Source organism: Streptomyces sp. NPDC032940 (assembly GCF_040636935.1).
Taxonomy (GTDB): Bacteria; Actinomycetota; Actinomycetes; order Streptomycetales; family Streptomycetaceae; genus Streptomyces.
Window position 1 is genome coordinate 222,797 of sequence record NZ_JBEZVJ010000004.1, and the last position, 113,900, is coordinate 336,696.

The 113,900-nt window shown below is 72.7% G+C and carries 99 protein-coding genes, 1 tRNA gene and 1 pseudogene (2 of these 101 running past the window's edge); 47 read left to right on the top strand and 54 right to left on the bottom strand.

Annotated elements, in window-relative coordinates; all coding sequences use genetic code 11:
* Positions 1–101 carry the 3' end of a cellulose binding domain-containing protein gene (locus tag AB0E77_RS08080; RefSeq protein WP_361567218.1) on the top strand. It extends 1,369 nt beyond the left edge of the window, so 101 of the gene's 1,470 nt are visible here — the last part of the coding sequence; its start codon lies beyond the left edge, outside the window; it ends in the stop codon at positions 99–101.
* A 70-nt stretch (positions 102–171) separates the two neighbouring features.
* On the opposite strand, the gene AB0E77_RS08085 is transcribed toward AB0E77_RS08080, so the two are convergent.
* Positions 172–1,590: a GH1 family beta-glucosidase gene (locus AB0E77_RS08085; RefSeq protein ID WP_361567221.1), complete on the bottom strand. Its 1,419-nt coding sequence runs from the start codon at positions 1,588–1,590 to the stop codon at positions 172–174.
* Between the two features lie 134 nt (positions 1,591–1,724).
* Positions 1,725–2,768, bottom strand: coding sequence for a LacI family DNA-binding transcriptional regulator (locus tag AB0E77_RS08090; RefSeq protein ID WP_361567224.1), 1,044 nt, complete (start codon positions 2,766–2,768; stop codon positions 1,725–1,727).
* 493 nt (positions 2,769–3,261) lie between these two features.
* On the opposite strand from AB0E77_RS08090, the gene AB0E77_RS08095 reads away from it, so the two are divergent.
* The 5 genes from AB0E77_RS08095 (at position 3,262) to AB0E77_RS08115 (ending at position 9,770) form a co-directional block, all read left to right on the top strand.
* Positions 3,262–4,581: an extracellular solute-binding protein gene (locus AB0E77_RS08095; RefSeq protein ID WP_361567226.1), complete on the top strand. Its 1,320-nt coding sequence runs from the start codon at positions 3,262–3,264 to the stop codon at positions 4,579–4,581.
* A 472-nt stretch (positions 4,582–5,053) separates the two neighbouring features.
* On the top strand, positions 5,054–5,953 hold the full coding sequence (locus AB0E77_RS08100) for a sugar ABC transporter permease (RefSeq protein WP_361567520.1): 900 nt from the start codon (positions 5,054–5,056) through the stop codon (positions 5,951–5,953).
* A 14-nt stretch (positions 5,954–5,967) separates the two neighbouring features.
* A complete protein-coding gene (locus tag AB0E77_RS08105) occupies positions 5,968–6,894 on the top strand; it encodes a carbohydrate ABC transporter permease (protein WP_361567229.1) in 927 nt (308 codons plus the stop codon).
* 188 nt (positions 6,895–7,082) lie between these two features.
* Entirely contained in the window at positions 7,083–8,540 is a 1,458-nt protein-coding gene (locus AB0E77_RS08110) for a GH1 family beta-glucosidase (protein WP_361567231.1), read from the top strand.
* 174 nt (positions 8,541–8,714) lie between these two features.
* Positions 8,715–9,770 (top strand): LacI family DNA-binding transcriptional regulator, encoded by a 1,056-nt coding sequence (locus tag AB0E77_RS08115; protein ID WP_361567234.1) that lies wholly within the window; start codon positions 8,715–8,717, stop codon positions 9,768–9,770.
* Positions 9,771–9,873: 103 nt separating this feature from the next.
* Here the strand turns inward: AB0E77_RS08115 and AB0E77_RS08120 are convergent.
* The 4 genes from AB0E77_RS08120 to AB0E77_RS08135 form a co-directional block, all read right to left on the bottom strand.
* Positions 9,874–9,946, bottom strand: a tRNA-His gene (locus tag AB0E77_RS08120).
* 99 nt (positions 9,947–10,045) lie between these two features.
* Positions 10,046–10,648 carry an oligoribonuclease gene (orn, locus tag AB0E77_RS08125; protein WP_361567237.1) on the bottom strand — a complete coding sequence of 201 codons (603 nt, stop codon included), beginning with the start codon at positions 10,646–10,648 and terminating at the stop codon, positions 10,046–10,048.
* Between the two features lie 153 nt (positions 10,649–10,801).
* On the bottom strand, positions 10,802–12,001 hold the full coding sequence (locus tag AB0E77_RS08130; RefSeq protein WP_361567240.1) for a helix-turn-helix domain-containing protein: 1,200 nt from the start codon (positions 11,999–12,001) through the stop codon (positions 10,802–10,804).
* Positions 12,002–12,387: 386 nt separating this feature from the next.
* The gene (locus tag AB0E77_RS08135; protein ID WP_361567242.1) at positions 12,388–12,675 is read right to left on the bottom strand and encodes a hypothetical protein; all 288 of its coding nucleotides are present in this window, start codon (positions 12,673–12,675) and stop codon (positions 12,388–12,390) included.
* 306 nt (positions 12,676–12,981) lie between these two features.
* On the opposite strand from AB0E77_RS08135, the gene AB0E77_RS08140 reads away from it, so the two are divergent.
* On the top strand, positions 12,982–13,509 hold the full coding sequence (locus AB0E77_RS08140; protein ID WP_073723318.1) for a universal stress protein: 528 nt from the start codon (positions 12,982–12,984) through the stop codon (positions 13,507–13,509).
* A 54-nt stretch (positions 13,510–13,563) separates the two neighbouring features.
* On the opposite strand, the gene glmS is transcribed toward AB0E77_RS08140, so the two are convergent.
* The 3 genes from glmS to AB0E77_RS08155 form a co-directional block, all read right to left on the bottom strand.
* Complete coding sequence (gene glmS, locus AB0E77_RS08145) at positions 13,564–15,381, bottom strand: glutamine--fructose-6-phosphate transaminase (isomerizing) (protein ID WP_361567244.1); 1,818 nt, start codon at positions 15,379–15,381, stop codon at positions 13,564–13,566.
* 38 nt (positions 15,382–15,419) lie between these two features.
* Positions 15,420–15,677, bottom strand: a complete 258-nt coding sequence (locus AB0E77_RS08150; RefSeq protein WP_351136572.1) for a hypothetical protein — start codon at positions 15,675–15,677, stop codon at positions 15,420–15,422.
* A 64-nt stretch (positions 15,678–15,741) separates the two neighbouring features.
* Positions 15,742–16,626 carry a DUF4429 domain-containing protein gene (locus tag AB0E77_RS08155; protein WP_361567247.1) on the bottom strand — a complete coding sequence of 295 codons (885 nt, stop codon included), beginning with the start codon at positions 16,624–16,626 and terminating at the stop codon, positions 15,742–15,744.
* A 77-nt stretch (positions 16,627–16,703) separates the two neighbouring features.
* On the opposite strand from AB0E77_RS08155, the gene AB0E77_RS08160 reads away from it, so the two are divergent.
* Positions 16,704–18,308, top strand: coding sequence for a beta-N-acetylhexosaminidase (locus AB0E77_RS08160; RefSeq protein ID WP_361567249.1), 1,605 nt, complete (start codon positions 16,704–16,706; stop codon positions 18,306–18,308).
* Positions 18,309–18,375: 67 nt separating this feature from the next.
* Here the strand turns inward: AB0E77_RS08160 and AB0E77_RS08165 are convergent, their stop codons facing one another.
* The 10 genes from AB0E77_RS08165 to AB0E77_RS08210 all read right to left on the bottom strand — a co-directional run bounded on the left by AB0E77_RS08165 (position 18,376) and on the right by AB0E77_RS08210 (position 31,440).
* The gene (locus AB0E77_RS08165; RefSeq protein ID WP_361567252.1) at positions 18,376–20,145 is read right to left on the bottom strand and encodes an IucA/IucC family siderophore biosynthesis protein; all 1,770 of its coding nucleotides are present in this window, start codon (positions 20,143–20,145) and stop codon (positions 18,376–18,378) included.
* Positions 20,142–20,693 carry a GNAT family N-acetyltransferase gene (locus AB0E77_RS08170; RefSeq protein ID WP_361567255.1) on the bottom strand — a complete coding sequence of 184 codons (552 nt, stop codon included), beginning with the start codon at positions 20,691–20,693 and terminating at the stop codon, positions 20,142–20,144. The genes AB0E77_RS08165 and AB0E77_RS08170 overlap by 4 nt, the downstream gene beginning before the upstream one ends.
* Positions 20,690–21,973 (bottom strand): lysine N(6)-hydroxylase/L-ornithine N(5)-oxygenase family protein, encoded by a 1,284-nt coding sequence (locus tag AB0E77_RS08175; protein WP_361567258.1) that lies wholly within the window; start codon positions 21,971–21,973, stop codon positions 20,690–20,692. The genes AB0E77_RS08170 and AB0E77_RS08175 overlap by 4 nt, the downstream gene beginning before the upstream one ends.
* Positions 21,957–23,423, bottom strand: a complete 1,467-nt coding sequence (gene desA, locus AB0E77_RS08180; protein ID WP_361567261.1) for a lysine decarboxylase DesA — start codon at positions 23,421–23,423, stop codon at positions 21,957–21,959. Before desA ends, AB0E77_RS08175 begins: the two co-directional genes overlap by 17 nt.
* 178 nt (positions 23,424–23,601) lie before the next feature.
* Positions 23,602–24,465, bottom strand: coding sequence for a siderophore-interacting protein (locus AB0E77_RS08185; protein ID WP_361567264.1), 864 nt, complete (start codon positions 24,463–24,465; stop codon positions 23,602–23,604).
* A 31-nt stretch (positions 24,466–24,496) separates the two neighbouring features.
* Entirely contained in the window at positions 24,497–25,543 is a 1,047-nt protein-coding gene (locus AB0E77_RS08190; protein WP_361567267.1) for an ABC transporter substrate-binding protein, read from the bottom strand.
* 131 nt (positions 25,544–25,674) lie between these two features.
* Positions 25,675–26,835 (bottom strand): acyl-CoA dehydrogenase family protein, encoded by a 1,161-nt coding sequence (locus AB0E77_RS08195; protein WP_361567523.1) that lies wholly within the window; start codon positions 26,833–26,835, stop codon positions 25,675–25,677.
* A gap of 5 nt (positions 26,836–26,840) precedes the next feature.
* A complete protein-coding gene (locus AB0E77_RS08200) occupies positions 26,841–27,788 on the bottom strand; it encodes a hydroxymethylglutaryl-CoA lyase (RefSeq protein WP_361567270.1) in 948 nt (315 codons plus the stop codon).
* Entirely contained in the window at positions 27,785–29,809 is a 2,025-nt protein-coding gene (locus AB0E77_RS08205) for an acetyl-CoA carboxylase biotin carboxylase subunit (protein ID WP_361567273.1), read from the bottom strand. Before AB0E77_RS08205 ends, AB0E77_RS08200 begins: the two co-directional genes overlap by 4 nt.
* 14 nt (positions 29,810–29,823) lie before the next feature.
* Positions 29,824–31,440, bottom strand: coding sequence for a carboxyl transferase domain-containing protein (locus AB0E77_RS08210; protein ID WP_361567275.1), 1,617 nt, complete (start codon positions 31,438–31,440; stop codon positions 29,824–29,826).
* A gap of 97 nt (positions 31,441–31,537) precedes the next feature.
* Between AB0E77_RS08210 and AB0E77_RS08215 the strand changes: the two genes are divergently transcribed.
* From AB0E77_RS08215 to AB0E77_RS08225, 3 genes are all read left to right on the top strand, one after another.
* On the top strand, positions 31,538–32,143 hold the full coding sequence (locus AB0E77_RS08215) for a TetR/AcrR family transcriptional regulator (RefSeq protein WP_361567278.1): 606 nt from the start codon (positions 31,538–31,540) through the stop codon (positions 32,141–32,143).
* A gap of 137 nt (positions 32,144–32,280) precedes the next feature.
* Positions 32,281–33,438 carry an acyl-CoA dehydrogenase family protein gene (locus tag AB0E77_RS08220; RefSeq protein ID WP_361567280.1) on the top strand — a complete coding sequence of 386 codons (1,158 nt, stop codon included), beginning with the start codon at positions 32,281–32,283 and terminating at the stop codon, positions 33,436–33,438.
* Positions 33,439–33,447: 9 nt separating this feature from the next.
* Positions 33,448–34,320 (top strand): acyl-CoA thioesterase II, encoded by an 873-nt coding sequence (locus tag AB0E77_RS08225; protein ID WP_361567283.1) that lies wholly within the window; start codon positions 33,448–33,450, stop codon positions 34,318–34,320.
* A 90-nt stretch (positions 34,321–34,410) separates the two neighbouring features.
* Here the strand turns inward: AB0E77_RS08225 and AB0E77_RS08230 are convergent, their stop codons facing one another.
* Positions 34,411–35,202, bottom strand: coding sequence for a phosphatase (locus tag AB0E77_RS08230; RefSeq protein WP_361567286.1), 792 nt, complete (start codon positions 35,200–35,202; stop codon positions 34,411–34,413).
* Between the two features lie 61 nt (positions 35,203–35,263).
* Positions 35,264–36,709 (bottom strand): PucR family transcriptional regulator ligand-binding domain-containing protein, encoded by a 1,446-nt coding sequence (locus tag AB0E77_RS08235; RefSeq protein WP_361567525.1) that lies wholly within the window; start codon positions 36,707–36,709, stop codon positions 35,264–35,266.
* A gap of 333 nt (positions 36,710–37,042) precedes the next feature.
* Between AB0E77_RS08235 and AB0E77_RS08240 the strand changes: the two genes are divergently transcribed.
* From AB0E77_RS08240 to AB0E77_RS08250, 3 genes are all read left to right on the top strand, one after another.
* Positions 37,043–38,503 carry a sodium:solute symporter gene (locus AB0E77_RS08240; protein WP_361567289.1) on the top strand — a complete coding sequence of 487 codons (1,461 nt, stop codon included), beginning with the start codon at positions 37,043–37,045 and terminating at the stop codon, positions 38,501–38,503.
* A gap of 61 nt (positions 38,504–38,564) precedes the next feature.
* Complete coding sequence (gene speB / locus AB0E77_RS08245; RefSeq protein ID WP_350717935.1) at positions 38,565–39,536, top strand: agmatinase; 972 nt, start codon at positions 38,565–38,567, stop codon at positions 39,534–39,536.
* Positions 39,533–41,218, top strand: a complete 1,686-nt coding sequence (locus AB0E77_RS08250) for a thiamine pyrophosphate-binding protein (protein WP_361567292.1) — start codon at positions 39,533–39,535, stop codon at positions 41,216–41,218. The genes speB and AB0E77_RS08250 overlap by 4 nt, the downstream gene beginning before the upstream one ends.
* A 33-nt stretch (positions 41,219–41,251) precedes the next feature.
* Here AB0E77_RS08250 and AB0E77_RS08255 read toward each other — a convergent pair whose 3' ends face one another.
* Positions 41,252–42,064, bottom strand: coding sequence for an endonuclease (locus AB0E77_RS08255; protein ID WP_361567294.1), 813 nt, complete (start codon positions 42,062–42,064; stop codon positions 41,252–41,254).
* 239 nt (positions 42,065–42,303) lie between these two features.
* On the opposite strand from AB0E77_RS08255, the gene AB0E77_RS08260 reads away from it, so the two are divergent.
* The 3 genes from AB0E77_RS08260 to AB0E77_RS08270 all read left to right on the top strand — a co-directional run bounded on the left by AB0E77_RS08260 (position 42,304) and on the right by AB0E77_RS08270 (position 48,027).
* The gene (locus AB0E77_RS08260; protein WP_361567297.1) at positions 42,304–46,023 is read left to right on the top strand and encodes an ABC transporter ATP-binding protein; all 3,720 of its coding nucleotides are present in this window, start codon (positions 42,304–42,306) and stop codon (positions 46,021–46,023) included.
* Between the two features lie 88 nt (positions 46,024–46,111).
* Entirely contained in the window at positions 46,112–46,507 is a 396-nt protein-coding gene (locus tag AB0E77_RS08265; protein ID WP_361567300.1) for a hypothetical protein, read from the top strand.
* A gap of 95 nt (positions 46,508–46,602) precedes the next feature.
* Positions 46,603–48,027 (top strand): S28 family serine protease, encoded by a 1,425-nt coding sequence (locus tag AB0E77_RS08270; protein WP_361567302.1) that lies wholly within the window; start codon positions 46,603–46,605, stop codon positions 48,025–48,027.
* A 49-nt stretch (positions 48,028–48,076) separates the two neighbouring features.
* On the opposite strand, the gene AB0E77_RS08275 is transcribed toward AB0E77_RS08270, so the two are convergent.
* From AB0E77_RS08275 to AB0E77_RS08285, 3 genes are all read right to left on the bottom strand, one after another.
* Positions 48,077–48,730 carry a hypothetical protein gene (locus AB0E77_RS08275; protein ID WP_361567304.1) on the bottom strand — a complete coding sequence of 218 codons (654 nt, stop codon included), beginning with the start codon at positions 48,728–48,730 and terminating at the stop codon, positions 48,077–48,079.
* Positions 48,731–48,848: 118 nt separating this feature from the next.
* The gene (locus AB0E77_RS08280) at positions 48,849–50,693 is read right to left on the bottom strand and encodes a glycoside hydrolase family 3 protein (RefSeq protein ID WP_361567307.1); all 1,845 of its coding nucleotides are present in this window, start codon (positions 50,691–50,693) and stop codon (positions 48,849–48,851) included.
* Between the two features lie 409 nt (positions 50,694–51,102).
* Positions 51,103–52,041, bottom strand: coding sequence for a LysR family transcriptional regulator (locus AB0E77_RS08285; protein ID WP_361567309.1), 939 nt, complete (start codon positions 52,039–52,041; stop codon positions 51,103–51,105).
* Positions 52,042–52,169: 128 nt separating this feature from the next.
* Here AB0E77_RS08285 and AB0E77_RS08290 point away from each other — a divergent pair, with 128 nt between their 5' ends.
* The 3 genes from AB0E77_RS08290 to AB0E77_RS08300 all read left to right on the top strand — a co-directional run bounded on the left by AB0E77_RS08290 (position 52,170) and on the right by AB0E77_RS08300 (position 55,126).
* Positions 52,170–53,165, top strand: a complete 996-nt coding sequence (locus AB0E77_RS08290; protein WP_361567312.1) for an EamA family transporter — start codon at positions 52,170–52,172, stop codon at positions 53,163–53,165.
* Entirely contained in the window at positions 53,086–53,730 is a 645-nt protein-coding gene (locus tag AB0E77_RS08295) for a GNAT family protein (RefSeq protein WP_361567314.1), read from the top strand. The genes AB0E77_RS08290 and AB0E77_RS08295 overlap by 80 nt, the downstream gene beginning before the upstream one ends.
* Before the next feature lie 454 nt (positions 53,731–54,184).
* Positions 54,185–55,126: a DUF2637 domain-containing protein gene (locus AB0E77_RS08300; RefSeq protein WP_361567528.1), complete on the top strand. Its 942-nt coding sequence runs from the start codon at positions 54,185–54,187 to the stop codon at positions 55,124–55,126.
* Here the strand turns inward: AB0E77_RS08300 and AB0E77_RS08305 are convergent.
* On the bottom strand, positions 55,093–55,893 hold the full coding sequence (locus AB0E77_RS08305; protein WP_361567317.1) for a sugar phosphate isomerase/epimerase family protein: 801 nt from the start codon (positions 55,891–55,893) through the stop codon (positions 55,093–55,095). The two genes, AB0E77_RS08300 and AB0E77_RS08305, sit on opposite strands and share 34 nt — an antisense overlap.
* Before the next feature lie 366 nt (positions 55,894–56,259).
* Complete coding sequence (locus AB0E77_RS08310; protein ID WP_361567320.1) at positions 56,260–57,306, bottom strand: LacI family DNA-binding transcriptional regulator; 1,047 nt, start codon at positions 57,304–57,306, stop codon at positions 56,260–56,262.
* Between the two features lie 256 nt (positions 57,307–57,562).
* On the opposite strand from AB0E77_RS08310, the gene AB0E77_RS08315 reads away from it, so the two are divergent.
* Genes AB0E77_RS08315 through AB0E77_RS08325 form a run of 3 tightly spaced genes read left to right on the top strand, consistent with a single transcriptional unit; the run spans position 57,563 to position 60,707 of the window.
* On the top strand, positions 57,563–58,714 hold the full coding sequence (locus AB0E77_RS08315) for a Gfo/Idh/MocA family oxidoreductase (RefSeq protein WP_361567322.1): 1,152 nt from the start codon (positions 57,563–57,565) through the stop codon (positions 58,712–58,714).
* Positions 58,711–59,862 carry a dihydrodipicolinate synthase family protein gene (locus AB0E77_RS08320; protein ID WP_361567324.1) on the top strand — a complete coding sequence of 384 codons (1,152 nt, stop codon included), beginning with the start codon at positions 58,711–58,713 and terminating at the stop codon, positions 59,860–59,862. The genes AB0E77_RS08315 and AB0E77_RS08320 overlap by 4 nt, the downstream gene beginning before the upstream one ends.
* Positions 59,859–60,707 (top strand): sugar phosphate isomerase/epimerase family protein, encoded by an 849-nt coding sequence (locus AB0E77_RS08325; protein ID WP_361567327.1) that lies wholly within the window; start codon positions 59,859–59,861, stop codon positions 60,705–60,707. The genes AB0E77_RS08320 and AB0E77_RS08325 overlap by 4 nt, the downstream gene beginning before the upstream one ends.
* On the opposite strand, the gene AB0E77_RS08330 is transcribed toward AB0E77_RS08325, so the two are convergent.
* On the bottom strand, positions 60,704–61,531 hold the full coding sequence (locus AB0E77_RS08330; RefSeq protein ID WP_361567329.1) for a sugar nucleotide-binding protein: 828 nt from the start codon (positions 61,529–61,531) through the stop codon (positions 60,704–60,706). The two genes, AB0E77_RS08325 and AB0E77_RS08330, sit on opposite strands and share 4 nt — an antisense overlap.
* Positions 61,532–61,771: 240 nt before the next feature.
* On the bottom strand, positions 61,772–62,149 hold the full coding sequence (locus AB0E77_RS08335) for a helix-turn-helix domain-containing protein (RefSeq protein WP_361567332.1): 378 nt from the start codon (positions 62,147–62,149) through the stop codon (positions 61,772–61,774).
* A gap of 86 nt (positions 62,150–62,235) precedes the next feature.
* Here AB0E77_RS08335 and AB0E77_RS08340 point away from each other — a divergent pair, with 86 nt between their 5' ends.
* Both AB0E77_RS08340 and AB0E77_RS08345 read left to right on the top strand, forming a co-directional pair.
* The gene (locus AB0E77_RS08340) at positions 62,236–63,159 is read left to right on the top strand and encodes an NAD(P)-binding domain-containing protein (RefSeq protein ID WP_361567335.1); all 924 of its coding nucleotides are present in this window, start codon (positions 62,236–62,238) and stop codon (positions 63,157–63,159) included.
* Complete coding sequence (locus AB0E77_RS08345) at positions 63,156–64,052, top strand: NAD(P)-binding domain-containing protein (RefSeq protein WP_361567338.1); 897 nt, start codon at positions 63,156–63,158, stop codon at positions 64,050–64,052. Before AB0E77_RS08340 ends, AB0E77_RS08345 begins: the two co-directional genes overlap by 4 nt.
* Here the strand turns inward: AB0E77_RS08345 and rbsD are convergent.
* The 5 genes from rbsD to AB0E77_RS08370 form a co-directional block, all read right to left on the bottom strand.
* A complete protein-coding gene (rbsD, locus tag AB0E77_RS08350; protein WP_361567341.1) occupies positions 64,049–64,438 on the bottom strand; it encodes a D-ribose pyranase in 390 nt (129 codons plus the stop codon). The two genes, AB0E77_RS08345 and rbsD, sit on opposite strands and share 4 nt — an antisense overlap.
* 40 nt (positions 64,439–64,478) lie before the next feature.
* Positions 64,479–65,384, bottom strand: a complete 906-nt coding sequence (locus tag AB0E77_RS08355; protein ID WP_361567344.1) for a ribokinase — start codon at positions 65,382–65,384, stop codon at positions 64,479–64,481.
* Positions 65,385–65,459: 75 nt separating this feature from the next.
* Positions 65,460–67,418 carry a substrate-binding domain-containing protein gene (locus AB0E77_RS08360; protein WP_361567347.1) on the bottom strand — a complete coding sequence of 653 codons (1,959 nt, stop codon included), beginning with the start codon at positions 67,416–67,418 and terminating at the stop codon, positions 65,460–65,462.
* Positions 67,408–68,943 carry a sugar ABC transporter ATP-binding protein gene (locus tag AB0E77_RS08365; protein WP_361567349.1) on the bottom strand — a complete coding sequence of 512 codons (1,536 nt, stop codon included), beginning with the start codon at positions 68,941–68,943 and terminating at the stop codon, positions 67,408–67,410. The genes AB0E77_RS08360 and AB0E77_RS08365 overlap by 11 nt, the downstream gene beginning before the upstream one ends.
* On the bottom strand, positions 68,940–69,977 hold the full coding sequence (locus AB0E77_RS08370) for a LacI family DNA-binding transcriptional regulator (protein ID WP_361567351.1): 1,038 nt from the start codon (positions 69,975–69,977) through the stop codon (positions 68,940–68,942). Before AB0E77_RS08370 ends, AB0E77_RS08365 begins: the two co-directional genes overlap by 4 nt.
* 255 nt (positions 69,978–70,232) lie before the next feature.
* Here AB0E77_RS08370 and AB0E77_RS08375 point away from each other — a divergent pair, with 255 nt between their 5' ends.
* Positions 70,233–70,850 carry a TOPRIM nucleotidyl transferase/hydrolase domain-containing protein gene (locus AB0E77_RS08375; RefSeq protein WP_361567353.1) on the top strand — a complete coding sequence of 206 codons (618 nt, stop codon included), beginning with the start codon at positions 70,233–70,235 and terminating at the stop codon, positions 70,848–70,850.
* 38 nt (positions 70,851–70,888) lie between these two features.
* Here AB0E77_RS08375 and AB0E77_RS08380 read toward each other — a convergent pair whose 3' ends face one another.
* Together AB0E77_RS08380 and AB0E77_RS08385 are read right to left on the bottom strand one after the other, a co-directional pair.
* Positions 70,889–71,089: an SCO3870 family protein gene (locus AB0E77_RS08380; protein WP_361567356.1), complete on the bottom strand. Its 201-nt coding sequence runs from the start codon at positions 71,087–71,089 to the stop codon at positions 70,889–70,891.
* 67 nt (positions 71,090–71,156) lie between these two features.
* Positions 71,157–71,567, bottom strand: coding sequence for an ATP-binding protein (locus AB0E77_RS08385; RefSeq protein WP_361567358.1), 411 nt, complete (start codon positions 71,565–71,567; stop codon positions 71,157–71,159).
* A 221-nt stretch (positions 71,568–71,788) separates the two neighbouring features.
* On the opposite strand from AB0E77_RS08385, the gene AB0E77_RS08390 reads away from it, so the two are divergent.
* Genes AB0E77_RS08390 through AB0E77_RS08400 form a run of 3 tightly spaced genes read left to right on the top strand, consistent with a single transcriptional unit; the run spans position 71,789 to position 73,475 of the window.
* Entirely contained in the window at positions 71,789–72,640 is an 852-nt protein-coding gene (locus AB0E77_RS08390; RefSeq protein WP_361567361.1) for a helix-turn-helix transcriptional regulator, read from the top strand.
* A 6-nt stretch (positions 72,641–72,646) separates the two neighbouring features.
* Positions 72,647–72,853: a DUF397 domain-containing protein gene (locus AB0E77_RS08395; RefSeq protein WP_361567364.1), complete on the top strand. Its 207-nt coding sequence runs from the start codon at positions 72,647–72,649 to the stop codon at positions 72,851–72,853.
* Positions 72,854–72,896: 43 nt separating this feature from the next.
* Entirely contained in the window at positions 72,897–73,475 is a 579-nt protein-coding gene (locus AB0E77_RS08400) for a hypothetical protein (RefSeq protein ID WP_361567367.1), read from the top strand.
* A 20-nt stretch (positions 73,476–73,495) separates the two neighbouring features.
* Here AB0E77_RS08400 and AB0E77_RS08405 read toward each other — a convergent pair whose 3' ends face one another.
* Positions 73,496–74,068 carry a Uma2 family endonuclease gene (locus tag AB0E77_RS08405; RefSeq protein WP_361567371.1) on the bottom strand — a complete coding sequence of 191 codons (573 nt, stop codon included), beginning with the start codon at positions 74,066–74,068 and terminating at the stop codon, positions 73,496–73,498.
* A 68-nt stretch (positions 74,069–74,136) separates the two neighbouring features.
* Here AB0E77_RS08405 and AB0E77_RS08410 point away from each other — a divergent pair, with 68 nt between their 5' ends.
* Together AB0E77_RS08410 and AB0E77_RS08415 are read left to right on the top strand one after the other, a co-directional pair.
* A complete protein-coding gene (locus AB0E77_RS08410; RefSeq protein WP_361567374.1) occupies positions 74,137–76,392 on the top strand; it encodes an ATP-dependent RecD-like DNA helicase in 2,256 nt (751 codons plus the stop codon).
* A gap of 243 nt (positions 76,393–76,635) precedes the next feature.
* Positions 76,636–77,925 carry a citrate synthase gene (locus tag AB0E77_RS08415; protein ID WP_361567377.1) on the top strand — a complete coding sequence of 430 codons (1,290 nt, stop codon included), beginning with the start codon at positions 76,636–76,638 and terminating at the stop codon, positions 77,923–77,925.
* A 576-nt stretch (positions 77,926–78,501) separates the two neighbouring features.
* On the opposite strand, the gene AB0E77_RS08420 is transcribed toward AB0E77_RS08415, so the two are convergent.
* Entirely contained in the window at positions 78,502–79,500 is a 999-nt protein-coding gene (locus AB0E77_RS08420; protein WP_361567380.1) for a LysR substrate-binding domain-containing protein, read from the bottom strand.
* Positions 79,501–79,639: 139 nt separating this feature from the next.
* On the opposite strand from AB0E77_RS08420, the gene AB0E77_RS08425 reads away from it, so the two are divergent.
* Both AB0E77_RS08425 and AB0E77_RS08430 read left to right on the top strand, forming a co-directional pair.
* Entirely contained in the window at positions 79,640–80,482 is an 843-nt protein-coding gene (locus AB0E77_RS08425; protein ID WP_361567531.1) for an NAD(P)H-binding protein, read from the top strand.
* Complete coding sequence (locus AB0E77_RS08430) at positions 80,479–81,045, top strand: anthrone oxygenase family protein (RefSeq protein ID WP_361567383.1); 567 nt, start codon at positions 80,479–80,481, stop codon at positions 81,043–81,045. Before AB0E77_RS08425 ends, AB0E77_RS08430 begins: the two co-directional genes overlap by 4 nt.
* Here the strand turns inward: AB0E77_RS08430 and AB0E77_RS08435 are convergent.
* Positions 81,011–83,266: a heavy metal translocating P-type ATPase gene (locus tag AB0E77_RS08435; protein ID WP_361567385.1), complete on the bottom strand. Its 2,256-nt coding sequence runs from the start codon at positions 83,264–83,266 to the stop codon at positions 81,011–81,013. The genes AB0E77_RS08430 and AB0E77_RS08435 overlap by 35 nt on opposite strands.
* 134 nt (positions 83,267–83,400) lie before the next feature.
* Positions 83,401–83,640: a heavy-metal-associated domain-containing protein gene (locus AB0E77_RS08440; protein WP_361567388.1), complete on the bottom strand. Its 240-nt coding sequence runs from the start codon at positions 83,638–83,640 to the stop codon at positions 83,401–83,403.
* 174 nt (positions 83,641–83,814) lie between these two features.
* On the opposite strand from AB0E77_RS08440, the gene AB0E77_RS08445 reads away from it, so the two are divergent.
* Entirely contained in the window at positions 83,815–84,852 is a 1,038-nt protein-coding gene (locus AB0E77_RS08445) for a zinc-dependent alcohol dehydrogenase family protein (RefSeq protein WP_361567391.1), read from the top strand.
* Here AB0E77_RS08445 and AB0E77_RS08450 read toward each other — a convergent pair.
* On the bottom strand, positions 84,839–85,423 hold the full coding sequence (locus tag AB0E77_RS08450) for a GNAT family protein (protein ID WP_361567394.1): 585 nt from the start codon (positions 85,421–85,423) through the stop codon (positions 84,839–84,841). The genes AB0E77_RS08445 and AB0E77_RS08450 overlap by 14 nt on opposite strands.
* Before the next feature lie 49 nt (positions 85,424–85,472).
* Complete coding sequence (locus AB0E77_RS08455) at positions 85,473–85,664, bottom strand: MerR family transcriptional regulator (protein WP_077801771.1); 192 nt, start codon at positions 85,662–85,664, stop codon at positions 85,473–85,475.
* Between the two features lie 365 nt (positions 85,665–86,029).
* Between AB0E77_RS08455 and AB0E77_RS08460 the strand changes: the two are divergent.
* Positions 86,030–86,119 (top strand): annotated as a pseudogene (locus tag AB0E77_RS08460) (5-deoxy-glucuronate isomerase); the annotation flags it as partial.
* A 190-nt stretch (positions 86,120–86,309) separates the two neighbouring features.
* Positions 86,310–87,812 carry a CoA-acylating methylmalonate-semialdehyde dehydrogenase gene (gene mmsA, locus AB0E77_RS08465; RefSeq protein WP_361567396.1) on the top strand — a complete coding sequence of 501 codons (1,503 nt, stop codon included), beginning with the start codon at positions 86,310–86,312 and terminating at the stop codon, positions 87,810–87,812.
* 78 nt (positions 87,813–87,890) lie between these two features.
* Here mmsA and AB0E77_RS08470 read toward each other — a convergent pair whose 3' ends face one another.
* The gene (locus AB0E77_RS08470; RefSeq protein ID WP_361567399.1) at positions 87,891–88,748 is read right to left on the bottom strand and encodes a hypothetical protein; all 858 of its coding nucleotides are present in this window, start codon (positions 88,746–88,748) and stop codon (positions 87,891–87,893) included.
* Between the two features lie 343 nt (positions 88,749–89,091).
* Between AB0E77_RS08470 and AB0E77_RS08475 the strand changes: the two genes are divergently transcribed.
* From AB0E77_RS08475 to AB0E77_RS08490, 4 genes are all read left to right on the top strand, one after another.
* On the top strand, positions 89,092–90,528 hold the full coding sequence (locus AB0E77_RS08475; protein WP_361567402.1) for an APC family permease: 1,437 nt from the start codon (positions 89,092–89,094) through the stop codon (positions 90,526–90,528).
* Positions 90,529–90,649: 121 nt separating this feature from the next.
* On the top strand, positions 90,650–93,301 hold the full coding sequence (locus AB0E77_RS08480; RefSeq protein ID WP_361567405.1) for a CocE/NonD family hydrolase: 2,652 nt from the start codon (positions 90,650–90,652) through the stop codon (positions 93,299–93,301).
* Positions 93,298–94,161, top strand: coding sequence for an ABC transporter permease (locus AB0E77_RS08485; protein WP_361567408.1), 864 nt, complete (start codon positions 93,298–93,300; stop codon positions 94,159–94,161). Before AB0E77_RS08480 ends, AB0E77_RS08485 begins: the two co-directional genes overlap by 4 nt.
* Before the next feature lie 244 nt (positions 94,162–94,405).
* The gene (locus AB0E77_RS08490; RefSeq protein ID WP_361567411.1) at positions 94,406–95,308 is read left to right on the top strand and encodes a chaplin; all 903 of its coding nucleotides are present in this window, start codon (positions 94,406–94,408) and stop codon (positions 95,306–95,308) included.
* 190 nt (positions 95,309–95,498) lie between these two features.
* Here AB0E77_RS08490 and AB0E77_RS08495 read toward each other — a convergent pair whose 3' ends face one another.
* Together AB0E77_RS08495 and AB0E77_RS08500 are read right to left on the bottom strand one after the other, a co-directional pair.
* Positions 95,499–96,764, bottom strand: coding sequence for an NAD(P)-binding domain-containing protein (locus AB0E77_RS08495; protein WP_361567533.1), 1,266 nt, complete (start codon positions 96,762–96,764; stop codon positions 95,499–95,501).
* Positions 96,764–98,056, bottom strand: coding sequence for an ATP-grasp domain-containing protein (locus AB0E77_RS08500; protein WP_361567413.1), 1,293 nt, complete (start codon positions 98,054–98,056; stop codon positions 96,764–96,766). The genes AB0E77_RS08495 and AB0E77_RS08500 overlap by 1 nt, the downstream gene beginning before the upstream one ends.
* 191 nt (positions 98,057–98,247) lie before the next feature.
* Here AB0E77_RS08500 and AB0E77_RS08505 point away from each other — a divergent pair, with 191 nt between their 5' ends.
* Positions 98,248–99,486: a glycosyl hydrolase gene (locus AB0E77_RS08505; protein ID WP_361567416.1), complete on the top strand. Its 1,239-nt coding sequence runs from the start codon at positions 98,248–98,250 to the stop codon at positions 99,484–99,486.
* A gap of 71 nt (positions 99,487–99,557) precedes the next feature.
* On the opposite strand, the gene AB0E77_RS08510 is transcribed toward AB0E77_RS08505, so the two are convergent.
* The 8 genes from AB0E77_RS08510 to AB0E77_RS08545 are packed head-to-tail and all read right to left on the bottom strand — an operon-like array spanning position 99,558 to position 109,007.
* Positions 99,558–100,214 carry a lipopolysaccharide biosynthesis protein gene (locus AB0E77_RS08510; RefSeq protein WP_361567419.1) on the bottom strand — a complete coding sequence of 219 codons (657 nt, stop codon included), beginning with the start codon at positions 100,212–100,214 and terminating at the stop codon, positions 99,558–99,560.
* A complete protein-coding gene (locus tag AB0E77_RS08515; RefSeq protein ID WP_361567421.1) occupies positions 100,211–101,365 on the bottom strand; it encodes a glycosyltransferase in 1,155 nt (384 codons plus the stop codon). Before AB0E77_RS08515 ends, AB0E77_RS08510 begins: the two co-directional genes overlap by 4 nt.
* A 1-nt stretch (position 101,366) precedes the next feature.
* Complete coding sequence (locus AB0E77_RS08520; RefSeq protein WP_361567423.1) at positions 101,367–102,131, bottom strand: polysaccharide deacetylase family protein; 765 nt, start codon at positions 102,129–102,131, stop codon at positions 101,367–101,369.
* A complete protein-coding gene (locus AB0E77_RS08525; protein WP_361567426.1) occupies positions 102,115–103,809 on the bottom strand; it encodes a lipid II flippase MurJ in 1,695 nt (564 codons plus the stop codon). Before AB0E77_RS08525 ends, AB0E77_RS08520 begins: the two co-directional genes overlap by 17 nt.
* Positions 103,806–105,146 carry an O-antigen ligase family protein gene (locus AB0E77_RS08530; RefSeq protein ID WP_361567428.1) on the bottom strand — a complete coding sequence of 447 codons (1,341 nt, stop codon included), beginning with the start codon at positions 105,144–105,146 and terminating at the stop codon, positions 103,806–103,808. Before AB0E77_RS08530 ends, AB0E77_RS08525 begins: the two co-directional genes overlap by 4 nt.
* 5 nt (positions 105,147–105,151) lie before the next feature.
* The gene (locus AB0E77_RS08535; protein ID WP_361567431.1) at positions 105,152–106,579 is read right to left on the bottom strand and encodes an exopolysaccharide biosynthesis polyprenyl glycosylphosphotransferase; all 1,428 of its coding nucleotides are present in this window, start codon (positions 106,577–106,579) and stop codon (positions 105,152–105,154) included.
* A complete protein-coding gene (locus AB0E77_RS08540) occupies positions 106,576–107,871 on the bottom strand; it encodes a glycosyltransferase (RefSeq protein WP_361567434.1) in 1,296 nt (431 codons plus the stop codon). The genes AB0E77_RS08535 and AB0E77_RS08540 overlap by 4 nt, the downstream gene beginning before the upstream one ends.
* 44 nt (positions 107,872–107,915) lie before the next feature.
* Positions 107,916–109,007, bottom strand: coding sequence for a DUF3344 domain-containing protein (locus tag AB0E77_RS08545; RefSeq protein WP_361567437.1), 1,092 nt, complete (start codon positions 109,005–109,007; stop codon positions 107,916–107,918).
* Between the two features lie 400 nt (positions 109,008–109,407).
* On the opposite strand from AB0E77_RS08545, the gene AB0E77_RS08550 reads away from it, so the two are divergent.
* From AB0E77_RS08550 to AB0E77_RS08575, 6 genes are all read left to right on the top strand, one after another.
* Complete coding sequence (locus AB0E77_RS08550) at positions 109,408–110,139, top strand: hypothetical protein (RefSeq protein WP_361567440.1); 732 nt, start codon at positions 109,408–109,410, stop codon at positions 110,137–110,139.
* Between the two features lie 160 nt (positions 110,140–110,299).
* Positions 110,300–110,578: a hypothetical protein gene (locus AB0E77_RS08555; RefSeq protein ID WP_361567442.1), complete on the top strand. Its 279-nt coding sequence runs from the start codon at positions 110,300–110,302 to the stop codon at positions 110,576–110,578.
* A 149-nt stretch (positions 110,579–110,727) separates the two neighbouring features.
* Entirely contained in the window at positions 110,728–111,216 is a 489-nt protein-coding gene (locus AB0E77_RS08560) for a tyrosinase family oxidase copper chaperone (RefSeq protein WP_361567445.1), read from the top strand.
* On the top strand, positions 111,200–112,066 hold the full coding sequence (locus tag AB0E77_RS08565; RefSeq protein ID WP_361567447.1) for a tyrosinase family protein: 867 nt from the start codon (positions 111,200–111,202) through the stop codon (positions 112,064–112,066). Before AB0E77_RS08560 ends, AB0E77_RS08565 begins: the two co-directional genes overlap by 17 nt.
* A gap of 222 nt (positions 112,067–112,288) precedes the next feature.
* Positions 112,289–112,567 (top strand): hypothetical protein, encoded by a 279-nt coding sequence (locus tag AB0E77_RS08570; protein WP_361567450.1) that lies wholly within the window; start codon positions 112,289–112,291, stop codon positions 112,565–112,567.
* 176 nt (positions 112,568–112,743) lie between these two features.
* On the top strand, positions 112,744–112,995 hold the full coding sequence (locus AB0E77_RS08575) for a hypothetical protein (RefSeq protein ID WP_361567453.1): 252 nt from the start codon (positions 112,744–112,746) through the stop codon (positions 112,993–112,995).
* A 288-nt stretch (positions 112,996–113,283) separates the two neighbouring features.
* Here AB0E77_RS08575 and AB0E77_RS08580 read toward each other — a convergent pair whose 3' ends face one another.
* Positions 113,284–113,900: the 3' portion of an alpha/beta hydrolase gene (locus tag AB0E77_RS08580; protein ID WP_361567455.1), read on the bottom strand. 190 nt of this gene lie beyond the right edge of the window; 617 of the gene's 807 nt are visible here — the last part of the coding sequence; its start codon lies beyond the right edge, outside the window; it ends in the stop codon at positions 113,284–113,286.

Here is a 113,900-nt window from a genome sequence, read left to right on the forward strand (position 1 = left end):
AGCAGTGCGCGGACGGCGCCAAGCCCCAGGCCGACGCGACGTGCAGCTCCGTCCTCCAGGAGAAGTCGGCCTTCTCGAAGGCCTTCGCCGCCTACAAGTGACCCCGACGGGGCGCGGCACCCCCCGTCGGACTGCCGCGCCCCGCGCCCGTGGTGTCCCGTTGTGCGGGTGCTACTCGGGCGGCGGGAGTGTCCCCGTGCGGGCCGCCCGCGCGTACCAGAGGGCGCTCGCCTTGGGGATGCGCTCCTGCGAGACGTAGTCGACGTAGACCGCGCCGAACCGCTTCTCGTAGCCGTAGGCCCATTCGAAGTTGTCCATCAGGGACCACAGGTAGTACCCGCGCACGTCCGCGCCGTCGTCGAGGGCCCGGCGGACCGCCCGCAGGTGGCCGTCCAGATACGCGACCCGCTCGGGGTCGTGGACCGTGCCGTCGGCGGCGGGCTTGTCGTCGTAGGCGGCGCCGTTTTCAGTGACGTACAGCGGCACTCCGGGGGCCTCCCGGTGGTAGCGCATGATCAGCTCGTGCAGGCCGGTCGGGTCGACGCTCCAGCCCATCGCCGTGCGCTCACCCGGCGGCTGGTGGAACGCCACGTCGTCCGCGGCCGGCCACGGCGAGTGGTCGCTCGTCCCGTGCCCGTCGGCCCGCGGGACGCGCGAGTCCGCGTCGGCCGCGGACACCACGGTGGGCGTGTAGTAGTTGAGGCAGACCGCGTCCAGCGGCTGGCGGATCAGCCCCAGGTCGCCGTCCCGGACGAACGACCAGTCGGTGACGGTCGCCGTCGCCTCCAGCAGGGACTGCGGATAGGCGCCGTGCAGGACCGGGCCGTGGAAGATCCCGCCGGACAGGTCGTCGATCCTCCGGGCCGCCGCCAGGTCCGCCGGACTCTGCGACAGCGGACGTACGACGGACGTGTTGAGGCTGATCGCCACCGAGTTGCGGGCCGGCATCACCGAACGCAGCGCCACCGTGCCCAGGCCGTGCGCCAGGTTCAGATGGTGCGCGGCGCGCAGCGCGGCCGCCGGGTCCGTGCGGCCGGGGGCGTGCACGCCGGAGGCATAGCCCAGGAAGGCCGCGCACCAGGGCTCGTTGAGCGTGATCCACTGCTCCACCCGGTCGCCGAGGGCCTCGCCGACGATCTGCGCGTACTCGGCGAACCGGTACGCCGTCTCCCGCTGCGGCCAGCCGCCCGCGTCCTCCAGCTCCTGCGGCAGGTCCCAGTGGTAGAGGGTGACGGCCGGCCTGATCCCGGCGGCCAGCAGCTCGTCGACCAGACGGCGGTAGAAGTCCAGGCCGCGCTGGACGGCGGGGCCACGGCCGGTCGGCTGCACCCGCGGCCAGGAGACGGAGAAGCGGTAGGCACCCAGTCCCAGCTCCGCCATCAGCGCCACGTCGTCGCGGTAGCGGTGGTAGTGGTCGACGGCGACGTCACCGGTGTCGCCGCCGGCCGTCTTCCCCGGCGTATGGCTGAAGGTGTCCCAGATCGAGGGGGTACGGCCGTCCTCCCGCACCGCGCCCTCGATCTGGTACGCCGAGGTCGCGGCGCCCCAGAGGAAGGAGGGAGGGAAGGAGACGGGTGTCGGTTCTGGCATGGAATCGCTCCCACGAAGTCGGGTGCCTCATTATGCATGGGAGCGCTCCCACAGCAAAACCCCCGTCACGCGGCCGACTTCGGCGGAGCCCTGTCGCACCGGCCCGGCGGACTCCCGCGTGCGGGCGCCGTCCCTCAGGCCGACTCCCGTACCACCAGCCGGGTCGGCAGGACCACGCCCCGGTGCCCGGCGCCACGGTCGGCGATCTCGTCCAGCAGCAGCCTCGCCATGGTGCGGCCCATCTCCTCCAGCGGCTGCCGGACGCTGGTCAGCGGCGGGTCGATGTGCCGGGCCACGATGGAGTCGTCGAACCCGATGACGGCCACGTCGCCCGGCACCCGGCGGCCCGCGGCGCGCAGCTCCAGCACGGCGCCGGAGGCCATCACGTCCGAGGCGGCGAAGACCGCGTCCAGGTCGGGGCGGCGGTCCAGCAGCTCCCGCATGGCCGCGCGTCCGCCCTCCTCGGTGAAGTCGCCGTGCGCCACCAGCTCCTGGGCGGCCGCGGCCCCGGCCTCCCGCAGCGCCTCGCGGTACCCGTCGAGCCGTTCCCGCGCCGCCTCCATGTCGAGCGGCCCGGTGATGGTGCCCACGGCCCGGCGGCCGCTCGCCAGCAGATGCCGGACCGCGCTCTCGGCGCCGCCGCGGTTGTCCGCGCGGACGTGCCCCAGCGGCTCCCGGTCACCGCGCCGGCCGGCCAGCACGGTCGGGATGGCCAGCGCCTCGAGCTGGTCGGGCAGCGTGTCGTCGCTGTGCACCGCCACCATCAGCACCCCGTCCACGCGCTGCCCCGACAGATACGGCGCGAGCCGGGCGTACTCCTTCTCGTCGTGCACCATGACCAGCAGCATCCGCATTCCGGCGTCCGCGAGCCCGGCGCTCACGCCCCGGATGATCTCCGAGAAGTACGGCTCGGAGAACAGCCGGGTCTGCGCGTCGGGGACCACGAGCGCCACGGAGTCGGTGCGCCGGGTGGCGAGGGAGCGGGCGGCCTGGTCGGGGACGTAGCCGAGTTCGGCGATGGCCCGCTCCACGGCCGCGCGCGAACGGTCGCTGACCTTGGGGGAGCCGTTGATGACCCGGGAGACCGTGCCGCGGCCCACGCCGGCGCGCGCGGCCACCGCGTTCAGGGTCGGACGCCGGACGGACGAGGCGGCGGGCCGCTGTTCGGCAGGGCTCATCGTTCACCTTCCGGCTTCGGTGGGGGGACCGGCCTCATTCTCGCCCAGAAAGCGCGAACCCCGGCCGCGCGGCGCCCCCCGAGGTGCCCTCCGACCGGTAACTCGCCCGTGACCTGCGGGAATTCGGCGTCGTGGCGAAGAAATCCGGGCGGTGGGCCCGCGGCGGTGCGACACATTCCCGTGACGCGCGGAACACGCTTGCGCAACAACGCCGTTTTCAAGTCTTGACACCTGGGGCCGCCAGCAACGAGTCTTCGGGGCAAGCCGCGTGGGAGCGGTCCCACGGAGTCCCGGGACCGGCTTCCGTACGGAACGAAGCACCATCGGCCCTTCCCTCCACCTCGCATGGCACACCGTTGACCAGCATCTTCGCACCGCACGCCGCGTTGCTCTGGGCTGGCCGCTGCTCGAACCGAGAGGGCAGGTCCGGACCGTCGAACCCGGCGGTCTGATTCCTGAGGTCCCCGTTCCCACTGGAACAAGGAGTAGTGGAATGCGCATCACCCGAACCGGCGGCGCCCGTGGCCGCAGAGCAGCGGCCCTGACCACGTCGGTCCTGACGGCCTCGGCCCTGCTGCTGACCGCCTGCAGCAGCGACAGTGACTCGGACGCCTCGGAATCCGACGGGAAGATCGTCCTCAAGGTGGCCGACTACGGGCAGTTCGGCTACAAGGAAGCCGGCCTCTTCGAGAAGTACCAGCAGCTTCACCCGAACATCGAGGTGAAGGAGGAGACCACCGCCAACGAGCAGGACTACTACCCGAAGCTCCTTCAGCAGCTGAACTCGGGCAGCGGTCTCGGAGACGTCGTCGGCGTCGAGGTCGCCCGCATCAAGGAGGTCGTGGACACCCAGGCGGACAAGTTCGTCGACCTCAAGGACAGCATCGACACCAGCCAGTGGGTCGACTGGAAGGCCAAGCAGGCCACCAGCAAGGACGGCCAGGTCATCGGCGCCGGCACCGACATCGGTCCGATGTCGCTCTGCTACCGCAGGGACCTCTTCGAGAAGGCGGGCCTGCCCACCGACCGCGAGGAGGTCGCCAAGGCGGTCGCGGGCGGCTGGGAGGACTACATCCAGCTCGGCGAGCAGTACAAGGCGAAGGCGCCCGAGGGCACCTACTTCATGGACTCCGCCAGCGCCATGTTCAACGGTGTCGTCAGCTCCTCCGAGAGCCAGTACTACGACGCCGACGGCAAGGCGATATACAAGGACAGCCCCGCCGTGCAGAAGGGCTGGGACCTCGCCGCCGAGGCCGCGGACAAGAAGCTGAGCCAGGGCCTGCCGCAGTTCCAGGACCCGTGGAAGGCGGCGCTGCGCAAGGGCACCGTGGCCACCGTCGTCTGCCCGGCCTGGATGTCCCTGCAGATCGAGAACTACTCCGGCAACGACTTCGCCGGCAAGTGGGACATCACCCGCGCGCCGGGCGCGACCGCGGCCAACTGGGGCGGCTCCTTCCTGACCGTGCCCAAGAGCGGCAAGCACGTCAAGGAGGCCACCGAGCTGGTCAAGTGGCTGACCGCGCCCGAGCAGCAGGCCGCCGTGTTCAAGGCCGTCGGCGTCTTCCCGTCCAACCAGGGCGCCTACACGCTCGACGACGTGAAGAACGCGAAGCTCGAGTACTTCAACAACGCCCCCGTCGGCCAGATCTACGCCGAGGAGGCCAAGTCCATCCCGGTGGCCGTGCTCGGCCCGAAGGACGGCGTGATCAAGGACACCATCTCCACGCAGATCAACAACATGGAGCAGCGCGGCACCAAGCCCGACAAGGCCTGGGACGCGGCGGTCGAGACGATCGACAAGGCCATCGGCTGACCCGCGCCGGTGCGGGCGGTCCCACCAGCCGCCCCGCACCGCCCGCACCGTGCGCACGGCGGGGGCCGTGGCGGTACGACGGCCCCCGCCCGCAGGCGCGGGTGGCGCCCGCAGCAGACCCTGCCCTCCGCGGCGGGTCTGCTGCGCGGCGTCGCGGCACGGAGGCGGCACGCGCGGCACACCCCGCACCGCCGGGCCGCACACCCCCCGGCCCCTGAACACCCCCCGATCCCTCCGACCGGCACCAGCACCCGCCACCCCCGACCGGCCCGGGTCCCGCACCACACGCGCCGCCGGCTGCCGCGCGGGCCGCTCCCGCCCTCGGCCCGACCTCCCAGGCCCGACCCCAGGCCCGACCTCCCAGGGAAGGACTCCCTCCGTGGCAACGACAACCCCCGCACGGGGTGCCAAGACCCCGCTCACCGGCGGCCCCGGCGCCGCGTCCCGAGAACGCGGACCGTGGCGTTCACGCCTGTGGCGCCTCGACGACAAGGTGTCGCCGTACGCGTACGTCGCCCCCTTCTTCCTCATCTTCGGCGCCTTCGGGCTCTACCCGCTCCTCTACACCGGCTGGATCGCCCTGCACCGGGTGGAGATGACGAGCCTCGACCAGTCCGAGTGGGTCGGCTTCGACAACTTCGCCAAGATCCTCCAGGACTCCGAGTTCTGGACGGCCGTCTCCAACACCTTCGTCATCGGCGTCATCTCGACCGTCCCACAGCTGCTGGTCGCCCTGGGCCTGGCCCACCTGCTCAACTACAAGCTGCGCGCCAGCACCTTCTGGCGAACGGTCATCCTCACCCCGTACGCCACCTCGGTCGCGACCGCGGCGCTCGTCTTCGCCCTGGTGTTCCGGGCCGACGGCGGGCTCCTCAACTGGGTGCTGGGCTTCTTCGGCGCGGGGGACATCGACTGGGGCAACGGCCACTGGACGTCGAAGATCGCCATCTCGATCATCGTGATCTGGCGCTGGACCGGCTACAACGCCCTGATCTACCTGGCCGCGATGCAGGCCGTGCCGACCGACCTGTACGAGGCCGCGTCGATCGACGGCGCATCGCGCTGGCAGCAGTTCCGCAAGGTGACCATCCCCGCGCTGCGGCCGACGATCCTGTTCACCATCGTCATCTCGACGATCGGCTCCATGCAGCTGTTCGGTGAGCCGCTGCTGCTGCAGGGCGGCACGCTCGGCGCCGTCGGCGGCAGCGAGCACCAGTACGAGACGCTCAGCATCTACCTCTACAACTACGGCTGGAAGCTCCAGCATCTCGGCCCGGCCGCGGCCGTGGCCTGGGCCATGCTCGTCCTGCTGCTGCTCATCGCCCTGATCAACTGGATCGTCAGCCGGTTCGTGCGCAAGAGCGCGGCCTGACGGGAGCGACAACGATGACCACGACAAGTACTCCCTACAAGACCGCCCCGGACCCGTCCCCGGTGTCCGAGGTCCTCGGCTCGGGCGGTGGCCGGGGCCGCCGTCTGCGGATCGGCGCCGGCCAGCAGCTCAAGGGCGGCCCCCTCACCTACCTCGCGCTGATCGTCGTCGGCGTGGGTTCCCTGTTCCCCCTGTACTGGACGCTGGTGGCCGCCTCGCACGACCAGCAGCGGGTCCTCGACACCCCGCCGCCGTTCCTGCCCGGCGGCAGGCTGTTCAGCAACCTCGAAGCGGCCTGGGAGCAGGCCAACCTCGGCAAGGCCATCGTCAACAGCGCCATCGTGGCCGGCTCCATCACCGCGGCCACGCTGTTCTTCTGCACGCTGGCCGGCTACGCCTTCGCCAAGATGCGCTTCCGCGGCCGGAACGTGCTGATGACCGCGGTCATCGCCACCCTCACCATCCCGCCGCAGCTCAGCGTGGTGCCGCTGTTCATGATGATGTCGGACATCGGCTGGAGCGGAGAGCTGGAGTCGGTGATCTTCCCGACCCTGGTCGGCGCCTTCGGTGTCTTCTTCATGCGCCAGTACCTCATCGAGGCCCTGCCGTACGAACTCATCGAGGCGGCCAAGGTGGACGGGGCGAACAACCTCCGCATCGTGTGGAACGTCGTCCTGCCCGCCGCCCGGCCCGCGATGATGGTGCTCGGCATGCTCACCTTCGTCCAGGCGTGGAACGACTTCTTCTGGCCCTTCCTCGCGCTGAACCAGGAGAACCCCACCATCCAGGTCGCGCTCGGCCAGCTCAGCGCCTCCTACACCCCCGACCAGAGCATCGTCATGGCCGGCGCGCTGATCAGCACCCTGCCGCTGCTGGTGGTCTTCGTCGTCTTCGGCAAGCAGATCGTCGGCGGCATCATGGCGGGCGCCGTCAAGGGCTGACCCCCGGTCCGACCGTCCGACCCGTCGCCGCCCTCCGCCTCACCCTCCTCCGCCCGGCAGGGCACGGCCCGCACCCGGGCCCTGCCGGCCCCCGGGGCGCCCACCCGCGTGCCCGCCCCCACCGCCTTCCCGCCCCGCCGGGCCGCACCGCCCGGCACCTCCTCACGCCATTTGGGAGCGTCCTCACGATGACCGCCGTACGACCCGAGACCCCCGCCCAGCCGGCCACCACCGGCTCCTTCCCGACGGGCTTCGTCTGGGGCGCCGCCACCGCCGCCTACCAGGTGGAGGGCGCCGCCGCCGAGGACGGCCGCACCCCGTCCATCTGGGACACCTTCAGCCACACCCCCGGCAAGGTCCGCAACGGCGACACCGGGGACATCGCCGCCGACCACTACCACCGCTACCGCGACGACGTGGCGCTGATGAAGGACCTCGGGCTGAAGGCGTACCGCTTCTCCGTCTCCTGGTCCCGGGTCCAGCCCACCGGCCGCGGTCCCGCCGTCGAACGCGGCCTGGACTTCTACCGCCGCCTCACCGACGAACTCCTCGAGGCCGGCATCACCCCCGTCGCCACCCTCTACCACTGGGACCTGCCCCAGGAGCTGGAGGACGCCGGCGGCTGGCCGCAGCGCGACACCGCCGACCGCTTCGCCGAGTACGCCGCGCTCATGGCCCGCGCCCTCGGCGACCGCGTCGGTGTGTGGACCACCCTCAACGAGCCCTGGTGCAGCGCCTTCCTGGGCTACGGCTCCGGCGTGCACGCCCCCGGCCGCACCGACCCGGCGGCGACCCTGCGCGCCGCCCACCACCTCAACCTCGCCCACGGCAAGGCGGTCGGCGTGCTGCGGGAGGCCCTGCCACAGGCCGCGCAGACGTCCATCACCCTCAACCTGCACCAGGTGCGCCCCCTCACCGACGCCCCCGAGGACGCCGAGGCGGCCCGCCGCATCGACGCGGTCGGCAACCGGATCTTCACCGGCCCCCTCCTCGACGGCGCCTACCCCGAGGACCTGATCGCCGACACCGCGCACCTCGTCGACTGGAACGAGCTGGTCAGGGACGGCGACCTGGCGGAGATCTCCCGCCCGATCGACGTGCTCGGCGTCAACTACTACTCGCCGACCGTGGTCTCCCGGCCCGCCGACGGCGCGGCCACCACCAAGAACGACGGCCACGGAGCGAGCGACCACTCGCCGTGGACCGGCTCCGAGGACGTCGCCTTCCACCTCGCCAACGACGACCTCACCGCGATGAACTGGGCCATCGACGCGAACGGCCTGCACACCCTCCTCACCGGCCTCGCGGAGTCGCACCCCGGCCTGCCCCTCATGGTCACCGAGAACGGCGCCGCCTTCGACGACTACGTCTCCCCCGAGGGCCGGGTGAACGACCCGCAGCGCATCGACTACCTCCACTCCCACCTGGACGCCGTGCGCCGGGCGATCGCCGACGGCGCGGACGTCCGCGGCTACTTCCTGTGGTCCCTGCTGGACAACTTCGAGTGGTCCTACGGCTATTCGAAGCGCTTCGGCGCCGTCTACGTCGACTACGCCTCCCAGCGCCGCATCCCCAAGGCGAGCGCCCACTGGTACGCCGACGTGATCCGGCGCAACGCGCTGCCCGCCGACGGCGCCCTCGGCTGAGCCCCGCCGCACCCGCACCCACGAGGGCGCGACCGTACCCGGTCGTGCCCTCGTGGTCCTCCGCCGGCACGGAGGGGGGAATTCCGCCGCCCGCGAGGCACGATGGGGTCGGGGAGGCACGGGCCGGGGCTGTTAGATTCCTGGCCGGACAGCTGCGAGGGAAGGGCGACGACCATGGCGGTCAACGGTGGGCGGAGCCGGGGCGCCAGACGCCCGACCCTGGAGGAGGTGGCCGCCCGGGCCGGCGTCGGCCGCGGCACGGTCTCCAGGGTGATCAACGGCTCGCCCCGGGTCAGCGACACCACACGGGCGGCCGTCGAGGCGGCCGTCGCGGAACTCGGCTACGTCCCGAACACCGCCGCCCGCGCGCTCGCCGCCAACCGCACCGACGCGATCGCCCTCGTCGTTCCCGAGCCCGAGACCCGGTTCTTCGCCGAGCCCTACTTCTCGGACATGCTGCGCGGTGTCGGCGCGGAGATCACCGACACCGAGATGCAGCTGCTGCTGATCTTCGCGGGCAGCGACCGGGAGCGGCAGCGGCTCGCCCAGTACCTGGCCGCGCACCGGGTGGACGGCGTCCTGCTGGTCTCGGTGCACGCCGACGACCCGCTGCCCGACATGCTGACCCAGCTGGAGATCCCCGCGGTGATCAGCGGCCCGCGCTCCGCCGCGGAGACGCTGGCGTCCGTGGACTCCGACAACTACGGCGGCGCCCGCTCGGCCGTCGAGCACCTCATGTCCCGGGGCCGCCGCCGCATCGCCCACATCACCGGCCACCTCGACGTCTACGGCGCCCAGCGGCGCGTCGACGGCTACCGCGACGCCCTGCGCGACGGCGGGCTCGACGCCGTGGACGAGCTGATCGAGCCGGGGGACTTCACCGAGGAGGGCGGCCGGCACGCGATGAGGGAGCTGCTGCGCCGCCGCCCCGACCTTGACGCGGTCTTCGCCGCCTCGGACGTGACGGCGGCCGGTGCCCGCCAGGCGCTGCGCGAGGCGGGCCGGCGCATCCCGGACGACGTGGCGCTGGTCGGCTACGACGACTCGGCCATCGCCCGCCACCTGGACCCGCCGCTGACCAGCGTCCGGCAGCCGATCGAGGAGATGGGCCGCGCGATGATCGACCTGCTGCTGACCGAGATCGCGGACCGCCGTCCGGCGGGGGCACGGGGGCGGGAGCGGCACCAGGTGGTGCTGGCGACGGAGCTGGTCGAGCGCGCGTCGTCGTGAGCGGTGCGGTGTGGGGCGGTGCGGGGCCGCCCCACACCGCACCGCGTCGCCCAACGCAATCAGCCGGTGACCTTCTTCCGAAGGTCACCGGCTGATGACTCAGGGTGAGTGACGGGACTTGAACCCGCGGCATCCTGGACCACAACCAGGTGCTCTACCAGCTGAGCTACACCCACCATGGCCGGTAGTCGGAACCTTTTGCGGGGTTCCCCGACCGGCTGAGAAAAAGTGTACAGGGTCCGAAGGGGTGCTCGCGCCCGCCTTTCGCGGCGCCCCTACCGGGCGGTCACGACATGCTTCGCGGCGATCGCCTTCGCGGTCTCGGAGTCGGGGCCGGGCTGCGGGACGAAGACGGCCTCGCGGTAGTAGCGCAGCTCGGCGATGGACTCGCGGATGTCGGCGAGGGCGCGGTGGTTGCCGTTCTTCTCGGGACTGTTGAAGTAGGCCCGCGGGTACCAGCGCCGGGCCAGCTCCTTGATCGAGGAGACGTCCACGATCCGGTAGTGGAGGTAGTCCTCCAGCGTCGGCATGTCCCGCAGCAGGAAGCCCCGGTCGGTGCCGACGGAGTTGCCGCACAGGGGGGCCTTGCCGGGCTCCTTCACGTGCTCCCGCACGTACGCCATGACCTGCGCCTCGGCGTCCTCCAGCGTCGTGCCGCCGTCGAGCTCGGCGAGCAGGCCGGACGCGGTGTGCATCTCGCGCACCACCTCCGGCATCGTCTCCAGGGCCCGCGCCGGTGGGCGGATGACGATGTCCACGCCCTCGCCGAGGATGTTCAGCTCCGAGTCGGTGACGAGGGCGGCCACCTCGATGAGCGCGTCGTCGGACAGCGAGAGGCCGGTCATCTCGCAGTCGATCCACACCATGCGATCGTTCATGCGGCCACTGTACGGGGGGCGCCTGTTCAAGGGGCCCCCGGCGTCGGTGCGGGCATCACGGGGATGCCGCCCCCGGGCCCCCGCGTCGGCCCGGACGGCCCCGCCCTCGAACGCCGGACGGGGTGTATGCCCGTCCGGCGTCTCAAGGTCGTCTCACGGTGCGCTGCGTTGTCCCGGCAGGATGGCCGCGGCGGCCGGGACCGGGGTGCGGCGGGACTGGAACGGGACCTGGTTCTCCGCCGGCACGGGGGACGGCTGCTGGCCGCCCTCGTGCGGAGCGAGGGACCTGGACGCTCCCGCCGGGACGCCCTCCGCGTCCACCGGCCGGTCGCCCTGCGGGCGGCGGGCCCGGTAGGCGGCCCGGTAGGCGGCCGGGGAGGAGCCCAGCTGGCGGCGGAAGTGGCCGCGCAGCGCCACCGGCGAACGGAAGCCGCAGCGGCCCGCGACCTCGTCCACCGAGTAGTCGGACGTCTCCAGGAGCCGCTGCGCCTGGAGGACCCGCTGGGTGATCAGCCACTGCAGCGGGGCGCTGCCCGTCAGCGAGCGGAAGCGGCGGTCGAAGGTGCGCCGGCTCATGTACGCGCGGGCGGCCAGCGTCTCCACGTCGAACTGCTCGTGGAGGTGCTCCAGCGCCCAGGCGACGACCTCGGCGAGCGGGTCGGCGCCGATCTCCTCCGGTAAAGACCGGTCGAGGTAGCGCTCCTGGCCGCCGCTGCGGCGCGGCGGGACCACCAGGCGGCGGGCCAGCGCGCCGGCCGCCTCGTTGCCGTGGTCCGTGCGCACGATGTGCAGGCACAGGTCGATCCCGGCCGCGGTGCCCGCGGACGTCAGGACGTCGCCGTCGTCCACGAACAGCTCGCGCGGGTCGACGTGCACCGACGGATAGCGCTTGGCCAGCGTCGGCGCGTACATCCAGTGGGTCGTGGCGGGGCGGCCGTCCAGCAGGCCCGCCGCCGCCAGCACGAAGGCACCGGTGCACAGGCCGACGATGCGGGCGCCCTCCTCGTGCGCCCGGCGCAGGGCCTCGAGCGCCTCCTCCGGTGGCGGTGAGGTGATCGAACGCCAGGCGGGCACGACGACCGTGCCGGCCCGTGAGATCGCCTCCAGGCCCTGCGGCGCGGTGAGTTCGAGACCCCCCGTGGTCCGCAGGGGGCCGTCCTCGCCGGCGCACACCAGCAGTCGGTAGCGCGGCACGCCGGCGTCCTGGCGGTCGATGCCGAACACCGACAACGGTATGGAACTCTCGAAGATGGGACCGCCGCTGAACAGCAGTACCGCGACGATCTCCTTGCGGCGTCGCCCGGAGAGCTTCCGGGCCGCGGTTTCCGGTGCGGCGGTGGAGTCGTGGCTCATCCCGCTAAGCCCCCCTCGGTGGTCGCGGCGCCCTCAACCTTTCGGGTCTGTCGCTCCAACACGTTTCCCCTCGGTCCTGCACGAGTCCCCCGCCGTAGACAGTCAAGATCGAATCTACTGCGTCCTGTCGTACCGAGGTGGCCGGTTCGGCACTTGGGACATTGTCGACATGGCAACTTGGCGTGAAGCAGTCGATCACGAAGCGTCGCACTCCGGGAGTCCACAGGGAAGTGCGCCTTGTCGCGGTGGCCAATCCGCATAGGGTCCGCGGGGCCCCGCGGACCCTGTCCGTGCAGGTGGAACGGGGGTTGGGGGGTGGTTCGGGCAGGGGTTTCCGGCCCTGCAGAAGTTGGCTGAAAAGAAGCGTCGGCGTGCGCGGAAACCGGTCAACCGACCGGTGTGTTCTCCCCGGACCGGCCGGCCCTCTCGCGCAGCAGCTCCGCGCCGCGCTCCGAACGGCGCAGCAGCAGGCGGCAGGCCCCGGTGAGGGCGGCCAGTCCCACGGCGGTACCGGCCGCACCGGCCAGGGAGGTGCCGTACCAGAGGAGCACGACCGGGACGAGGGCGCAGCTGAACGCCGCCCACCGGACCAGATCGGTGACACCGTCCCGCGACGGCGCCGCCGGCCCGGGGGCGCCCGACGGCGGCTGGGCGGGCTGGTGCGGTCCGGACATGCGGGCTCCCTGGGGCTGGCTCACGGAGATCAACGTCCGTCCGGGCGGTCGGTCACGACGGGGCGCGCGGCCGGGCACACAGGCAGTTGAATCCCGTGCAAACCGCCTGTACAACGCAGCAACCATTGCGTTACGGGCGTCCCCTCGGGCATGCTCCGGGGGACCCGCGGGGGACCCTTCGCGGGATCTGGGCGAAGGAGGAGTGCCGCCGTACCCTTGGGGGTATGGGGTTGGGAAGACCATTCCCGGACACAGCTCCGCCGCACACTGTTGCCCCCCATAGAGGATATAAACGCCGAGACAGCCATGGCCGGTCACGAATTCTTCGAACCCGCGGACCGCAAGCGGCCCGTCGCCGAACCTACGGCGGCCGAGCCCCTGGCGGCCGAAGAGCCACGCCAGTCGTGCGATCCCGCCTTCAAGCACGGCGTCGTCGTCGGCTTCGACGGCTCCACCTCCAGTGAACGCGCTCTCGCGTACGCCATCGGCATGGCGCGCCGGCTCGGCTCGGGCCTGGTCATCGTGCACGTCGCCAACCGGCTGCCCACCACGGTGTGGGCGGGCTGCGAGCCGCCCGTCTTCGTGGACGTGCCGGACCACCGCACCGAGGTGCTGGGCCTGGAGCTGGCGTGCGCGGACTATCTGACCGAGGTGCCCTGGATCCTGGTCGAGCGGGGCGGCGACATCTGCCACGAACTCGAGGAAGTGGGGCGGGAGTACGAGGCGGACGCCATCGTCGTCGGCTCCAGCCACGGCCTCGTGGGCCGGCTCTTCGGCTCCGTGGCGGGACGCCTCGCCAAGCGGGCGCAGCGGCCCGTGGTGGTCATCCCGTAAGCATGCCGAAGGGGGCGCGGTCTCCCGCGCCCCCTTCGGATCACCGGCCGCGTCCTACTCCACCGTCACCGACTTGGCGAGGTTGCGCGGCTTGTCGATGTCCCGGCCGAGCGCCAGCGCCGTGTGGTAGGCGAGGAGCTGGAGCGGGATGCCCATGAGGATCGGGTCGAGCTCGTCCTCGTTCTTCGGCACGACGATGGTGTGGTCGGCCTTCTCCTGCTCCTGGTGGGCGACGGCGAGGATCTGGCCGCTGCGGGCCTTGATCTCCTCCATCGCCGCGCGGTTCTTCTCCAGCAGGTCGTCGTCCGGCACGATCGCCACCGTCGGCAGGGCCGGCTCGATCAGGGCGAGCGGGCCGTGCTTCAGCTCGGAGGCCGGGTAGGCCTCGGCGTGGATGTAGGAGACCTCCTTGAGCTTCAGGGAGGCCTCGCGGGCGACCGGGTAGCCCCGCACGCGGCCGATGAAGAGCATCGAGCGGGCGTCGGCGTACTGCGCGGCCAGCTTCTTGATGTCCTCCTCCTGCTCCAGCATCTCGGAGATCTGCGCGGGCAGCTTGCGCAGGCCCTCGATGATCCGCTTGCCGTCGCGCACCGACAGGTCGCGGGTGCGGCCCAGGTGCAGGGCGAGCAGCGCGAAGGCGACGCAGGTGTTGGTGAAGCACTTGGTGGAGACGACGCAGACCTCGGGACCGGCGTGCACGTACATGCCGCCGTCGGCCTCGCGGGCGATCGCCGAGCCGACCACGTTGACGATGCCGAGGACCCGGGCGCCCTTGCGCTTCAGCTCCTGGACGGCCGCGAGGACGTCGTAGGTCTCACCGGACTGGGAGACGGCGATGTACAGCGTGTCGGGGTCGACGACCGCGTTGCGGTAGCGGAACTCGGAGGCGGGCTCGGCGTCGGCGGGGATGCGGGCCAGCTCCTCGATCATCTGGGCGCCGATCTGGCCCGCGTGGTACGAGGTGCCGCAGCCGAGGATCTTCACGCGGCGCACGGCGCGCGCGTCGCGGGCGTCCAGGTTGAGGCCGCCGAGGTGCACGGTGGAGAAGCGGTCGTCGATCCGGCCGCGCAGGACGCGGTCGACCGCCTCGGCCTGCTCGTGGATCTCCTTGTGCATGTAGGTGTCGTGGCCGCCCATGTCGTAGGAGGCGGCCTCCCACTCAACGGTGGTGGGCTCGGACGTGGTCCGGGTGCCCTCGGTGGTGTAGGTGCGGAAGTCGTCGGCCTTGAGGGTGGCCATCTCGCCGTCGTCGAGGGTCACTATCTGCCGGGTGTGGGCGACCAGCGCGGCGATGTCGGAGGCGACGAACATCTCCTTCTCGCCGATGCCGAGGACGACCGGCGAGCCGTTGCGGGCGACGACGATGCGCTCGGGGAAGTCGGCGTGCATCACGGCGATGCCGTAGGTGCCCTCGATGACGCGGAGGGTCTCGCGGACCTTGTCCTCCAGCTTCTCCGCCTCGGAACGGGCGATGAGGTGGACGAGGACCTCGGTGTCGGTCTCGGAGAGGAACTCGACGCCGTCCGCCTCCAGCTTGCGGCGCAGGTCGGCGGCGTTGTCGATGATGCCGTTGTGGACGACGGCGACCTTGTCGTCGGCCGACATGTGCGGGTGGGCGTTCACGTCGGAGGGGGCGCCGTGGGTGGCCCAGCGGGTGTGGGCGATACCGGTGGTGCCCTTGAAGCGCGCCGGGACCTTGGCCTCCAGGTCGCGGACCCGGCCCTTGGCCTTGACCATCTTCAGGCCGGCCGCCTTCGGGGACGTGACGACGATGCCCGCCGAGTCGTAGCCGCGGTACTCGAGGCGCTGGAGGCCCTCGAGCAGCAGGGGCGCGACGTCACGCTTGCCGATGTATCCGACGATTCCGCACATATACCGTATTCCTCGCAGGTCTCGTGTCCCACGGCCTCTCAGCCGTAGACGATGCGGCGCAGCTGGCGGAGCGTCAGCTCCGGCGGTGCCACCGCGCGGTACTTCAGTTCCGCCGCGATCCGTTCGAAGATCGTCGCGTTCACCAGGCCCTGGGCCTGGAGCTCGCGGTGGCGGCGACGGACGTACTCCTCGGTCGTCTCGTCGAAGTAGGCGAGCACGTCCTGGATCACGCGCAGCGCCTCGCCCCGGTTGAGGGGGGTGGACCGCGTCAGATGATCAACGAGTTCGTCGTGCACCCGGTAGATCCTGGGGTACGGCTGACGCTTTCGCAAGAATCCTGCCCGATTTCGGGCAGGCGCCTTACATTCGCCTGAGGACGGCCTGCTTGGCGAGGGTGAACTCCTCCTCCGTCAGGACCCCCGAGCGGTGCAGCTCGCCCAGCTCCCGCAGCCGCCGCAGCAGCGCGTCGTGGTCGTCCTCGGGGGCGGAGGCGGGTGCCGGGAGCGCGGTGGGCTCGGCCGGGCTCGCGGCGTCCAGGACGGGCGCCGACGGGTGCGGGAGGCGGGCCTGGACGGCGGCGGCCACCAGGGCCATCAGCGGGTCCTTCCTGAACCCCCACAACTCGACCGCGTTCGGGTCGTACTTGGGCGGCACCTTGGCCGGCGCGGCCCGTACGGTGAAGCGGAGGTGGCCGTTCTCCAGACCCACCGACGGCTGCCACTCCACGGCGACGATGTCCGCCAGCGCGAGGACGCGCGGCCCGCCGGCGGACTTGGCGTCCTCCGCCTGCCACTTCCACTCCAGCCGCACCCGCTCGCCGTCGAAGCTCGCCGTGCCGTCCCCGGCGGACACCGACAGGGGCACGGAGGGACCCGCCAGCAGATAGGCGTCCACCGGACCGGACGGCACCTGCTCGAGCAGCAGGGCGTTGCGCACCTCGTCCGCCAGGTACTCGGCGACCCCGTACCGGTCGGACTCCACGATCAGCTGGTACGGGTCGTGCGGCTCGGTCAGCCGGCCGCCGGTCGCCTGCAGCAGCGGGTCGGCGCCGTCCCGCAGCCGCAGCCTGAGCCGTCCCGACTTCTTGCCCTGCTCGAACGATATGCCCGCCAACGCGGCCAGCGGGACCGTCAGTTCACCCAGTTCCCTGCGGAGCAGACCGACGTTCTTGTCCCGCCCCGGCGTCAGCCGCAGGGTGTCGCCGTCGAAGACCCACGTTCCGTCCTTCTGGATGATTTCCGCCATACGGAGATTGTTCCATCGCTTCTGCGCGGCACGGTTGTGCGGGAGAGTGGTCTATACCCATCGTGAAGGGAGAGCACGTGAGACGGCACCAACGGCACCGCGGAACGACTCCCCGCGTCACCCGGCTCCTCGGGTCCCTGCTGCTCGTGGCGGCGGCAGGGGCCTTCACCGTCGGGGCGGCCCCCGCCCAGAAGGCGGAGCCGGTCCCCCTGGACCGGGTGATCCCCGCCCCGTCCTCGGTCGACCCCGGCGGCTCCCCGTACCGGATCACCCGCGGCACCCACATCCGCGTCGACGGCTCCCGCGAGGCCCGGGGCGTCGGCGACTACCTCGCGGACGTCCTGCGGCCCTCCACCGGCTACCGCCTGCCCGTCACCTCGCACGGCGACGGCGGCATCCGGCTGCGCCTGGCGAAGGGCCCCTACGGCGACGAGGGCTACCGCCTCGACAGCGGCCGGTCCGGCGTCACCATCACCGCCGCGAAGCCCGCCGGCCTCTTCCACGGCGTCCAGACCCTGCGCCAGCTGCTCCCCGCCGCCGTCGAGAAGAGGTCCGTGCAGCCCGGCCCCTGGCTGGTCGCGGGCGGCACCGTCGAGGACACCCCGCGCTACGGCTGGCGCGCCGCCATGCTGGACGTCTCCCGGCACTTCTTCACCGTCGACGAGGTCAAGGGCTACATCGACCGGCTCGCCCTCTACAAGCTCAACAAGCTCCACCTGCACCTCAGCGACGACCAGGGCTGGCGCATCGCCGTCGACTCCTGGCCGCGCCTGGCCACCTACGGCGGCTCCACCGAGGTCGGCGGCGGCCCCGGCGGGTACTACACGAAGGACGACTACAAGGAGATCGTGCGGTACGCGGCCTCCCGGCACCTGGAGGTCGTCCCCGAGATCGACATGCCGGGCCACACCAACGCGGCCCTCGCCTCCTACGCCGAGCTGAACTGCGACGGCGTGGCACCCCCGCTGTACACCGGCACCAGCGTCGGCTTCAGCTCGCTGTGCGTCGACAAGGAGATCACGTACGACTTCGTCGACGACGTCGTGCGCGAACTGGCCGCGCTCACCCCCGGCCGCTACCTCCACATCGGCGGCGACGAGGCGCACTCCACGCCGCACGAGGACTACGTGAAGTTCATGGACCGGGTGCAGCCGATCGTCGCGAAGTACGGCAAGACGGTGGTCGGCTGGCACCAGCTGACCGGTGCCGTCCCGGCCAAGGGGGCGCTCGCCCAGTACTGGGGCCTGGACGGCACCGGCGCCGCGGAGAAGGCCCAGGTCGCCGCCGCCGCGCAGAACGGCACCGGGCTGATCATCTCCCCGGCCGACCGGACCTACCTCGACATGAAGTACACCAAGGACACCAAGCTGGGCCTGTCCTGGGCCGGTTACGTCGAGGTGCAGCGGTCCTACGACTGGGACCCGGGCACCTATCTGCCGGGCGTGCCGGCCTCCGCGGTCCGCGGGGTCGAGGCGCCGCTGTGGGCGGAGACCCTGTCCGAACCGGACCAGCTCGAGTACATGGCCTTCCCGCGGCTGCCCGGCGTCGCCGAGCTGGGCTGGTCCCCGGCGGCCACGCACGACTGGGACGCGTACAAGGTGCGGCTGGCCGCGCAGGCGCCGCGCTGGGAGGCGCTGGGGATCGACTACTACCGGTCGCCCCAGGTGCCGTGGACGCCCTGACCCGGTGAAACCCGACGGGCACCCCGGAGGACCGTCTCCGGGGTGCCCGTCCGCCTGTGCGGGGCCGTCAGAGGCCCGCGATGGGGTTCTTCAGGTTCCCGACCAGCTGCAGCGCACCCGACGGGTCCGCGAGGTCGACCATCTGCCGGTTGTTGCGCAGCTGGAGCCGGTTGAGGCAGGACAGCGCGAACTCGGGCGCGAACATGTCGTACTGGGCGAACTTGTCGGCCAGCTCCGGTACCGACTCCTGGTAGGCGCGGGTGACCTCCGCGACAGTCCGCCAGAAGGCGTCCTCCTCGAGGATGCCCTCCTCGGCGAGACCGGCGGCGAGGAAGCGGAAGAAGCAGTCGAAGACGTCCGTGAAGACCGACAGGAGCTTCTTGTCCTCGGGGACCTCCACGGCGATGCGCGAGACGTCCGGCGGCAGCACCGCGTCCGGGTCCATCACCGCGATCTCCTCGGCGATGTCCTTGTAGACGGCCCGCTGCACGACCCCGTCCCTCAGCACGAGGATCACGTTCTCGCCGTGCGGCATGTAGACCAGGTCGTAGGCGTAGAAGCTGTGCAGCAGCGGGACGAAGTAGGCCCGAAGGTAGCGCCGCAGCCACTCGGTGGGCGCGAGGCCCGACCGCTCGATCAGCGCGCCCGCGAAGGAGGCGCCCTCGTGGTCGACGTGGACGAGGGAGGCCATGGTGGCGAGCGTCTCGCCGTCCTCCAGCGAGGGCACCGGGCTCTCCCGCCACAGCGCCGCCAGCATCTTGCGGTACGGCGAGTAGCGGTCCGTGGCCTGCTCGTACTCCAGGTGCCGGTAGCCGACGGCCGCCCGCTCCCGGATGATCGTCAGGCCCGTCGACCGCAGCACCGGGTCGTTCTCGATGAGCTGGGCGAGCCAGTCGTTGATGGCCGGAGTGGCCTCCATGTACGCCGCCGACAGGCCGCGCATGAAGCCCATGTTGAGGACGGACAGGGCCGTCTTCACATAGTGCTTCTCGGGGTGCGTGGTGTTGAAGAAGGTGCGGACGGACTGCTGGGCCAGATACTCGTCGTCGCCCTCGCCCAGGCACACCAGGTGCTGCCGGGCGACCTCGGCGGCGAAGGTGACGGTGAGCTTGTTCCACCACTGCCAGGGGTGGACCGGGATGAAGAGGTAGTCGGCCGGCTCCAGGCCCTGCTCGCGCAGCACGCCGTGGAAGCGCTCGACGGTCGCCTCGCCCAGTTCGTCCCGGACGAAGGACTCGTAGTCGATGCCCACGCCCGCCGTGAACGCCGCCCGCGAGCGGTGCGCGGCCAGCCACACCAGCCGCACCGGGCTCGCGGTCTCCGGCGCGTACGACAGGTAGTCGTGGATGCCGAAGCCGAGCCGCCCGTTGTTGGCGACGAAGCAGGGGTGGCCCTCGGTCATGCCCGTCTCGACGGCCTGGAAGCCGCTCCTCGCCAGCTCGGCGGAGGTGACCTGAGGCTTGGTGAGCTTGTAGCAGGTGCCGGAGAGGGTGGAGGAGATCTCCTCCAGGTAGACCGGGAGGATGTCGTCGCTCAGCCCCAGGGAGTCCTTCAGCTCGATGAGGAAGTCCAGGGCGGCGAGCGGCAGCTCGGTGCCGTCGCGGTGACGGGTGATCGAGCCGGCGTCCACCTGCCAGTGGTCCAGGGCGCGGACGGTGGCGGTGAAGCGGTACTCGGTCTTGCCGTCGTCGCTGCGGACGACGTACGCCTCCCCGTCCCGCTCGGGCGTCAGCAGCCGCTCGTGCGTGAACTCGGCCAGCGCCTTGCGGACCAGGAGGCGGTTGGCCTGCTCCCAGCGTTCGGGGGAGAGGTGGGTGACGGCGTCGGCGAGGCTCATGCGGACACCGCCTTCTCGAACTGCTCGCGGGTGCAGAAGCTCAGCAGGGCCTTCTTCTCCGGCTTCTGGATCTCCCGCTCGGGCACGAAGCCGACGGCCGCGTTCAGGGCGTGCACGGCCTTGTTGCCGACGTCCGGCTCGACGACGACGCGGCGGGTGGCCGGGTCGGCGAACAGCTCGGTCATCACGGCGGTGATCACGGCGCGGGTGAAGCCGTGCACGGGCCGGTCGGTGGGGGCGACCAGGAAGTGCATGCCGACGTCGCCGGGCTCCGGTTCGTACAGGCCGGTCAGCTCGCGGTGGGCCGGGTCGTACTTCTCCATCAGGAAGGCGGGGACGCCGTCGTGCAGGCCGAGGTAGGCGTGGTGGTGCTCGTCGGCGGCTATCTCCATGTAGGCGCGCTCGACGTCCACCAGCGTGGCGTCCTGCATCATCCAGAAGGCCGACTTGGGGTGGGTGACCCAGCCGTGCAGCAGGACGGCGTCCTTCAGCGGGTCGAGGGGGCTCAGGGTGAGGTCGCCGATCCCGGCGGCGGTGGGGGTGCTCATACGGCGAACTCCTGGAACGCGATGGTCTTCTCGACCGGGTAGTACTCGGTGCCACCGAGCAGCTCTCGGATGATGCAGCTGTTGCGATAGGCACCCATGCCCAGATCGGGGCTGGTGATGCTGTGGGTGTGGACACCCGCGTTCTGCAGGAACACACCCCGGCCCGTGACGTCGACGGCGTAGTTGCGGGCGACGTCGAAGTTGCCCTGGGAGTCGTGGCGCAGCCGGTCGCGCACGGGCTTGAGGAACTCCGGCTCGGCGTACTTGTAGCCGGTGGCCAGCACCAGGCCCTCGGTCTCGATCTCGAAGTCCTTGCCCTGCTCCTGCTGGCGGAAGCCGAGCGTGTACGTGCCGTCGGCGTACCGGGCGCTGTGCAGCGCCGAGTTGGTGAGCAGCCGGGTGGGCACGGGGCCGCCGAGTCTCTTCTGGTAGAGGAGGTCGAAGATCTCGTTGATCAGATCCCCGTCGATGCCCTTGAACAGGCCCTTCTGCTCGGCCGTGAGGCGGTAGCGGGTCGCCTCGGGCAGCGCGTGGTAGTAGTCCACGTACTCCGGGGAGGTCATCTCCAGCGTGAGCTTGGTGTACTCCAGCGGGAAGAAGCGCGGGGAGCGCGTCACCCAGTTCAGCTGGTAGCCGTGGACGTCGATCTCGCTCAGCAGGTCCTGGTAGATCTCGGCGGCGGACTGGCCGCTGCCGACCAGCGTGATCGACTTCTTCTTCACCAGCTCCTCGCGGTGCTGCACGTAGCGCGAGTTGTGCAGGAAGTCGCCGGCCAGGCCCCGGCAGGCGTCCGGGACGTGCGGCGGGGTGCCGGTGCCGAGGACCAGGCGGCGGGCACGGTAGACGTCGCCGGAGGTGGTGGAGACGGCGTACAGCTCGTCCGCCTCGTCGTACGTCACCTCCGTGACCGTCGTGGAGAAGCGGACGCTGCTCAGCTTGCCGGCGGCCCAGCGGCAGTAGTCGTCGTACTCGACGCGCAGCGGGTAGAAGTTCTCGCGGATGTAGAACGAGTACAGCCGGCCCTTCTCCTTCAGGTAGTTGAGGAAGGAGTACGGCGAGGTCGGGTCGGCGAGGGTGACCAGGTCCGACATGAACGGGGTCTGGAGGTGGGCGCCGTCCAGGAACATGCCGGCGTGCCACTCGAAGTCGGGCTTCGACTCCAGGAAGACGCCGTCCAGTTCGGCGATGGGCTCGGTGAGGCAGGCCAGGCCGAGGTTGAAGGGGCCGAGGCCGATCCCCACGAAGTCGTACGGGGCACTGGCTTCAGGAAGCGCGGTCAAGGGACTCTCCCAGGTACTGCTCGGCGTGGCCGGCGATCAGGTCGAGGACGGCGGCGATGTCGGCCGTGGTCGTCTCGGGGTTGAGCAGGGTGAACTTCAGGTAGTGGTGTCCGGCCACCTTGGTGCCGGCGACCACCGCGTCGCCGGAGGCGAACAGGGCCTTGCGGGCGTACAGGTTGGCGCGGTCGATCTCGGCGGGCTCGGTGACGGCGGCCGGGATGTAGCGGAAGACCAGCGTGGACAGGCTCGGCTCGACCACGACGTCGAAGCGCGGGTCGGCGGCGAGCAGCTGCCAGCCCTCGGCGGCGAGGTCGCACACCTCGTCGAAGAGCTCGCCGATGCCGTCGGCGCCCATCACGCGCAGCGTCATCCACAGCTTGAGGGCGTCGAAGCGGCGGGTGGTCTGGAGGGACTTGTCGACCTGGTTGGGGATGCGCTCGTGCACCATACGGCGGGGGTTCAGGTACTCCGCGTGGTAGGTGGCATGGCGCAGGGTGGCCTCGTCGCGCACCAGCAGGGCGGACGAGCTCACCGGCTGGAAGAAGGACTTGTGGTAGTCGACGGTGACCGAGTCGGCCAGTTCGATGCCGGTGAGCCGGTCCCGGTACTTCAGGGAGGCCAGCAGTCCGCAGCCGTAGGCGGCGTCGACGTGCATCCACACGCCGTGCTGGGCGCAGAGCGCGGCGATCTCCGGCAGCGGGTCGATGGAGCCGAAGTCGGTGGTGCCGGCGGTGGCGACGACGGCCATGGGGACGAGGCCGTCCGCGGTGCAGCGCTCCAGCTCGCGGGCGAGCGCGACGGTCTGGAGCCGCTTGTCGTGGTCGACGGGGACCGCGACGACGGCGTCCGGGCCGAGGCCGAGCAGTTTCGCCGACTTCTGCACGCTGAAGTGGCTGACCTCGGAGGTGAAGATGCGCAGCTTAGCGAGGTCGGCCGCCCCTTCCCACCCGTCCCGTCCCGGCTTGGCCTCCTCGCGGGCCAGCAGCAGCGCCTGGAGGTTGGACTGGGTGCCGCCGGAGGTGAACACGCCGTCGGCGGCGGGGCCGAGGCCGATGCGGGCGGTCGTCCAGTCGATCAGTTTCCGCTCGATGAGCGTGCCTCCGGCCGACTGGTCCCAGGTGTCCAGGGAGGAGTTGACGGCGGACAGCACCGCCTCGGCGGTCACGGCGGGGATGACGACCGGGCAGTTGAGGTGGGCGAGGTAGCGCGGGTGGTGGAAGTAGACCGCGTCGCGGAGGTAGACGTCCTCCAGCTCGTCCAGGACCGCGGCCGTGTCGTGCAGCGGCTGGTCGAGGTCGATCCCGTCGATGCGGGGAGCGAGGGCGTCGACCGTGATGCCGGTGAACGGCCGTTCGGTGGCGGCGAGTTTGGCGGCCACCCGCTCGACTCCTTGGGTCACGGAGCGGCGGTATGCCTCCGCGGTGGTGTCGTTGAGCAGGTGCGAGCGCATGTGGGGGTCCTCCGGTGGGGACGGTCCGAGAGGGGCGGGAGAAGGGCGGAGCCGCTTCGACTTAGGTGAGCCTAACCTAATCACCGGCGGCCAAACGCATGCCTGTGCGTGACGGTCGTCACTCGGTCCCCAACCGCCCGTCACGCGGCGTGAGTTGAGGACCGGCGGGGGTCGGTCGTCAGCCCTGTTCGCGGAGTTGTTCCTCCGTCAGGCCCTGTCGCCAGTAACCGACGAAGGTGACGCGGCGCCGGTCGATGCCCCGCTCGCCCACGAAGTGACGGCGCAGCTCCTTGACGCGGCCGGACTCGCCGGCGATCCAGACGTAGGGACGCTCGGCGGCCGGCAGGGAGGCCGCCCTGAGCGCGGTGAGGGCCGGGCCGGCCGGGTCCCCGGACTCGTCCCGGACCAGCCAGGTGATCTCGGCGTCCGCGGCGGTGGCCAGCTCGGGCACGTCCGCGGCGTGCGGCACCTCCAGCCACGCGCGGACGCGGGTGCCGGCCGGCAGGGACTCGAGGGCGGCGGAGGCGGCGGGGACGGCGGTCTCGTCGCCCCAGAGGACCACCAGGTCGGTGTCCTCGGGCGGCCGGAAGCGGATCGCCCGGTTGTCGGCGACCGCGGGGCCCAGCAGCAGGACCCGGTCGCCGGGGGCGGCACCCGCGGCCCAGCGGGCGGCGGGGCCGGCGGCGCACGCGGCGCCCGGTTCCAGGCCGTGCAAGACGAAGTCGATGTCGATCTCGGAGGTGTTCCCGAGGGCGTCCCGGCGCAGCGAGCGCAAGGTGTACGAGCGCATCACCGCCCGTACGTCGTCCGGGAGTTCACGCCACCCCTGCCACCAGCCGTCGCCCAGCTCCACGGGGACGGCGGGCTCCGGCTGGCCGGGGTGCGGCAGGAACAGCGACAGGGACTGGTCGCGCCCGTCGGAGTGGAAGCCGGCGAGGTCGGGCCCGGCGAAGGTGACCCGGGTCAGAGACGGGCCGAGCCGCCTCGTCCGTACGACCTGGAGGGAGAAGAAACGGAACGGGGCGGCTACGGCAGTCGTCACGGGTGGCTCCTGCGAGTCGGGGCGGACGGTGTCAGCTGACCTTCTTCGCCTTCTCGATGGCCTCGGCGAGGCTGTCGAGCAGCGGGGCGCACTTGTCGTAGGACAGGATCGGCTCGGGGGAACGGGCGATGACCTGGCCGGCCTTGACCGCGGGCAGCTGCTTCCAGGTGCCCTCGGTGATGTCGGCCGGCTGGATGGTCGAGGAGCGGTCGTCCATGATGATGACGTCGGCCGGGTACTTGTCGACGTTCTCCCAGCTCAGGCTCTCGAACCAGCCGCCGGTCGCCTTCTTGGCCTCCTCCGAGGGCTCGACGAAGTTCACGCCGAGGGCCTTGAAGTACTCCAGGTCGACGGAGAGGTTGGTGCCGGAGACGTAGAAGAGCTCGGCGCTCGCGGAGCCGGCCAGCACCTTGATCTCGGGCTTGGCCTTGGCGGCGGCGCGCAGCCGGGCCGCGGCCTTGTCGAAGGCGGCCTTTGCGTCGGTGACCTTCTTGGCCTTCATGTCCGCGCCGAGCGACTCGGCCAGCTCCCACATGCGCTGCAGCGGCTGGGTGAGCTGGCGGTCGAAGACCGAGATCGCGACGCTGGGCGCCAGCTTGGCGATCTTGTCCTTGGACTCCTCGGGGACCGACCAGAGGGTGCCCGCGGTGTCGAAGGTCGTGGTGGCGAGCAGCTCGGGCTGGAGGCCGACGTACTTCTCGACGTCGAGCTTGCCCCACTCGTTGCCGAGGACGGTGACCTTGCTGACGTCCATGTCGCCGGCCTGGACGTCGGGCTTGCCGTCCTTCGTCGTGGTGGGGCCGAACACGCCCTTGACCTGGACGCCGTAGTCCCACAGCGCGGCGGCGACGCCGGTGAAGGCGACGATGTTCACCGGGACCTTGTCCAGCTTCACGGTGGTGCCGCGGTCGTCCTTGAACGTCCAGGGGCCGGACTTGGCGGCACCCGTCTCTCCGTCCGAGCCGCCGCTCTTGCCGTCGTCGTCCCCGCAGGCCGCGAGCACCGCGCCGAGGCCGAGGGCGCCGCCGGCGGCGAGGATTCCGCGACGGGTCAGGTGGGCAGCTCTGGCGTTGGACATGTGTGGGCCGCTTTCGGACGGGGCGGAACATCCGCTGGACAATTCGGGGATAGGTTAGCCTAACCTCAGATCTTGTCCAGTGGCCGGGGGAGTCCCGGTGCGGACCGGCCCCGTCCGGGCGGCCCGCAGGCTCAGCTCACGAGGCCCAACTCCCGTGCGATCAGCATCCGCTGGACCTCGCTGGTGCCCTCGCCGATCTCCAGGATCTTGGCGTCCCGCCACATGCGGGCCACGGGATACTCGTTCATGAATCCGTAGCCGCCGTGGATCTGGGTGGCGTCCCGGGCGTTGTCCACCGCGACCGTCGACGAATACAGCTTCGCCACGGCCGCCTCCTTCTTGAACGGCTCGCCCGACACCAGCCGGGAGGCCGCGTCGCGCCAGGCGAGACGGGCCGTGTGGGCCTTCATCTCCATGTCGGCGATCTTGAACTGGATCGCCTGGTTCGCGCCGATCGGCCGGCCGAAGGCGTGACGTTCCTTCGCGTAGGCGACGGACTCGTCCACGCAGCCCTGTGCGAGACCCGTGCCCAGCGCGGCGATGGCGACCCGGCCCTCGTCCAGGATGCGCAGGAACTGGGCGTAGCCGCGGCCCTCCTCGCCCAGCAGGTTCGCCGCCGGCACCCGGACGTCCTGGAAGGACAGCTCGCGGGTGTCCGAGGCGTTCCAGCCGACCTTGGAGTAGGGGGCGGCCACCGTGAAGCCCGGGGTGCCGGACGGGACGATGATCGACGAGATGAGCGGACGGCCGTCCGGCTTGCGGCCCGTGACCGCCGTGACGGTCACCAGGCCCGTGATGTCCGTGCCCGAGTTGGTGATGAAGCACTTGGTGCCGTTGATCACCCACTCGTCCGTCTCGGGGTCCAGGCGGGCCGTCGTCCGCGTCGCGCCCGCGTCCGAGCCGCCGTCCGGCTCGGTCAGGCCGAACGCGCCGAGGATCTCGCCGGCGCACAGCCGCGGCAGCCACTGACGCTTCTGCTCCTCGGTGCCGAACAGATGGATGGGCATCGCGCCCAGCGAGACACCCGCCTCCAGCGTGATGGCCACCGACGAGTCGACCCGGGCCAGCTCCTCCAGGGCGATGCCCAGGGCCAGGTAGTCACCGCCCATGCCGCCGTACTCCTCGGGGAACGGCAGGCCGAACAGGCCCATGCGGCCCATCTCCCGCACGATCTCGTACGGGAACTCGTGCCGCTCGTAGAAGTCGCCGATCTTCGGTGCCACGACGTCGTGCGCGAACTCCTCGACCGTACGGCGGAGTTCTTCCAGTTCGGGGGAGAGCTTGTGGTCCATCGTCTTCACGACTCCTGGTGGGAGAGGGCTCGTACGGTGCGGGACGGGCTGGGTCGGCCCAGGTGTGCGGCCATCCAGACGCTGGTGGCGACGAGACGGCCGAGATCGACCCCGGTGTCGATGCCGAGGCCGCGCAGCATCCACACGAGGTCCTCGGTGGCGAGATTGCCGGTGGCGGACTTGGCGTACGGGCAGCCGCCCAGCCCGCCGGCGGAGGCGTCGACGGTCGTCACGCCGTGCCGCAGCGCCGCATACGTGTTGGCCAGGGCCTGGCCGTACGTGTCGTGGAAGTGGACGCCGAGCGCCGCCACGGGGACGCCGGCGCCGGTGAGCGCGCGCAGCAGGGCCTCGACATGGCCCGGCGTCGCCACGCCGATCGTGTCGCCGAGGCTCAGCTCGTCGCAGCCCATGTCGAGGAGGGCCCGGCAGACCCGCACCACGTGCGGGACGGGCACCGGCCCCTCCCACGGGTCGCCGAAGCACATCGAGAGGTAGCCCCGCACATGGACGTCCTGCGCCTTCGCCCGGCTCACCACCGGCTCGAACATCGCCAGCGCCTCGTCCACCGTGCGGTTGAGGTTGGCCTTCGCGAAGGACTCCGTGGCGCTGGCGAAGACCGCGACCCGCCGGGCGCCGAGCGCCAGCGCGCGGTCCAGGCCGCGTTCGTTCGGCACCAGGACCGGAAGGTCGACCGGCAGCCCGGACACGGCCGGGAACAGCTGCTCCGCGTCGGCCAGCTGGGGCACCCACTTGGGGTGGACGAAGCTGGTCGCCTCGATGGTGGTCAGCCCCGCGCCGGCCAGGCGGCGGACGAACTCCGCCTTCACCTCCACCGGCACGACGGCCTGCTCGTTCTGCAGGCCGTCCCGGGCGCCGACCTCGTGGATGCGGACCTTCGCGGGCAGGCCCTCGACCGGCACGGTCATGGGCAGGACCGGTTCCGGGGCGTTCATGCCGTCTCCTCCTCGCCCTCGTCGGCGGGTGCGATGACCGCCAGCACCTGGTCCATGGCGACCGTCGTGCCGGGGGACACGTCCAGCTCGGTGACGGTGCCGGCGTGCGGGGCGGAGATGACGTGCTCCATCTTCATCGCCTCCACCACCAGCAGGCTCTGTCCGGCCGCGACCTCGTCGCCGACGGCGACCTTCACCACCGTCACCGTGCCCGGCATGGGCGCGGTGAGCGAGTCGGCGCCCGCGTGGGCGGCGCGGGTCAGCGAGGCGGCGACCGGGTCGTGGTCGCGCACCTGCCAGGCGTCGCCGTCGCGGCCCAGCCAGGTGCCGTCCGGCAGGGCGGCGAAGGTGTGGGAGACGCCGTCGAGCCGGAACGCGTACCGGTGCCCGTCGCCCGAGCGGGTGACCGGCGAGGCGGCGAGGGGCTCCTCCGCACCCTCGGGCAGCAGCTCGGTCCCGCCGCCCGGGGTGCTGCGCACCCGCACGGTCACCGGATCCCGGCCCGGCACCCGCAGAGGGTGCGCGGTCCAGGCCCGCTCCCCGCCCAGCCGCCAGCCGTCCCCGGCGCCGAACGGGTCCGTCCAGCCGGCGGCGTCCGCGGCCGGAGCCGCCGCGGCCCGGCGCAGCAGCGCCGCCGCCGCGTACACCTCCGCCGGCACCTCGTCCGGCACGAGCGTGTCCGCGTCCCGCTCCACCAGCCCGGTGTCCAGCTCGCCCGCGACCACCGCCGGGTGCGCGAGGAGCCGGCGCAGGAACCCGGCGTTGGTCTGCACGCCCAGCGTCACCGTGTCCGCGAGGGCCGCCCGCAGCCTGCGCAGCGCGGTGGCGCGGTCGGGGCCGTACGCGATCACCTTGGACAGCATCGGGTCGTAGAGGCTGCCGACCTCCGTGCCCTCGCCGAGCCCGGAGTCGGTGCGGACGCCGTCGCCCTGCGGCTCGTGCAGCCGCAGCACCGTGCCGCCGGAGGGCAGGAAGCCGCGCGACGGGTCCTCGGCGCACAGCCGGGCCTCGATCGCGTGCCCGGTCAGCCGGACGTCCTCCTGTGCGAACCCGAGCCGCTCACCGGCCGCCACCCGCAGCTGCCACTCCACCAGGTCCAGGCCCGTGACCAGTTCGGTCACCGGGTGCTCCACCTGGAGGCGGGTGTTCATCTCCATGAAGTAGTACTGCGACGGGTCGTTGCCCGGGACGATGAACTCCACCGTGCCCGCGCCCCGGTAGCCGCAGGAGCGGGCCGCCTGCACGGCCGCCTCGCCCATCGCGGCCCGCGTGGCCTCGTCCAGGAGGACGCTCGGCGCCTCCTCGATGATCTTCTGGTGCCGGCGCTGGAGCGAGCACTCGCGCTCGCCCAGGTGCACCACGTTGCCGTGGCCGTCGGCCAGCACCTGGATCTCGATGTGCCGGGGCCGGTCGATCCACCGCTCCACCAGCAGGGTGTCGTCGCCGAAGGAGGCGCGCGCCTCACGGCGGGCGGCGGCGATCTCGTCGGCCAGCACCGCCTCGTCCCGCACCAGCCGCATGCCCTTGCCGCCACCGCCGGCCGACGGCTTCAGCAGCACCGGCATGCCGATCTCGCGGGCCGCCTCGGCGAGCTGCCCGTCCGTCAGACCGCTGCCGCTGGAGCCGGGCACCACCGGCACCCCGGCCGCCTTCACCGTCTCCTTGGCGCGGATCTTGTCGCCCATCAGGGCGATGGCGTCGGCGGCCGGCCCGATGAAGACCAGCCCCGCCTCCTCGCAGGCCCGCGCGAAACCGGCGTTCTCGGCGAGGAAGCCGTACCCGGGGTGCACGGCCTGCGCGCCCGTACGGGCCGCCGCCTCCAGCAGTCGTTCCACCGACAGATAGCTCTCCGCCGCCGGCGCCGGACCGATCCGCACCGCCGTGTCGGCCTCCCGTACGTGCCGGGCGTCCGCGTCGGCGTCGGAGAAGACCGCCACCGAGCGCACGCCCAGCGAGCGCAGCGTCCGGACGACCCGGACGGCGATCTCGCCGCGGTTGGCCACCAGTACCGTCTCGAACATCGTCGTCCGTCCCCTCACATCCGGAAGACGCCGAACTGGGGGTCGCCCAGTGGCGCGTTGGCACACGCGGTCAGGGCCAGTCCCAGCACCTGCCGGGTGTCGGCGGGCTCGATGACCCCGTCGTCCCACAGGCGGGCGGTCGCGTAGTAGGCGTTGCCCTGCGTCTCGTACTGGGCGCGGATCGGCGCCTTGAAGGACTCCTCCTCCTCGGCCGGCCAGTCCTCCCCGCGCGCCTCCAGCTGGTCCCGCTTGACCGTGGCCAGCACGGACGCGGCCTGCTCGCCGCCCATCACGGAGATCTTGGCGTTGGGCCACATCCACAGGAAGCGCGGCGAGTACGCCCGGCCGCACATCGAGTAGTTCCCCGCGCCGTACGACCCGCCGACCACCACCGTCAGCTTCGGCACGCGCGTGCACGCCACCGCCGTCACCATCTTGGCGCCGTGCTTGGCGATGCCGCCCGCCTCGTAGTCCCGGCCGACCATGAAGCCGGAGATGTTCTGGAGGAAGACCAGCGGGATGCCGCGCTGGTCGCACAGCTCGATGAAGTGGGCGCCCTTCTGGGCCGACTCGGAGAAGAGGATGCCGTTGTTGGCGACGATCCCCACCGGGTGCCCGTGGATGCGGGCGAAGCCGGTGACCAGGGTCTGTCCGAACTCGGACTTGAACTCGGCGAACCGGGAGCCGTCCACCACGCGCGCGATGACCTCGCGGACGTCGTAGGGGGTGCGGGAGTCGACCGGCACCGCGCCGTACAGCCCCTGAGGGTCCACCTTGGGCTCGACGGCCGGCTCCACGCCCCAGGGGAGCGCGCCGCGCCCGGGAAGGGTGGAGACGATCTGCCGGACGATGCGCAGGGCGTGCGGATCGTCCTCGGCCAGGTGGTCGGTGACGCCCGAGATGCGGGCGTGGACCTCGCCGCCGCCCAGCTCCTCCGCGGTCACCACCTCACCGGTGGCCGCCTTCACCAGCGGCGGGCCGCCCAGGAAGATCGTGCCCTGGTCGCGGACGATCACCGCCTCGTCGCTCATCGCCGGTACGTACGCCCCGCCCGCCGTGCAGGAACCGAGTACGGCGGCGATCTGGGGGATGCCGGCGCCGGACATCCGGGCCTGGTTGTAGAAGATCCGGCCGAAGTGCTCGCGGTCGGGGAAGACCTCGTCCTGCATCGGCAGGAAGGCGCCGCCGGAGTCCACCAGGTACAGGCACGGCAGCCGGTTCTCCAGGGCCACCTCCTGCGCCCGCAGGTGCTTCTTGACGGTCATCGGGTAGTACGTGCCGCCCTTGACCGTGGCGTCGTTGGCGACGATCACGCACTCCCGGCCGCTGACCCGGCCGATGCCGGCGATGACACCGGCCGCCGGGGCCTGGCCGTCGTACAGCCCGTCGGCCGCGAGCGGCGCCAGCTCCAGGAACGGCGAACCCGGATCCAGCAGCGCGTCCACGCGGTCGCGCGGCAGCAGCTTGCCGCGCGCGGTGTGCCGGGCCCTCGCCCGCTCCCCGCCGCCGAGCCGGGCCGCCGCCAGCTTGGCGCGCAGCTCCTCCACGAGGACGCGGTGCGCCTCCTCGTTGGCCCGAAAGGCCTCCGACGCGGGATCGGCCGCGCTCGTCAGCTCCGGTGCCTCGTGCATCCTGCGGTCCCCTCACCCAGTGATCGACCTGTTAATGAGCGTTAACGCGTTTCCCTCAGGTTAACGAGCGCTAACCTTCCTGTCTAGAATCGTTCCCATGGCCACCAGAACCGACGCCCCCACCCGTCGCGAGCAGATCCTCAAAGAGGCCGCCCGCCTGTTCGCCGAGCGCGGCTTCCACGGTGTCGGCGTCGACGAGATAGGCGCCGCGGTCGGGATCAGCGGCCCCGGTCTCTACCGTCACTTCCCCGGCAAGGACGCGATGCTCGCCGAGCTGCTGGTCGGGATCAGCGAACAGCTGCTGACCGGGGCCAAGCGGCGGCTGGCGGAGGCCGAGGGGCTGACCGGCGCGGGTCCCGAGGCGGTCCTCGACTCGCTCATCGAGGGTCACATCGACTTCGCGCTCGACGACCGCCCGCTCATCACCCTGCACGACCGTGAGCTGGACCGCCTCCGGGACACCGACCGCAAGATGGTGCGGCAGTTGCAGCGGCGGTACGTGGAGCTGTGGGTCGGCGTGGTGCGCGAGGTCTACCCGGCGGTGGCCGAACCCGCCGCCCGCTCGGCCGTCCACTCCGTCTTCGGCCTCCTGAACTCCACCCCCCACCTCGGCCGCCCCGGCTCCCTCCCGGGCCGCACGGTCACGGCGTCGCTGCTGCACCGGATGGCCCGGGGGGCGCTCGCGGCGGTGGGGGAGGCGTGAGGGGCGTGCGCCCGCGGGCCGGGGCCGCCCCGGAGTGACGAGGGTTACCCACGCCCCGCTCTGGACGCCCTTGGCTACCCGCCGGTACGGTGAAGTCTGAGCAAGCGCTTAGATATTCGTACCCTGGAGGTGGCGCGGTGCGCCGTACGGTGTTCAACGAGGACCACGAGGCGTTCCGGGAGACCCTCCGCGCCTTCATCGAGGCCGAGGTCGTCCCCGTCTACGACGAGTGGTTCGCCGCGGGCCAGGCGCCGCGCGACTTCTACTACAAGCTCGGCGAGCTGGGCATCTTCGGCATCAACGTGCCCGAGGAGTTCGGTGGCGCCGGCATGGACAGCCACAAGTTCGAGGCCGTCCTCTACGAGGAGACCGCCCGCGCGGGCGTCCAGTTCGGCGGCTCCGGCGTGCACGTGCTGCTCGCGCTGCCCTACATCAAGATGCTGGCCACGGACGAGCAGAAGAAGCGCTACCTGCCGAAGTTCGTCACCGGCGAGGAGATGTGGGCCATCGCGATGACGGAGCCGGGCACCGGTTCCGACCTCGCCGGCATGAAGTCCACCGCCAAGCTCTCCGAGGACGGCACCCACTACGTCCTCAACGGCGCCAAGACCTTCATCACCGGCGGCGTCCACGCCGACAAGGTCATCGTCTGCGCCCGCACCGCCGCCCCCACCGCCGAGGACCGCCGCCACGGCATCTCCCTGTTCGCCGTGGACACCAAGTCCGAGGGCTACTCGGTCGGCCGCAAGCTCGACAAGCTGGGCCTGCGCACCTCCGACACCGCCGAGCTCGCGTTCGTCGACGTCAAGGTCCCCGTCGAGGACCTGCTCGGCGAGGAGAACAAGGGCTTCTACTACCTCGGCCACAACCTGGCCTCCGAGCGCTGGGGCATCGCCTTCGGCGCCTACGCCCAGGCCAAGGCGGCCGTCCGGTTCGCCAAGCAGTACGTGCAGGACCGCACCGTCTTCGGCAAGCCGGTCGCGCACTTCCAGAACACGAAGTTCGAGCTGGCCGCCTGCCAGGCCGAGGTGGACGCCGCCGAGGCCGTCGCCGACCGCGCCACCGAGGCCCTGGACGCCGGCGAGCTGACCCCCGCCGAGGCCGCCAGCGCCAAGCTGTTCTGCACCGAGGTCGCGCACCGCGTCATCGACCGCTGCCTCCAGCTGCACGGCGGCTACGGCTACATGAACGAGTACCCGATCGCCCGCCTGTACGCGGACAACCGCGTCAACCGCATCTACGGCGGCACCAGCGAGATCATGAAGTCGATCATCGCGAAGAACATGGGCCTGTAAACCCCAGGCATGAGCGAAGCACTCCAGTCCCTCCTCGATCTGCTCGACCTCGAGCGGATCGAGGAGGACATCTACCGCGGCCACTCCCGCTCCGCCGTCGTCCCCCGGGTGTTCGGCGGGCAGGTGGCCGCCCAGGCCCTGGTGGCCGCCGGGCGCACGGTCCCCGCCGACCGGCACGCCCACTCCCTGCACGCGTACTTCCTGCGCCCCGGCGACCCGGGCGCGCCCATCGTCTACAACGTCGACCGCCTGCGCGACGGCCGTTCCTTCACCACCCGCCGGGTCGTCGCCGTCCAGCACGGCAAGCCGATCTTCGGCCTGTCGGCGTCCTTCCAGACGTACGAGGAGGGCCTGGAGCACCAGGCCCCGATGCCGCCCGCCCCGGACCCGGAGACCCTGCCCACCGGCGAGGAGCGGCTGCGGAGCTATCCGCACCTGCCCGCCGACACCGTGGAGCGGTTCATCGAGGCCCGTGCGGCCGTCGACCTGCGGTACGTGGACGACCCGCCGTTCGGCGACTTCGGCAGCCCCCGCGAGCCGCACTCCCAGGTGTGGTTCCGCACCAACGGCAAGCTCGCCGACGACCCCCTCCTGCACGTCGTGCTCGCCACGTACGTCTCCGACATGACGCTCCTCGACTCGGTGCTGCTCGCGCACGGCCGGGGCGGCTGGGCCGTCGGTGACGTCGTCGGGGCCTCGCTGGACCACGCGATGTGGTTCCACCGGCCGTTCCGCGCAGACGAGTGGCTGCTGTACGACCAGCAGTCGCCGTCCGCGTCCGGCGGCCGGGGCCTCGGCCAGGCCCGTATCTACACGCAGGACGGGCGGCTCGCCCTCTCGGTCATCCAGGAGGGCGTGGTCCGCGTCCCGCGCGAGCGCTGAGCGGCACGCCGGCGACGGCGCGACGGGCGGCGGCGCGGCACCTCCCCGGTGCGCGCCGCCGCCCTCGTCATGCCGTGACCAGGACCCGCGTCACTGGCCGAGGCCGGCCTCCGCCAGCAGGAACGCCGTCATCGGGTCGTAGTAGCGCGGGCTGACCACGTGGTCGTCCAGCGGCACGGTGACCTGGACGGTCCCCTCGGACTCGGCGAGGAACAGCGCCGGGTCGTTGCAGTCCGCGTACCCCACGGAGTCGACCCCGTGCTGACCGGCGTAACCGGCCCAGCCGTGGTCGGCGACGACCAGGTCGGGCAGCGGGCGGCCGGCGCGCTCCAGGCCGGTCAGGATGGCCTTCATCGGCTCCCCGGAGTGCGTGTGCCACAGGGAGGCGCCGTGCTCCAGCACCGCCACGTCCGCGAACTGCTGGACGTAACCCTCCTCCGTGGTCAGCCCCTCCGGGATCACGACGATCTCGCAGCCGGCGGCGCGCAGCGCGGCGGCCGTGGCGCGGTGCACGTCGAGCAGCCCGCCCGGGTGGCCGGTGGCGAACAGCACGCGCTGCCCGCCGTCCGCGGCCTTGCGCAGCCGTGCCGCCATGCGCTCGAGCCCGGCCACGGTCAGCTCGGGGTCGATGGTGTCCTGGCCGTACCGGTACTCCGGGTCGTCGTTGACGCCGACCCGCTCCGCCATCACCGCGAGCACGTCCTGTTCGTCGGTCCAGCGCTCGCCCAGCTCCAGCCCGAACCAGTAGTGACGGTCGCCGTTCGCCAGCTTCCGGTAGTGGGAGAGGTTGTTCTCGCGCGGCGTGGCGACGTCGCCCGCGATACGGGTTCTGACGAGGTGTTCGGCGAGTTCGGCGCGGCTGGGTGTCCCGGGTATCGGCATGGCTCCATTGTGTAGCAGCCGCCATTCGCAGTCCCGGCCATGTCACACGCTGGGACGTGGCTCACCTCCGCAGCGCGAACCACAGCTCCATCCGTACGTCCGGGTCGTCGAGGTCGGCCTCCAGGAGGGCCGCGCAGCGGGCGATGCGCTGGCGGACGGTGTTGCGGTGCACGGACAGGGCGACGGCGGTGCGGTCCCAGCTGCCGTGCAGGGACAGCCAGGCGCGCAGCGTCTCCGTCAGCGCCGGCACGGCCGCGACGGGCGCGAGCAGCGCGCGGGCGTGCGCCTCGGCGTCGGCGTCCGGGACGAGGTCGGCGAGGGCGGGCCGGGCGGCGTGCCGCACCAGGGGCACCCGGGTGGCCCGGGCCCGCGCCAGCGCCCGCGCGGCCTGCGCGTCGGCCGTCGCCCACTCGGCGGGCGGGACTGCGGGACTGACCCCGAGCGTCCACCCCCGCTGCGGCCCGGCGCCCGTACCGGCGGGGGCGGTGTCCGCGGCCGCCGGGACCAGGATCCGTACGACCTCGTCCGACGGGTCGACCAGCGGAGAGCCCAGGGCGGCGCCCAGGGCCGAGGCCGCGAGGGGGTCGGGGCGGCCCGTGTCGGGGCGGGCGTGGACGACGTGCCAGCGGGTGCCCGCGCCGCCGTCGAGCAGGGACGCGACCTCCTCGGGGCGGGCGCCCAGCAGCAGCCGTACGAGGGCGGACGAGCGGGCCGCGCCCGTCCCGCTCAGGTGCTCGCCGGTGAGCAGGGAGAGCAGCACCGCCGCGACCGAGGCGATGGTGTGGTCCCCGGACTCCCGCTGCGGCGCCGCGACCCCGAGCGCGAAACCCCCGCCGGTGCCGAGGGCGTAGGCCGCCAGACGGGTGCCGGCGACGGTGTCGGTGGCGGTCGTGGAGGTGCGGCTGGTGACGAACCGGGCCAGCTTCGCCAGCGCCCCGCGCACCTCGTCCCCCGGCTCCCGCCCCGCCGCCGCGATCTCGGCGCCACCCGGCCCGTACAGCACCGCCCGCCCGTCGAGCCGCGTCGCAAGCCGGCGCAGCACCGACGGCACCGGGTCCGGCCGGGAGGCCGCCGCGGCCAGCGCCTGCTGGGCCTCGGACACCCGCCGCAGCTCGGCCAGCCGGGCCTGCGCCATCAGCTGCCACACGGCACGGGCCACGCCGGAGAACGTCGTCCGCGGCGGCACCTCCACCAGCGGCAGCCCGTGCTTCTCGCAGGCCGCGACCAGCGCCTCCGGCACCGTGTCGTGCACCGGCGCCACCCCGAAGCCGAGCGCGGCGCCGCCCGCCGCCACGATCCGTGCGACGTACGCGTCGAAGTCGCTGCCCGCCCCGGCGGCGGGGATGTGCACGCCCGCCGTGAGCAGCAGCTCGCCGCCCAGCAGATACGGGTAGGGGTCGGCCATCTCGGAGGTGTGCGCCCAGTGGATCGCCACCCGGTCCGCCGGGGGCCCGGTGACCTGGCGCAGGGCGAGGTCCTCGCGGGACAGCAGGGCCGCGAGGGACACGGGAGGCGTGGGCGGGGCGACCCTCTCGCGCGCGGCCTTCTCCGGCGCGGCCTTCTCCCGCGCGGGCTTCTCCCGCGCGGGTTTCTCCTGCGGGGTCTTCTCCTGCACGATGGACGTTTCCTCCACTCCCGCGATCCCGAATGGAGGGAACGTACACTTCGCAGCCGCTTTTCGGCCACCTAGTGTCGTTCCGGACCGGAATCCCGCCACGGGACCGGCCCGGCTGCCGCGGGTACGGGCGGATGTCCCCGTCAGGCGCCGACCGGACAGGTCCGTCCGGACACCCCCCATCAGCACGACACGCCACCGATGAGTGCGCGAAGGAGGCCCCTCATGGCCGTCGACTACATAGTGATCGTCGTCTATCTCGCCGGCATGCTCGCCATGGGCTGGTGGGGCATGCGCCGCGCCAAGTCGAAGAGCGAGTTCCTCGTCGCCGGCCGCCGGCTCGGCCCCGCGATGTACTCGGGCACCATGGCGGCGATCGTCCTCGGGGGCGCGTCCACCATCGGCGGCGTCGGCCTCGGCTACCAGTACGGCCTCTCCGGCGCCTGGATGGTCGTCACCATCGGCCTCGGCATCCTCGCCCTGTCCGTCTTCTTCTCCGCCCGCATCGCCCGGCTGAAGGTCTACACCGTCTCCGAGATGCTGGACCTGCGCTACGGCGGCCGTGCGGGCGTCATCTCCGGCGTGGTCATGTGGGCGTACACGCTGATGCTGGCCGTCACCTCCACCATCGCCTACGCCACGATCTTCGACGTCCTCTTCGACGTGAACCGCACCCTCGCGATCGTCCTCGGCGGCACGATCGTCGTCGCGTACTCCACCCTCGGCGGCATGTGGTCCATCACGCTCACCGACATGGTGCAGTTCGTGGTGAAGACCATCGGCGTGCTGCTCCTGCTGCTGCCGATCGCCGTCGTCAAGGCCGGCGGCTTCGGCGAGATGAGGGCCCAGCTGCCCACCTCGTACTTCGACCCGCTGGGCATCGGCGGCGAGACGATCTTCACCTACGTGCTGATCTACACCTTCGGCATGCTCATCGGGCAGGACATCTGGCAGCGTGTCTTCACCGCGGGCAGCGACCGCACCGCCAAGTGGGGCGGCACCGTCGCCGGCACCTACTGCCTGGTCTACGCCGTCGCCGGCGCCGTCATCGGCACCGCCGCCAAGGTCCTCTACCCGAACCTCGCCAGCGCCGACGACGCCTTCGCCACCATCGTCAAGGACGAGCTCCCCGTCGGCGTGCGCGGCCTGGTGCTGGCCGCCGCCCTGGCCGCGGTGATGTCCACGTCCTCCGGCGCCCTCATCGCCTGCGCCACCGTCGCCAACAACGACATCTGGTCCCGGCTGCGCGGCGCCGTGCGCGGGCCGGACGAGGAGCACGACGAGGTCAAGGGCAACCGCGCCTTCATCCTCGTCATGGGCGTCGCCGTGATCGTCACCGCCATCGCCCTGAACGACGTCGTCGAGGCGCTCACCGTCGCCTACAACCTCCTCGTCGGCGGTCTCCTCGTGCCCATCCTCGGCGGCCTGCTGTGGAAGCGGGGCACCGCACAGGGCGCCCTCGCCTCCGTCGCCGTCGGCGGCCTCGCGGTCGTCGGCCTCATGGCCGGCTACGGCATCCTCGCCAACGAGCCCGTCTACTACGGCCTGCTGGCCTCCCTCGTCGTCTACGTCGCCGTCTCCCTGGCGACCCGGCCCACCGACGCGGCCGTCCTGGACGCCTGGCGCGACCGTCTCGCCGGCCGCGCCCCCGAATCCGCACCCGAACCGGTACCGGCCCACCAGTAGAGTCGTACCGAGCGGTACAGAGCAGTAAATACGCGAAGAAGCGTAAGAAGGAAGGCAATTCATGAGCAGCAACGAGACGCCCCGCGGTCCCGTCGACTCCTCCCGCGTCCCGCGGTACGCCGGGCCCGCGACCTTCGCCCGGCTGCCCCGCCTGGACGAGGTCGGCACCGCCGACGTCGCCGTGGTCGGTGTGCCGTTCGACTCCGGTGTCTCGTACCGGCCGGGCGCCCGCTTCGGCGGCAACGCCATCCGCGAGGCGTCCCGGCTCCTGCGCCCTTACAACCCGGCGCAGGACGCCTCCCCCTTCGCCCTCGCGCAGGTCGCCGACGGCGGCGACATAGCGGTCAACCCGTTCAACATCAACGAGGCCGTCGAGACGATCGAGGCCGCCGCCGACGACCTGCTCGGCACCGGCGCCCGGCTGATGACGCTGGGCGGCGACCACACCATCGCGCTGCCGCTGCTGCGCTCGGTGGCCAAGAAGCACGGCCCGGTCGCCCTGCTCCACTTCGACGCCCACCTGGACACCTGGGACACCTACTTCGGCGCCGAGTACACGCACGGCACGCCGTTCCGCCGCGCGGTCGAGGAGGGCATCCTCGACACCGAGGCGCTCTCCCACGTGGGCACCCGCGGCCCGCTGTACGGCAAGAAGGACCTCACCGACGACGAGAAGATGGGCTTCGGCATCGTCACCTCCGCCGACGTCTACCGTCGCGGCGCCGACGAGATCGCCGACCAGCTCCGTCAGCGCATCGGCGACCGCCCGCTGTACATCTCCATCGACATCGACTGCCTCGACCCGGCCCACGCGCCCGGCACCGGCACTCCCGAGGCCGGCGGCATGACCTCCCGCGAACTGCTGGAGATCCTGCGCGGCCTGGCCTCGTGCAACCTGGTGTCGGCGGACGTCGTCGAGGTGGCCCCGGCCTACGACCACGCCGAGATCACGTCCGTCGCCGCGTCCCACACCGCGTACGAGCTGACCACGATCATGTCCCGCCAGATCGCCCAGGAGAAGGCAGCGAAGTGACCCACGACCACGACCTGGTACTCCGTCCGACCGCCGACCAGACGGAGGCGGCCCTCAATCCTCCCCCCGGCCGCAACGGCGGAGACCTGGTCGTGGAGACCCTGGCCGGGCTGGGCGCGACCACCGTCTTCGGCCTGCCCGGCCAGCACGCCCTCGGCATGTTCGACGCGCTGCGCCGCTCGGACCTGCGCTACATCGGCCTGCGGGTGGAGAACAACGCCGGTTTCGCGGCCGACGCCTACGGCCGGATCACCGGCGAGGCGGCCCCGCTGCTGCTGTCGACCGGCCCGGGGGCCCTCACCTCGCTGGCGGCGCTCCAGGAGGCGCGGGCGGCCTCGGCGCCCGTCCTGGCGATCAGCAGCCAGGTCCCGACGGCCGGGCTTGGCGGCGGGCGCCACGGTTATCTGCACGAACTCCCGGACCAGGCGGCCTCCTTCCGGGGCGTGGTGAAGTCCGTCCACACCGTCCGCACCCAGTCCCAGATCCCGTCGGCCATCGCCGAGGCGTGGACGTCGGCGCTGACCGTCCCGCACGGGCCGGTGTGGGTGGAGATCCCGCAGGACGTCCTCCTGGCCGAGACGTCCGTCCCGCAGGTCACCGGCGGTGACACCCTCCCCGGGGACCTGCCCCCGCGCCCCGAGCTGACGGCCGTCGCCGCCGACCTGCTGACCCGCGCCGAGCGCCCCGCGATCATCGCGGGCGGGGGAGTGGTCCGTGCGGACGCCTCCGGCAAGCTGAGGCAGCTCGCCGAGCGGCTCCAGGCCCCGGTCGTGACGACCTTCGGCGGCAAGGGCGCCTTCCCGTGGACGCATCCGCTCTCCCTCCAGTCCTGGCTGGAGGACCGCCACACGACCGACTTCCTGGAGGACGCCGACGTCCTGCTGGTGGTCGGCTCGGGTCTCGGTGAACTCTCCTCGAACTACCACACGTTCGCGCCGCGCGGCCGGGTGATCCAGATCGAGGCGGACCTCGGCAAGCTGGAGTCCAACCACCCGGCCCTGGGCATCCACGCCGACGCCCGCCTCGCCCTCCAGGCCCTGCTGGAGACGGCGGACGAACGGCAGGACCCGACGGCCCCGGAACGCGTGCGGGCCCTGCTGGACAAGGTCCGCGGACGCATCGCCTCCCAGGACCTCACCCTGGAGCAGGACGTCCTGGCCGCCGTGCGCGCCGCCCTGCCGAAGAACGCGCCCTCCTTCTGGGACATGACGATCCTGGCCTACTGGGCCTGGTCGGCCTTCGACGCCCAGGCCCCCAACACCATGCACTCGGCCCAGGGCGCGGGCGGACTCGGCTACGGATTCCCGGCGGCCCTGGGAGCGGCTGCGGCCGACCCCACCCACCCGGTGCTGGCGGTCTCGGGGGACGGCGGCGCCCTCTACTCCATCGCCGAACTGGCCACCGCCCGCCAGTACGGCCTGAACGTCACCTGGCTGATCGTCGACGACGGCGGCTACGGCATCCTGCGCGAGTACATGACGGACGCCTTCGGACAGCCGACGGCGACCGAGCTGTCCCGCCCGGACTACGTGGCGCTGGCCGAGTCCTTCGGCGTCCCGGGCGTGCGCACGTCACCCGAGACCCTGGAGGCGGACCTGGCGAAGGCCCTGGCCGCCCCCGGCCCCTCGGTGGTCGTACTCCCGGCCGTGCTCCGCATGTTCGCGCCGACGCACCTGGACTGAGCCCCGGCGCACCCGGCCGGACGGCCGCCTGGGCTACCAGATCGCCTCGACCCACTCCGGGTGGTCGACGAACGGGTTGCGGTTGTGCTGGTAGGTGTCGTAGACGACCTGGTTGCGGCGCTCCTCGAAGGCGTCCGGCGGGTCCTCGTCGTTCCACTGCTTGAGCACCGCCAGCTTCCCGATGTACGGGTTGCTGCCGTTGTTCACGCTGCCGTTGACCTCCAGGTCGGCCCAGCCGTCGCCGCCCTCGTAGCGGACCGCCATGTAGAAGATCATGCGGGCCACGTCGCCCTTGACCGCGTCGCGGGGCTCGAAGGAGTCGGAGTCGGTGAGGCTGCCGCCGCCGTTGCTCACGGCGCTGCCGCCCTCGTCGAAGTCCTTGTTGCCCCGGACGCTGTTGACCTGGACGTCCTCGGGGCGCAGGTGGTGCAGGTCGGTGCCGGGCCCGGTGGCGGTGCCGAAGTCGCCGTGCGACTTGGCCCAGACGTGCTCGCGGTTCCAGTCGCCGGTGTCCCCGCCGTTCAGGGACTTGCTGCGGGAGACGCCCGAGTAGAGCAGGATCACGTTGCCGCTGTTCGCGGGGTCCTGGTCGGTGACCTTGAGCGCGTCCCAGACGGCCGAGTACGAGATCTTCGTCTGGTCGCTGATGATCGTGTGCAGGGAGGACTTGAGGGCGGTCCCCGTCTTGCCGACCGCGCTCTTGTAGTACGTCGTGTCGTAGTCGTTCGCGGCGGCCGTGGCGGGCGTCGCGGTCAGGGACGGGGCGGCGAGGCCGGCGAGGACGGCGGCCGCGGCGAGCGCCCCCGCTTTCCGGCGTCGGCGGGCGGACGTGCGTATCGCGAGCATGTGGGGTGTCCGATCTACGCGGGGTCTACGCGGGTTGATGCCCGAGTGATACCGCAGAGAGTGACATGGACATGCGACCCGGAGCGTGAAGAGAGGGTGGCGATTGCGTGACGGGATCCCGCCTTCGTCACGCGGTGCGTGGCGGCCCCCGAATGTTGCGGCGGGATGAAATCCTCGGTCGCCCGTGTTGGTGCCTTGCGGTAGATCAGGTGAGCAGGGCGACCGACCGGAGGACAGGCGTGGACGCGCAACGGGGATGGGCACGGCGACTGGCGGGCTACGCCTGGCGGTACCCCAAGGACGTCGTCCTCGCCCTCGGGGCCTCCCTCGGCGGCATGGCCGTCATGGCCCTCGTCCCGCTGATCACCAAGGTGATCATCGACGACGTCATCGGCGACAAGAGCAGGTCCATGGCCACCTGGGCCGGTGTCCTGATCGGCGCCGCGTTCGTCGTCTACGGCCTCACCTACGTCCGCCGCTACTACGGCGGACGGCTCGCCCTCGACGTGCAGCACGACCTGCGCACGGACATGTTCGCCACCATCACCCGCCTCGACGGGCGGCGCCAGGACGAGCTGTCCACCGGCCAGGTGGTCGGGCGGGCCACCAGCGACCTCCAGCTGATCCAGGGGCTGCTCTTCATGCTCCCGATGACCATCGGGAACGTCCTGCTCTTCCTGATCTCCCTGGTGATCATGGCGGTGCTGTCGCCGCCGCTGACGCTCGTCGCCCTCGCCGTCGCCCCCGCCCTGTGGTTCATCGCCCGCCGCAGCCGCAGCCGCCTGCACCCCGCCACCTGGTACGCCCAGGCCCAGGCCGCCGCCGTCGCCGGAGTGGTCGACGGCTCGGTGAGCGGCGTACGCGTCGTGAAGGGCTTCGGGCAGGAGGAGCAGGAGACCGGCAAGCTCCGGGAGGTCGGCCGCCGGCTGTTCGCCGGGCGGCTGCGGACCATCCGGCTGAACGCCGCCTACACCCCCGCCCTCCAGGCCGTCCCCGCCCTCGGACAGGTCGCCATGCTCGCCCTCGGCGGCTGGCTGGCGGTGCGCGGGCACATCACCCTGGGCACGTTCGTCGCCTTCTCCACCTACCTCGCCCAGCTCGTCGGCCCGGTCCGGATGCTGGCCATGGTCCTCACCGTCGGCCAGCAGGCCCGCGCCGGCACCGAACGCGTCCTGGAGCTGATCGACACCGAGCCGTCCCTGACCGACGGCGCCAGGGAACTCCCGGCCGACGCGCCCGCCACCGTCGAGTTCGACGACGTGTCCTTCGGCTACGACCCCGGACGCCCCGTCCTCGACGGCCTCTCCTTCGAGATCCGGCCCGGCGAGACCCTCGCCGTCGTCGGCTCCTCCGGCTCCGGCAAGTCCACCGTCTCCCTGCTGCTGCCGCGCTTCTACGACGTGACGCGCGGCGCCGTCCTCGTCGGCGGCCACGACGTGCGCGAGCTGACCCTGGACTCGCTGCGCGCCGCGATCGGGCTCGTGCCCGAGGACTCCTTCCTCTTCTCCGACACCGTGCGCGCCAACATCGCCTACGGCCGCCCCGACGCCACCGACGAGGAGATCGAGGCCGCCGCCCGGGCCGCCCAGGCCCACCGGTTCATCACCGCGCTGCCCGACGGCTACGACACCACCGTCGGCGAGCACGGCCTGACCCTCTCCGGCGGCCAGCGCCAGCGCGTCGCGCTCGCCCGCGCGATCCTCACCGACCCCCGGCTGCTGGTCCTGGACGACGCGACGTCCGCCGTGGACGCCCGCGTCGAGCACGAGATCCACGAGGCGCTCGCCCACGTCATGCGGGGCCGCACCACCCTGCTGATCGCCCACCGCCGCTCCACCCTGGGCCTCGCCGACCGCATCGCCGTCCTCGACCAGGGCCGCCTCGCCGACATCGGCACCCACGACGAGCTCCAGGAGCGGTGCGCCCTCTACCGCCGCCTGCTCACCGATCCCGACGAGCTCGGCGGGGTCTCGCCCGGCCACGCCCCGCCCGTCGAGCAGCGGGAGGACACCTCCGTCCGCGACGAGCTGGACGCCGAGTTCGACGCCGAGCGGGGCGTCACCCCCCGGCTGTGGACCGGCGACCGCGCCCCCAAGGACACCGCCCTCGCCGGCACCCCGGCCACGCCCGAGCTGCTCGCCCAGGTCGACGCCCTGCCCCCGGCCACCGACGTCCCCGACGTCGACGAGGCCCGCGCCGTGCTGCCCGAGCGGTCGTACGGCCTGCGCCGCCTCCTGCACGGCTTCGGGCGCCCCCTGCTCCTCAGCCTCGTCCTGGTCGCCGCCGACGCCGGCATGGGCCTGCTGCTGCCGGTCCTGATCCGCCACGGCATCGACGACGGCGTCAGCCGGCTCGCCCTCGGCGCGGTCTGGGCGGCCTCGCTGCTGGGCCTGCTCGCCGTGCTCGCCCAGTGGGCGGCGCAGACCGGCGAGATCCGCATGACCGGACGCACCGGCGAGCGGATCCTGTACTCCCTGCGCCTGAAGATCTTCGCCCAGCTCCAGCGGCTGGGCCTGGACTACTACGAGCGCGAGCTGACGGGCCGGATCATGACCCGGATGACCACGGACGTCGACGCCCTGTCGACGTTCCTCCAGACGGGCCTGGTCACCGCCTTCGTCTCGGTCGTCACCTTCTTCGGCATCATGGTCGCCCTGCTGGTGATCGACGTGCAGCTCGCCCTGATCGTCTTCGCCACGCTGCCGCCGCTGATCCTCGCCACGTTCTTCTTCCGCCGGGCCAGCGTGAAGGCGTACGAGCTGGCCCGTGAGCGGGTCTCCGCGGTCAACGCCGACCTCCAGGAGTCGGTCGCCGGGCTGCGGATCGTGCAGGCCTTCCGGCGCGAGCGCGACGGCGGGCGGCGCTTCGCCGAACGCAGCGACAGCTACCGGCAGGCCCGTATCCGCGGCCAGTGGCTGATCTCGGTCTACTTCCCCTTCGTGCAGCTGCTCTCCTCGGCCGCGGCCGCCGCGGTGCTGGTCGTCGGCGGCACCCGGATCGACGACGCGACGCTGACGACCGGCGCGCTGGTGGCGTACCTGCTCTACATCGACCTGTTCTTCGCGCCCGTCCAGCAGCTCTCCCAGGTCTTCGACGGCTACCAGCAGGCCACCGTCTCCCTCGGCCGCATCCAGGAGCTGCTGCGCGAGCCCACCTCGACCGCGGCCGCCGACCAGCCGCTCGACGTGCCCTCGCTGCGCGGCGACATCGCCTTCGAGGACGTGCACTTCCGTTACGGCGACGAGGAGGAGGCCCTCACCGGCATCGACCTGCGCATCCCCGCCGGGCAGACCGTCGCCTTCGTCGGCGAGACCGGCGCGGGCAAGTCCACCCTGGTCAAGCTGGTCGCCCGGTTCTACGACCCGACGTCGGGCCGGGTGACCGCCGACGGACGGGACCTGCGCACACTCGACCTCACCTCCTACCGGCACCGCCTCGGCGTCGTCCCGCAGGAGGCGTACCTCTTCCCCGGCACAGTCCGCGACGCCATCGCCTACGGGCGCCCCGACGCCACCGACGCCGAGGTGGAGGCGGCGGCGCGGGCGGTCGGCGCCCACGAGATGATCGCCACGCTGGAGGGCGGCTACCTCCACGAGGTAGCCGAGCGCGGGCGCAACCTCTCCGCCGGGCAGCGCCAGCTGATCGCGCTGGCCCGCGCCGAGCTGGTCGACCCGGACGTCCTGCTCCTCGACGAGGCCACCGCGGCCCTGGACCTGGCCACGGAGGCGCAGGTCAACCAGGCAACGGACCGGCTGGCGGGCCGCCGTACGACCCTGGTGGTGGCCCACCGGCTGACCACGGCCGCCCGCGCGGACCGGGTCGTCGTCATGGACCACGGACGCGTCGTCGAGGACGGCACGCACGACGAGCTGCTCGCGCTCGACGGCCGGTACGCGCGGCTGTGGCGGACCTTCGTCGGGGCCGCCGAACCCGAGGAGCCGGTCGGCGTGACCCGCTGACGACGAACCGGGCTCGCGCAACCATTCGAGCCGGGGTGTGCGTCCGTACATCCGTACGTCTGTCGATCACCGTACGGAAGGGGCCGGCGTGGGCGGAAGCGGTGCCGGAACACGTCGGCGGCTGGCGGCCTGCGCGGCCGTACTGACCGCGGCCGGACTCCTCGCGGTCGCGGCGCCCCACGAGGCGCGGGCGGCCTCCTCGTCCTGCGCCGGCCGCAAGGTCCGCACGCTGCCGTTCGCCACCGGCTCCGTGCTCGTCTACAAGCGCGGCGGCTACGTCTGCGCCGTCACCGTCCCCAAGAAGACCGGCGCCCCGCGGAAGATGTCCGTCAGCGTGCAGGCGCGCGGCGCCCGCCCGGTCGTCGACGCGGGCCGCTTCACCTACCGGGCCGGGCCGGTGACCGTGTACGCCGGACAGCGGTGCGTGTGGCTGCGGGGCGGCGTGGACCGGGGCGCCGTCAGCTCCGGCTGGATCCTCTGCTGATATCGGACCCCACCGGCCATTTCCCCATCTCCCCTGGTGTACGGGCGTGTTGCTCCGATAGCTTCCGGCGCACATCTGTTTCACAGGGAGGGTGCATGCGCAAGGCGCTCAGATGGCTGCTGGCGCTCGTGGTGCTCATAGGCACCGTCAGCACGGCGGGCGCGGCCACCGCCGCCGAGCCGAAGGCCGTCGACATCAAGGACCGGCTGCTGTCCATACCGGGCATGAGCCTGATCGAGGAGAAGCCGTACACCGGCTACCGCTTCTTCGTCCTGAACTACACGCAGCCGGTCGACCACCGGTACCCGTCCAAGGGCACGTTCCAGCAGCGGATCACCGTGCTGCACAAGGACGTGAGCCGCCCGACGGTCTTCTACACCGGCGGCTACAACGTCTCCACGAGCCCGAGCCGGCGCGAGCCGACCCAGATCGTGGACGGCAACCAGGTCTCCATGGAGTACCGCTACTTCACCCCGTCCCGGCCCCAGCCGGCCGACTGGTCCAAGCTGGACATCTGGCAGGCCGCCAGCGACCAGCACCGCATCTTCCAGGCCCTCAAGCCGGTCTACTCGAAGAACTGGATCTCCACGGGCGGCTCCAAGGGCGGCATGACCGCCACCTACTACGAGCGGTTCTACCCGCGCGACATGGACGGCGTCGTCGCCTACGTCGCCCCCAACGACGTGGTGAACAAGGAGGACTCGGCCTACGACCGCTTCTTCGCCACCGTCGGCACCGAGGAGTGCCGCGACCGCCTGAACGGCGTGCAGCGCGAGGCGCTGGTGCGCCGGGCGCCGCTGGAGAAGAAGTACGCCGCGTACGCGGCCGAGAACGGCTACACCTTCACCACCATCGGCAGCCTCGACCGCGCCTACGAGGCCGTCGTCCTCGACTACGTGTGGGGCTTCTGGCAGTACAGCACCCTCGCCGACTGCGCGGACATCCCGGCCGACGCGAAGAACGCCACCGACGAGGCGATCTGGGACTCCGTCGACACCATCTCCGGCTTCTCCGCCTACGCCGACCAGGGCCTGGAGACGTACACGCCGTACTACTACCAGGCGGGCACGCAGCTGGGCGCGCCGACGATCCACTTCCCGCACATCGAGAAGAAGTACATCCGCTACGGCTACCAGCCGCCGCGCAACTTCGTGCCCCGCTCGATCCCGATGACGTTCCAGCCGTGGGCCATGCGGGACGTCGACACCTGGGTGCGGCACAACGCCCACCACATGCTGTTCGTGTACGGCCAGAACGACCCGTGGGGCGCCGAGCGCTTCCGCCTGGGCCACGGGGCGCGTGACTCCTACGTCCTCACCGCCCCCGGCATGAACCACGGCGCCAACGTCGCCGGTCTGGTGCCCGAGCAGAAGGCCCTGGCCACCGCCCGCATCCTCGACTGGGCCGGCGTCGCGCCCGCGACCGTCCAGGAGAACCCGCAGGCGGCCAGGCCGCTCGCGGCGTTCGACGCCAGGCTGGACAAGCGGGACGTTCGGCAGGAGTCGACGCTGCGTCCGTAACATCCCGTCACGCCCGGGCCGTGCCCGGCCGTCGTGCGTGCGCAGGCACTCACAGCGGCCGGGCGCAGCCCACCGGGCGGTCGTCGTCGCCGAGGCGGACGAACAGGGCGGTCCCCGCCGGGCACTGCGCCCGGCGGGTGACCGCCTCGACCACCTTGTACCGGGGTTTCCGCTCGCCCTCGCCGTCGCACGCGGTCTCGCGGACCCTCCCCTCACCGGCGTCGTGGACGCAGTCGCCGACGATCGTGCGCGGTCCGCCCCCGCCCCCCGGATCGCCGGGGTGCGGCGGCCGGAGCGACCGCATGCAGGCGTACCCCTGGGTCACCACCCCGTCCCCGTCCTCGTCGGCGGAGGGCCGCTGCTCGCTGATGTGCAGGACGAAGTCGGTGGTCGCCGGGCAGGGCGGCCCACTCGACGCCTTCCCGTCGTGCCGGGCCACGACCCGGGCCGCCGCCCGTCCGCTCGCGCACGGCACCTCGGTGAAGCTCGCCGTCCCGGACGAGCTGCACTCGTCGACGGCCAGGAACACCGCCCCGTACCCGGACGGCCGGCTGACGGCCGCCGCGGGCGTCCGGTCGCCGGGCCGCCCGCCGGTCCCGCCCGGATCCGACCCGCCCGACGCCGGGGCCTGACAGCCCGCCAGCACCCCGGCGAGCAGCGCCGAGAGCGCGCACAGCACGCCCGTGAACCGTCTTGCACGCATCGCCGTCCCCCCCGGGTCCCCCGCCCAGCGTGACCCGCCGCAGCGGGCGCACGCCAGACGCGCGGGGTGCTTTGCGCACGGTGAGGGGCTGCGCTCCCGGCGCGTGGCGTACGCCGCGCTACGACCGGTACGACAGGCCGTGGCCGACCGGGTACAGGACGGTCGCCGGATCGTCCGCCCGCACCACCGGCACGGGCAGCTTCCCGCGCGGCCGCACCCGTCCGGCGATGACCCGGGCCGCCGCCCGCACCTCGACGTCCGTCCACGAGTACGCGGCCAGGACGGCCGGGACGCCGGGGAGCTGGGCCACGTCGTACGGATTGCGGATCGCGACGGCCACCACCGGCTTCCCGGTCGCCAGCAGCCGCGTGACCAGCGTGCGCTGACTGCTGCCCGCCGTGACGTTGTACGTGGCGACCACCACCGCGTCAGCGTCCCCGGCGGCGGCGACCGCCCGGTCGACGACGGCGGCGGACGGGGCGGTGCCGGTGGACAGGGCGGTGGCCGTGAAGCCCAGCTCGCCCAGCGCGCCCGCGAGGGTGCCCGTCGGCGGGCCGGTCGTGCCCGACGGGGAGGCCGGGTCGGCGCCGACGACGAGCACCTTCGGCGTCCGGCGGCGGGACAGCGGCAGCAACTGCCCCTCGTTGACCAGCAGGGTGGTGCTCCGCTCGGCGATCCGGTCGGCGGCGGCCAGGTGCGCCCGGGTGCCGACCGTCCGGTCCACGTCCCGGCTCCCGGTGTACGCGTCCTCGAAGAGGCCCAGCTTCGCCTTCAGCCGCAGCACGCGCAGGATCGATTCGTCGAGCCGTTCCTCGGTCAGCTCGCCCGCGCGCACGGCCGTCAGCACCGCGTTCCACGCGAGGTCCAGGTCCGGCGGGTTGAGCAGCTGGTCGACGCCGGCCTTCAGCGCCAGCACCGGCACCCGGTCGTCGCCGTACTTGGTGCGCACGCCCTCCATGCCGAGGGAGTCGGTGACCACGACCCCGTCGTAGCCCAGCTCCTCGCGCAGGATGCCGGTGAGGATCGGGCGGGAGAGGGTGGCCGGGTCCTCGGAGGCGTCGAGCGCCGGGACCACGAGGTGGGCGGTCATGATCGAGTCGATGCCGGCCGCGATCGCCGCACGGAACGACGGCGCGTCCAGCTCCTCCCACTGCTCACGGCTGTGCGTGATGACCGGGAGGCCGGTGTGGCTGTCGGTGGCCGTGTCCCCGTGCCCGGGGAAGTGCTTGGCGCACGCCGCGACACCGGAGTGCTGGTACCCCGTCACCTCGGCGGCCACCAGCCCGGCCACCGCTGCCGGGTCGGCGCCGAAGGAGCGTACGCCGATCACGGGGTTGGCCGGGTTCACGTTGACGTCGGCCACGGGGGAGTAGTCCTGGCGGATGCCCATCGCGCGCAGCTCGGCGCCGGAGATCCGGCCGAGGGTGCGGGCGTCGGACCGCGAGCCGTTCGCGCCGACGGCCATCGCGCCGGGGAAGAGGGTCGCCGGCTCCCCCACGCGGGCCACTATCCCGTGCTCCTGGTCCGTGGAGATGAGCACCGGCAGCCCGCGCGGCAGCGACAGGGACGCCTGCTGGATGCCGTTGGACAGACCGGCGATCTGGTGCGGGTCGCGGGTGTTGTGCGCCCAGGCGAAGTAGATGATGCCGCCGACCCGGTACTTGGCGATCAGCTCGGCCGCCGTGCGGACGCCGATCTCCTTGAGGTTGGCGTCGACGTCGGCCTGGTCGGGGGCGGTGGCGGAGTGGCCGTAGACCCGCATCACGAAGAGCTGGCCGACCTTCTCCTCCAGCGTCATGCGGGAGATGAGGGCGCGGAGCCTGTCGTCGTCGGGCCGGCGCCGGCCGGCGTGGGCGGTGCCGCCCGCCGCGAGCACCGCGGTGACGCCCGCGGTGGCGGCGAGGACGGTACGTCTGGAGGGTCGTGCGGTGCTTCCCGGGCCGGCCGTGCTGCTGTCTTGCACGTGCGCTCCTTCCGGAGTGATCCGCTGCGGAATCGCTGGAGAGCTGCTGAAGGAAACTTCCAAGGAGCCACCAATATCCGGGAAGTTTCTGCCAGTCAAGGGAGCGCACACGAGTCGTCCGGGCAGCGGGCGGCGGGGCGGGTCCGGGGGCCGCCATCGGCGCACAGGGAGGGGGGCGCGCCGATGGCGGCGGGCTGCCGGCCGCGGTGCGGAGGAGAGGGAGGTCAGCGATCGCAGCCAGCAGCGAGGCCGACACCGCACCGCGGAGACTCTTCCGGCAACGTGCGCATTGGACGACGGAAGGCCGGTCGGGGTTCCCGGCGCGGGGCCGGGAATCGAAATCGGTGCCGAGGGTGCCTGAGGTGCCCGTGGTGCCCGTGGTGCCCGTGGTGCCCGTGGTGCCGTGGGCTCAGCCGGACGCCCGGGCCGCTGCCGGGGCGGCGTGCGCGGAGACGGCCGGCCAGTGCGCACGCAGGGCGCGCACGGTCTCCGCGATCGCCGGACGCCGGGCGGCCCCCGCGCGCCACAGCGCGTACAGCCGCCGTACAGGCATAGGGTCGAGCGGGACCTCCACCACCCCGGCGGGCAGCGGGCCGCGCCCCAGCCGGGGGATCACCGCGATGCCGAGACCGGCGGCGACCAGGGCGACCAGGGTCGGGTTCTCGTCGGCCTGGTGGACGATGTCCGGCTCGTGCCCGGCCATCCGCAGGGTCCGCACCAGCCAGTCGTGGCAGACCCGGCCGGGCGGCTGGCAGATCCAGCGCTGCCCGCCCAGCTCCTGTCGCCGCACCGCTCCTCGCCCGGCGAAGGGATGCCCCTCGGGGACGAGCAGGTCGCACAGGTCCTCGCCGATCGCCGCCTGCTCCACCCCGGCCGGGGCGGGCAGCGGCGCGATGTCCCAGTCGTGCGCGACGACGAGGTCGACGGCGCCCTTCGCCACCAGGTCCACGGACAGGTGCGGATCGGCCTCGCTCAGCCGGGTGTCGAGCGCGGGGTGGCGGGCCGCCAGGTCGGCCAGCACGGGCGGCATCAGCCCGCGCGCCGCCGACGGGAACGCGGCGACGGTCAGCCGCCCCGCGGGCACCCCGCGCCGCTCCTCCAGTTCGGTCTCCGTGCGCTCCACGATGGCCATCAGCTCGCGTGCCGCGGCGGCCAGTTGACGCGCCTCGTCGGTGAGCCGCACCCCGCGTCCCTCGCGCTCGAGGAGGACCGTCCTGGTCTCCCGTTCCAGCTTGGCGATCTGCTGGGAGACGGCGGACGGGGTGAAGCCGAGCGCGGCGGCGGCCGCGCCGACGGTGCCGTGCACGGAGACGGCGTGCAGTGCGCGCAGGCGCTGCAGATCGAGCATCTCGGCTCCCGGACGCGAGTGAGAGATCGGCGGTGCTGTGACGGGCTTGCTTTGCTCAGCGTTGCTTCATCCAACCATGCAGCAATCATCGCTGGTGCTACACGGTTGCGGGGGGTGATCCTCGACGCATGCGACCTTCTCACCTCGCTCTCGGCGTGTTCGTCGCCGCCGTCTGGGGCGTCAACTTCACGGTCATCGAGATCGGCCTCGACCACTTCCCGCCCCTCCTCTTCTCCGCCCTGCGCTTCCTGGTGGCGGCCCTGCCCGCCGTCTTCCTCGTGGGCCGCCCCAAGGTGGCCTGGAAATGGATCGTGGCGGTGGGCCTGGTGCTCGGCGTGGCGAAGTTCGGCCTGGTCTTCGTCGGCATGGACGCCGGGATGCCGGCCGGTCTGTCGTCCCTGGTACTCCAGATCCAGGCGGTGTTCACGGCGGTGATCGCGGCGGCGGTACTGGGCGAACGCCCCACCGGCATCCGGGTGCTGGGCATGGTCGTGGCCTGCGCGGGCATCGGCGTGGCGGCGGTCGACGAGGGCACCTCCGGCCCGCTGGGCGCCTTCGCCCTGGTGATCGCCGCGGCGGCGGCCTGGGGCGTGTCCAACGTCCTCACCCGCAAGGCGGCCCCGCCCGACGCGCTGAACTTCATGGTGTGGGTCTCGACCGTCCCCGTCCTGCCGCTCCTCGCCCTGTCCGTGCTGACGGAGGGCGCCTCCCGGGACCTCGACGCCCTGCGCGGCATGGACTGGCAGGGCGCGGGCACGCTGCTCTTCGTCGCCTGGGTCTCGACGGTCTTCGGCTTCGGTGCCTGGGGCTGGCTGCTGCGCCGTCACCCCGCCTCCACGGTCGCGCCGTTCTCCCTCCTGGTCCCGGTCTTCGGGATGACGTCGGCGGCGCTCTTCCTGGGCGAGCCGGTGACCCCGTTGCGCTGGTGCGCGGGGGCCCTGCTGGTGGGCGGGGTGGCGCTGACCTCGGTGACGGTGACCCGCCGTCCGCGCCGGGAGGAAAACCCGTTCGACGTGAGTGGGAGCGGACGGCAGAATCCGGCCGGTGACGTTCGCACTGAAGGCACCGGTACTCGAAGGCACGTCGGTGCGGCTGGAGCCGCTGGGCCCGCGGCACGCGGCTGACCTCGCCCTGGCGGCGGAGGAGGAGCGCGGCACCTACGGCTTCACCTGGGTGCCCCGGGCCGGCGAGGTCGGCTCCTACCTCGAGGTCCAGGCGGCCCGGGCGGCCACGGGACGGCTGGCGCCCTTCGCGCAGATCTCCCTCGCCACGGGACGGGCGGTCGGCGCCACGGCGTACTGGGATCCGCGGTCGTGGCTGACGGAGGACGCGCTCGACGCCGTCGAGGTCGGCTTCACCTGGCTGGCCCGCTCCGCCCAGGGCACCGGCATCAACACCGAGGCCAAGTTCCTCCTGTTCCGGCACGCCTTCGAGGTCTGGGGCGTCTCCCGGGTCGACCTGAAGACCGATGCCCGCAACAGCCGCTCACGCGCGGCCATCGAGTCGGTCGGCGCCCGCTTCGAGGGCGTCCTGCGCAACTGGTCCGTCTCCCGCGTGCCGGGCGAGGAGGGACGGCTGCGCGACTCCGCGGTCTACTCGGTCACGGCCGCGGAATGGCCGCAGTGCCGGGCACGGCTGGAGACCCGGGTCGCGTCGCTGCCGGGCGGCCGGGAATTCCACCGCGCCTGATTTCTTCTTGAAACGAAAGAAGGATTTGAAGCGTCAGGCGAACGGCCGGGCGGACACCCTTACGAACTACTTGTCTGGATAAACCTTCACTCGTTTGCCGCGCATCCGGATGAGGCGGCCGACGTTAGTGAGGGCATGACCAAGGTATCTGGGGGGAAGTGTCCTCCTTGGGCTTCCGGACGGACGAGCACGGCGGGGGAGCAGGGCGGAACACCCGTCGCGCTCAGGGAGACCGAGCCGATTCTGCGGGATTTCCCGAATGCCGTGGGCGAGCTCCGGGAAGACCTCGCCGCCCGGTGGGCCACCATGCGGGAACGGCCCGTCTTCTCGCGGGCCGAGTGATCGGGCCGTGCACGACGAGGAACTGTATTACGGACCGGATTTCTCCCCCTACGGCACCCCTTACCACGAGCCCGGCCACGGCCGTCACCGCGCTCCCGCCGACGACCTGTCGATGCCCCTCCCCGACATGTCCTGGGACCCGGCCGAAGAGCTGGCCTTCATGCTGCAGGACGCCCTGGAGGAACAGCTCCCCGAGAGCCCGTTTCCCCCGGACGAACCCCCGGAAGTGCCCCAGGCACCGGCCCCGGGCAGCCCCCTGCAGAACCTCGAGGAGATCACGGCCGAGCTGCCTCCGCTGAGAGCGTCCGGCCGCAGCCACCGCAAGGTGCGGGAGCGGCGCGGCCCGCGAGGACTCCAGGCGGTCAGCTACGTCATCGCCGCTGCCATCACCGTCATCGCCTCCGCGGTCAGCCTCTTCGGCGGCATGGTCGCCTACGACCCCCTGCGCGTCGTCGCCCTGACCCGCCTTCAGTCCGGCGCCGTGTCGTGGTGGCCCCTGCTCGTCTACGGCCCCTGGCTCGCGGCCTCGCTGTCGGTCCTGCGGGCGGCGCTGCACCGGCGCCGGGCCGTTCACTCCTGGTGCGTCGTCCTGGCGTTCTCGCTCATCGCGATGCTCCTGTGCGTGGCCGCCCAGACGCCCAGAACCGTCATCGACGTGGCCGCCGCCGCCCTGCCGGGCCTGGCGTCGCTGACCTGCTTCCAGCAGCTCGTACGCCAGATCACACTGACCCGCCCGCCTCGGCGCGCCGTGGCACCCCGGCACCGCATGCGGCCCTCGTCCCCGGAAGGGTCCGACACGGCGAGGCCGGCCGACCCGGCCCCGGACCGGCCCGCCGGCACCCCGGGAGCTCCGGGCGCGCGGCGCGACGGCACCCGGTCCGCCGGCGGTCACCGGCCGGCGGCGGACCGGCCGCAGGAGCCCACACCGAAGACGTACGTGATCAGCGACAACCGGCCCCTGCGCAACCAGGCGCGGCAGCGCACGCCCGGCCCCTTCCCGCAGCCCCGGCGCGCCGGCCGTCAGGCCGACTCGTTGAGCAGCCGGTCCAGGTGACGGCGGCCCCCGTCCAGCAGCCCGGGCAGCGGGGCCGCCGCCTCGTACCAGCGCTTCTCGTACTCCCAGCACAGCCAGCCGTCCCAGCCCCCGCGGGAGAGCACCTCGACGCACTCGGCGAGCGGCAGCACACCCGCGCCGAGCGGGAGCGGCGTGGTGTCCTCGACGGAGGCGATGTCCTTCACCTGCACGTACCCGAGGTGCGGGGACAGGGCCGCGTAGGTGTCCAGGGGCTGCTCGCCGCCCAGCCAGGTGTGCATGACGTCCCACAGCGCGCCGACCTGCCGGTGACCGACCAGACCGAGCACGCGCATCGCGTCGGCGCCGGTGCGGTGCGAGTCGTGGGTCTCCAGCAGGATGCGCACCCCCGCGTCGGTGGCGTGCTCGGCGGCGGTGCCCAGACGCCGGGCGGCCGTCGCGTCGGCCTCCCCGGGGCTCTGGCCGCCGTCGGCGCCGGGGAAGACCCGGACGTACGAGGCGCCCAGGTCGCGGGCCAGATCGACCAGGTCGCGGATCTCGGCGACGACGGCGTCGTCGTCCCCGGGCGCGGCGACCCGCACATACCCGGCGACGGTGAGCACCTCGACACCGGCCGCCTCGAACGCGGCGGCGGCATCGGCCCGTTCGGCGGGGGAGAGGCCGGGGTTGACCGGCTCCTCGGGGTGGGCGCGCAGTTCGACACCGTGGTATCCGTGCGCGGTCGCGAGCCGCAGCACGTCGGGCAGGGGCAGTCCGGGCAGACCGAGGGTGGAGAACGCCAGCTTCATGCCCGGGGACCCTACCCGCGATCGGCCCGCGGATTCCCGCTTCGGGGCGGTGTCGCGGGCGAAGCCGTCCCGGGGCGGGGGTGTGCCTTCGGCCAGTCCTGTCGCGGTCCCGGCGGGCCTCACCTTCTCGAGGCGCGGGAGGGCGCATCCCGGTCCGCTCGGCGTCTCGGGGTGGCCCTCCTGAGACGCGGGACGGCGACATCCAGCCCGTCCGGCGTTTGAGGACGAGGCCGCCCAGGCCGAAGCGGGGGCCCGGGGGCGGCAGCCCCGGCGACGCCGACACGAACGCCGGGCACCGCGCAAACCAGCGGCACCCTCACCGAGGGCCCGCGCGAACGCCGGGCACCGCGCAAACCAGCGGCACCCTTACTCCCGCGGCCCCCCGGAGGACCCCCGCACCATCAACTCCCCCCGCACCGTCGCGATCCCCCCGGGCGGTGCCTCCTCGCGTCCCATCGCGATCCGCCCCGCCCGCGCCCCGGCCTCCGCCAGCGGCAGCCGGACCGTCGTCAGCGCGGGCACCGCGTCGATGCTGAACGGCAGGTCGTCGAAGCCGGCCACCGACACGTCCGCCGGGATCCGCAGCCCGGAGTCCCGCAGCGCCGCGCACGCCCCCAGCGCGACGGTGTCGTTCGCGGCGACGACCGCCGTCAGGGACGGGTCCCGGCGCAGCAGCTCCAGCGTGGCCTCGTAGCCGGACTGCCGGTCGTAGCGCCCGTGGACCGTCCAGCGGGCGTCCTCCTCGATGCCGTGCGCGGCGAGCGCCGCCCGGTGCCCCTCCAGCCGGTGCCGGGTCGTGGTCCGCTCCTCGGGGCCCGCGATGTACCCGAGCCGCCGGTGCCCGAGCCCGATCAGGTGCTCGGTCAGCTCCCGGCCGCCCCCGCGGTTGTCGAAGGTCAGCGCGATCGCCCCGGTCCCCGGCGCCGGCGGCCGACCGCACAGCACCACCCGCGTCCCGGCCTCCGACAGCTTGCGCAGCTTCGCCGCCACCGCCGTCTGGTGCGCCGCGTCCTCCATCGCCCCGCCGGTCAGCACGACGGCCGCGGCGCGCTGGCGCTGCAACAGGGTGAGGTAGGTCAGCTCGCGCTCCGGGGCGCCGCCGGTGTTGCAGACCACGGCGAGTCTCTCGCCGCCGGCTCTGCCGCCCGGCCCCCCGATCTCGGACTGGATCGCGCCGGCCATCACCCCGAAGAAGGGGTCGGCGATGTCGTTGACCAGGATCCCCACCAGGTCGGACGTCGCCGCGGCCAGCGCGCTCGCGGGGCCGTTGAGCACGTAGTCCAGCTCGTCGACCGCCTTGAGCACCCGCTCCCGGGTGGAGGCGGCCACGGGATAGTTCCCGTTCAGCACGCGCGACACCGTCGCGGGGGAGACCTGGGCGCGGGCCGCCACGTCCGCCAGTGTCACCGTCATGTCCTCGTCCTCCGGTCGCGCTCTCGTCGTACGCCTTCGTACACGGGTTACACGGGCCCGGGCCCGGCCCGGTTCCGTGCAGACCCTACGGCCACCGCCCGCCGCTGTTCGCCCGCTCGAACAACTCGCCCCGGTCGCGGTCTTGTCCGGACCGCCGTCCACAGGCTAGCTTCACAGTGAATAGAAAGCGCTTGCTGTAACGCCCGTCCCGAACGTCGGCGTATGCGGCGCGCGGACCGCGTACGAAGGGAACGACGTGACACGCAAGACGGTGCGTATCGCCATGAACGGTGTGACCGGACGCATGGGCTACCGGCAGCACCTCGTCCGCTCCATCCTGGCCATCCGCGAGCAGGGCGGCCTCGACCTCGGCGGCGGCACCGTGCTGTGGCCGGAGCCGGTCCTGGTCGGCCGCCGCGAGCACGCGCTCCGGGACCTGGCCGAGCGGCACGGCCTGGAGCACGTCTCCACCGACCTGGACGCGGTCCTCGCCGACGACGGCGTCGAGATCTACTTCGACGCCCAGGTGACCTCGGCCCGCGAGGAGGCGATCAAGAAGGCGATCGCCGCGGGCAAGCACGTCTACACCGAGAAGCCGACCGCCACCGGCCTGGAGGGGGCCCTGGAGCTCGCCCGGCTGGCGAACGCGGCCGGCATCAAGCACGGCGTCGTCCAGGACAAGCTTTTCCTCCCCGGCCTGCTCAAGCTCAAGCGCCTCATCGACGGCGGCTTCTTCGGCCGCGTCCTGTCCGTGCGCGGCGAGTTCGGCTACTGGGTCTTCGAGGGCGACTGGCAGTCCGCGCAGCGCCCCTCGTGGAACTACCGCGCCGAGGACGGCGGCGGCATCGTCGTCGACATGTTCCCGCACTGGGAGTACGTCCTCCACGAGCTGTTCGGCCGGGTGACCTCCGTCCAGGCCCTGACCGCCACCCACGTCCCGCAGCGCTGGGACGAGAACGGCAAGCCCTACGACGCCACCGCCGACGACGCCGCGTACGGCGTCTTCGAGCTCGAAGGCGGCGCGATCGCCCAGATCAACTCGTCCTGGGCGGTCCGCGTCAACCGCGACGAACTGGTGGAGTTCCAGGTCGACGGCACCGAGGGCTCCGCGGTCGCGGGCCTGCGCAACTGCCGCGTCCAGCACCGCTCCGCCACCCCGAAGCCGGTCTGGAACCCGGACATCCCCGCCACCGAGGTCTTCCGCGACCAGTGGCAGGAGGTCCCGGACAACGGCGAGTTCGACAACGGCTTCAAGGCCCAGTGGGAGCTGTTCCTGCGCCACGTCTACGCCGACGCCCCCTACCACTGGGACCTGCTGGCCGGCGCCCGCGGCGTCCAGCTCGCCGAACTGGGCCTGAAGTCCTCGGCCGAGGGCCGCCGCCTCGACGTACCGGAGATCGCGCTGTGACCCTCCACCTGCCCGACGCGAACGGCACCCTGCGCGCCTACGAGCCGCGCACCGAACCCCTGGCCCTCTCCACGGGAAGCGCTTTCACCTCGCGCACGGTCTTCTCCGCGGCCCACGTCGTCGCCGACCCGTTCGCGGACACCACGCCCGACGGGCCCGCCGCCGTCGACTGGGACGCCACCCTCGCCTTCCGCCGCCACCTGTGGTCGCACGGACTCGGCGTCGCCGAGGCGATGGACACCGCACAGCGCGGCATGGGCCTGGGCTGGGCCGGCGCGGCCGAACTGATCCGCCGCTCGGCCGCCGAGGCCAAGTCGGTCGGCGGCCGTATCGCCTGCGGCGTGGGCACGGACCAGCTCACCGCCGGCACCCTCGCCGAGGTCCGGGCGGCCTACGAGGAACAGCTCACGGTGGTGGAGGAGTCGGGCGCGCAGGCCATCGTGATGGCGTCCCGCGCCCTCGCCGCCACGGCCCGGGGCCCCGAGGACTACCTGGAGGTCTACGGCCACCTGCTGCGCCAGTCCGCCGAGCCGGTGATCCTGCACTGGCTGGGCCCGATGTTCGACCCGGCGCTGGAGGGCTACTGGGGCTCGTCCGACCTGGACACGGCCACGGACGTGTTCTTGCAGGTCATCGCCGCTCACCCCGACAAGGTCGACGGCATCAAGGTCTCCCTCCTCGACGCCCGGCGCGAGGTCGGCCTGCGCCGCCGCCTGCCGCAGGGCGTGCGCTGCTACACGGGCGACGACTTCAACTACCCCGAGCTGATCGCCGGCGACGACCAGGGCTTCAGCCACGCCCTGCTCGGCATCTTCGACCCGCTGGGACCCCTGGCGGCGGAGGCGGTCCGCGTCCTGGACACCGGGAACACGGAGGGCTTCCGCGCCCTCCTCGACCCCACGGTCCCCCTCTCCCGCCACCTCTTCCAGGCCCCCACCCGCTTCTACAAGACGGGCGTGGTGTTCCTCGCCTGGCTGGCCGGCCACCAGGGTCACTTCACGATGGTGGGCGGCCTCCAGTCGGCCCGCTCCCTGCCGCACCTCGCCCGCGCCTACGAACTCGCCGACGGCCTCGGCCTGTTCCCGGACCCGAAGCTGGCCGAGGAACGCATGCGAACCCTTCTCGCGCTGTACGGAGTGACCGGATGACCGCCGACGCACAGCGGGCCGCCCTGTCCCGCTTCAGCATCAACCAGATGACGGTCAGGCAGCTGACCCTCCCCGAACTCACCGCCGCCTGCGCCGAGCTGGGCATCGGCAACGTCGGCCTGTGGCGCGAGCCGGTCCAGGAGTACGGCGTCGAGGCGGCGGCCAAGCTGGTCCGCGACGCGGGCCTGAACGTCACCACCCTGTGCCGGGGCGGCTTCCTCACGGCAACGGACCCGGACGAACGCGCCCGCGCCCTCGCCGACAACCGCCGCGCGGTCGACGAGGCCGCCACCCTCGGCACCGACACCCTGGTCCTGGTCTCGGGCGGTCTCCCGCCCGGCACCAAGTCCCTGCCGGCGGCCCGCGGACGCATCGCCGACGCCCTCGCGGAACTGGCTCCCTACGCCGAAGAGCACGGCGTACGCCTCGCCATCGAGCCGCTGCACCCGATGTTCGCCTCGGACCGCTGCGTGGTCTCCACCCTCACCCAGGCCCTGGACCTCGCGGAACGCTTCCCCGCCCACCAGGTCGGCGTCACGGTCGACACGTACCACATCTGGTGGGACGACCAGGCCCCGGCGCAGATCGCGCGCGCCGGAGCGGGCGGCCGCATCCACACCTTCCAGCTCGCCGACTGGACGACCCCCCTCCCGGAGGGCGTCCTCAACGGCCGCGGCCAGATCGGCGACGGCGCGATCGACATGCGCGAGTGGAAGTCCTACGTGGAGTCGGCCGGTTACACGGGCGCGATCGAGGTCGAACTCTTCAACGACGCCCTGTGGGCGAGGGACGGACGGGAGGTGCTGGCGGAGACGGCACGACGCTTCGCGGAACACGCCGCCTAGAACGCCGGGGCGAGGAACTCCCGGGCGCCGCGCAGTGTGGTGCGCAGCGTGCGCTGCGTGGCCCGGCTGTCGAGCCGCACGTCGAGGGCCCCGGGAAGCCCGCTCTCTGCCCGCAGACCGGTGGGCAGGCGGGAGGCGTCGAGCCCGTCGCGTCCGGCGATCAGGGTGCCGAGTTCGTGGCGGCTCACCGCCTCCGGTCCTGCCAGATGGCGAACGCCGCACTCCTCGGAGGCCGCGAGTTCCAGCAGGGCGGCGGCGAGGTCGGCGACATGGACGGGGCAGCGGATGTCGTCGGTGAACAGCGCGCCGTCGCGAACGCCGGCGGCGAGGTCGTGCACCGCGCGGACGTGCGCGGAGCGCCGGTCGCCGATGATCAGCGACGTGCGGGCCACGACGGCATCCGGGCACACGAGGCGAACACCCGTCTCCGCCGCGGCCTTTGCCGCGCCGTAGGGCGTGACGGGGTCGGGGAGACAGGCTTCGTCGTAGTGGACGCGAGCGCCCGAGAACACCGCGTCGCTCGAGACGTGCACCAGACGGAAGCCGTACGTCGCCGCGGCCATCGCCAGCCGGACCGGGCCCTCGGCCGTGACGGCCCAGTCGGCGGCGCCGCTCGTGGCGTTGACGACGAAGCGTGGACCGACCTCGGCCACGACCGCCTCGACGCGTTCGGGATCACACAGATCGAGCGCGTGCCAGGCGACTCCCGGTGCGCCGCCGGGCCGGGTCGCGAAGGTCGCCGCCGTCACGTACCCGGCCGCCACCGCCTGCCGGACCAGCTCCGCGCCCAGGAACCCGCTGCCGCCGATGATCAGGACCGTCATGAGGCGACACAGTAGGGCAGCAGCCGCCTCACGAGATCTCCTGGCCACGGTGCTCGGCACCGTCGGCCTGGTCGGCTCGGTCGGCCCGGTCGGCCAAAAATCTTGCGCGCCCCGTGCAACCCTCCCCGCACCCCGCGGGTCCTACAGGGCATCAGGACGCCTGCGGGGGGAGATCCGGGGGGATCGCGGGGGGCCTGAGGGGGAGGGAAGCAGAGGGGGTCCGGTCAGTGACCGGACCCCCTACGCATGGGCGGCGGCACCGGTGTCGGTGACGACGACGGCGAGACCGTCCCGGCTGATCCGCTCACGCCCCCACTCGCCGAGCGGCTGCAGGGCCTCGTTGAGCGCCGCGCCCGCCTCGGTCAGGGAGTACTCCACCTTCGGCGGGACCTCCGCGTAGACCCTGCGGTGGACGAGGCCGTCCTCCTCCATCTGACGCAGATGCTGCGTCAGCATCTTCTCGCTCACGCCCGGCAGCGCGCGCCGCAGCTCGGCGAAGCGCCGGACACCGTGGGTGTGCAGCTCCCACAGCACGAGGCCCTTCCACTTGCCGCTGACGACGTCCAGTGCCGCGTCGATACCGCACATGTAAGGGCCGTTGCGGGGTGCCTTCGCCATGGAACCTCCCTGCTTACCAAAAGGTAAGTACCGCAGTAAATAGTGGGTACTTCCGCGACGATACCGCGTTGCGGAGCATGGTCGACGTGCCTGAATCCACACGAAATCAAGTCCGTACGACCGACATCAGCATGCTCGGCCTCGGCGCGATGGGCAGTGCCCTGGCGACCGCGTCGCTCGGCTCCGGCCGCTCCGTGACCGTCTGGAACCGGACCCCCGACCGCGCCAGGGGCCTGGTGGCCCACGGCGCCCGTGCCGCGGGCGCGGTCCGCGAGGCCGTCACGGCGAGCCCGGTGGTCGTCGCCTGCCTGCTCACGCTCCCCTCCGTCCAGGAGACCCTCGGCCCGGTCGCGGACGAACTGCGCGGCCGCACCCTCGTCAACCTCACCACCACCACGCCCGGCGAGGCCCGCGCCCTCGCCTCCTGGGCGGCCGGACACGGCGTCGACTACCTCGACGGCGCCGTCATGGCCGTGCCCGCCATGATCGGCACCCGCGAGGGCCGGATCCTGTACAGCGGCTCGCGGACGGCGTACGAGACCCTCCTGCCCGTCCTCGACGTCTGGGCCCCGGCCGAGTACCACGGCGCGGACGCCGGCCGGGCCTCGCTGGTGGACCTGGCGATGCTGTCGGGGATGTACCAGATGTTCGCCGGCTTCTTCCACGGCGCGGCGATGGTCGCCTCCACGGGGATGACCGCGTCCGACTTCGCCGCCCGCCAGGCACCGTTCCTCTCCGCGATGACCCACGGCCTCGCCGACTACGCGAAGGTCGTCGACGGCGGCGACTACACGGTCCCCGGCCAGCAGAGCCTGGACTTCTCCGACCTCTCGCACATCGTGCGCACCAGCGAGGAGCAGGGCGTCGATCCCGCCCCGATCGCCGCCGTCCAGGCACTGATCAGCCGACAGATCGCCGCGGGCCACGGCGCGGAGAGCTTCTCCAGGGTCTACGAGGGCCTCCGCGCCGCCGGCTCCCAAGCCGTTTCCACCGAAGGAGCCGCCGCATGAACGCCGCCACCCCCGTCACCCTCATCGGCCTGGGCCCGATGGGCCAGGCCATGGTCCGCACCCTGCTCGCCGCCGGCCACCCGGTCACCGTCTGGAACCGCACCCCCGGCCGGGCCGAGGGCGTCGTGGCCGACGGTGCCACCCCGGCCGCCTCGCCCGCCGACGCGGTCGCCGCCGGCGAGCTGGTGATCCTCAGCCTCACCGACTACCAGGCGATGTACGACGTCCTGGGGACCGCGACCGGGACACTGGACGGCCGCACGATCGTCAACCTGAGCTCGGACACCCCCGACCGCGCCCGCGAGGCCGCGGACTGGGCGGCCGGACACGGGGCGCACTTCGTGACCGGCGGCGTGATGGTGCCCGCGGCGATGGTGGGCACCGAGGCGGCGTACGTCTACTACAGCGGACCGGCCGAGGCCTTCGAGACCCACCGCGCGACCCTGGCCCGGATCGGAACACCCCGCCACCTCGGCGCGGACCCCGGCCTGGCCCAGCTGATGTACCAGGCCCACCTCGACGTCTTCCTGACGAGCCTGTCCTCGCTCCTGCACGCCACCGCGCTGCTGGGCTCGGCCGGCATCACCGCGAAGGAGGCGGTCACGGAGCTGATGAGGACGCTGACCGACATCCCGGCGATGCTCCAGGCCGGCGAGAACATCGGCGCCCAGATCGATGCCGGCGAACACCCGGGCCACCTGAGCACGGTGACCATGATGGGCGCCACCGCCGACCACATCGTCGCCACCAGCACCGCCGCCGGCATCGACCTCACCCTCCCGCGCGCCGTCCAGGCGCACTACCGGCGTGCGATCAACGACGGCCACGGGAAGGACAACTGGACCCGCATCATCGACGCCATCCGCACACCGGGGGCGGATGCGGGGGCCTAGAAGAACACCCCGCACCGCAGCAGCACGTTCGCGTACGGCCGGGCCTCGCCCGTGCGGACCACCAGGCGGGCGCGGGCCGAGAGGTCCTTGAGGCGGGCGTGCGGGACCAGGGACAGGTCCGGGAAGTGGCCGGCCAGGAGGGCCGCCGCCTCCTGGTTGGCGTCCCGGATCTCCGTCGCCGCCGTCGCGCCCTCGATCACCAGCTCGGCCAGCAGGCCGTCCAGGACCTCGGCGAAGGAGGGCACGCCCGCCCGGAAGGCCAGGTCGACGACGCGCGGGCCGTCCGGGACGGGCATGCCCGCGTCGCAGACCAGCACGCCGTCGCCGTGGCCGAGTTCGGCCAGGGCGCCGGCGAGGTGGCGGTTGAGTATGCCGGACTTCTTCACGGTGCTTTCCTCTTCACTCGCCTCGTCGCAGTCCCCCGCCTCACAGCGCCTCGACCTCCGCCGCCGTCGGGTACGACACCTGCGCCCCCGCCTTCGTGACCGCCGCCGCGCCCACCCGGGCCGCGTAGGACGCCGCCTCGGCGAGCGACGCACCCGTGCCGAGCCGCCAGGCCAGTGCAGCCGTGAACGCGTCACCGGCGCCCGTGGTGTCCACGGCCTCCACCTTCACCGACGGCACCCGGCGGACGCCCTCGGCCGCCGAGGCGACCAGCGCGCCCTCCGCGCCCAGGGTGACGACCACCGAGCGCGGGCCCTTGGCCAGCAGCAGGCCGGCCCAGTCCTCGGGGCGTTCGCTCACACACGCGGCGCCGAGGATCACCTTCGCCTCGTGCTCGTTGACGATCAGCGGGTCGCAGGCGGCCAGCACCTCCTGCGGCAGCGGCTGCGGCGGCGACGGGTTGAGCACGAAGCGGCTGCCCGGCGCCATGCACCCGACCACCTCCACGACCGTCTCCAGCGGGATCTCCAGCTGCGTCGACACGACCCTGGAGGCGTGGAAGAGGCTGGAGGCCGCCCGGACGTCACCCGGCGTCAGGCGTCCGTTGGCGCCCGGCGAGACCACGATGCTGTTGTCCCCGGACGGGTCGACGGTGATCAGCGCGACGCCGGTCGGCGCCCCGCCCACCAGCACGCCCACCGTGTCCACGCCGGCCGCCCGCTGCGAGTCGAGCAGCAGCCGGCCGTAGGAGTCGTCACCGACCCGGGCCAGCAGGGCCGTACGGGCGCCGAGGCGGGCGGCGGCCACTGCCTGGTTGGCGCCCTTGCCGCCCGGGTGGACGGCCAGGTCCGAGCCGAGCACCGTCTCGCCGGCACCCGGCCGCCGATCGACACCGATCACCAGGTCGGCGTTGGCCGACCCCACGACCAGCAGGTCGTAGTCGTACATGAATCGCTCCCCGATCCGAGTAGGTCACAGTGATGCGGGCGGGCGGTCCGGTGACCGCCCGCCCGTGCGCCCGTGTCAGCCCTCGAAGCCGGCCACGTTCTCCTCGGTGACCACCTTCACCGGCACCTTCACCATCTTCTCCACCTTCTCGCCCTCGGCCGCCCGCAGAGCGTTCCGCACCGCGATCCTGCCCAGTTCCTTCGGCTGCTGCGCGACGGAGGCGTACAGCGTGCCCGCCTCGACCGCCTTCAGCCCGTCCGGCGTGCCGTCGAAGCCGACGACCTGGACCGACGTGCCGGCCTTGGAGCCGAGCGCCTTGATCGCGCCGAGCGCCATCTCGTCGTTCTCCGCGAAGACGCCGTTGATGTCGGGGTGCGCCTGGAGCAGGTTCGTCATCACGTCCAGGCCCTTGGTGCGGTCGAAGTCCGCGGGCTGCTTGGCGACGACCTTGATGGCCGGGTAGGCCTTCAGACCGGCCGCGAAGCCCGCCCCGCGCTCCCGGCTGGCGGATGTGCCGGCCTGGCCCTGGAGGATGACGATCGTGCCCTTGCCGCCGAGCTTCTCGGCGAGCGCCTTGGCGCCCAGCTGACCGCCCTCGACGTTGTCGGAGGCGACCAGCGCCGCCGTGTCCGCCTTGTTGACGCCGCGGTCCACCGCGACGACCGGGATGCCGGCCTTGTTGGCGCCGCGCACCGAGGGACCGGCGGCGTCGGAGTCCACCGGGTTGACGATGACCGAGGAGAGCGAGCCGCTGGTGAAGTTCTGCAGCTGGTTGGCCTGCTGCGAGGCGTCGTTCTGCGCGTCGGTGACCGTCAGGTCCACGCCCAGCTTCTTCGCCTCCTCCTGCGCGCCCGCCCGGATCTGCACGAAGAACGGGTTGTTGAGCGTCGACAGCGACAGGCCGATCTTCTGCGTCTTCCCCGACGAGGAGCCGTTGTGCAGCAGTGAGGTCGCGCCGACGACCGCCACGGCGACGACGGCCGCGACGACGTACGTGAGGGCCTGCTTGCCCCGGCCGCCCCCGTCACCGGCCGCCCCGGCCGCCGGGGTGGTCGCCCCCGCCTTGCGGCGCAGCGTGTCCAGCAGCACCGCCAGCGCGATGACGACACCGATGACGACCTGCTGCCAGAACGCGGAGACGGACAGCAGGTTGAGGCCGTTGCGCAGCACCGCGAGGATCAGCGCGCCGATGAGCGTGCCCGAGGCCTTGCCGGTGCCGCCCGCGAGCGAGGCGCCGCCGATGACGACGGCGGCGATGGCGTCCAGCTCGTAGCCCTGCGCGGCCTGCGGCTGCGCGGAGGCCAGCCGGGAGGCGAGCACGATGCCCGCCGCGGCGGCGAACAGGCCGGAGAAGGCGTAGATGGCGAGCTTTTGCCGCTTCACGCGCAGGCCGGACAGCCGCGCGGCCTCCTCGTTGCCGCCGATGGCGTACATGGAGCGGCCGATGTAGGTCCGGCCGAGGACGAAGGCCGTGAGCAGGCCCATCACGATCATCACGAGCACCGGCACGGGCAGCCAGCCGCCCAGCGTGTCACCGAGGTGCGAGACCGAGTCGGGGAAGGCGATCGGCGAGCCCTGCGAGATGACCAGCGACAGACCGCGCCCCACCGACAGCATGGCGAGCGTCGCGATGAACGGCGGCAGCTTCCCGTACGAGATGAGGAAACCGTTCACCAGGCCGCACGCGATGCCCGTCAGGACGGACAGCAGCACCGCGAGGACCACCGGCATCCCGGCCTCGGTGGCGCTCCACGCCAGCACGGTGGCCGACAGCGCGGCGACCGAGCCGACCGACAGGTCGATGCCCGCCGAGACGATGACGAAGGTGACGCCGAAGGCCAGGATCGCGGTCACGGCGGCCTGGACGCCGACGTTGAGGAGGTTGTCGGCGGTCAGGAAGTCCCCGGACAGCGCCGACATGGCGACGACGAGGACGATCAGCGCGGTCAGCGCGCCGTTGTCGAGGAGCAGGCGGCGCAGGCCGCCCGTGGCGCCCGGCGCGCCCGGCTTGCTCTTGAGCGTGTCAGTGGCCACGGGAGGCCTCCGTTCCGTTGCTGGTCGTGCTGGGGTTGCTGACGGCGAGGGCCATCACGGCGTCCTGGGTGGCGTGTTCGGCGGGCAGCTCGCCCGCGATGCGCCCCTGCGCCATGACCACGACCCGGTCGCTCATGCCGAGCACCTCCGGCAGATCGCTGGAGATCATGAGCACGGCGGCACCGGCGGCCGTCAGTTCGTTGATGAGCTGGTAGATCTCGACCTTGGCGCCCACGTCGATGCCTCGGGTCGGCTCGTCGAGGATCAGCACCTTGGTGTTCGCCAGCAGCCACTTGCCGATGACGACCTTCTGCTGGTTGCCGCCGGACAGGGTCCGCACGTGCTGGCCGAGGCCGGCCATGCGCACCCCGAGCTGCCCGGCGATCCGCGCCGCCGCCTCGTGCCGGCCCTTGAGGTCGACCAGCCCGGCGCGGGCGGTGGACCGCAGCGTCACCAGCCCGAGGTTCTCCTCGACGGAGGCGTCGAGCACGAGCCCCTGCCCCTTGCGGTCCTCGGGGACGAGCCCGATCCCGGCCGCCATCGCGGCGTTCACGTCGTGCCGCCGCAGCGGCGCGCCCGCGACGTGCACGCTCCCGGAGTCGTAGGGGTCGGCGCCGAACACGGCACGCACCACCTCGGTCCGGCCGGCGCCGACGAGCCCCGCGATGCCGACGACCTCACCGGCCCGCACCTCGAAGCCGACGTCGTGGAAGACGCCGTTCCGGGTCAGCCCCTCGACCCGGAGCAGCGCCTCGCCGGCGTCGCCGCGCTCGCGCGGGTACTGCTGCTCGATCGACCGCCCGACCATGAGCCGCACCAGCTCGTCCTCGGGCGTGGAGGCGGGCACCTGCCCGACACTCCTGCCGTCCCGGATGACGGTGACCCGGTCACCCAGCGCGGCGATCTCCTCCAGGTGATGGGTGATGAACACGATGCCGACGCCGTCCTCGCGCAGCCGCCGCACGATCGCGAACAGCTTCTCGACCTCCTCGGAGGTGAGCACGGCGGTCGGCTCGTCCATGATGAGCACGCGCGCGTCCAGGCTGAGCGCCTTGGCGATCTCGACCATCTGGAGCCGTGCGATGCCGAGTTCACGCACCCGCGCGCGGGGGGACACCTTCACCCCGACCCGCTCGAGCAGCACCTCGGCGTCGGCGTCCATCTTCTTCCGGTCGATCATCCCGAGGCGGCGCGGCTGGCGCCCCAGGAAGATGTTCTCGGCGACCGTCAGATCGGGGACGAGGTTGAACTCCTGGTAGATCGTGGCGATCCCGAGCCGCTCGGAGTCCTGCGCACCGTTGATGCGCACCTCCTCGCCGCCGGCCAGGATCCGCCCGGCGTCGGGCGTGTAGGCGCCGGAGAGCATCTTGATCAGCGTGCTCTTGCCCGCGCCGTTCTCGCCGAGGAGCACGTGCACCTCGCCCCGGCGCAGGTCGAAGTCGACGCTGTCGAGCGCGACGACACCGGGGAACGTCTTGCGGATGCCCTCGATGCGCAGCAACTCGTCGGGATCGCGGCTGCTCACGGCGTACTCCTTTGTACGGGGGACGGGTGTTCTTGCGTACGGGCGGGCTCGCCGCAGGAGCGCCGCACGACGAGCCGCGCCGGGAGGGTGACGGACGCGCCGGCCCGCCCCTCGATGCGGTCGACCAGCGCGCGTACGGCGGCCCGGCCGAGGTCGCCCGTGGGCTGGGCGATCGCGGTGACCGGCGGGTCGGTGTGCACGAACCAGCGGATGTCGTCGAACGCGGCGAGCGCGATGTCGTCGGGGACGCGCATCCCGCGCGCGCGTACGGCGTCCAGGGCGCCGAGCGCCATCAGGTTGTCGGCGGCGAAGACGACCTCGGGCGGCTCGGGCAGGTCGAGGAAGCCCTCGGTGACCCGGCGTCCGCTGTCGGCCTGGAAGTCGCCCTGGCCGATGTAGGCGCCGGGCAGGCCGAGTCCGTACGCGGCCAGCGCCTCGCGGAAGGCGTCCACGCGCTCGCGGCCGGTCGTGGTGGCTGCGGGCCCGGCGATGATGGCGAGCCTCCGGTGCCCGAGGGCGTACAGGTGCGCGACCAGGTCCTGTACCGCCGCCCGCCCGTCCGACCGGACGACGGGCACGTCGACGCCGGGGATCCAGCGGTCGACGAACACCATGGGCGTACCGGCCCGCGCGGCGTCCAGCATGCGCGGGGAGCCGCCGTCGGTGGGGGAGACGAGCAGGCCGTCGATACGGCGGTCCAGCAGCGTCGTGACGTGGTGGTCCTGGAGGTCGGGCCGCTCGTCGGCGTTGCCGATGATCACGCTGTAGCCGAGCGCGCGGGCCTCCTCCTCGACGGAGCGGGCCAGTTCGGTGAAGTACGGGTTCAGCACGTCGCTGATGACCAGGCCGAGGGTGCGGGTCTGCGCGGTGCGCAGTGACCGGGCGACGGCGTTCGGGCGGTAGCCCAGCGCCTCGACGGCGGCCAGCACGCGCGTGCGTGCGTCCGGGCTGACGGACGGGTGGCCGTTGAGGACGCGCGAGACCGTCGCGACGGACACGCCCGCCTCGGCGGCGACGTCCTTGATGCTCGCCATCGCCGTTCCACCTCCTCGTGGAATCGATTACACGGAGGATTGGAATCGATTACACGGGGGGCTGGCAAGGGGGTGGGGGGTGGCCGAAACCCAATCGTGACCGGGGTGGGGGTGCCGTGGCGGACGGCGGCCTCGGCCGGAAGCCTGCGGGAGAGGGAGCCCACGGCCACGGGAAACGGGCTCCAAGGCACCACCACCGCCCCCGGCCCGTGAAAATCGCTACCGCGACGGTCCCGGACGACGGAGACTCGGCCCATGGTGGAGATGAGGGCGTTCCGGGACGCGGTCACCGCGTGGGCGGCGGGCGGACCCGGTGCCCCCGCACGCGAGCTGGCCGACGGCCTGAACGTCCGGACGGCCGTCCTGCTGGAGGGCCTGAGCGACGCGGCGGCGGTCGAGGCGCTGGCCGAGCGCGCGGGCCGGGACCTGGCGGCGGAGGGGATCTGCGTCCTCCCGATGGGCGGCGCGATGAACGTCGGCCGCTTCGCCCGCGTCCTCGGCCCGGCCGGTCTGGACCTCCGCATCACGGGCCTGTGCGACGAGCGGGAGCAGGGCTACTACGTCCGTGCCCTGGACCGGGCGGACGCGGCACCGCAGGGCCTCTTCGTCTGCGCGGCCGACCTGGAGGACGAACTGATCCGTGCGCTGGGCGAGACCCGGGTGACGGAACTGGTCGAGGCGGAGGGCGACCTGCGGCCCCTGCGGACCTTCCTCCGGCAGCCCGCCCAGCGCGACCGCACTGCGGAGCAGCGACTGCGCCGCTTCCTCGGCACGAAGAAGGGCCGCAAGATCCACTACGGCCGCGTCCTGGTCGAGGCCCTCGCCCCCGACCGCACCCCGGCCCCGCTCGCGGGACTGCTGGCGCATCTCTGACGCCACCGCCGACGGTCGGACACGCGCGGTACGCGCGGTCAGTTCGACTGCGGCCGGCCGTCGCGCACCCAGGTCACCACGACCAGGGCCGAGGTGACGAACATCAGGACGCTGAAGGTCGCCACGGAGTCGACGTACTGGCCATGGCCAAGGGCGTCCAACTGGACGGCGAACGCACCGAGCGCCGCCCCCAGGGCGGCGGTGGCGGCGGCCATGGCGACGAACGGGCCCTTCGTCATGGGTACTTCCTCCAGACGGCGAGACAGTGAGTCCCCAACGAGGCTACCCGTACGGCGAGTCGGTGCATCAGGCCGCCGCCAGCTCGCACCACACGTACTTGCCCCGGTTGCCGTGCCGCGCCAGCGGATGCCAGCCCCATACGTCGGCGCAGGCCCGCACCAGGGCCAGGCCCCGCCCTTCCTCCTGCCCGGCCTCGGCGTCGAACGGCCGTGGCGGCAGCGGCGGTTCCGGGTCGGCGTCCCACGCCCCGATCCGCAAGGTCCCCGGCGGCGCCCAGCGCACGCGCAGCGCGGCGGGGCCCTTGGTGTGCCGTACGGCGTTGGAGACCAGCTCCGTCGCGAGGAGTTCGGCGACGTCGACGAGGCGGATGAGCCCGTGCATGGTGAGGATCAGGCGGAGGGTACGGCGGCTGACGGTGACGGCACGGAGGTCGTTGGGGATGTACAGGGAGTACTCCCAGGGCTCGTCTTCGGGCATGCGGAACTCCGTCGTGTGGGGTGGGGTGTCCAGTACGGCCCCGGTGTCATTGCCGCAGCCGTCATGGCAGGACGGAGCGGTGCGCTTCCGGCGGGCCGGTGCCGCACTGTGTGCGTCGCGTCACTGACGGTAGGGCTAACATGTCATACGGAGCAAGTGGATCGCCTAACCTGGACCCGAACGAGACACCCCGACAGGCACGTTGAGCCGAGGAGCCGTCGATGGTCTTGAGGCGCGAGCCCACTGCCCGCCAGTTGCGGTTGGCGATCGAACTGCGAAGGCTTCGCGACGCGGCAGGGCTGTCCGCTGTCGAGGCAGCAACGCTGCTCGGGACGAATCGAGTACAGATCAGTCACATCGAGTCGGGGCTCGCGGGGGTGAGTGAGGAGCGGCTGCGTCGCCTCGCGGCTCATTACTCGTGCACGGACGAGGCTTTCATTGATGCCCTCGTGGCTATGGCGACCGACCGGGCGCGTGGGTGGTGGGAGGAGTACCGAGGCTCACTGCCTACACCGTTTTTGGATCTCGCGGAGTTGGAGCACTACTCCACATACCGGCGTGACCTTGAGTTCCTGTTCATCCCCGGCCTGCTCCAGACCGAGGAGTACTCTCGCGCTGCCTTCTCCTCCCGAGTCCCCGAGCTGCCTCACTCGGAGTTGGAGCTACGGGTCCGGCACCGGATGCAACGCAAGGCGGTCCTCGACGGTCCAACGCCTGCACCGTACGAGGCCGTCATCCACGAAGCGGCGCTGCGTATCAGGGTGGGGGATCGTGCCATCGCGCGGGCACAGCTGGCGCGTGTACTGGAACTCTCCGAGGCCGACCACATCACCGTGCGCGTCATCCCCTTCGACCTGGATGGCTTCGGTGGGACCTGGAGTCCTTTGATGCTGGCCGGCGGAAGCGTGCCAAAACTGGACACAGCCGTTCGCGATGCGCCTCATGGGACCGGCTTCATCGACTCCGAGGCCCAACTCGGAGTCCTTCGAACGGTCTTCCGTAGAGTGAAGGACGTGTCGCTCGACCGCAGTCGGTCGCGTGACTTCATCCAGAGACTGGCCAAGGAACTGTGAGGCTCTGTGACCACCCCTGACAACTGGCGCAAGTCCTCTTACTCCGGCGGCGGCGACGGAAACAACTGCGTCGAGATCGCGACCCGCGCCCACGCTGTCGCCGTCCGGGACAGCAAGGCCCCGGCCCGAGCCACCCTCACCTTCCCGCCGGAGGCCTTCGCGTCCTTCGTCGAGGCGTTGAAGACGCCCCCCGGCGCCGACGGAGGGCGTTGAAGACGCCCCCCGGCGCCGACGGAGCTGACGGCGCCCCCGGCGCATGAGCCGCACGGACGCAGCCCTGCGCCTACGGCAGGCCATCGCCCGCACCGAAGAGGCGACGCGGGAGCGGGCTCCCCTCGGGCGTCACCCGGACGACGCCGACGACGTGCTGGGCACCTTCGCCACGGACGGGGCGCTCGGTTTCGACCCGTTCCCCTTCCTCCGGGTGCTGCACGAGGCCGGTTCGCGGGCCGTGGTCATAGGCCAGGTCGCCGGCATCCTGCACGGCTCCGCCGAGCTGACCGGCGACCTCGACCTCCTCTGGGACGGCACCCCGCACGAGGCGGACGCCCTGCGCGACGCCCTCGCCCGGTGCGGCTGCAAAGATCTGCCCGACCTGCGGCGGGAGCAGGTCGGGTACCGGGTCACCGGTGCCGAGGGAGACCTGTGCACCCCCGCACTTGCGTGGGGCGACATGGACGTCACCCCCTGCCTGACCGGCGCGGAGACCACGTACGACCCGGCGGGCTTCGCTATCCGCTACGCCGCACTGGACGACCTGGTCCGCATGCGGCGGGCCCTCGGCCGCCCGAAGGACCTCCGCCGAGCCGAAGAGCTCGAGCGACTACGGACCTGACCAGGGCGTCCGCCCGACGCTCAGCCGTCCTTCCCGTACCGGCGGAACTCCGACGTCTGCACCGTCCACGGCCCGAACACCACCGTGTCGCCGAAGATGTACGGCTCCATGCGGGCGTAGCAGCCCTTGCAGGGGTCCGAGTGCACCTGGATCGTGCCGGTGCGCGGGTCGACGATCATGTAGTGCGGGATGCCCATGGCCGGGTAGTCGGCCAGCTTCTCGTCGTAGTCGTTGCTCGGGTTGGACGGTGAGACGATCTCGACGGCGGCCAGGACCTGCGTCGCGTCGACGGCGAGGCCTTCCTCGTCGAGGGTGGCCTCAGGGATGACCACGGCGTCGGGGCGACGCATGCGGCCGATCGCCGGGTGCTCGATCTCGGGGCCGTTCGCGCAGATGTAGCCGGGATGAGTGCTGAGAAGCTGCGCGTCCAACTGCTTGCAGATTCGGCGGACCGTGCCCTCATGACGCTTGGACGGGCACATCATGGCAAGGATCGGGCCCGACGGCCCGATCTCGACGCTCCAGGCCCCTTCGAGCTGCTCCGCATATGCCCCGAGGTCTGCGGCGATGGCGCGCATCTTCGCGTAGTCCATGCCCCAAGGGTACTGAGAAGCCTCCTCCCCGCCTCCCCCTGTCACACCCCACCGGTACCGTCGACCCCATGCCCAACCAGCCCTCCACGCCCCCCGGCGAACGCCGGCTCGCCGTGCTCGAAGGCGTCCTGGAACGCATCACGTACGCCAACGAGGAGAACGGGTACACCGTCGCCCGCGTCGACACCGGCAGAGGCGCCGGTGATCTGCTGACCGTCGTCGGCGCGCTGCTCGGTGCGCAGGTCGGGGAGTCGCTGCGGATGGAGGGCCGCTGGGGGTCGCATCCCCAGTACGGCAAGCAGTTCCACGTGGAGAACTACACGACCGTCCTGCCCGCCACCGTCCAGGGCATCCGGCGTTACCTCGGCTCGGGTCTGGTCAAGGGCATCGGGCCGGTCTTCGCCGACCGCATCACCCAGCACTTCGGCATCGACACCCTCACCGTGATCGAGGAGGAGCCCAAGCGGCTCATCGAGGTGCCCGGCCTCGGGCCGAAGCGGACGAAGAAGATCGCCGACGCCTGGGAGGAGCAGAAGGCGATCAAGGAGGTCATGCTCTTCCTCCAGACCGTCGAGGTGTCCACGTCGATCGCGGTACGGATCTACAAGAAGTACGGCGACGCCTCCATCTCCGTCGTGAAGAACCAGCCCTACCGTCTCGCCGCCGACGTCTGGGGCATCGGCTTCCTCACCGCCGACAAGATCGCCCAGTCCGTCGGCATCCCGCACGACAGCCCGGACCGGGTCAAGGCGGGGTTGCAGTACGCGCTGTCGCAGGCCACCGACCAGGGGCACTGCTATCTCCCCGAGGAGAAGCTGATCGCCGACGCGGTCAAGCTGCTCCAGGTCGACACCGGGCTCGTCATCGAGTGCCTCGGCGAGCTGGCCGCCGAGCCGGAGGAGGACGGTGAGGACCCCGGCGTCGTCCGCGAGAAGGTGCCCGACCCGGAGGGCGGCGAGCCCGTCACCGCCGTGTATCTCGTGCCCTTCCACCGCGCCGAGCTGGCCCTCGCCGGACAGCTCCGGCGTCTTCTGCGTACGGACGAGGACCGGATGCCCGGCTTCCAGGACGTCGCCTGGGACAAGGCGCTCGGCTGGCTCAAGGGCCGTACCGGCGCCGACCTCGCCCCCGAGCAGGAGGCCGCCGTCAAGCTGGCGCTGACGGAGAAGGTCGCCGTCCTCACCGGCGGACCCGGCTGCGGCAAGTCCTTCACCGTCCGGTCGATCGTGGAGCTGGCCCGGGCCAGGAAGGCCAAGGTCGTGCTCGCCGCGCCCACCGGCCGTGCCGCCAAGCGTCTCGCCGAGCTGACCGGCGCCGAGGCGTCGACCGTGCACCGGCTGCTGGAGCTCAAGCCGGGCGGTGACGCCGCCTACGACCGCGACCGGCCCCTCGACGCCGACCTCGTCGTGGTCGACGAGGCGTCCATGCTGGACCTGCTGCTCGCCAACAAGCTGGTGAAGGCCGTACCGCCGGGGGCGCATCTGCTCTTCGTCGGGGACGTCGACCAGTTGCCGAGCGTGGGGGCGGGGGAGGTGCTCAGGGACCTGCTGGCACCCGGCAGTCCCGTCCCCGCCGTCCGGCTCACCCGCGTCTTCCGGCAGGCCCAGCAGTCCGGCGTGGTGACCAACGCGCACCGGATCAACGCCGGACAGCACCCCGTCACCGACGGCATGAAGGACTTCTTCCTCTTCGTCGAGGACGACACGGAGGAGGCGGGCCGGCTCACGGTGGACGTGGCCGCGCGGCGCATCCCCGCCAAGTTCGGGCTCGACCCGCGCCGGGACGTCCAGGTCCTCGCCCCCATGCACCGGGGGCCGGCCGGTGCCGGCACGCTGAACGGGCTGCTCCAGCAGGCCGTCACCCCGGCCCGCCCCGACGTGCCGGAGAAGCGCTTCGGCGGACGCGTCTTCCGCGTCGGCGACAAGGTCACCCAGATTCGCAACAATTACGAGAAGGGCGAGAACGGCGTCTTCAACGGCACCGTGGGCGTGGTCACCTCGCTCGACCCGGTGGACCAGCGCCTCACCGTCCTGACGGACGAGGACGAGGAGGTTCCGTACGAATTCGACGAACTGGACGAACTGGCCCACGCCTACGCGGTGACCATCCACCGCTCCCAGGGCAGCGAGTATCCGGCGGTCGTGATCCCGGTGACCACCGGCGCCTGGATGATGCTCCAGCGGAATCTCCTGTACACGGCGGTGACCCGGGCCAAGAAGCTGGTCGTCCTCGTCGGGTCGCGCAAGGCCATCGGGCAGGCGGTCCGAACGGTCTCCGCCGGACGGCGCTGCACGGCGCTCGACTTCCGGCTCGCGGGCTCCTGAGGCGCAGGCTTTGCGGTAAACCTCTCGGCCCCTGTGAAAAAAATGATCGATCAAACGAGTCGCAAAGGTCACAGAGCACTTCCGCACGGGAAGGACAGGGGGCAGGATGGGCAAGTTGGCGGCACTCAGTGCCGCCAATAGGCCCGATGGTCGACCCCGAGTGCACTCTCCTGAGCCAAGTGGGGGATGGTAGAGACAGTCAGGGCACCTCGAAGATGAGGCACTACGTCGGTGAGGGAAGACGTGAGCGACAACTCTGTAGTACTGCGGTACGGCGACGGCGAGTACACCTACCCGGTGATCGACAGCACCGTCGGTGACAAGGGCTTCGACATCGGGAAGCTCCGCGCCCAGACCGGTCTGGTCACACTGGACAGCGGGTACGGCAACACCGCCGCCTACAAATCCGCCATTACGTACCTGGACGGCGAGGCGGGCATCCTCCGGTACCGCGGCTACCCGATCGAGCAGCTCGCGGAGCGTTCCTCCTTCGTGGAGGTCGCCTACCTGCTGATCAACGGCGAGCTGCCCACCGTCGACGAGCTGGCCGCGTTCAAGGACGAGATCACGCAGCACACCCTGCTGCACGAGGACGTCAAGAACTTCTACAAGGGCTTCCCGCGCGACGCCCACCCGATGGCCATGCTGTCCTCGGTCGTCTCCGCGCTGTCCACGTTCTACCAGGACAGCCACAACCCGTTCGACGAGCGCCAGCGCAACCTCTCCACGATCCGGCTGCTCGCCAAGCTTCCGACGATCGCGGCGTACGCGTACAAGAAGTCGATCGGCCACCCGTTCGTCTACCCGCGCAACGACCTCGGCTACGTCGAGAACTTCCTGCGCATGACGTTCTCGGTGCCGGCCCAGGAGTACGAGCTCGACCCCACGGTCGTGGCCGCCCTGGACAAGCTGCTGATCCTGCACGCGGACCACGAGCAGAACTGTTCGACGTCCACCGTGCGCCTGGTCGGCTCCTCGCAGGCGAACATGTTCGCCTCGATCTCCGCCGGCATCAACGCGCTGTGGGGCCCGCTGCACGGCGGCGCCAACCAGTCGGTGCTGGAGATGCTCGAGGGCATCCGCGACGCCGGCGGCGACGTCGACTCCTTCATCCGCAAGGTGAAGAACAAGGAGGACGGCGTCCGCCTGATGGGCTTCGGCCACCGGGTCTACAAGAACTTCGACCCGCGCGCCAAGATCATCAAGGCCGCCGCGCACGACGTCCTCTCGGCCCTCGGCAAGTCCGACGAGCTGCTGGACATCGCCCTGAAGCTGGAGGAGCACGCGCTCTCCGACGACTACTTCGTCTCGCGCAGCCTCTACCCGAACGTCGACTTCTACACCGGCCTGATCTACCGGGCCATGGGCTTCCCGACCGAGATGTTCACGGTCCTGTTCGCCCTCGGCCGCCTCCCGGGCTGGATCGCCCAGTGGCACGAGATGATCAAGGAGCCGGGCTCCCGCATCGGCCGCCCGCGCCAGATCTACACGGGCGTCGTCGAGCGCGACTTCGTCCCGGTCGAGGAGCGCTGAGCCGCAGGCACCCCCGCAGCATCCACGGAAAGTCCCGTGCCGCCCCGAGCGGTACGGGACTTTCCCGCGTCCGGGATCGCCCGGAGCGGAGGAAGAAGGCGGGGAAGGCAGCAGAAGGCGCCCCGGCGCCGGTCCCCCCACGGGCCGACGACCAGGGCGCCTTCCCATGTCCCGGTGCGGATTCCCCCCACGGGATCCGGCCGGGCGTCTGTGAGGACAGCGCCTGAATCGCTGTGAACGTGCTGCGGACATGCCGCTGCGGTCTGCCGGGACAGCGCACGCCCGGGAGGGCCGCTCAAAGCTTCCCGGTGTACGTGTCCCGGCAACGCATCTCTGGGAAAGTCCCCCAAGACATCCCCAGATGTCAGGTGGCGCCCCCCAAGACGCTGCCTGACATCGCCAACTTAGACCCTCGAACCCCTTCGATGGTTACGTTCGCGTCACTGTGATCTGCGTCTCTTGCATATGTCCCTTAGCTGCGCAAGAGCCTCGACACGTCGAACGAGACTCCAGCGTAAGGAAGATGCGCGAGCCTTGTGAAGAGCTTATGTGAGGTGCGTGCCGGACTCCAGAGGCTCAGGCCGTCGACCTGCGTGAGGTTCGCGTCTCCTGCGCCGTCGTGATCAGTGGATCGGGGTGCGCCGCCACGTAGTCGCAGGCCGCTTCGGAGAAGGCGCGGACGCGGCTGTTGTCCGCCGCGGAGAGCCAGATCAGGCGCCACTCGTACGCCGGGGCGCCCTCGACCGGGACGAAGGCGACGTCCGGGCGGGCGTCGTACACGCTCGCGTGGGACGGGACGGGGTAGACCCCGTGGCCGGCGCCGACCAGGGCCCACATCTCCTGGATGCTGCCGAACTCCCTGCTCCGCCCGGCGCCCCGGCCGCCCGGCTCACCCGGCCGCCCCGCGGCGAACAACTGCTCCCCGCCCTCGGGGGCGACCCGGCGGGCCGTCTGCCCGGGGAGCGTGGACGCCCGGGGCCGCAGCACCCCGTACCCCGCGAGCTCCGCCACGTCCACCGCTTCCCGCCGCGCCAGCGGATGCCGCACCGAGACGGCGAGCATCGGCGGCTCCCGGAACAGGACCGGGCCCGCGCTGTGGTCGGGCCCGAGCCCCGACATCGCCGCCGCGAAGTTGTCGATGAGCAGGACGTCGATCACGTCGTCGCGCAGCGGCGCCGTCCCGTCCGTGAAACGACTCTCGTGCAGCCGCACCTCGCACCCCGGATGCCGGGTCCGCAACAGCTCCGCCGCACGCAGCACGAACTCCGCGGTGGCCGTCCCCAGGAACCCGACCCGCAGTACACCGTCCACGCCCCGGCCCGAGGCCACCGCCCGCGCGAAGGCGTCGAGGATCCCCTGGTGCGCGGGCTTCAGATCGTCGAACAGGCGCCGGCCGATCGCGGTGAAGGCCACCCGTCTGCTGGTCCGCTCGAAGAGAGCCGCGCCGACCGACCGCTCCAGTTTCTGCACCGTCTTGCTGACCAGGGCCACCGAGACGTGCAGTCGCTCGGCGCTGCGCCCGAAGTGCAGCTCCTCGCCCACCGTCAAAAAGATCTCGATCTCCCGTCGTTCCACGGCTCCCCCTACCGTCAACCACAGGTCAACGATCCTTGCAGGATCGGCCGTTGATGGCGACCCCCCGGTGGAACAGGCTGTGAGCACACCGCGCGACGCGGTCACCGCAGCGTCCTACACGAAAGCCGAGGCGATCACCATGACATCCCCCGCACTCACCCTGGTCCTGGGCGGGACCGGGAAGACCGGACGCCGTGTCGTGCGCCGGCTGACCGATCGCGGCCACACGGTCCGGATCGGCTCACGGTCCAGCGGCATCCCCTTCGACTGGAACGACCCCGCCACCTGGCAGCCGGCCCTGACCGGCGCGGACGCCGTCTACGTCTCCTACCAGCCGGACCTCGCCGTGCCCGGCGCCCCCGAGGCGATCGGCGCCTTCGCCGAACTCGCGGTACGGACCGGAGCACGCCGCCTGGTGCTCCTCTCCGGGCGCGGCGAGCCCGAGGCCGAGGCGTGCGAGAAGGCGCTGGCCGCGGTTCAGGGCGCGCAGTGGACGGTCCTGCGTGCCTCGTTCTTCGCCCAGAACTTCAGCGAGGGCGACTTCCTCGGCCCCCTCCTCGACGGGGAGCTCGCGCTGCCCGTCGGGGACGTCGAGGAACCGTTCATCGACGCGGACGACATCGCGGAGGCCGCGGCCACCGTCCTGGCCGAGGGCGGGCACACGGGCCGCACCTACGACCTGACCGGCCCCCGGCTGCTCACCTTCGCCGAGGCCACGGCCGCGATCGCAGCCGCGGCCGGCCGTGAGCTCGGCTACGTCACGGTCCCCGCGGAGGCCTACGCCGCCGCACTCGCCGCGCACGGTGTCCCCGCCGACGTCACCGCCCTGCTGACCTATCTGTTCACGGACGTCCTCGACGGCCGCAACGCCCGTCTCGGCGACGGCGTCCGGCAGATCCTCGGCCGGCCGGCCCGTGACATCACCGGCCACTTCGCCGAGGCTGCGGCCACCGGCGTCTGGACCCCCGAGGGCGTCTCGTGAAAACCACCCAGACCGGCACCCTCCTCGCCGCCGTCATCGCCTCCGGCCTGATGGCGGGGCTCTTCGCCGCCTTCGCCTACGCCGTGATGCCGGGGCTGCGCAACACCTCCGACCACACGTTCGTCGCGACGATGCAGGGCATCAACAGGGCGATCCTCAACCCCGTCTTCATGCTCCCGTTCATGGGGTCGATCCCCCTGATCGCCCTGGCGGTGTTCCTCGCCCGGCGCGGCCACGGGCGCCCGGCGCTGCCCTGGCTCGTCGCCGCGCTCGTGCTCTACCTGATCGCGTTCGCCGTGACCGTCGCCGTCAACGTCCCGCTCAACGACCGGCTGGAACGGGCCGGCGACCCGGACTCCATCGGCGACCCGGCCGCCGTCCGGGAACGCTTCGAGGCGGCCTGGGTCACCTGGAACATCGTGCGCGCGCTGCTGCACACGGCGGCCTTCGCCTGCCTGGCCTGGGCCCTGATCCTGTACGGCGCGGACCGGTCCGCCGCCGACCGGGCGGCAGCGCCCGCCTCCCGAGTCAGCGAAAAGTCCGCAGCCGCAGACTGTTCGTGACGACGAACACCGACGAGAACGCCATCGCCGCGCCCGCGATCATCGGGTTCAGCAGGCCCGCGGCGGCCAGCGGCAGCGCGGCCACGTTGTAGCCGAAGGCCCACACCAGATTGCCCTTGATCGTCGCCAGGGTCCGCCGGGAGAGCCGGATCGCGTCCGCCGCCACCCGCAGGTCCCCGCGCACCAGCGTCAGGTCGCCCGCCTCGATCGCCGCGTCCGTCCCCGTGCCCATCGCCAGGCCCAGGTCGGCGGCGGCGAGGGCGGCGGCGTCGTTCACGCCGTCGCCGACCATGGCGACCGTGCGGCCCTCGGACTGCAACCGGCGGACCGCGTCGACCTTGCCCTCGGGCATGACCTCCGCGATCACCTCGTCGATGCCGACCGACCGGGCGACCGACTCGGCCACCGGCCGGTTGTCGCCGGTCAGCAGGACGGGCGCGAGGCCCAGCCGGCGCAGCTCGGCGACCGCCTCGGCGCTGGTCTCCTTCACGGCGTCCGCGACGGCGACGACACCCCGTGCCACCCCGTCCCAGCCGACCACGACGGCCGTACGGCCGTCCCTCTCCGCCTCCGCCTCGGCGCGGGCCACCTCGTCCGGCAGAACGTCGTAGAGGCGCCCCACGGCCACCTCACGGCCCTCCACGCGCCCGCGTACGCCGCGCCCGGGGACGTTGGAGAAGTCCGTCACCTCCGGCAGCGCGCCGGTCCTCTCCTCCGCACCGGCCGCGACCGCGCGGGCCACGGGGTGCTCCGAGGCGTGCTCGACCGCGCCCGCCAGCCGCAGCAGCTGCTTCTCGTCGGTGCCCTCGGCCGCGTACACCTCGTGGAGGGTCATACGGCCCGTGGTGACCGTGCCGGTCTTGTCCAGGACCACCGTGTCGACGCGCCGCGTGGACTCCAGCACCTCCGGGCCCTTGATCAGGATGCCGAGCTGCGCGCCGCGCCCGGTGCCGACCAGCAGCGCGGTCGGCGTGGCGAGGCCCAGCGCGCAGGGGCAGGCGATGATCAGGACCGCGACGGCCGCCGTGAACGCCGCGACCGTGTCCCCGGTGGCGCCCAGCCAGCCCCCGAAGGTGGCGACCGCGATCAGCAGCACGACGGGCACGAAGACGCCGGAGATCCGGTCGGCGAGCCGCTGCACCTCGGCCTTGCCGCTCTGCGCGTCCTCCACCAGCTTCGCCATCCGCGCCAGCTGCGTGTCGGCCCCGACCCGGGTGGCCTCGACCACCAGCCGGCCCCCGGCGTTGACCGTGGCGCCGGTGACGGTGTCGCCGACGGTCACGTCCACCGGCACCGACTCGCCGGTCAGCAGCGAGGCGTCCACGGCGCCGCCGCCCTCGGTCACCGTGCCGTCGGTGGCGATCTTCTCGCCGGGCCGCACGACGAACCGGTCGCCGACGGCCAGCCGCGACACGGGTACGCGCACCTCCCGGCCGTCGCGCAGGACGGCCACGTCCTTCGCGCCCAGCTCCATCAGGGCCCGCAGCGCGGCCCCGGCGCGCCGCTTGGAGCGGGCCTCCAGCCAGCGGCCGAGGAGCAGGAAGGCGGTGACTCCGGCGGCGGCCTCCAGATAGATGGCGGAGGCGCCGTCGGTGCGGGAGACGGTGAGGTCGAAGCCGTGCCGCATGCCCGGCATGCCCGCGTCCCCGAGGAACAGCGCCCACAGCGACCAGCCGAACGCGGCCAGCGTGCCGAGCGAGACCAGCGTGTCCATGGTGGCCGCGCCGTGCCGGAGGTTGGTCCAGGTGGCGCGGTGGAAGGGCAGCCCGCCCCAGACGACGACGGGGGCGGCCAGGGTCAGCGAGAGCCACTGCCAGTTGTCGAACTGGAGCGCCGGGACCATGGCGAGCAGGACGACGGGGGCGGCGAGGAGGGCGGAGACGACCAGGCGCTGCCGCAGGGCGGACAGCTCGGGGTCGTCGTCCGCCGCGGCGTCCCTCGGCGCGTCCTCGGCGGTGGGCTCCGGCGGCGGCGCGGGTTCCTCGGCGGTGTAGCCGGTCTTCACGACGGTGGCGACGAGGTCGGCGACGGGGAGGGCCGCCGGATACGTGATCCGGGCCTTCTCCGTCGCGTAGTTCACCGTGGCGCTGACACCGTCCATGCGGTTGAGCTTCTTCTCGACGCGGGCCGCGCAGGAGGCGCAGGTCATCCCGCCGATGAGCAGCTCGACCTCGGCGAGGTCCGGCTCGGCGGCCGTCGGGGTGTCCGCGGTGGTGGTCATGTCCGGGCTCCAGGGTGGCCGACCGGGCCGGACCGCGGCCGGCCCGTGAGCCGTGGGCGCGGCGGCCCGGTCGGCGGGGCTGTGGGTGCTGCTGCGGGCGAGGGGGTGGCGCTCAGTCCGTGCCGACGGGGCGCTCAGGCCTCGCCGACGAGCTCGAAGCCCGCCTCGTCCACGGCCGCGCGCACCGCCTTCTCGTCGAGCGGGGCCTCGGAGACCACGGTGACCTCACCGCTCGCGGCGACGGCCCGCACGGAGGTGACGCCGGGGATCTCGGAGATCTCGCCGGACACGGCGCCCTCGCAGTGTCCGCAGCTCATGCCGCTCACCTTGTAGACGGTGGTGACGGAACCCTGGGTGTCGGTCTGGGCGGTCATGTCGTACTCCTCGTCGGGGCCGTGCGGGTCGGGTACCCGTCCGTGGGCGGGTATCCGCGAGTACCGTGGCCCAGCGGTGGACCACGCACCTCCACTGTACCCCTAGGGGGTATGAATACGGCTCAGCGTCCTGCACGGTGGAGTGATTGCCGTACACGGAAGTGAGGACAGCGGATGCGCGCGGTGGTGTTCGAGAGGTTCGGGGAGCCCGCCGAGGTGCGGGAGGTGGCCGATCCCGCGCCCGCGCCGCACGGAGTCGTGGTCCGCGTCGAGGCCACCGGACTGTGCCGCAGCGACTGGCACGGCTGGCAGGGCCACGACCCCGGCATCACGCTGCCGCACGTCCCCGGCCACGAACTCGCCGGAGTCGTCGAGGCGGCCGGCGACCGGGTGAGCGGCTGGCGGCCCGGCGACCGGGTCACCGTGCCCTTCGTCTGCGCCTGCGGGAGCTGCGCCGCCTGCGCGGCCGGCGACCAGCAGGTGTGCGAACGGCAGACCCAGCCGGGCTTCACCCACTGGGGCTCCTTCGCCCGGTACGTCGCGCTCGACCACGCCGACGTCAACCTCGTCGCCGTCCCCGAGGACATGTCGTACGCGACGGCGGCCTCCCTGGGCTGCCGGTTCGCCACCGCGTTCCGGGCCGTGGTCCAGCAGGGCCGGGTCGCGGCGGGGGAGTGGGTCGCCGTGCACGGCTGCGGCGGGGTCGGTCTGTCGGCGGTGATGATCGCCGCCGCCTCGGGCGCGCGCGTCGTCGCCGTCGACGTGTCGCCCCGGGCGCTGGAGCTGGCGCGGACGTTCGGCGCCGCCGCGTGCGTGGATGCCGGGCGGACCGAGGACACGGCGGCGGCCGTCCGCGACCTCACCGGCGGCGGCGCCCACCTCTCCCTGGACGCGCTCGGCTCGCCCGTCACCTGCGCGGCGTCCGTGAACGGCCTGCGCCGCCGAGGCCGCCACGTCCAGGTCGGCCTGCTGCCCTCGCCGGCCGGCACCACGCCGGTCCCGATGGCCCGCGCCGTCGCCCTCGAGCTCGAACTCCTCGGCAGCCACGGCATGGCCGCGCACACCTACCCGCCGATGCTGGAGCTGGTCCGCACCGGCGTGCTCCGCCCCGACCTGCTGGTGACCTCCACCATCGGCCTGGACGCCGTACCGGCCGCCCTGGAGGCCATGGGGACGGCGCCCGGCGCGGGAGTGACGGTCATCGAGCCGTGACGCCCGCCGCCTCGGGACGTCCGCGGTGGGCGGCCCACTCGTGGTCCAGGACGGCCATGATCACCTCGTCCGCCCATCGCCCGTCGCGCCACGCCGCCTCCCGGCGCACACCCTCCACCGTGAAACCGGCCTTCTCGTAGACGCGCAGCGCCCGGTGGTTGTCGCCGTAGAGCTCCAGCTGGACCCGGTGCAGCCCGAGCCGTTCGAAGCCGTGCCCGACGATCAGCCGGGTCGCCTCGGTGCCGACGCCCCGGCCCCGCCCCCGCGGGCCGATCAGCGTGCGGAAGGTGCAGGAACGGTTCGCCGGGTCCCACTCGTGGAGCACGACCTCGCCGAGGACCTCGCCGTCGGCGGGGTCGGTGACGGCGAGGTCGAGGCGGTCGGGCCGGTCCGCGCGCGAGGCGTACCAGTCGCGGACGCCCTCCCGGGTGAGCTCGCTGTCCGGTTCGAACGTGAAGCGGACGACCTCGGGGTCGTTGATGATCTCCCACATCACGTCGGCGTCCTGCCCGGTGAACGGCCGCAGGACCGTCTTCTCGCCGGTGAGCACGGGTTTCTCGGAGAAGTCCATGGACGGCACTGTGCCCCACGCGGCCGTGGGGCACAGAACGGTTTTCCGTCTAGCGCCCACGGTTGCGGGGCCGGGACGCCACCCAGGCCCGGACCGTGTCCGCGTACCAGTACGGCTTTCCGCCCTCCACGTGGTCGGGTGGGGGCAGCAGCCCGTGCTTGCGGTAGGACCGGACGGTGTCCGGCTGCACCCGGATGTGGGCCGCGATGTCCTTGTAGGACCAGAGCCTTCGGTCGGTCACGTACGCACCTCCCCGCGCGCACCGCGGCGGCGACCGGGGACGGACGCCGGGGGGAGCCGGGTGCTGCGCTGGCGATCACCAAGCCTTTCCGGGTGAACGACGCCCGGCGGCGGCCGGTCAGGCCCTGTTCCCGGGTGTGACGGAAGGTCCGCGGGCTCGTGACACCTGTGACACGGGAGCGGTGTTTGTGACAGGAGTGCCGCAAAGGGGTCGCACGGAGGCCGGGCGCGGAGGGTTGACTCCGGCGCGGCGGGCCGTCGTCGCACGCACCGGCGCCCCGCCACCCGGAGTATGTCGTCCGAATGTCCGGACAAAACATTGACAGGCTCCGTGCGCGGGGCTAGAAACCGGGGGAGATCCCAAACGCCTCCGGCGCGGGAGGCCGCTTCGCCCTGGCAGGAGCGAAGGGCGCGCGACGACTCCCCGCCCGCCTCGGCTCCGCGCCGGAGGTTCCGCCGTACTGCCCCACGTGTCCACTCGGACACCCAAACCGCAGACACAGTGTCGGGCGCGCGTCCGGGGGCCCGGCTGCTGAGATGGACCCGTGGCCGTGACCGCGACCCGATCGTCGCCGGAAACGGCCCGTGAGCTGGACCAACGGCACGCTACGACCCGTCGCCGCCAACTGTGAAGGAGTTCTCGGTCATGACGAACATCGTCAACCACTGGATCGGCGGCAAGACCGCCGAAGGCGCCTCGGGCACGTACGGGCCGGTGACGAACCCGGCGACCGGCGAGGTCACCACGAAGGTCGCCTTCGCCTCCGTCGAGGAGGTGGACGCCGCGGTCGCCGCCGCCAAGGAGGCGTACCTGACCTGGGGTCAGTCCTCGCTGGCGCAGCGGACCTCGATCCTCTTCAAGTTCCGCGCGTTGCTCGACGCCCACCGCGACGAGATCGCCGAGCTGATCACGGCCGAGCACGGGAAGGTGCACTCCGACGCCCTCGGCGAGGTCGCACGCGGCCTGGAGATCGTCGACCTGGCGTGCGGCATCACCGTGCAGCTCAAGGGCGAGCTGTCGACGCAGGTCGCCACCCGCGTGGACGTGGCGTCCATCCGGCAGCCGCTCGGTGTCGTCGCGGGCATCACGCCGTTCAACTTCCCGGCGATGGTGCCGATGTGGATGTTCCCGCTCGCCATCGCGTGCGGCAACACCTTCGTGCTCAAGCCGAGCGAGAAGGACCCGTCGGCCGCCGTGAAGATCGCCGAGCTGCTCTCCGAGGCGGGTCTGCCCGACGGCGTCTTCAACGTCGTCCACGGTGACAAGGTGGCCGTGGACCGCCTCCTGGAGCACCCGGACGTCAAGGCGGTCTCCTTCGTCGGATCCACCCCCATCGCCCGCTACATCCACACCACCGCCTCCGCCAACGGCAAGCGCGTCCAGGCGCTGGGCGGCGCCAAGAACCACATGCTGGTGCTGCCGGACGCCGACCTGGACGCGGCGGCCGACGCCGCGGTCAGCGCGGCGTACGGCTCGGCGGGCGAGCGCTGCATGGCGATCTCCGCGGTCGTCGCGGTCGGCGCCATTGGCGACGAACTGGTGGAGAAGATCCGCGAGCGCGCCGAGAAGATCAAGATCGGCCCGGGCGACGACCCGACGTCCGAGATGGGCCCGCTGATCACCAAGGCGCACCGCGACAAGGTGGCGTCCTACGTCGAGGGCGCGGCGGCCGAGGGCTGCGAGGTCGTCCTCGACGGCACCGGCTACACCGTCGACGGCCACGAGGACGGCCACTGGATCGGCCTCTCCCTGCTCGACCGGGTGCCGACCACCGCGAAGGCCTACCAGGACGAGATCTTCGGCCCGGTGCTGTGCGTGCTGCGCGCCGAGACGTACGAGGAGGGCGTGGCCCTCATCAACGCCTCGCCCTTCGGCAACGGCACCGCGATCTTCACCCGGGACGGCGGCGCGGCCCGCCGCTTCCAGCTGGAGGTCGAGGCCGGCATGGTCGGCGTGAACGTCCCGATCCCGGTCCCCGTCGGCTACCACTCCTTCGGCGGCTGGAAGGACTCACTCTTCGGCGCCCACCACATCTACGGCAACGACGGCACGCACTTCTACACCCGCGGCAAGGTCGTCACCACCCGCTGGCCGGACCCGGCCGACGCCCCGTCGGGCGTGGACCTGGGCTTCCCCCGCAACCACTGAAACCCGGTCCCGCAGGAACGCGGTGCCCCGTCCCGACCGTGCGGGACGGGGCACCGTCGTACCCGTGCGCGGACCGGGTCAGCCCTGCTGCTGTGCCTTCACCTCGTCGGTGAGGTCGCCGGTCTGGTCGGCGGGCGGGGCCACGATCTTCTTGGTGGCGCCGAACTTGTCGAAGTCCATGGTGACCGTCATGGCCCCGAACTCCTGCTTCAGGCGCACCGGCAGGTCCTTGTCGCCCACCCAGATGTCCATGGTGATCGAGCCGTCGCCCGCACCGGAGTTGAGCAGGCTGTCCTCGCCGCCGATGGCCTCCTGGAACTTGCCCAGGTCCTTCTCGTCCAGGACGGCGCGGTAGTGGGTCGTGGGCTTGCCGTTGACCGTCTCCTCGCCGAGGTCGTCGACGTCGCTCGCGTACTTGAGGCCCTTCATGGAGTCCGCCGGGCTGCCTGCGCCGCCGCCCCCGCTGAACGCGGCGGCACCCGACTCGCCGAACACGGCGGAGCCGTCGATCTTCATCCACTCCTTGCCCTGGAGCGGGCCGGAGGGCTGCGGGTCGATGTCGTAGTAGTAGGCGCCGTCCACGAAGAGCGTGCGCACCGTCGGGGAGTCCGTGAGCGCCTGCATCTGGGCGGCCTCGGTGTCCATCTCGACGTCCAGCGCGTAGCCGTCGCCCCAGGAGTACGTGCCGTCCATGGCGACGGGCTCGCCCGTGCCCAGGTCGGTCGTGGTCCGGACCTCGGCCGAGCCCAGTTCCTCCGTGCGGTCGGTGGCCCGGGTGAGGGCCGCCATGATGGTGTCCGCCTTCTCCACGGCCTTCGTCGCCGCCTTGTCCGCGGTCTGCGCGGCGTCCTTGGCGCCCTCGGAACCGCACGCGGACGTCGCCATGACCGTCGCCGCCGTCAGCCCCACCCAGGCCGCCGTGTACCTCAGCTTCATGAGTCCCCACCCGTTGCCGTGATCCTGTGATTCACCTGTGTGCAGGACTCTACCGGGCGCCTGTGACAGCGTCGGGACACCGGAAGGCGGCACGTTTTTTCACCGGCCCGGCTACGGTTCCCGCACACATCAACGGGGCCCCGTTCGACGGCCTCTGGTGCGCTTTACCGCCGCCTCGCCGCGTACAGGCAACGGATTCCGTAGGAAAACACCCATTGACGTGCTGGTTTCGTCGGGGTTCTATCGTGCGCCGGGAGCGGACGAGAACCACGTACGACCAAGCCGCCGGAGGCGATAGCGCTCCCGCCCGAACCGCACAGCACGAGTCGATCGGAACCGCTCCATGACCGACACGCTCCGCCCCGCCCAGACCGCCGCCGCAGCGCCCCCGGACCGGCCGGACCATCCGGAGTCCCGGACGCTCAAGCGTTCCATCGGGGTCGTCGGCGGCACTCTCCTGACGCTCTCGTGCGTGACCCCCGCCTCCACGCTCTTCGTGGTCGTGCCCGACCTGTTCGGCTCGCTCGGCACCGCCACCGCCCTGACGATCGCCATCGGCTCCCTCCTCTGTATCGCCGTGGCGTTCTGCTATTCGGAGCTGGGCACGATGATCCCCAACGCGGGCGGCGAGTACGCCATGGTGTCGACCATGGCCGGGCGGCTGGCGGGCTGGCTGGTCTTCGTGCTCTCCCTGCTGGTCGTCATGATCGTCCCGCCGGTGATCGCGATGGGCACGGCCGACTACCTCGAACCGGTCGTGCACCTCGACCCGTCGGTCGCAGGCGCCGGCGTCATGGTGCTCGCCACCCTCGCCGGACTGCTCGACCTGCGCGCCAACGCCTGGATCACCGGCGTCTTCCTGGTCCTGGAGGTCATCGCCGCGGCCGTCGTCGCGGTGCTGGGCTTCGCCCACGGCGAGCGCGGTCTCGGCAGCCTCGCCTCCATGGAGGTGGCCGGTGCCGACGGCCACACGGACGCCGTGACGGCCATGCTGGTCGTCTCCGGGCTCGCCATCGCCCTCTTCATCACCCAGGGCTTCTCCACCGCCGTCTACCTCTCCGAGGAGCTGGAGCACCCGCGCCGCAACGTCGCCCGCACGGTGCTCGCCACCCTCGCCATCTCCACCGTGATCATCCTGGTCCCGGTCGTCGCCATCACGCTCGGCGCCTCCGACCTGGCCGAGCTGACCGGCGGCGACATCGGCTCCATGGTCACCGCCTGGTCCAACTCGGCCGTCGGCACCTTCGTCAGCCTCTGCGTGGCCCTCGCCATCATCAACGCCGGCATCGTGATGGTCATCCAGAACTCGCGCGTGCTGTTCGCCTCCGCCCGCGACAAGGCGTGGCCCGCACCGGTGAACCGGCTCTTCGCCAAGCTCGGCCGCTTCGGCTCCCCCTGGGTCTCCACCCTCGCGGTCGGCGTGCCCGGCGCGGTGCTCTGCTTCGTCAACCTCGACACCCTGTACGGCGTCACCGGCGTCTCGGTGACCGGCATGTACCTGCTGGTCGCGATCGCCGCCCTGCTGTGCCGGCGCGGCCCCCACCGCCACACGCAGGCCTGGCGCATGCCGCTGTGGCCCGCCGTGCCCGTCCTGCTGATCCTGGTCCTCGCCTACATCCTGACCCAGCAGGAGACGAGCTACCTGCTGTGGACCGGCGGCATCACCGCCGTCGCCACCCTGTACTGGGCCCTGTACCTGCGCCCGCGCCGCGACACCCGCTGGCTGGTGACCCTCCCGGAGGACGCCCGCGACGACACCCGCGAGCCGGCCGGGGCGTGAGCCCGCCCCGCCGCCTACCGCGTCCGTGGTACGGCGGCGAGGCCCCGTACGCCCGTGGGAGGGGCGGCGGTTCAGCCCCCGGAGGGCCCCCGGTGCCGGCGCCGGCCCGTACCGTTGACGCATGGATCTTCGACTGCCCCGTATGCGAGGGCTGCTGCGCCGGCCGCGGCGGGTGCTCGCCGCCGCGGCGGCCGTCGTCGTGCTCGCCGGCGCGGGAACGTGGACGGCGGTCGCCTCCGACGACCCGCCCCCGGTGCGGCGCACCGACCGGCTCCTGCCGACGGGTGACGGAGTGCGCCTGGACACCTCCTACTTCACGGACGGTTCCGCGGGCCGCCGGCCCGCAGTCCTGCTCGCGCACGGCTTCGGCGGCAGCAAGGCCGACCTGCGGCAGCAGGCGGAGAGCCTCGCCCGGGACGGGTACGCGGTGCTGACCTGGTCGGCGCGCGGCTTCGGCCGGTCCACCGGGAAGATCGGGCTCAACGACCCCGACGGCGAGGTCGCCGACGTCTCCCGGCTGATCGACTGGCTGGCGAGGCAGCCCCAGGTGCGGCTCGACGGGCCCGGGGACCCGCGCGTGGGCATGGCCGGCGCCTCCTACGGCGGCGCGGTCTCGCTGCTCGCCGCGGGCCACGACGACCGCGTGGACGCCATCGCCCCCGCCATCACCTACTGGAACCTCGCCGACGCCCTGATGCCGAACGGCGTCTTCAAGAAGCTGTGGGCGGGCATCTTCGTCAACACCGGCGGCGGCTGCGGGCGGTTCGAGATCGCGCTGTGCCGGATGTACCAGCGGGTCGCCGAGACAGGGGTGCCGGACGCCGAGGCCGTGAAGCTGCTGACCGAGCGCAGCCCTCAGGCCGTCGGCGAGCGCATCCGGGTCCCCACCCTGCTGGCGCAGGGCCAGACCGACTCCCTGTTCCCGCTCGGCCAGGCCGACGCCGCGGCCCGCGTGATCCGGGCGAACGGCGCGCCCGTCGACGTCGACTGGATCGCGGGCGGACACGACGGCGGCGACATGGAGACCGACCGCCTCCAGGCGCGCGCGCACTCCTGGTTCGACCGCTATCTGAAGGACGACGAGGGCGCCGCCACCGGCCCCGCCTTCCGGGTCACCCGCACCGGCGGCGTCGACTCCACCGACGGACAGGCCCAGTTGCGGGGCGCGAGCGCGGACCGGTACCCGGGCCTGGCCGCCGGGCCCGCCGCCGTCCCCCTGAGCGGACGCGAGCAGCGCTTCGCCAACCCGGCCGGCGCCAACCCGCCCGCCGTCTCCGCCCTCCCCGGCATCGGCGGCGCGGGCGGACTCGCCCAGCTCTCCTCCCTCGGCGTGGGCGTCTCCCTGGACTTCCCCGGCCAGCACGCCGCCTTCCAGTCGGCCCCGCTGACCGAGGACCTGCGCGTCACCGGCTCCCCGACGGCGACCGTCCACGTCCGCTCCACCACCGACGACGCCGTCCTGTTCGCCAAGGTGTACGACGTCGGCCCCGGCGGCGCCGCCCCGGTGCTCCCCGCCCAGCTCGTCACGCCCGTCCGCGTCGAGGGCGCCAAGGCCGGCAAGGACGTCACCCTCACCCTCCCGGCGATCGACCACGAGGTCGAGAAGGGACACCGGCTGCGCCTGGTCCTCGCCTCCACCGACCTCGGCTACGCCTCCCCGGCCGCCCCGGCGACGTACACGGTCTCCCTCCGGGGCGACCTCACGGTGCCCACGGCGCCCGGCGTCACCACGGCCGCCGCCCCGCTGCCCGCCTGGGTGTGGTGGCTGCCGCTCGCCGGTCTCGCCGTCGCCCTGGCCCTGCTGCTGACCGGCCGCCGCCGCACCGCCACGCCCGCCCCGGACCCCGCGCTCGCCGACGTCCCGCTGCGCATCACCGGCCTGACCAAGCGCTACGCCGGTGCGGCCGACCGGTACGCGGTACGGGACCTGTCCTTCCGCGTCGAGAAGGGCCAGGTCCTCGGCCTGCTCGGCCCCAACGGCGCCGGCAAGACCACCACCCTGCGCATGCTGATGGGCCTGATCACCCCGGACGAGGGCGAGATCCGCGTCTTCGGCCACGCGATCCGGCCCGGCGCCCCCGTGCTCTCCCGGGTCGGCGCCTTCGTCGAGGGGGCCGGCTTCCTGCCGCACCTGTCCGGCCGGGAGAACCTGGAGCTGTACTGGCGGGCCACCGGCCGCCCGCCCGAGAACGCCCACCTGGACGAGGCCCTGGAGATCGCCGGCCTCGGCGACGCGCTGGCCCGCGCGGTGCGCACCTACTCGCAGGGCATGCGCCAGCGCCTCGCCCTCGCCCAGGCCATGCTGGGCCTGCCCGACCTGCTCATCCTGGACGAGCCGACCAACGGCCTCGACCCGCCCCAGATCCGCGAGATGCGCGAGGTGATGATCCGCTACGCGGCGGCCGGACGCACGGTCATCGTCTCCAGCCACCTGCTCGCCGAGGTCGAGCAGTCCTGCACCCACCTCGTGGTCATGGACCGCGGGCGCCTGGTGCAGGCCGGCCCGGTCGCCGAGATCATCGGCTCCGGCGACACCCTCCTCGTCGGCACCGACCTGCCCGTGGAGCAACCGGTCGTGGAGAAGGTCGCCGCACTGCCCGGCGTGGCCTCCGTCGTGCACACCGACGACGGGCTCCTGGTCCGCCTCGGCACCGACGGCACGGCGGCCCGCCTCGTGGCGGAGCTCGTCCGGCTGGACGTGCCGGTGACCTCGGTCGGCCCGCACCGCCGCCTGGAGGACGCCTTCCTCACCCTGATCGGAGGGTCCGCATGAGCACGCTCACCCAGCAGCCCGAGACCGCGTACGGCTACCGGCCGGGCCGCACCCTGCCCCTGCGGGTGGAGCTGGCCCGCCAGCTCAAGCGGCGCCGCACCCTCGTCATGGCCGCGATCCTCGCCGCCCTGCCCTTCGTCCTGGTCGCCGCCTTCGCCATCGGCGGCGAGCCGGACGGCCCCGGCGAGCGCATCACCCTGATGGACACGGCCACCGCGTCCGGCGCCAACTTCGCCGCGGTCAGCCTCTTCGTCTCGGCGGGCTTCCTGCTGGTCGTCCCCGTCGCCCTGTTCTGCGGGGACACCGTGGCCTCCGAGGCGAGCTGGTCCTCGCTGCGCTATCTGCTCGCCGCACCGGTGCCGCGCGCCCGGCTCCTGGCGTCCAAGCTCGCCGTCGGACTGGGGCTGAGCCTCGCCGCGATGGTGCTGCTGCCCCTGGTCGCGCTCGCCGTCGGCACGGTCGCCTACGGCTGGGGGCCGCTGGCGATCCCGACGGGCGGCTCGCTCGCCCCGGGGACGGCCGCGCTGCGGCTCGTCGTCGTCGTGGCGTACGTCTTCGTGTCCCAACTGGTCACGGCCGGCCTCGCCTTCTGGCTGTCCACCAGGACCGACGCCCCGCTCGGCGCGGTCGGCGGCGCGGTGGGCCTCACCATCGTCGGCAACGTCCTGGACGCCGTCACCGCCCTCGGCCACTGGCGCGACTTCCTGCCCGCGCACTGGCAGTTCGCCTGGGCGGACGCCGTCCAGCCGCACCCCGAGTGGTCCGGCATGATCCAGGGCGCCGCCGTCTCCGTGACGTACGCGCTCGTCCTGTTCGCGCTGGCCTTCCGGGGGTTCGCCCGCAAGGACGTGGTGTCCTGAGCGGCCGTGCGCCGCCCCGTCCTCTCCGGGATTCTTTGATTACTGCGCGGTCCAACCGGGTGAACGTGCGCAACCGATTCGCACCCACCGGGTTTATGAAGCAGTAGGCATGCGACGCCACGAGAAAGGAACGCGCAGTGCCCGAGAAGGCAACGGGCACCGACGCCGTCGCCTGCCGCAACCGCGGTACACGGGCCTTTCCCGCAGGAATTCGCGCAGTACTTCAAGCAGGAAGATCACCACATTGCGACAGACCCTGAGCAGGGGAGTGCTCGCGGCGGCCGCCGCCACGGGCATTCTGTCCCTGTCCGGCACCCCGGCACTCGCTGACAGCATCGCGGTGGGCGCCACCGACGACGCTTCCGGTCTGCTGTCCGGGAACAACGTTCAGGCTCCCATCGACGTTCCGGTGAACGTGTGCGGCAACACCATCGGTGTGCTCGCCGTGGGCAACGGCACGCACGGCAACGAGTGCGGCAACGGCTCGCACGGGTCCGGCTCCGCCGGCGCCCAGGCCGTGGGGAACACCCGGGACGCCTCGGGCATCGTGTCCGGGAACAACGTCCAGGCGCCGGTCCACGTGCCGGTGAACCTGTGCGGCAACGCCGTCAACGTGCTCGCGGTGGCGAACGACACGTACGGCAACGAGTGCGGCAACGGCTCGGGCAACCACGCCTCGGCCGCGTCGGCGTCCACGGCCGCCTCCTCCGCCGGCGGCGCGCGTGCCGTGGGCCACACCGAGGACTCCTACGGGCTGCTGGCCGGGAACAACATCCAGGCGCCGATCCACGTGCCGGTGAACGTGTGCGGCAACGCCGTCAACGTGCTCGCGGTGGCGAACGACACGTACGGCAACGAGTGCGGCAACGAGGGCGGCTACGGCACGGAGGAAGAGGTGCCTCCGACCACCACCACGCCCACCACGCCCACGACGCCCAGCACCCCGAGCACGCCCAGCACCCCCCTGACGCCGCCCGCGACCGTCGTCGACACGCCGCCGGCGGTCGCCGTCGACCAGCCGGCGGACACGCCCCAGCTGGCCGAGACCGGCAGCGCCGGCATGCTGACGGCCTCGGTCGCCGGTGCCGCCCTGCTCGGCGGCGGGGCCATGCTGTACCGCCGCGGCCGCGTCGCCGCCCGGCGCTAGCCGCACCCGGGTGCCGGACGCGACCCGTCCGGCACCCACCGCCCCTTCCGCGAACGCCCCCGGACCGGACCGGCCCACCCCTCGAGGTGGCCGGGCGGACCGGGGGCGTTCCGGCATGCCGGGCGGTGCTCCGCGCGCCTGCCGGCGCCGCAGGGCGGGCCGTCGCCGGTCCGCCCTGCGGCACCTGTCGTCAGTGGCCCACGGGGGACGGCGACGCGCTCCGGCCGGCCGCTCCCGGAACGGGGACCGTGCCGCGGACCGGGGTCGTCCGCAGCCGCCGGCGCACCCCCTGGACCAGGGTCCTCGCCGTGAACGTCGCGCCGTGGACGAAACGCATGGCCGGGCCGAAACCGGAGGCCGTCACCAGGCCCGCCAGGAAGAGCCCCGGGTGGGACGACTCGAACTCCCGGCCGGTCGCCGGGGAGCCGTCGGGCAGCACCGCCAGCCTGCCGCACAGCTCGGGGGCGAGCATCCCCATCCGGTCGCAGCGCGGCTTGAACCCGGTGGCGGCGATGACGTGCTCGGTCTCCAGGGCGCGCACGACGCCCTGGCGGTCCACGATGTCCAGCCGCAGGCCGCCCGGCACCGCGCAGGCGGCCGACACCTCGTGGCCCGGCATCAGCTCCACCGCGCGCTCCACCCGGTCCCGCACCCACCACGCGCCCGCCGGGCCCAGAGCCGTCGCCGCGATCCGGACCCGGGTCGCCTCCGGAAGCCGCCGGAAGACACCGGGGCGCTCGGAGTAGAACCAGTTCCGCCAGCCGGGACCGAGCCCGCTGTGCGGCGAACGGAGCGTCTGCGTCCAGGGGCGCTCCCAGGGCGGCGGCACGTCGTTCCACCGCACCCGCTCGGCCCGCGCCAGCACCCGCACCCGGGTGCCCTGCTCGGCGAGCAGCGCCGCGGTCTCCAGCGCCGCCTGGCCACCGCCGATCACCGTCACGTCCTTGCCGCGGAACGGGGTGAGGTCGCTGTGGTGGCTGCTGTGCGTCACCAGTGCCGGGTGCAGGCCGCGCAGCGCCGGCGGCACCTCGATGAACGGCATCACGCCCACCGCCATCGCCACCGTGCGCGCGTGCAGCATCTCCCCGTCCTCGGTGACCGCCGTGAAGCCGCCGGGGACGGACGCCACCCGCGCCACCATGCGCTCGTCCACCTCCGGCACGGCGTGGCGGGCGAACCACAGGCCGTACGACGCGAACTCCTCCACCGGGATCGGCTGCGCGTGACGCGCCGTCAGCCCCCGCTCCGCGCAGTACGCGTCCAGGCGCCGGCGTCCCTGCGGGTCGGAGAGATTGGACGCCCAGGGCTCCGACTTCAGGTACATGCCGCCGGGCATGTGGTCGCGCCAGGACGCCATGGGCCGGCCGAACACGCGCAGGTTCAGCCCCGCGGACGCGGCGTGGGACGCGATCGACAGACCGTACGGACCCGCGCCGACCACCAGAAGGTCGTACATCATCGCTTGCTCGCTTTCTCGTTGTCGGACAGGGAGGGCAAGGAAGGCAGGCCGGGCAGGGAGGGCGAGGCCGCCCGGGGTGCCGGGGGTGACGCGGATGCGGTCCGGGCCGGTGCCGCCGGCAGCAGCCGCTCCCGCAGCCGGCCCGCGACGTGACGGCCCCACAGGCTCCACATCGCCCGTCCGGGCGCGGGGTCGTCCGCGGCGTGCCAGGCCAGTTCGCGTCCGTCCGGGGCCGGGCGCAGCGCGGTCAGCGGCGCGTAGTTCTCCACCACGAACGACCGCCCGTGCAGCGGGGCGCCGTCCGGGAGCGGCCGGCCCGTCAGATCGAGGTGCTGGGCGCGTACGACGTCCAGTCCGGCGCGGTCAGCGAAGAGCCGGAACTGGGCGCCGGGACGCGGATTGAAGTCGAGCAGGTGATAGCGGCCCGTCGTGCCGCAGCGCCGGAAGTCCAGGTCGAAGACGCCCCGGTAGCCCAGCGCCCCGATGAGCCGCTCGGCCAGCACCCGCAGCTCGGGATTGGGCGTCCAGCGGCCCACCGCGGTCAGGCCCGCCCCACGGGGCCAGGCCAGCTGCTTGCGGCCCGGGCCGCCCGCGCGCACGGCACCCGTACCGTCGGCGTAGCCGTGGAAGAACCAGTCCCGGTCCGGCCCGGGCGGCAGACAGGCCTGGAGCAGCAGCGCACTGCCCGCCTCCGCGGTACGCAGATACAGCTCCCGCGCCTGTTCCGGGGAGCGCACCAGCAGCGTGCTGCGCAGCCCGCCGCCGGCCGGCAGCAGCCAGGGACGGCTCCACTTCGCCACCACCGGCACACCGAGCCGCCGCACGGCGTCGGCCGCCTGCGCCGGGCCGTCCGGGACCAGCGTCACCGGGTGCGGCACGTCCGCGGCGGCGCACACGGAGGCCAGTTCGCCCTTGTCGGCGACGCGTTCGGCCAGCGCGCCCGGCAGTGCGGGCAGCAGATAGGAGGGGGCGAGGGTGTCGCGCAGCCGGGACACGGCGATCGCGCTCGCGTCGTCCATCGGGATCAGGACGGCGGGTGACGCCACGTCGGCGGCCACCCGGCGCAGCACGGCGAGGATGTCGTGCGCGGACGCGCCCGGGAGCGGCGGGGGGTGCATCCGCCGTACGTAGCGCGACCGGTGGACGGGGCCCCCGGCCGCGTCGGCGACGACGTGCACCTCCACGCCCGCCCGGCCGAGGGAACGCACGGCGCCCAGCGTTCCGTGGTGGAAGGGATTCGGGTCGGTCCGCAGCAGGACCGCGGGGACCCGGGTGTCGAGCAACGACATGAACTCTCGCTTTCTTTTGGATCCGTTCCGGGTCTTTTCACCCGCACGGGCGAGTTCGGCACTCGAAAGCCCCAAGGGCGGTGGCGCCGTGGAATGTCCTGTGCCTGAATTCATATGACTGTTCGTCAATAGCGAGAACAGGGACAGAGAAAAGCAACAGAGGTCGGACGAGAGCGAAGAGAGGAGCAGGCATGGCTCCACAGCACAGGCGGATCCGGTTCGGCAGGCTGGCCGTGGGCGCGGTGACGGTGGCCGCGTCGGCCGTTCTGGCGTCCGGTCCCGCGGTGGGGGCGGGGGTGGTGCGGGCCACTGATCCACCCGCTCCGTCGCCGTCCGCCACCCCGGCACCGGGCCCGCAGGCGTCGAAGGCACCCGCCTTCGGTGCCTTCCTCGCCTCCGACTCCCGCGGCGTGGACCGCATGGAGCAGCTCAGCCACTGGCTCGGCGGCGCCGAACTCCGGGTCGGCCACACCTACCTGCCCGGCAACCGCTGGCAGGACATCGAGGGCGACATCCGCTTCCTCGAGTCGTGGGCGCACTGGCGCAACGCCCAGGACGACCGGATGCTCGTCCTGAACGTGCCCATGCAGGAACGCAACGAGGAGGGCGTCTCCGACGCCGAGGTCCGGCAGCTGCTGCGGCGGGGCGCGGCCGGGGAGTTCGACCACCACTTCCGGGCCCTCGCCGAGCGCCTGGTCCGGCTGAAGGTGCCGGACACGGTCCTGGTCCTCGGCTGGGAGATGAACGGCATCACGTACACCCACCGGTGCGGACCGGACCCCGAGGCCTGGAAGACGTACTGGAACCGGATCGTCACCACGATGCGCTCGGTGCCGGGCCAGAAGTTCCGCTTCGACTTCACACCGAGCCGTGGCCGGGACGCGATTCCCTGGACCGAGTGCTACCCCGGCGACGACACGGTCGACGTCCTCGGCATGGACTCCTACGACCAGCCGTCCGGGATGTCCTTCGACCAGCAGGTCAAGGAGCCCTACGGGCTGCAGGACCACGTGGACTTCGCCAAGGCGCACGGCAAGCCCGTCTCCTACCCGGAGTGGGGGCTCTTCCGCAACGGCGACAACCCCGAGTACATGCGGCGCATGCTGGACTGGATCGTCGAGCACAAGCCGCTCTACAACACGCTGACCGACTACTGCCCGCACGGGGTGTGGCAGTGCCGGGCCAACCCGGACGCCTCGCGCGTCTACCGGTCCGTCGTGTCCCGCCTCGCCGACGGGACGACGACGCCCACCACGCCGCCCGCACCCACCCCCACACCGACCACGCCCGTGCCCGTCCCCACCCCGTCCGAGCCCACCGCGCCGCAGCCCCCGGAGGGGTGCTCGCCGGTGAACCTGGGCAGCTGGGCGGAGTACTGGCTCGGGGGCAAGCTCTGCCTCCGCTTCGAGTGGTGGTCGCCGGGCGACTAGCGTCCCCGCCGTCCCGGACGGTGGCGGCCGGCCCGTGCCGGTGGCCGCCACCGCCGGGCACCGCACCGCCGTCACCGCTGTCCGTGCACGTCGGCCGCGGTGGCCGGGCCGGGCACCGACGGGACGGGCGCCGCGTCGTCCTCCCGGCGTGCGCGCCTCGGCCGGGCCAGCAGGGCCAGTCCGCCCAGCAGCCCGCCCGCGCTCGCGCCCACCAGGGTGGTCACCGCCGGCGAGGCGGACGCCGGGCTGCTCGGCTTCACCGCGCGGGAGAACTGCACGAGCTTGACCTGGGTGCTGTTCTTGGAGTGCTCCGCGTGCTGCGTCAGCGCCCGCGAGACCGCGTTCGCCATGTCGACGGCGCGACCGGGCCGCGTGGAGGTGGCCGAGACGGCGACCATCGGCGCGTCGGGCGAGGTCGCCGTGCGCACCTCCTCCTGGAGGGTGCGCACCGGCACCCCCGCCCACACCTGGGCGTCCCCCAGCACCGCGAGCTGGGTCGCGACCCGGCCGTACGCCTGCGCGAAACCGCGGGCGGCCTCCGGGGTGGACTTCGCCGTCGGCACGGCGACGACATAGCTGGTGGCCGTGTAGGTGGCCGGCGTGAACAGGCCGTAGGCGCCGCCGGCCAGGGTCCCGGCGAGGGCGCCCGCCGCGAGCACGGACCAGGACGGCAGCTTCTTGGCACGCGCCGCGGACAGGCGGTGCCGGCGGGCCGGGGTGTCGGTCATGACGGGCTTGCTCCGAGGGGTGAGAGGGCCGACGGCGAACGGGAGACCGCCGCCGCGTAGACGTCGACGAGACGGGCGGTGCTGCGGGTGATGCAGTAGCGGTGCGCGACGTCCGGGACGGTGCGGGGCCCGGCGCCCGCCGCGCGCACCTCGGCGATCGCACGGGCGTACGCCTCGGGGCCGCCCCGCACGCGCCGGGCGCCGGCGGTGGCCGACGACGGCAGGTCCTCGATGGCCGGGCAGGATGCGTACAGCACGGGCAGGCCCGACGCCAGCGCCTCCACCGCCGCCAGACCGAAGGCCTCGTCCGGCGACGGGGACGCGAACACGTCCATCGCCGAGGTGAGCGAGGGCAGGTCGGGGCCCGGGGAGCCGTCGGGGACGTAGGGGCGCTCACCGGTGAACAGGACCCGCCCGGACACCCCGGCCTCGTGGGCCGTGCGGCGCAGCAGGTGCTCGTCGGGGCCGCCGCCCACCAGCAGCAGCCAGTGGTCCTCCGGCAGCCGGGCGAGCGCGTGGACGAGGACGTCGAACCGCTTCCCCCGGGCGAGCCGGCCGACCCCGCCGACGACGAACGCCTCGTCCGGCAGGCCGAGACGGCGCCGGGCGTGTGCCCGGCGCCGAGGGTCGAAGCGGAACCGGTCCAGCTCGATGCCGTTCGGGACGACCTCGATGCGGGGGGCCGGCACGCCCCAGTGCTTCAGCCGGTGGGCCACCGCCGAGGACACGGCGACCGTCGTCGAGCCGAGCCGCTCGCTGGCCAGGTACAGCGCCCGGACCCCGGAGGTGAGCCGGCGCCCCTCCATCTGGGAGTCGCCCAGGGAGTGTTCGGTGGCGACGACGGCACGCACCCCGGCGAGGCGCGCGGCGAGCCGGCCGTAGACGCAGGCCCGGTACAGATGGGTGTGGACCAGGTCGTAGCCGCCGGCGCGGATCAGCCGGACCAGCCGGGGGAGCGCGGTCAGGTCGCGGTTGCCGGCCATGCCCAGGTGCGTGACGCGGACGCCGTCGGCGGCGAGGCCCTCGGCGACCGGGCCGGGGTTGGTGAGCGTGACGACGTCGCAGGCGACGGGCAGATGGCGCAGCAGCAGGCGCAGTTGCTGCTCGGCCCCGCCGACGCCGAGGCCCGTGATGATGTGCAGGGCCTTCATCTCACAGGCCTTCCACGGGACGCCGCCGCAGCCGGTGCAGCCGGTGCTTGAGGTACAGCCGCCAGGCCGTGTCGTTCTGGCCGACGTGGACGCGGGGCAGCGCGTGCGGACCGGTCAGCGGGCCCGGGTCGATGGCGCAGGCGTAGCCGTACCCGGCCTCGCGCACCGCCTCGACGGCGCGGGCGTCGACCGTGCCGTACGGGTAGCAGAAGCCGTCGGCCGGAACCCCGGTCAGCTCCGCCAGCCGCTCGCGGCTCTCGACGACCTCCGTCTTCAGGGTGAGGTCGTCCGCCTGCGTCACGTCGACGTGGGTCAGCCCGTGCGAGCCGATCTCCACGCCCTCCGAGGCCGCCCGCCGGATGCCGTCGGCGGTCAGCAGCGGCTTGCGCGGGCCCAGCGGGTCCCAGGCGTTGTCGCCGCCGAGCCGGCCGGGCAGGACGAAGAGGGTGGCGCCGCAGTTCCACCGGCGCAGCACCGGCAGGGCGGCGGTGACGAAGTCGGCGTACCCGTCGTCGAAGGTGAGGCCGACCAGGCCGCTCCCCTCGCCCCGGGCGCGGGCGGCGAGCAGGTCGGCCACGGACACGCCCCGCAGCCCCCGGCGGCGCAGCCACGCCAGCTGCGCGTCGAGCCGCTCGGGGGTGACCGTGATGCGGTACGGGTCGTCCGAGCAGTCGCCCACCGAGTGGTACATCGCCACCCAGGGCAGCGGGCCCGGGCGCGGGGCGGCGGATCCGGCGGTCCGGACGGAATCAACGGCAGCGGCCATGGGTCAGCCTTCGTGTGACGGTGCGTACGGAACGCACGGCGGATGTGGAACCCCGGGCGCCGAAGGCCCAGGCGAGCGGGACGAAGACGGCGGTCACCGTCAGGCAGCCGGCCGCGAGGCCCGCCACCGGGGAGGCGAAGCGGCTCGCGGCGAACGCCCCGGCGGCGGTCGCGGCGGCCGTCGCCAGCACGGGCCCGCCGAGGCGGCCCAGGACCTGCCGGACGCGGACCGTGACCCCGTACGGGCTGCCGTCCCGGCCCGACCGCAGCCCGGCCAGCAGCAGGGCGGCCGTCACGGTGATGCCGAGGGCGTTGGCGGCGGCGATCCCGGCCACCCCCCAGGTCCGCACCGCCACGGCGCCCGTCAGGGACGTCACGCCGATGCCCGCGGCCATCACGCCGACCGGGTACCAGGTGGGCCGGCCCGCCGAGAAGTAGGAGCGGATCAGGGCGCCCACCAGGGTCTGGCCCAGCAGCCCGAGGGCGTACACCCGCATGACGTCCGCCGTCGCCACGGTGTCGCCCACGGTGAACGCGCCCCGCTGGAAGAGCAGCTCGATCATCTGCGGGGCGCAGGCGAGCACCGCGCACATGCCCATCAGCACCACGCAGGAGGCCACCACGAGGTCCCGCTCCACGCGGCTGCGGGCCCGCTCGGTGTCGCCGTCCGCGAGCGCGCGGGCCACCACGGGGAACGTGACCGTGCACACCATCAGCGACAGCGTCATCGGGATCTGGGCCACCTTCTGCGCGTAGTTCAGGTGCGAGATGGCACCGGCCGGCAGCGAGGAGGCGAGGAAGCGCTCGACGAGGACCTGGGACTGGCGGCACAGCGCGAACAGCAGCACGGCGGCGACCAGGGCGAAGCGCATCGGCCGCTCCTCGACCGCCGCCCCGTTCCCGGACCCCTGCGACGCCGCCGTACGCGACGTCAGCTCCCGCCACAGCGACGGCAGCTGGACCGCGACCATCAGCAGGCCGCCCGCCGCGACGCCGGCCGCCGCGGAGCGCACCCCCCACCGGCCGCCCAGCAGGAACATCGCGGCGACGATGCCGGTGTTGTAGGCGACGTAGATCGCCGCGGGCGCGAAGAAACGGCGGTGGGCCCGCAGCGCGGCGCTGCACCACCCGGCGAGACCGAAGGCCAGCAGGCTGATCGCCGTGAGCCGGGTGCAGTCGACGGCGAGGCCGGGGTCGGGCAGGCCCGGCGCCAGGGCCCGGACGAGGAGCGGAGCCGCACCGGCGACCAGCGCGGCCACCGCGGCGAGGGCCAGGCACAGCCGGGGCAGCGTCGCGGCGACCAGGTCCCGCACCGGGTCCCCCGCGGCGCCCCGCGCGCGGCGGGCCAGCGCCAGGCTGAACGCCGGGATCAGCACCAGCGCGAGACCGTCCTCGATCAGCAGCGTGGCGGCCAGCTCCGGCACGGTCCACGCGACGAGGAAGGCGTCCGTGTCGCTCCCGGCCCCGAACAGCCGGGCCAGCGACTGGTCGCGCACCAGGCCGAGCAGCGAACCGGCGATGGACAGCGAGGCCGTGACGAGCGTCGCCCGGGCGAGGAACTTCCGGGAGGCCGAGGCCTGGTCGGTGCCGGCCTGCACGGGGGTCGCCGCACGCGCCGTGGGCACGGCCGCCGCCGCGCCGGTCTCGGGCCCGGGGAGCCGCGAAGGCACGGTCGTCATCGGGCCACCGCCTCCTCGACGCGGCCCGGCACACCGTCGGGCGCCACGACGTCCCGGCGTTCGCCGCCGGCCAGCGCCCACCAGGCCGCGAGGCCCAGGGCCATGGCCGTCACCACCGTCGAGGGACCGCCGATGTCGCCGTACAGGAAGTCGGTCAGCACCCAGACCAGCAGCCCGCAGGCGACCAGCCCGCAGTCCGGCCCCGGCCCCCCGCGGCGGACGCGCAGCAGCCTGCGCACCCCGCACACCAGCAGCGCCAGCCAGCTCCCGCCGAGGGCGAGCAGGCCGATCAGTCCCTGCTCGCTCAGCACCAGCAGATACATGTTGTGCGGCGACAGCAGCGCCTGCCGGTGGTACTCGGCCCCGGCGCCCTCCGTGTCGCTGCCCGACGACAGGGCCAGCGTGGCGTGCCCATCGCGGTACTCGGGGAAGTTCTTCAGGCCCACGCCGGTCAGCGGGTGGTCCCGCCACATGCCGGTCGCCGACGACCACAGGGCGTACCGGTCGACGACGGACTGGTCGGGTGCGTCGGCGACCTGCGCGATGCTGCCGATGCGCTCCTGCAACTGCGCGGTGCCGACGCCGAACCCGCCCACCAGGACCACCCCGGCGGCGGCCAGGGCGGCGGCCGCCTTCAGGGCGCGGCGCAGCCCGGCCAGCGCCAGCTGCACCCCGCACGTCAGGGCGGTCGCGATCCAGGCGCCCCGGCTGAAGGACACCGCGAGCGGCGCGAGCAGCACCAGCGCGCAGCCCGTGGCGGCCGCCCGCCGCCACACCGGCGCCCGGCCCAGCGCGAGTCCGGTGGCGCACACCAGGCCGAGGGAGACCACGGACGCCATCCCCATCACGTCCTGGGCGCCGAAGGTGCCGACCGCCCGGATGTCCGCGCCCTGGTAGGAAGCACCGGTCCGGGTGACGTACTGGTGGACGCCGACCGCGCCCTCGAACAGGGCCAGACCCACGAACGTCCAGGCCAGCACCCCGAAGTCGCGTCGGTCCCGGAGCAGCAACAGCACCGCCGCCGGGACCAGGACGAAGATCTGCAGATAGCGGGCCAGGCCGGCCAGCCCCGTCGTGGGCGAGGACGCCCCCAGCGCGGCGAGCGCGATCCCCACGACCGGCAGTCCGAGCACCAGCACCGCGGCAGGTGACAGCGGGCGCCGTCCCTCCCGCAGCAGCAGGATCACGCAGTACCCCACCACCAGAGCGGAGCCCACGTCGGCGGGCCCCGCACCGTGCCCGGCCGGCAGCGCCGGAAGGGCGAGCACCGCCGCCAGGGGCAGGACCGGTCCGAGCGCGGCGGCCCGGCGCGGGAGCGGTGCGAGAGCGTGGCTCACGTCGGTCAGCTCCCCGTCGGCCGGACCAGCGTGGCCGCGGTGCGCAGCAGGATGCAGACGTCCCGCCACAGCGACCAGTCGTCGATGTAGGCGTTGTCGAAGCGGCAGCGGTCCTCGATCGAGGTGTCTCCGCGCAGCCCGTGGATCTGGGCGAGCCCGGTGATGCCGGTCCGCATGCGGTGCCGGGCCGCGTAACCGGGGTGGGCGTCGCTGAACTGCGCGACGAAGTAGGCGCGTTCGGGCCGCGGGCCGACCAGGCTCATGTCGCCGCGCAGCACGTTCCACAGCTGGAGCAGCTCGTCGAGCGAGGTACGCCGCAGCATCCGGCAGAAGCGGCTCATCTCGTGCTCGCCCGCCACGCTCCACCGGGTCGCCGACTCGTGCTCGTTCACCGGGCGGTGGGTGCGGAACTTCAGCAGCGTGAACGGCTTGCCGTCCAGCCCGATCCGCTCCTGCCGGAACACCACACCCGGCCCGTCGCTGAGCCGCAGGACCGTCGCACACGCCAGCAGCAGCGGACTGACCAGCAGCAACAACGTGCCCGACACCAGGACGTCGAGCACCCGCTTGCCCGCGCCGCCGTGGCGCGCCGGCGACAGATCCAGCCGCCGGCAGGCGAACCCGGCCAGCCGCTGCCCCGAGGCGTACGACGGGGAGCCGGCGTCGAGCTCCCAGACCGCACAGCCCGACTCGGCCAGCGTGCGCAGCAGCGGCGCCTGTTCGGCCCGGACCGACGGATGGACGGCCAGCACCGCGCGCACCCCGTTCTGGATGACCGCCCGTTCGACCTCCTCACCGGTCCGCAGCACCGGGATCCCCTCGGCGCCCTCCGGCTGGTCGGCGACCACCCCCACCGGCCGCACCCCGCACCGCGGATGGCGCAGCACCGCGGCGGCCACACGCTGCGCGGTCGCCGGCGGGCCCACCACCAGCGCGGCGTGCGGATGCCGCACCAGGGCCGCGCGCCGCCGCCCGTGCACGGCCGCGCGCAGCGCACAGCACACCCCCGCCTGCAAGGCGACGCCCGTCAGCACGGTGCCGGCGGACAGCGCGTCCCCCGGCCGGTACGCCGCCCAGAGCACCGCCGGCACCAGCCAGGCGACGGCGGTACGGCCGCACACGGCCGGCAGCTCCTCCAGCACGCCCGGCACCGGCTGCCGTCCGTCTCGGACCCGCAGCAGCAGGGACGTGACGACCAGCAGCGCGATCAGCAGCGGCTGCCGATGGGCGCCGGTGAGCGCCAGCGTCCCCAGCACGGCGGCGCCGCCGTCCGCGAGGAACAGCGGCACCGGGGAGGGCGGCGGCGCGGGGGAGCGCGGGGCGGAGAACCGCACACCGGTCGCGGTGCCGAGCGGCTGCATGACGGAGACGGGCGGGAGGCCGTGGTCCCGCGGCGTCACACCGGGGGAGGACACGGTACGTTCGGCAGTCACGAGTGGATGGACTCCCTGTGCTCGGTGGACTCGACGTCCTGTGTTGTCGGGTCCGCCCCGGGACCCCGGCCCCTGCCGAGCGGTCGGCCCCGCTCGACGCCGTGGGCGGTGGCGCGTTCGACCGTCGCGAACGGGCGCGCACCGGGTGAGGCGGGCCATGGGCCGAGGAGATCGCGGTAGACGTCCGCGACGGCCTCGGTGGTGTGCCGTACGTCGTGGAGGGACAGCACGTGCCGGCGGCCCTGGAGGCCGAGGGACGCGCGCAGCGGCGCGTCGAGCAGCAGGGCGGTGACGGCCGCGGCCAGCTCCCCCGGGTTCTCCGGCGGGATCACGCACCGGGCGGTGAGGGCGGGCGGCAGGCTCTCGCGGGCGCCGTCGACGTCCGTGACCAGCACCGGCACGCCGCAGGCCATCGCCTCCAGCGGGGCCAGCGCCATGCCCTCCCAGCGCGACGGCAGGACGGCGAGGTCGGCGGCCTGGTACCAGACGGAAGTGTCGGCGACGGCGCCCGTGAACAGCACGGATGCGGGTGCCCGCCCGCGCAGGCGGTCGCGGTCCGGACCGTCGCCGACCAGCACGAGCCGCGCGTCGGGCACCTCGCGCACCACGGCGTCCCACGCCCGCAGCAGGACGTCCTGCCCCTTCTGCGGGCACAGCCGTCCCACGCACACCGCGAGCGGCGCGGCCGGGTGGACGCCGGCGAGCGGCGCCAGGGCGGCCCGCACGGCGGCGGCCGGGGCCGGGCGGTAACGCTCGGGGTCGATGCCGTTGGGGACGACCGCCCACCTGCCGCTGATGCCGGCCCGGACACCGGTCGCCCGCTCGGCCTCGCTCACGCACAGCATGCGCGCCGCCCAGCGCGCCGCCCATCGCTCCCACCGCAGGGCGAGGGCGGCCGTGGTCCCGCCGACCGCCTCGAACGACCAGGCGTGCGGCTGGAAGACCGTCGGGATCCGCCCGCGCACCGCGAGCCGGCCGGCCAGCCCCGCCTTCGCGCTGTGCGCGTGCACCAGGTCGGGGCGCACCTCGTCGAGCACGCGCGCGAGGCGCCGTACCTCCCCGAGGAGCGAGGGCCCCGGTGACCGCGTCGCCCGCCAGTGCCTCACGTGCGCGCCGTGCGCCCGCAGCCGGGCGGTGAGCGCGCTGTCCGGGCAGACCGCGGTGACCTCCATCCCGTCCGCCAGCTGCGCCCGCACCAGGTCCGTCACGACGCGCGCGACCCCGCCGTCCACCGGTTGGGTGAGGTGCAGGACCCGCGGCGGACGGCCGCGGGGCGACGGGGCCACAGGCACGGTTTCCTCGTTCACTGGGGTGCTCGGGACGGACGGCGGCGCGTTCACCGCCGGGCGTCGACTGAGGCGAAGAGCACTCCGGCCCACGCGGCGTCGCGCTCGGCGGCGAGCCGGACGACCGCCTCGTCGCCGGCGCGCGGCAGCCCACCGGGGACGTCGAAGACGTCCGAGTCGTAGCCGAGGGTGTGCGCGTACGCCGGCACCCGCGCCGGGGCGGCCCCCGCGGGCCCGCTGACGGTGGAGTTCAGGACGTCGCCGGACGGGTCGGCGGGCCCGCTGAGCCGGGTGGAGCCGGACCCGGGACGGGCGGCCACCGTGAGCGAGTCGCCGGTGGTGCCCCGGTCGCCGTTGTAGGCCACCACGCCGACCCGGCCCGCCGCACCCGCGGCGAAGTCCAGGCCGCGCATCCGCAGCTCCGCCGCGCCCGACCCGAGCGGTGCGAAGCCGTCCCAGAGCGCCAGGTGCCGCAGCGGCTGCGCCGGGTCCTCGTACGCCACCACCAGCGTCCAGCCGCCCCACGCGCCGGCCGCGGAGCCGCCGGCGGCCACGTTGACCTGTGCCACGGTGTACAGGCCCGGCGCGCTGTCGCGGACCAGGGCCGTCACGTCCGCCGAGGCCTGGAAGGCGTCCGCGCTGTCGGTCACGCGGTGTCCGACGAGCGTGTCCGCGATGACCTCCTTGTACTCCCCGCCGGGTTCGGCGATCAGCACCCGCCCGTTGTCCGCCGAGGGCTTCTGCTCGCCCACGCGCAGGTTGCCGCCCCAGTACAGGCGCGCGTACGTGACGCGGGCGCCCGCGGGCAGGCGGACCTCGGCCCGGGAGGAGTTGTAGGTGTTCGGGTCGCGGTCGACGTCGACGTAGAACATGTCGAAGTCCCCGTTCACCCCGGGGCCGCCCGCCTGTGCGCCCGCGCACGAGGGGGCCTGGGCGCGGCAGGTGATGGAGGTGTTGGCGGCGCGCACGATGCCGCCGTGCTGGAGCGCGGAGTACCGCTGCGAGAAGGCGATGCCGTCCGCCTCGGGCACGGGCGGCGCGGCCGGCGCGGCCGCGGGGGAACCGCAGGAGGCCCAGATCGAGGCGAGGGCGAGGACGCCCACCGTCGCATGGCGAAGCAGCTGGCCCGGGGAATGGCGCATGACCGTCGGTGCCCTTTCGGAAGGGGGTGGCAGGCAGCGGCACGGATGCGTCACGTCCGCCTGAGGGGTGCGTCAGCGTTTCGCAACTCTAGTCATCAAGCGGACGAATTCACCGAAATTCGGGGCATACCGCGATCTGTGTTGGAAACGTGAAGGAGTTGCGCACGGTACCGCGCGGCCGCGAGCCGGTCCCCGCCCACGGCGCACCACAGCGCCCGTGCCGTCGCAGCGGGCCGGCGGCACGACGCCTGCGCACGGTGCCCCATCAGCGGCGTCGCGGCAGCAGGGTGAACGGCGGACCGTGATGGCCCCTCACCGGTTGCGGGCCGTCAAGGGCGCGCCGACCGTGGGCTTCAGACTCCGACCTTCGTCGACCCCGACCACCGTCGAAAGGACCCCCATGCGTGCCCTGCCCGCACGGCCCATCGCACTCGGCGCCCTGTGCGCCGCCCTCCTCGCCGGGATCACCGGCCCCGTCGCCCTGGCGGCCGACCACAACCCCGGCCACACCCGCGCGGCGTCGTCCGACACGCCGCTGCCCGCCCCGGAGAAGCTCCTCGGGGAGGTCAAGAACCTCGACGCACGCGGTGCCGAACTCGCCCCCGTGGCCGACCTGCTGTCGGCCGTGGTCGCGTCGGGCGACCGGGCGCTTCCCCCGGCCGAGGCCAAGGAGCTCGGGGAGGCGGCCAAGGACGCCCTGGACAAGGCGGCCGCGAAGGCCGCCGCCACCGAGGCCGCCACCCGGACCCCGGCGACGGACCGGCTCGCGCCCGCCAGCGGCGCCGACCTCATCGGCGACGCGCTGGACGCCGTGCAGAAGGCCGTCGACGACCTGCTGGGCTCGATCCTCGCCACGAACCCGACGGACACCGCGGACACGGCGGACGCCTCCGGCACCGCCGACACCTCGGGCACGGCGGACGCCGCGGACGCCACCGACGTGACGACGCCCTCGCTCGACCAGCTCCTGGCCGAGGTGAGCAAGCTCGTCGACGCCCTCACCGTCGGCGACCCGACGGTGTCGACCCTGCCCGCACCGGCGACCCCGCCCGCCACGACGCCGTCGGCGACGACGCCCTCGACGCTCCCCGCGCTCACCCCGCCGGCACCGGTACTGCTGCCGGCTTCCTGAGCCCGAGGCGCGCTCCCGGTCCCGGGAACCGGTCGTTCAGACCTCTCATATGAGGACTTGTGAATCTCCGGCACCCCCGCTTCCGCTCCGCCTCGGAGTCGTTGGGCACGGCGGCAGACACCCTCCTCCGGCGACCCGCGTTGCCGAAGAAAGGAACACGATGAAGTCCCTGAAGGCCGCCGCCGTCGTCGTCGGGTCCCTGATCGCCTCCGGCGCCGCCGCGCCCGCGTTCGCCGCCGAGCCGGTGCCCTACACCATCGACGACAGCTCGAGCGCGCCGCTGAAGAACGTGCGCGTCCTCGACACGCAGCTGGACGACCCGGCGGCCCTGCTCGACGCCCGGAACACCGAGTCGCCGCTGCACAAGGTGGAGAACGCGGGCAAGGCTCTGACGAGCCCCGAGTCGCCGCTGCACCGCGGTCTGCCGCTGCAGGGCTGAGAGCACGCCCCCGGACGAGGGCGGCCCCCGGACTCCACCGGGGGCCGCCCTTTCCCGTACGGGCTTCACCGTTCCGGCCGCGCGGCGGTGACCGCGCGCTACGTCCGACGGTTACCGCTGCCGGCAACCGAACGGACGAGGAGTCGACCATGGCCATCAGCACAGGCGGCGTTCCCGCGGACACCGAGGACGCACCACCCGGACCGGCGGGCAGAACCCGCAGAGACCTCGCGCACGGCCTGCACGGCGCGGCACTCGCCGCCACGCTGGCCGCGCTGGTCGCCGCCGCCCCGCCCCCACGCACCCGGCCCGTGCCCGGGAGCCGCCGGGGCGGCACCGGTTTCTCCGCCGTCCACCGCGGCCGCCGCATCCGCGGAGTGTGGACGCCCGAGCCCGGCCGGCCCGGGGGCGGCCGGTGGCACGTCACGGTGGACGGCCGCCCCCTCCACCTGATGCGGCGTGCCGACGGCACCTGGCTGAGCACGGTCGACCACTACTGCTCGTACCCGACCCCCCTCGAGGCCGCCCGCGCCGCCGTCGACGAACTCGCCCCCGGCGAGCGGCTGCGCGCCACGCCGGGGGAGCGGCCGGACGAGGGACACCCGCACCGGGGAGGCCGCGTTGGCGTACGTGCGTAAGGACGCCGCCACCCTCACGGCGGCGGAGAAGAGGCGCTTCGTCAAAGCGCTGCTGGAGCTCAAACGGCGCGGCGAGTACGACGAGTTCGTCCGCATGCACCTCGCGTACTTCTCCGCCGACGGCGAGAGTGGACTGCGCGCCGCGCACATGGCGCCGTCCTTCCTGCCCTGGCACCGCCGCCTGCTGCTCGACCTGGAGGACGCCCTGCGGCGCGTCGACTCCTCGGTGACCATCCCCTACTGGGACTGGACACGCGACCGCACGGCCACCTCCGCGCCGTGGACGGCGGACCTCCTCGGCGGCAACGGCCGTCCCTCCGACCGTCAGGTGACCACCGGCCCGTTCGCCCACGGAACCGGCAACTGGCCCCTCGGCGTGGGCGTGACCGACGCGGAGTTCCTGACCCGGGACCTCGGCCGCAGCCGCGGTCCGATCGGCCTGCCCACCAGGAGCGATCTGGAGGGGGCCCTGAAGGACGCCACGTACGACGTGGCTCCCTGGGACTCGACGGTCACGCGGGGCTTCCGCAACAAGATGGAGGGCTGGGGCAGCGGCCGGGGCAGCGCCTCGTGGCGCAACCACAACCGGGTGCACCGCTGGATCGGCGGCACCATGCTCGGCGCCGCCTCCGTGAACGACCCCGTCTTCTGGCTGCACCACGCCTTCGTCGACCTGCAGTGGTCCCGCTGGCAGCGCCGCCACGGCGGGGCCCGCTACCTCCCGGCGACACCTCCGGGCTCCGGCGACGCGCAGCACGGCCGGATCGTCGCCCGCCACCAGAAGCTGCCGCCCTGGGACGTGACGCCGGCCGAGCTCGAGGACGTCGGCCGGATCTACAGGTACGCGTGAGCGCCCATGAGGCAGGAGGGGCTCGACACGCCGGAGCAACCCCTGCGACACGCCGGTCGCTCCGCCCGATTCCTGTGCAACAGGGCGGCAGAGCGAGATTTCACAAGAAATCTACGTGCTTGGGCGCTTAATTCGCCAAAAGCCTGGGACGTCCTCTAAAGTAGGTACTAACAGTGACCGGTCCAACACGGACCGTGTTGCTCTCACAGAAACGGAGAGGTAATGCGCAAGATCCAGAAGGCTGCGGTCGTCGTCGCGATGCTCGGCAGTGTCGGTGCCCTGGGTGCCGGTACCGCGGTGGCCGGCGAGGGTGCGAGCTTCGACGTCAAGGGCGGCGGCTGCTCGGTGTCGGGTGACTCGAACCAGCTCATCGGCAACGTCGGCGTCCTGAACGGCGTCGTCGGCGGCCTCCTGACCTTCGGCCAGGACGGCGACCACGGGACCCAGGACAACGAGCAGGGTCACAAGGTCGACTGCTCCACCCGCGGCTTCACGGGCTGACGCCTGCCACACGCATGAGGACAGGTCCCGGGACGTGAGTCCCGGGGCCTCTCCCTGACATTTTTCACACTTACCCGAGCGTTGATTTCGTGACATTTCTCCAAGGGCACACAGGCAGTGGCCGCAGGGTTCGCGTCGCACAGCGCCTGGGGGGACAACCGCAAAGGACAAGGCGGATGCAGAAGTTCAAGAAGATCGCAGTAGTGGCGGGAGTCCTGGGGGGCTCCGTACTGATGGGGCTCGGCACCGCCCAGGCCCACAACGTCACCATCCCCGTCTGCGACGAGACGGCCAGCGACGGCCACTGCGGGCAGAAGCGCGAGTACCAGTACACGACCGAGGACGGCAAGGTGCACGTCGTGGTCTCGCGCGAAGGCTGTGCCATCAAGGGCAACAGCACTGTGGACTGCTCCATCCACCACCCCTGATTCGACTGAGGCACTTGCGCCCACTCGACGCAGCCGCCCTCCCGCCGATCTGCACCTGGCTCCCGCCGCAGCGTCATGGGCAGCGGCTGCCCCGCATGCCAGATGGCCGAACCCGTACAACCGGGGTCGGCCATCTGGCGTTTCGCATGTCTGGTGTTTCGGGTGTCTGGCGTTTGGGTGTCTGTGGGTGTCGTCCGGGTCGTCCGGGGCCCCTGAGGGGAATGGAGCGGGGGCCGGTCCGCACGGTTGCGGCGGACCGACCCCCAGAAGTGGGCTCCAGTGGGGCAGTCACTCCACGGGCGTGCAGTAGGGCAGGCCGTCGATGGGGCGGTCGGTGCAGAACCGGCCGATCAGATCCGCCGACTCCTCCCTGCGCTCGACGGTGACCAGGTGGTCGGCCTCCGTGATGGTGGTGAAGCGCGCGGAGGGCATGATCGCGGCGAGCTCGCGGCCCATCTCGGGAGTGCACAGGGTGTCGTGCTCGCCGGTGAACACGAGGGACGGCACATCGGGGACGGGCAGGGGCTCGTAGCAGCCGTGCGTGGTGAGGCGCGTGTTGTGCTCGACGGCCTTCTTGATCTCGTCCGGCGTCTGGTTGAGGAACTGCCGGTGCAGAAGACGCGCGACGGCGGCGTGCTTGCGTACCTGGCCGGCGCCCGGGTTCGACATGAACAGCCGCACGAGCCCCTCGGCGGCGTCGTCGATCTCCCCGCGCTCGAGGACGTCGGTGAGCTTCGGCACGGCCTCGGTGTAGAGGTCGGGGAGGCGCTTGGCGGCCCCACAGAAGACGATGCGACGGACGAACTCGGGGTGGAGCTGGGCGAAGCGGAGGCCGACGACCTCGCCGAAGCAGCCGCCGAAGAGGTTGACCTCCGGCATGTCGATCTCCACCAGCATGTGCCGGA

Coding starts and splice junctions, on each gene's coding strand:
- AB0E77_RS08090 (WP_361567224.1), bottom strand. CDS start 2,768: ATGAGCCCTGCCGAACAGCGGCCCGCCGCCTCGTCCGTCCGGCGTCCG.
- AB0E77_RS08375 (WP_361567353.1), top strand. CDS start 70,233: ATGGTGGAGATGAGGGCGTTCCGGGACGCGGTCACCGCGTGGGCGGCG.
- AB0E77_RS08210 (WP_361567275.1), bottom strand. CDS start 31,440: ATGCACGAGGCACCGGAGCTGACGAGCGCGGCCGATCCCGCGTCGGAG.
- AB0E77_RS08545 (WP_361567437.1), bottom strand. CDS start 109,007: ATGCGCCATTCCCCGGGCCAGCTGCTTCGCCATGCGACGGTGGGCGTC.
- mmsA (WP_361567396.1), top strand. CDS start 86,310: ATGACGAACATCGTCAACCACTGGATCGGCGGCAAGACCGCCGAAGGC.
- AB0E77_RS08325 (WP_361567327.1), top strand. CDS start 59,859: ATGACCGCCGACGCACAGCGGGCCGCCCTGTCCCGCTTCAGCATCAAC.
- AB0E77_RS08205 (WP_361567273.1), bottom strand. CDS start 29,809: ATGTTCGAGACGGTACTGGTGGCCAACCGCGGCGAGATCGCCGTCCGG.
- AB0E77_RS08195 (WP_361567523.1), bottom strand. CDS start 26,835: ATGGACCACAAGCTCTCCCCCGAACTGGAAGAACTCCGCCGTACGGTC.
- AB0E77_RS08310 (WP_361567320.1), bottom strand. CDS start 57,306: ATGACGGTGACACTGGCGGACGTGGCGGCCCGCGCCCAGGTCTCCCCC.
- AB0E77_RS08410 (WP_361567374.1), top strand. CDS start 74,137: ATGCCCAACCAGCCCTCCACGCCCCCCGGCGAACGCCGGCTCGCCGTG.
- AB0E77_RS08520 (WP_361567423.1), bottom strand. CDS start 102,131: ATGGCCGCTGCCGTTGATTCCGTCCGGACCGCCGGATCCGCCGCCCCG.
- AB0E77_RS08290 (WP_361567312.1), top strand. CDS start 52,170: ATGCGACCTTCTCACCTCGCTCTCGGCGTGTTCGTCGCCGCCGTCTGG.
- AB0E77_RS08425 (WP_361567531.1), top strand. CDS start 79,640: ATGACATCCCCCGCACTCACCCTGGTCCTGGGCGGGACCGGGAAGACC.
- AB0E77_RS08475 (WP_361567402.1), top strand. CDS start 89,092: ATGACCGACACGCTCCGCCCCGCCCAGACCGCCGCCGCAGCGCCCCCG.
- AB0E77_RS08525 (WP_361567426.1), bottom strand. CDS start 103,809: ATGACGACCGTGCCTTCGCGGCTCCCCGGGCCCGAGACCGGCGCGGCG.
- AB0E77_RS08335 (WP_361567332.1), bottom strand. CDS start 62,149: ATGGCGAAGGCACCCCGCAACGGCCCTTACATGTGCGGTATCGACGCG.
- AB0E77_RS08110 (WP_361567231.1), top strand. CDS start 7,083: ATGACCGCCGTACGACCCGAGACCCCCGCCCAGCCGGCCACCACCGGC.
- AB0E77_RS08155 (WP_361567247.1), bottom strand. CDS start 16,626: ATGGCGGAAATCATCCAGAAGGACGGAACGTGGGTCTTCGACGGCGAC.
- AB0E77_RS08355 (WP_361567344.1), bottom strand. CDS start 65,384: ATGTACGACTACGACCTGCTGGTCGTGGGGTCGGCCAACGCCGACCTG.
- desA (WP_361567261.1), bottom strand. CDS start 23,423: ATGCGCTCGCACCTGCTCAACGACACCACCGCGGAGGCATACCGCCGC.
- AB0E77_RS08135 (WP_361567242.1), bottom strand. CDS start 12,675: ATGTCCGGACCGCACCAGCCCGCCCAGCCGCCGTCGGGCGCCCCCGGG.
- AB0E77_RS08570 (WP_361567450.1), top strand. CDS start 112,289: ATGCGCAAGATCCAGAAGGCTGCGGTCGTCGTCGCGATGCTCGGCAGT.
- AB0E77_RS08130 (WP_361567240.1), bottom strand. CDS start 12,001: ATGAGCCACGACTCCACCGCCGCACCGGAAACCGCGGCCCGGAAGCTC.
- AB0E77_RS08575 (WP_361567453.1), top strand. CDS start 112,744: ATGCAGAAGTTCAAGAAGATCGCAGTAGTGGCGGGAGTCCTGGGGGGC.
- AB0E77_RS08330 (WP_361567329.1), bottom strand. CDS start 61,531: ATGACGGTCCTGATCATCGGCGGCAGCGGGTTCCTGGGCGCGGAGCTG.
- AB0E77_RS08285 (WP_361567309.1), bottom strand. CDS start 52,041: ATGCTCGATCTGCAGCGCCTGCGCGCACTGCACGCCGTCTCCGTGCAC.
- AB0E77_RS08390 (WP_361567361.1), top strand. CDS start 71,789: ATGGTCTTGAGGCGCGAGCCCACTGCCCGCCAGTTGCGGTTGGCGATC.
- orn (WP_361567237.1), bottom strand. CDS start 10,648: ATGAACGATCGCATGGTGTGGATCGACTGCGAGATGACCGGCCTCTCG.
- AB0E77_RS08495 (WP_361567533.1), bottom strand. CDS start 96,764: ATGTACGACCTTCTGGTGGTCGGCGCGGGTCCGTACGGTCTGTCGATC.
- AB0E77_RS08480 (WP_361567405.1), top strand. CDS start 90,650: ATGGATCTTCGACTGCCCCGTATGCGAGGGCTGCTGCGCCGGCCGCGG.
- AB0E77_RS08440 (WP_361567388.1), bottom strand. CDS start 83,640: ATGACCGCCCAGACCGACACCCAGGGTTCCGTCACCACCGTCTACAAG.
- AB0E77_RS08165 (WP_361567252.1), bottom strand. CDS start 20,145: ATGAGCCTCGCCGACGCCGTCACCCACCTCTCCCCCGAACGCTGGGAG.
- AB0E77_RS08345 (WP_361567338.1), top strand. CDS start 63,156: ATGAACGCCGCCACCCCCGTCACCCTCATCGGCCTGGGCCCGATGGGC.
- AB0E77_RS08560 (WP_361567445.1), top strand. CDS start 110,728: ATGGCCATCAGCACAGGCGGCGTTCCCGCGGACACCGAGGACGCACCA.
- AB0E77_RS08505 (WP_361567416.1), top strand. CDS start 98,248: ATGGCTCCACAGCACAGGCGGATCCGGTTCGGCAGGCTGGCCGTGGGC.
- AB0E77_RS08270 (WP_361567302.1), top strand. CDS start 46,603: ATGCGCAAGGCGCTCAGATGGCTGCTGGCGCTCGTGGTGCTCATAGGC.
- AB0E77_RS08405 (WP_361567371.1), bottom strand. CDS start 74,068: ATGGACTACGCGAAGATGCGCGCCATCGCCGCAGACCTCGGGGCATAT.
- AB0E77_RS08510 (WP_361567419.1), bottom strand. CDS start 100,214: ATGACCGACACCCCGGCCCGCCGGCACCGCCTGTCCGCGGCGCGTGCC.
- AB0E77_RS08450 (WP_361567394.1), bottom strand. CDS start 85,423: ATGGACTTCTCCGAGAAACCCGTGCTCACCGGCGAGAAGACGGTCCTG.
- AB0E77_RS08555 (WP_361567442.1), top strand. CDS start 110,300: ATGAAGTCCCTGAAGGCCGCCGCCGTCGTCGTCGGGTCCCTGATCGCC.
- AB0E77_RS08095 (WP_361567226.1), top strand. CDS start 3,262: ATGCGCATCACCCGAACCGGCGGCGCCCGTGGCCGCAGAGCAGCGGCC.
- AB0E77_RS08215 (WP_361567278.1), top strand. CDS start 31,538: ATGGCCACCAGAACCGACGCCCCCACCCGTCGCGAGCAGATCCTCAAA.
- AB0E77_RS08400 (WP_361567367.1), top strand. CDS start 72,897: ATGAGCCGCACGGACGCAGCCCTGCGCCTACGGCAGGCCATCGCCCGC.
- AB0E77_RS08445 (WP_361567391.1), top strand. CDS start 83,815: ATGCGCGCGGTGGTGTTCGAGAGGTTCGGGGAGCCCGCCGAGGTGCGG.
- AB0E77_RS08200 (WP_361567270.1), bottom strand. CDS start 27,788: ATGAACGCCCCGGAACCGGTCCTGCCCATGACCGTGCCGGTCGAGGGC.
- AB0E77_RS08380 (WP_361567356.1), bottom strand. CDS start 71,089: ATGACGAAGGGCCCGTTCGTCGCCATGGCCGCCGCCACCGCCGCCCTG.
- AB0E77_RS08115 (WP_361567234.1), top strand. CDS start 8,715: ATGGCGGTCAACGGTGGGCGGAGCCGGGGCGCCAGACGCCCGACCCTG.
- AB0E77_RS08500 (WP_361567413.1), bottom strand. CDS start 98,056: ATGTCGTTGCTCGACACCCGGGTCCCCGCGGTCCTGCTGCGGACCGAC.
- AB0E77_RS08140 (WP_073723318.1), top strand. CDS start 12,982: ATGGCCGGTCACGAATTCTTCGAACCCGCGGACCGCAAGCGGCCCGTC.
- AB0E77_RS08105 (WP_361567229.1), top strand. CDS start 5,968: ATGACCACGACAAGTACTCCCTACAAGACCGCCCCGGACCCGTCCCCG.
- AB0E77_RS08550 (WP_361567440.1), top strand. CDS start 109,408: ATGCGTGCCCTGCCCGCACGGCCCATCGCACTCGGCGCCCTGTGCGCC.
- AB0E77_RS08190 (WP_361567267.1), bottom strand. CDS start 25,543: ATGTCCAACGCCAGAGCTGCCCACCTGACCCGTCGCGGAATCCTCGCC.
- AB0E77_RS08305 (WP_361567317.1), bottom strand. CDS start 55,893: ATGAAGCTGGCGTTCTCCACCCTCGGTCTGCCCGGACTGCCCCTGCCC.
- AB0E77_RS08230 (WP_361567286.1), bottom strand. CDS start 35,202: ATGCCGATACCCGGGACACCCAGCCGCGCCGAACTCGCCGAACACCTC.
- speB (WP_350717935.1), top strand. CDS start 38,565: ATGAGCAGCAACGAGACGCCCCGCGGTCCCGTCGACTCCTCCCGCGTC.
- AB0E77_RS08225 (WP_361567283.1), top strand. CDS start 33,448: ATGAGCGAAGCACTCCAGTCCCTCCTCGATCTGCTCGACCTCGAGCGG.
- AB0E77_RS08485 (WP_361567408.1), top strand. CDS start 93,298: ATGAGCACGCTCACCCAGCAGCCCGAGACCGCGTACGGCTACCGGCCG.
- AB0E77_RS08370 (WP_361567351.1), bottom strand. CDS start 69,977: ATGGCGAGCATCAAGGACGTCGCCGCCGAGGCGGGCGTGTCCGTCGCG.
- AB0E77_RS08255 (WP_361567294.1), bottom strand. CDS start 42,064: ATGCTCGCGATACGCACGTCCGCCCGCCGACGCCGGAAAGCGGGGGCG.
- AB0E77_RS08515 (WP_361567421.1), bottom strand. CDS start 101,365: ATGAAGGCCCTGCACATCATCACGGGCCTCGGCGTCGGCGGGGCCGAG.
- AB0E77_RS08085 (WP_361567221.1), bottom strand. CDS start 1,590: ATGCCAGAACCGACACCCGTCTCCTTCCCTCCCTCCTTCCTCTGGGGC.
- AB0E77_RS08300 (WP_361567528.1), top strand. CDS start 54,185: ATGCCCCTCCCCGACATGTCCTGGGACCCGGCCGAAGAGCTGGCCTTC.
- AB0E77_RS08470 (WP_361567399.1), bottom strand. CDS start 88,748: ATGAAGCTGAGGTACACGGCGGCCTGGGTGGGGCTGACGGCGGCGACG.
- AB0E77_RS08170 (WP_361567255.1), bottom strand. CDS start 20,693: ATGAGCACCCCCACCGCCGCCGGGATCGGCGACCTCACCCTGAGCCCC.
- AB0E77_RS08385 (WP_361567358.1), bottom strand. CDS start 71,567: ATGCCCGAAGACGAGCCCTGGGAGTACTCCCTGTACATCCCCAACGAC.
- AB0E77_RS08240 (WP_361567289.1), top strand. CDS start 37,043: ATGGCCGTCGACTACATAGTGATCGTCGTCTATCTCGCCGGCATGCTC.
- AB0E77_RS08435 (WP_361567385.1), bottom strand. CDS start 83,266: ATGACCACCACCGCGGACACCCCGACGGCCGCCGAGCCGGACCTCGCC.
- glmS (WP_361567244.1), bottom strand. CDS start 15,381: ATGTGCGGAATCGTCGGATACATCGGCAAGCGTGACGTCGCGCCCCTG.
- AB0E77_RS08275 (WP_361567304.1), bottom strand. CDS start 48,730: ATGCGTGCAAGACGGTTCACGGGCGTGCTGTGCGCGCTCTCGGCGCTG.